Genomic DNA, 115,343 nt, shown 5'->3' with positions numbered 1-115,343 from the left:
ATCGGCAATGCCCGCGATCACGGCATTGTGTGTGATCACGAAGGTGGTGGTGCCGAGTTCGCGATTGACCTGATCGAGCGCCGCCAGCACGCGCGTACCGGTCTCGCTGGCGAGCGCGCCGGTCGGCTCGTCGCACAGCAGCACCTCGGGGCGCTTGGCGATGGCGCGCGCGATCGCGACGCGCTGCTGCTCGCCGCCCGACAGCTGCGCCGGGAAATGGTCGAGCCGCGCGTCGAGCCCGACCAGCGCCAGCGCCTCGGCCGGGTCCATCGGATGGTCGGAGATTTCGGTAATCAACGCCACATTCTCGCGCGCGGTGAGCGACGCGACGAGATTGTAGAACTGGAAGACGAAGCCGACGCTGTGTCGGCGATATTCGGTCAGCGCATCGTCGTCGAGCGCGGTGACGTCGCGGTCGTGGAACCAGGCATGACCCGAAGTCGCCGCGTCGAGTCCGCCCAGGATGTTGAGCAGGGTCGACTTGCCCGAACCCGACGGACCGAGCAGCACGACCATCGCGCCCTCGTCGACGGTCAGATCGACCCCGCGCAAGGCATGCACTGCGTTGGCGCCCTGGCCATAGGTCTTGGTCAGCGCCTCGAGCCGATAGATCGGCGGGCGCCCCGCCGCGGGAACTTCGACCGTTGCCGGCGGCGACACGTCCACGCTGCTATCCCTGCCCGATCGATCGACCCGGCCGGGTTAGGACAGGGGCCGCAGCAGCAACATGCGTAGCTTCCCTAGGTCGGCGGTCCTGGGCGCCGCCGCCGGGCAGCTAGGGCGTGGTGTTCGTCACCGTCTCCTCGCCGCGGTGGACGCGCGCCGTCATGCCGGTCGCATCGGCATCGTCGAGCGTCTGGGCGTCGGGTGCGGGCGGCGCCGCGCGCGAGGCGGCGGCCGAAGCTTCGGCCGGGGCCGCGCTCGCCGGGGGCGGGGGCGCCGCTTCGGCCAGATTGGTTTCGACATTGGCGTCGACCGGCGTGCCCTCATCGGCCGGCACCGCATTGTCGCTCGCCGCCGGTTGCGGCGTGGGCCGGTCGCAGCCCGCCAGCGTCGCCACTGCCAGCACCAAAGCGGCAGCGGCCATTTTCGTGCGGATCATCGTCATGCTCCCTTTGCCATCCGCTCGAGATCGGGCAGCACCAGCCCGCCCGAACGCGCCTCGATCTTGCTCGCCAGCGTGCGGTCCCAGCCATAGGGATCGTCACGGAAATTCATCTGCCCGCTCGCGCTGGCAAAGGCCGTCCAGTACAGCAGATAGACCTGCACCGGCTTGGTCAGCGCAACGCGCTGGGTCTTGCCCGTCGCGACTGCCGCCGCAATCGCGTCGGCCGACCATGCCGGATCGCCGCGCAGCATCAACTCCGCCAGATCGGCCGGCTTCTGCAACCGCACGCAACCATGGCTGGCGAGCCGGCTGAAGCTGTCGAACTTGGCGCGCGACGGCGTGTCGTGGAGATACACCGAATAGGGATTGTCGAAATCGAACTTGTAGCGGCCAAGCGCGCTCTTGTCCCCCGCCGACTGCTGCAGCCGCGTGCCGCCGATCACGACGAAGCCGTTGCGCTTGAGATAGCCGGGGCTCTTGCGCTCCTTGGGCCACAATTCCTTGGTCGCGATCGAATCCGGCACGTTCCAGGGCGGGTTGATGACGATGCTGTTGATCGTCGACGACAGCATCGGCGTCTCATGGCCGGGCCGGCCCGTCACGCCGCGCATCGACATGACGGGCACGTCACCATCGAACACCGTCACCACCGCAGCGGCGATGTTCACCTGGATGCGGTCGCGCGGCAAGGTTGGCGGCAGCCAGCGCCAGCGCTCGAGATTGGCCATGATCTGGCGTACGCGCTCGGTCGCCGGCACGTTAAGCGCGGCAAGCGTCTGCTTCGACACCACGCCCGTCGGATTTAGGCCGTAGCGCCCCTGCACGCGCTGCACCGCCTTGGTAAGCTCGGCGTCGAACGTATCGCCGGTGGCGATGACATCCTTGTCCTCCACCGCGAGCCGTTGGCGCAGCGCCAGTACGCGCGGCCCGCTGGCGCCGAGTGCCATGTCGGGCCCGGCGTCAAGCGTCGTCCAGCCGCCCGCCGCAACGATGCCGCGATAGCGGTCGAGACCCACCACCAGGCCGTCATAGCCGGCATAAGGCGGCGGCAGCGCGGCGATCCACGCCGCCAGCCGGTCGCGCCGCACCGCATCGGCAAAGCCCGGCAGCGGGTCGAACGACAGTGGCCGCAGACCCCAGTTGTGGTCGAAATCGGCCGTGGCGAGCCGACCGGCATGGACCGCGCGCGAATGATCGAGCGCAGCGCGGACCAGCGAATCCCCCTCGAGCGTCCTGGCGGTCGCCGACGGCGCCTGGCGCAGGCCCTGCGCCAGATCATCGGCGGCAAGCAGCGTGCGCAACTCCGCCGCCTGCGCCGGCGTCAGCGCCGGCAATGGCGCGACGCTTGCCGTAGCGGGCGCGATGGGCTGAGCGGGCGCGCTGGGCGTCGGTCGCGGCGCGACCGGCGCCGTGTTCTGGCCGGCCTGTCGCGGCGCGGCGCCGATCGCCGGGCCGATCGCCAGCCCACACATCGCCAGCAGCGCGACCCCGCGCGCCAGCCCCGCTCTGCCCCGAATCATCCTGTGGTCGCGCTTCATGTTTGCCATCATCCCGGAACGTGGGTTGGTTGTCTGCCACCTCGCGCCTCGACCTAATCTGAACGAGGCACTGAATGCCAGTGCCGGAAGGACGAAATTTCGTCGCCGCCGTTCCAACCGGCGTTATATCCGTGAATTTTGCGACCCATTGCTCTGGTTTTGTCTGCTGCATTCGCGCCGCATCGTGCCTAGAACCGGCGACGGGTCGGGAGGTGAAGATGACGAGCAGGGCGGGGGGAAAGCGCGCGACCGACCTGTTCCGGTACGACGCGACGATCATCCGCAACGAGGCCCACGCCGCCTTCCCCAACTGGACCGACCGCCTGCTTGGGCTCGTCTTGCTGGTCGTCGCGCTTGCCGTGGCGCGCGCCGCGCTGGGCGACCGCGCCTTCATCGTCGCGGCGGTCGCGGTTGCCACCCTCGCCTTCCTGGTCGGCGCGGCAACCGCGCGGCTGATCGAGCGCCGCCTCGCCTTTCACGCCTATGACGGCGTGCTCGCCGCCGATGCGCTGATACCGGCAAGCCGCCGGCACTATGCCCTCGCCGGCCACGCCGTTGCGCTGGCCGGGACCGCACTCGCTACACTCGTCGCCCGGCCCACGCTGCTCGCGATCGCCATAGCGGGCTATCTGGTCGGTGCGACAATCCGCCATCTGGGATCGTTTCTGGCACAGCGTTTCGCCACCCCGCAATTTGCTGGCCTGCGCCCGTTCGATAGCAGGGCGCTGTGGTGCTGGCTGGAACAGCCCTTGGCCGGGGCAGCCGGTGCGATCCCGTTGCTGCTCATACTCGTCGCCACGGCGCGCGACGAAGCCGCCGCCGCCCCGGTGCTCGCGGCGCTGGTGACGGCGATCACCGCGCTGGCGCTGACCGCGCTCGACGACGGCGTGGTGCGCTTCATGACGCTGTCGGGTCATCCGGCATGGGCTATCATCGCGCGGCGCGCCCGCGCCACGCTCGTCTTCACCCTGCTCGCCGTCCCGATCTGCCTCGCGACGGCGACGCCGCTCGTCGCCGGCCTGGTGGGTGTGGTGGCGGCGGCGAGCCTGCTGCTGATGGCGACGCGCATCCTCGCCTATCGCATCCATGCCCGGCGCACCGCCGATCTCGTCGTCGGCGGCTGCGCGATGGTCGTCATCGTCACCGGCGCGGCCATGCCGATGCTGCTGCCATTCGTCGCGGCGGCGATCCTGTGGCAATTGTCGCGCCGCGCCGGCGCGATGACATGGCTGTTGCGATGACCGCCGCCATTCTCATCGACGGGGTGTCGGTCGATCGCGGCGGAACGCGGGTGGTCAGCGATGTCGGCTTCGCCATCCCGCACGGAAGCTGGTTCGGGCTGATCGGCGCCAATGGCTCGGGCAAGACCAGCCTGCTCCGCGCGCTGGCCGGGCGGCTGCCCTTCGCCGCCGGCCGCTGCCTGATCGACGACCATGATCTCGCCACCGATCGCACCGCGCGCGCCGCGCACTTCGGCTTCGCCCCGCCCGCCGATCGCCTGCCCGAGGCCTTGCGTGTGCGCGACCTGCTCGCTTTGGCCGGTTCGGATCGCGACACCGCGCGCGACCGACTTGGCGCGGTCGGGGTGGCGCTGGGCATCGATCAGCTGCGTGATCGCTGGATCGGCGACTGTTCCGCCGGGATGCGCCAGCGTGCCGCCATCGCGCTGGCCTTTGCCGGCGGCAACGCCCTCGTCATCCTCGATGAGCCGTTCAACTGGCTCGATCCGGTCGCCGCGTTCGATCTTCGCCAGGCACTCCGCGCATGCGTCGATCAGGGGCTGACGTTGGTCACGGCACTTCACGATCTCGGCACGCTGACCACGGCCTGTGACGAAGGGTTGATGCTGGCCGATGGCCGCGTCGCGCTGGCGCTTGATCGCGCGATGCTCACCGAGGCGGCACGCGCGCCGCAGGACTTCGAGCGCCGGACGATCGACCTGCTGCGCTCGACCGCGCGCGCCTGATCGCGGGCGCCGCTCCGCTCAGGGTCGCGCGAGCAGGTAACCGACCAGTGCGCCGACCTGCGCCATGGCGATCAGCAGCAGCAAGGTCGAAAAGGGCTCCTTGCGGGTCTTGTGCCGAAACAGGCGGCGCGCGAGCAACGCCCCCGGCGAACCGCCGACCAATGCCAGCGCCAGCAGGTCTGATTCGGGAATGGGCCACGCCCCGGCGATGGCACGCTGCTTGTCCTGCCAGAACCGCAGCACGGTAAAGGCATTGATCAGCAACAGGGCGGGTACCGCGAGCAGCAGCAGCATGCGCCGACGATAGGTCCCGGCGCCTTTCGGTGCGGTAAACGGGCTGATCAGCACTTTCTTACAAAAACACAGGGGAAAATCCTGAATTTGTTTACGTCTTTTGGCGATGTGGCGCCGTCGCGCCGTTTCACCGGATCATGGGAGCAACATGGGTAGCCTGCACCGAACCATCGCCTTGCTCGGCTTCGACGGTGACGATCTCGACCCGGCCGAGATCACCGCCCGCCTCGGTGCGGCCCCGACCGTCGCGGTGAGCAAGGGCGGCAAATGGCTGACCTCGGCGACGACCGCGCAAATCGCCACCACCGGCCGCTGGCGCCTGGATGTCGATGGCAACGAAGCGATCAATCTCGACGGACAAATTGTCGCATTGTTCGCGACGCTGTTGCCCGATCTGACGGCGTGGCGCGCGCTGTCGGCGCGCTACAATGGCCGCGTCTTTTGCGGGCTGTTTCTCGCGACGGGCAATGAGCGCGTGATCCTGCAACCATCGACGCTGTGCCAGATCGGCGAACGCGGTCTGGTGCTCGATCTCGACATCTATGCACACGGTGCCTGATCGGGCGGTGCGATCGGGCTGCCCGTCGGCCGCGCGGTCAGCCCGCGTCGTCTTCCACGAGCCGCGCCGCGAAACGCGCGATCAGCCAGCTGCGCACCAGGCTGATCGTCGGGTCGGAAAGGTCCTCGGGGCGCAGCTTGAGATAATAACCAAAGCCGTCATCGATGACGGTATCGTAGGGCGCGCACAGCCGGCCGGCGGCGATTTCGGGCGCGAACATGTCGATATCGGCCAGCGCGACGCCATCGCCATTCATCGCATAGCTGACCGCGAGCGAGGCGGTATCGAAGGCCAGCCCACGATCGGTATCGAAGTCGATCCGGCACTGGCGCGCGAAGATGCTCCACAACAGCCCGCGCGGCTCACCCTCGAGCTTGACGTGGAGCAGGTCGTTGTCGGCAAGGAACTGCGCCAGCGGCTTGCCCTCGTGCCGCGCGGCGGTCGCGGGCGAACAGACCGGCGCGACGCGAACCATCCACAGCAGGTCGGTCACGCGATCGTCGATATTGGGCCGGTCGAACACGATCGCCATGTCGGTCTCGGCGCTGGGCAGGCCGGTCACGCCCGAGCTCGAAATGTCGATGCGGATGTCGGGATGCTCGGCATGGAACGCCTGGATCATCGGCATCACCACCTGCTGCAGCAGCGAGGGCGGGATATGGATGCGGATCGGGCGGCTGGCATTGGGGTTGATGCTGATCGCGTTCATCGTCTGCTCGAGCCGGTCGAACGACTTGCTCACCTCGGGCAGCAGCGCGCGTCCGGCGGCGGTCAGCACGAGCGTCGGGCCCGAGCGATCGAACAATTTGTGCCCGAGCAATTCCTCGAGGCTGATGACATGGCGGCTGACCGCGCTCTGCGAGACGTTGAGCGACTGCGCGCCGGCGGTGAAGCTCAGGCGCTGCCCGACGGCATCGAACGCGCGCAACGCGTTCAACGGTAGCCAGCGGCGGTTGACTGGTGATGCGCGTCCTATCGAAAGCTCCCTGCAAGCAGCGCCTATGCCCTTTTGTCATACCAAGCGCGTTTTTTCAGGTCGTGCAACGTCGCCGCGTGGCGCTTGCAGCTTTTGGCATGCAATCATGCGCAAATGCGATTTCAGCCCGCCCCGACGCCATGCCACTCACGCAATCGATCAGTGGAGACGTGGATTGCAACTTGGGGACATTTCGGCGTTGCTGCGCGCGCGCCCGGCGGGCCATTCGCTGCCCCAGGGACTTTACACCAGCGCAGACGCTTTCGAATTCGATCTGAAGGCTATTTTCGGCACGTCGTGGCTGCTCGCCGGGTTCGAGACCGAGCTGCGCGCGCCGGGCGACTATCTTTCCTTCATGGTCGGCAGCTGGCCGGTCATCGTGCTCCACGGCCGTGACGGCGAGTTGCGCGCCTTTCACAACAGCTGCCGCCATCGCGGCTCGATCCTGTGCAAGCCCGGCCAGGGCAATGCCGCGCGGCTGATCTGCCCCTATCACCGCTGGACCTATGGCCTCGACGGGCGCCTGCTCGCCGCCGGGCGCATGCCGGAGGATTTCCAGAAGAGCGAGCATGGTCTCAAGCCGCTGCACCTCGAACGCGTCGCCGGCGCGATCTTCGTCTGCATGGCCGAGACGCCGCCCGATATCAGCACGCTGCGCCGCGACCTGACGCCACTGCTCGCGCCGCACGATCTGCGCCACGCCAAGGTCGCCTTCCAGTCGACGCTGGTCGAATATGCCAACTGGAAGCTGGTGATGGAAAATGGCCGCGAATGCTATCATTGCGCGACCGGCCATCCCGAGCTCTCGCGCACCTTCCCGGTCAATGCGGCGGAATATTTCGATCTCGACGGCGAACAGGCGCGCGCCTTCGCCCAGCGGATGGACGATCTAGACCTGCCGATGGGCCCGGTCGGCGAAGACTGGTGGCAAGCCGTGCGCTTCCCGCTCAACCCCGGCACCGTGGCGATGACCACCGACGGCCAGTTCAACGTCAAGAAGCTGATGGTCGAGGCCGGCGGCGGCGATGTCGGCTCGCTGCGCTGGGCGGTCGAACCGAACAATTTCTGCCATTCGACCAGCGAATATACCTTCGCCTTCACCGCAATCCCCGTCTCGCCGACCGAGACGCATGTCGTGGCGAAATGGCTGGTGCATGAGGATGCGGTCGAGGGCGTCGACTATGACGTGGATGCGCTGACCGACCTGTGGACGCGGACCAATTTGCAGGACAAGGAACTGGCCGAAAACAACCAGGCCGGCATCAATTCGCCCGGCTACACCCCCGGCCCGTACAGTCCCGAGGCGGAATCGCTGACCCTGCGTTTCGTCGACTGGTATTGCGACCGCGCCGCCGACTTTCTCGAGCACGCGGCGGCATGAGCGCCCATGACGATCCGACTTGGCGCCCCGAGACGCTCGCCGTCCGCGCCGGCTATGATCCGGCGAGCGGCAACAAGGCCGCCAAGCCGCCGATCTACATGACGACGACCTTCGCCTATGCCTCGGCGCAGCAGGCGAAGGACATTCACGAGGCCTATTTCGACGGCACCGGCCCCGAGGTTGGCGGCGCCGGCCATATCTATGCGCGGCTCAGCCACCCGGGTCTCGACATGGTCGAGACGCGGCTCGCCGCGCTCGACGGCGCCGAAGCCGCGGCGGTGTTCAACAGCGGCATGGCGACGCATAGTGCCATCGCGCTGGCACATCTGCGGCCCGGCGACAGCATGGTGTTCAGCCGGCCGATCTATGGCGGCACCAACGGGCTCTATACGATGTTGATGCCCGAGTTCGGCGTCCACCAGGCGTCGTTCGCCGATGGCTGCGACGAGGACAGCATCATGACGGCGGTCGATGCGGCGCTGGCGCAGGGGCCGCTCAAGCTGATCGTCATCGAGAGCCCGGCGAACCCGACTGCGGCGATCGTCGACATCGCGCTGGTCGTCGCGATCGCCGATGCGGTCGGCGCGGCGACCGGGCTGCGTCCGCTGGTGATGGTCGACAACACGCTGCTCGGGCCGATGATGCAGCGGCCGATCGCGCTCGGCGCCGATCTGTGCATGACCTCGCTGACCAAATATTGCGGTGGGCACAGCGACATGATGGCCGGCGGCGTCACCGGCAAGGCAGCGCTGATCGCGCCGCTCCGGCTGCTGCGCACCACGCTCGGCAGCCATCTCGACCCCTATAATTGCTGGCTGCTGCTGCGCTCGATGGAAACGGTGCATCTCCGCGTCGATCGCGCGATGGACAATGCCCGGACCATCGCCGAATTCCTGCGCGATCACCCCAAGGTCGCCGGCATCACCTATCTCGGCTTCCTCGCCGCCGGCACGCCGCAGCGCGCGGTGTATGACCGGCAATGCCGCGCTGGCGGATCGACCTTCTCCTTCGCGGTCGACGGCGACGAGGCGGCGGCGTTCCGCTTTCTCGACCGTTTGCGGCTGCTGCGCTTCGCGGTCAGCCTGGGCGGGTCCGAGACTCTGATCACCCATCCGGCGACCACTACCCATTATGCCCTGACCCCGGAGGAACGCGCGATTGGCGGCATCACCCCGGCGACGCTGCGGCTGTCGGTCGGCATCGAGCATGTCGATGATCTGATCGCCGACCTCGCTCAGGCGCTGGAGGCGGTGTGACCGGGCGCGACGTTCACGCGATCGACGACAAGCTCCCCGCCCCCGACGCGCAGTTCGATGTCGTCGTGGTCGGCGCTGGCGCAGCCGGCACCGCCGCCGCGATCGAGGCGGCGCAGGGCGGTGCATCGGTGTTGCTGCTCGACGAAAACCCCGTTCCCGGTGCGCTGATCGGGACCGACGTGCCGCTCTTCTATGGCGGGCGGATGACGGCTGCGGTGCAGCAGCCGGGGCGCATGCTCGAACAGGTCTTCGCCAGCAACCCGGCGCTCGAAACAGCGTTCGAGGCCGGCGTGGACGTGCGGCTCGGCACCTGTGCGTGGGGGCTATATGTCAACGGCCCCGCGATGCGCGCGCTCGCCGCGCCCGTGCTCGGCATCGCCGATGCCGAGCACGCGACGATGATCGGTTTCGGCCGGCTGATCCTCGCGACCGGGGCGCGCGACCTCGTGCTCGGCTTTGCCGGCTGGAACCAACCCGGCGTGGTCGGCGCGCAGGCCTTCGCCTCCTTGCTGACGCGCTACGATGCGCTGGCGACACGGCGGGTACTGATAGTCGGCTCGGACAGGCTCGCGCTGGAAACGGCGCTGCTCGCGCTGTCCGCCGGTATCGCGGTCGCCGGCCTGGTCGAGATCGCCGATGCCGTGCAAGGACCGCCCGAACTGGCGGCGCGCGTGCGCGACGCGGGCATCGCCATCCATCTCGGCCACACCATTGCCTCCGCCTCGGGCGGCATCGACGGCGTCGAGCGCGCGCTGCTTGCCTCGCTCGCCGGCGGCGCGCCCTTCGCGCTGGACTGCGACACGATCTGCCTCGCGATCGGCGCCCGTCCCGCGACCGAATTGCTCGACGCCGCCGGCGCGACGCCCGGCGACATGATCACACTGGTCGGCGACTGCGCCACCCTCCAGCCGCCCGCCGCCGAGCGTATCGCGGTCTGGGCAGCGGCGCTCGGCACGCGTGCCCCAGCCGACACGATCGTCTGCCAGTGCGAGGAGGTGACGCGCGGCGACCTGCTCGGCGTCCAGCCGCCGCACTATCTCGACCGGCCCGAGAAGATGGCCGCGCGCTCGCTGTCGAGCCTGCTCAATGACGGACCGGCGCATCCCGACCAGATCAAGCGCCTGACCCGCGCCGGCATGGGCGCGTGCCAGGGCCGGCGCTGCCGCGACCAGGTCGCCTGCCTGCTCGCGCAGCAACAGAATGTGCCGCTCGCCGCCGTGCCGGTGGCGAGCTTCCGCGCGCCGGTCCGCCCCGTCCCGCTCGGCATTCTCGCCGACTGGCAGGAGAGCGACGCGATGGCGGCGGGCTGGGACGTATGGTTCGGCATCCCGACGCAGTGGACGCCCTATGCGGTGATCGGCACCGCCGAGGAGGCCGACCATGTCGCGGGTCTTGGCGGCAACATGCATGTCTGATCCGGCCGTTCCAACAGGCGCGTCGGTCGTGGTGATCGGCGCCGGCGTCACCGGGCTCAGCGCGGCATGGTGGCTGGCGCGATCGGGCGTTGACGTCGTGGTGATCGACAAGGGTATCGTCGGCTGGGAGGCCTCGGGCCGCAACGGCGGCGGCGCCTCGCACTATCAGAGCCCGCTGTTCGCCGAGGAACAGCGCATGTGGCCGATGATGGATGAACTGCTCGGCTATCCCACCGAATATCGCCGCGAGCGCATCATCATCCAGCGCGACCCCGACCTGCTCGATCATTATCGCGCGGTCGGGCGGATGTGCACCGCGATGGGCTATCCGGTCGACGAGCTCGATTCACGCCAGGCGCAGGAGATGGTGCCGCTGACCGACGCGAGCTGCCTCGGTGGCATCCATCTACGCTTCGGCGGCCATGCCAACCCGCAGCGCACCGTGCAGGCCTATGCCTGGGCATTGCAGGATCTCGGCGGGCGCATCCTGCAACATTGCCCGGCACTGTCGATCGAAACCGCCGGGGGCAAGGTCGTCGCGGTGGAGACGCCGCGCGGGCGGATCGCGTGCGACGCGCTGGTCGTTGCGGCGGGCCCGCAGAGCGGCATGCTGCTCGCCCCGCTCGGGGTGGATTTCCCGCTCGCCGCGGCGCGCGCCGAGATGATCGTCACCGAGCCCGCGCTACTGATGGCGATCGGCGGCGTCGATGGCAACGGCCTCTATGGGCGCCAGACGCTGCGCGGCAACCTCGCCTTTGGCGGCGGGCCGCACGAATGGATCCCGACGACCCCGACCGGCCCGGTGTCGCGTCCAACCTCGCCGCTGGTGCGCAACCTCGCGCGGCGCGTCGCCGAGATGTTTCCCAAGGCAGCGCAGCTCAACGTCATCCGCTCCTGGGCCGGGGTGATCGAGAACACCCCCGACGGCCGGCCGATCATCGACCGGCTCGAAAACCCCGGCAACGTCACCGTCGCGACCATGTCGGGGGTCGGCTTCGGCCTGTCGCCGGCCAGTGGCCATGCGATCCGCGATCTCGTGCTCGACGGCACCTGTTCGTTCGCCGACATCGCCAAGCTCGGCCTGGCGCGCTTCGCAGGGCTCGAACCCGACTGGCGCGAACAGCGCGGCTGGGCGGCATGACGCGCTATTCCGCGATGGCATTGCTGAAGGCGGGGCTGACCGGGCAACGTCACTGGCCGCGCGCGTGGCGCGACCCCGCGCCGCGCAAGCATTATGACGTCATCATCATCGGCGGCGGCGGGCATGGCCTGTCGACCGCATACTATCTCGCCAAGGTGCACGGCGTTAAGTCGATCGCGGTGCTGGAAAAGGGCTGGATCGGCGGCGGCAATACCGGGCGCAACACGACGATCGTCCGTTCCAACTACCGCCAGCCGGCGCTCCACAATCTGTTCGATTTCGCGCTCGGCCTGTGGGAGGGGATGAGCGACGAGCTCAACTACAACGTCATGTTCAGCCCGCGCGGCGCGCTGTTCCTCGGCCATTCGGATTCGGACATGACGCGGCTCGCCGAACGCGGCGACGCGTTGCGCTGCAACGGCATCGATGCCGAGCTGCTGACGCGCGCGCAGGTGCAGGGCCTCGTGCCCTTGCTCGACATGTCGCCGGACGCGCGCTTCCCGATCCATGGCGGGATGATCCAGCGGCGCGGCGGCACCGCGCGCCATGACGCGGTCGCCTGGGGCTATGCCCGCGCCGCCGACCTGCTCGGCGTCGATGTGATCCAGCAATGCGAGGTCACCGGCATCACCATGGCCGGCGGGCGCGTGACCGGGGTCGAAACCAGTCGCGGCGCGATCGGCGCGGGGCGCGTCGGCATCTGCGTCGCGGGCAATAGCGGGCCGGTCGCGGCGCTGGCCGGCATCAAGCTGCCGATCGAGGCGCAGACGCTGCAGGCCTTCGTCACCGAGCCGGTCAAGCCGATGATCGACACCGTGATCATGTCGCAGTCGCTGCACTGCTATATCAGCCAGTCGGACAAGGGCGGCATCGTGCTCGGCGGCGACCCCGACCAGTTCCCGAGCTACGCGCAGCGCGGCCTGCCAGCGCGGCTCGAAAAGGCCGCGGCCGAGGCGATCGCGCTGGTCCCGGCGCTGTCGCGGCTGCGCATGGTGCGTTGCTGGTCGGGCACCACCGACATGAGCTTCGACGGATCGCCGATCATTTCGGCGCTGCCGGTCGACGGGCTCTATCTCAATGGCGGCTGGTGCTATGGCGGCTTCAAGGCGACGCCGGGATCGGGCTGGTGCTACGCGCACCTGCTGGCGACCGGCGACGCGCACCCGCTAGCCGCGCCGTTCACCTTCGGTCGCTTCGCCGAGGGCGCGACGATCGACGAGGCGGGGGTCGGCTTCATGCCGCAGCTGCGCTGATGATGCGGATCGACTGCCCTTTTTGCGGCCCGCGCGCGCAGATCGAGTTCGCCTATCAGCGCACGCTCGATTCGATCGTGACGCTCGACATGCCCGCCGACGAAGCGGTGACGCGGCTCTATGCCCGGGCCAACCCGCGCGGGCTCGACGATGAATTATGGCAGCACACATTCGGCTGTCGCCAGTGGCTGGTGTTGCGTCACCACCGGATGACCCATGACATAATTAGCGTCGCTTCCTTCGACCCGGCGGTGCACAAATGAGGATCGACGGTCAGGCCGAGGCGACCTTGCGCTTCACCTTCGACGGCGTCGAGATGCGCGCGCGGCCCGGCGAGACGCTTGCCGCCGCCCTGCTCGCCCATGGTATCGGGCTGGTCGGACGCAGCTTCAAATATCACCGCCCGCGCGGCATCATGGCCGCCGGGGTCGAGGAGCCCAATGCGCTGGTCACGGTCGGTGAAGGGGGGCGCACCGAACCCAACACGCGCGCGACCGACCTGTTCGTCTATGACGGGCTCGTCGCCACCAGCCAGAATCGCTGGCCGAGCCTCGGCTTCGATTTCGGCGCGATCAACGGCCTCGCCGCGCCGTTCTTCGCCGCCGGCTTCTACTACAAGACCTTTTTCGGCCCACCATCGCGCTGGATGCTGTACGAAAAGCTGATCCGCCGCGCCGCCGGCCTCGGCAAGGCGCCGACACGAGCCGACCCTGACCGCCACGAGCATCGCGCCGCCTTTTGCGACGTGCTGGTCGTCGGCGCCGGCCCGGCCGGGCTGGCTGCCGCGATGGAGGCGGCGCAGAGCAGCGGGCGCGTCATGCTGGTCGAGCAGGACCGCGAGCCTGGCGGCAGCGGCCTGCGCGACGACACGCCGCTGCCCGTGACGGTCGAAGCGCTCGCTGCGGCCGGCGTGCGTATCCTCGCCCGCACCACCGCGTCGGGACTGTGGGATCACGGCTTTGCCACGCTGGCGCAGAAGCTGGTCGAGCCGGGCCAACCTCCTGCTCCGGGCCAGCCGGTGCAGCGGCTGTGGCATGTGCATGCGCAGCGTATCGTCCTCGCGACCGGCGCGATCGAGCGGCCGCTGACTTTTGCCGGCAACGACCGGCCCGGCGTGATGCTGTCGCAGGCGGTGCGCAGCTATATCCGCCGCTTCGCCGTGCTGCCCGGCCGGCGTGTGGTGATCGCGACCAACAATGACGATGCCTATGCCACCGCCGATGCCGTCGCAGAGGCCGGCGGCACGGTGGTCGCGATCCTCGATTCGCGTCCCGAGTTCAGCGCTATAGCCAGCGATGCGAAGGCACGGTTTCAGGTTCACACCAACGCCTTTCCGCTCGGAACGAAGGGCCGCAAGCACGCCCTGCGCAAGGTCACGGCGCAGATCGGATCTGAGCGCGTGTCGTTCGATGCCGACCTGCTCGCCGTGTCGGGCGGGTTCACGCCGGTGGTGCATCTGCACAGCCAGGCCGGCGGCAAGCTCGACTGGCGCGCCGACATCCAGGCGTTCGTGCCCGGCGCAACGTTGCAGGCGATCAGCAGCGTCGACGCCGCCGCCGGCGAGGTCGAACCGATCGCGGCCGAGGTCGCGGCGCTGCCTGACCCCAAGCACGCCTTTATCGACTTCCAGAACGACGTCACCGCCGCCGATGTCGATCTCGCCTGGCGCGAGGGTTATCGCTCGGTCGAGCATCTCAAGCGCTACACCACGCTCGGCATGGCGACCGACCAGGGCAAGACCAGCAACATGGCGGCGCTGGCGCGGCTGGCGGGCGCGGCCGGGGTAGCGATCCCGCAGGCCGGGCTGACCACCTTCCGCCCGCCCTACACGCCGCTGACGCTGGGCACGCTGGCCGGTGCCGATGGCGGCGGCCATGCCGCGCCGAACCGACGGCTCGCGCTGTATGACAGCCACCAGCGCCACGACCCGCTGTGGCAACCGCTCGGTTACTGGCATCGCCCGCGCGCCTATCCGCTGGCCGGCGAGACGCTGCACGATGCCGCGCTGCGCGAGGCGCGGGCGGTGCGCAGCGCGGCGGGAATCGTTGATGTCTCGACGCTGGCCAAGTTCGCGGTGAGCGGCCCCGACGCAGCCGCGCTGCTCGAGATCGTCTGCGCGACGGGCATCGCCAAGCTCGCCGTCGGGCGCGGGCGCTACACCTTCATGCTGCGCGAAGATGGCATGGTGATGGACGATGGCACGGTGTGGCGGCTCGGCGAGCAGCGCTACCTGCTGACCAGCTCGACCGGCGGCGCCGACCGGATGGAGGCGCATCTCGGCTATGCCCGCCGCGTGCTGGCGCCGCAGCTGCGGGTGTCGGTCGTCGCGCAGCAAGAGCATTATGCCGGCATCGCACTGGCCGGACCGCAGGCGCGCGATATCCTCGCGCGGCTGACCGGGATCGAACCGCCCGCGCATATGGGGCTGTCCGAGGCGCACATCGCCGGGGTGCCGGTGCTGATCCTCGCGGCGAGCTACAGCGGCGAGCGCGCCTTCGAGGTCTATGCCAGCGGCGACGCCGCCGCGCCGGTATGGGACGCGCTCGATAGCGCAGCGCGCGACCGTGGCGGCTGCCCTTACGGCCTCGAGGCGCTCGAATATCTGCGCATCGAGAAGGGCCATATCGTGATCGGCGCCGAGGCCGATGGCCGCACCACGCCGCACGACCTGCGGCTCGAGCGCATGCTGCGCAAGAGCGGCGGCTATATCGGCGCGGCCGGGCTGACACGGCCGGCGCTGGCGGCGGCGGACCGGCTCCAGCTCGTCGGCCTGACCGCGAGCGGTGGCGCCATCCCCGAGGGCGGGATGCTCGTCGCGAGCCATGGTCAGCCGGTCGAGGGCCATGTCACCTCCGCCGCGCGGCAGGTGCTGGGCGAGGGATCGATCGCGCTGGCACTGCTCGCCAGCGGCCGCGCGCGCAGCGGCGAAACGTTGCTCGCCACCTCGCCGACGCGCGGGCAGCAGGTGCCGGTGACCGTCACCGAGCCGATCTTCTACGATGCAGAGGGAGCGCGCTATCGTGACTGACGCGCCCGTTACGCTGACCATGGCGCCCGCCGGCGATGTCATCGTGCTCGACCTGTGGACCGGGACGCTGCCGGCGCTCGATCCGGCGATCCGCGCGCTGCCGGTCGAGCCGCAGCGCTGGTGGCTGATCCATGCCGCGCCGCACGCCGACGCCATTACCGCGACGATCGCCGACACGGGCGCGCTGACGCCGATCGGCGGCGGGCTGGTGCGCGCGACGCTGAGCGGCCCGGGCTGGCGCGAGTTGCTGACGGTAAGCGGATGCTTCGACAGCGAGCATCCCGCCTTCATAACGGGCCGGGTCGCCGCGACGGTGATCCATCATGTGCCGGTGTGGATCGCGGTGACCGGCGATGCCGCGTGCGAGGTCTATATGGCGGCGAGTTATGCGCCGACTCTGGCCGCCCTGTGGACGACGGCGATCGGCACGCCGCCGCCTTCCCTGCCCCGCTTGGGCAGTGCATGAGGACAGGATAACAATGCCGAGGGGGGCCCAAGCATGACACCGACCACACCGCGTCTCGAATCGACCCGCTGGTATGTCGTGCTGGTGCTCGGGCTGGTCTATGCGCTCAACATTGCCGACCGCTATGTCGTTTCGACCGTGCTCGAGCCGATCAGGCTGGAGTTCCACCTGTCCGATACCGGCGTCGGCTGGCTGACCGGCGTGTCGCTGGCGTTTTTCTACATCTTTGTCGGCATCCCGATCTCGCAACTCGCCGACCGCTCGAACCGCCGCAACATCGTCGCGGTGGCGATGGGGTTGTGGTCGGCGATGACCGCGCTGCTCGGGCTGACGCAGAATTTCTGGCAGTTCCTGCTGGTGCGGATCGGCGTCGGCGTCGGCGAGGCCGGCGGCACGCCGCCCTCGACCTCGATCATCGCCGATTACTTCCCGCGCGAGCGCCGCGCCTTCGCGCTGACCGTCTATGCGCTCGGCCTGCCGCTTGGCGCGTGGCTCGGCTCGAACGTGGCGGGCAAGGTGGTCGATCACTTCCACAGCTGGCGCGCCGCCTTCATCGCGCTCGGGCTTCCCGGCGTCGTCTTCGGACTGATCATCTTCCTGACGGTGCGCGAGCCGGTGCGCGGGCGCTTCGAGAAGATCGACGCCAGCGAGACGCCGCAGGCGCCGCTCGGCGACACGCTGCGCTTCCTGTGGTCGCAGCGCTCGGCGTGGCACATCAACGCCGCGGGCACCGTCATCTGCCTGTGGGGCTGGGGCCTGATGTACTGGACGCAGACCTTTCTCGAACGAACCTACGGCCTGACGACATCGGAGGCCGGCGCGCGGCTCGGCACGATCTATCTGTGGGCCGGGATCGCCGCGACGCTGGCGACGGGCGCGATCTGCGCCATGCCGCAGATGCGCGAACCGCGCCGCATCGCCTGGTTCCTCGCCGGCATCACCTTCTGCTCCACGATCCCGTCGTTCATCATCTACTGGACGCACTCGCTGGCGGTGGCGACGGCGATGCTGTGGATCGTGGTGCCGGCGATCTACCTCTATGTCGGCCCGACCATGGCGCTGCTGCTCAACTTCCTGCCCGCCTCGATGCGCGCGCAGGGCATGGCGATCAGCCTGCTCACCGCCAATGTCGCCAATTTGATTATCGCGCCGATCGCGGTCGGTTGGATCAGCGACACGCTCGCCGGGCCGCTGCACAGCAATGCGGAATCGCTGCGTTACGCCTTGCTGGCGCTGTCGCTGACCGGCTTCTGGGCGGCGTATCATTACTGGACCAGCGTGCGGACCTATGCCGAGGACGACCAGCGCATCCACCTTATCGGCGCCTCGGCCTCAGGCCCTGCCCCCTATCCCCAGCCCTACCCGGAGACTTGATGTCAGCGCAGCCCTTCATCCTTGCCCTGTCGTGTCAGGACCAGCCCGGCATCGTCGCCGCGGTCTCGGCGCATATCCTGGCGTGCGGCGGCAACATCACCGATTCAGGCCAGTATAACGACGCCGAGCTCGGCGGCTTCTTCATGCGCACCGCCTTCGCCATCCCGGCGGAAGCCGACGCCGCGCAGATGCGGGCAGGCTTCGATGCGCTGGCGGCACGCTATGGCATGGCGCTGACGCTGCGCCCCGCCGATGCGCGGCAGAAGGTGCTGATCCTCGTCTCGAAGTTCGACCATTGTCTCGTCGACCTGCTCTATCGCCGGCGGATCGGCGAGCTCGATATGGACGTGGTCGGGATCGTCTCGAACCATCCGCGCGACGCGTTCGGCCCGCTCGACCTGGGCGACATCCCCTTTCACCATCTGCCCGTGACGGCGGCGACCAAGGCGGCGCAGGAGGCGCGGATCTGGGACATCCACCAGGCGGCGGGCACCGACCTCGTCGTGCTGGCGCGCTACATGCAGATCCTGTCGGACGATCTCGCCGCCAAATTCGCCGATCGCTGCATCAACATCCATCACAGCTTCCTGCCCGGCTTCAAGGGCGCCAAGCCCTATCATCAGGCGCATGCGCGCGGCGTGAAGTTGATCGGCGCGACGGCGCATTATGTGACCGGCGACCTCGACGAGGGCCCGATCATCGAACAGGATGTCGAGCGGATCAGCCATGCCGACACCGCCGAGGACCTGGTCCGCAAGGGCCGCGATATCGAACGCCGCGTGCTGTCGCGCGCCGTGGCGCTCCACCTCAGCGGCCGCGTGCTGGCGAACGGCGCGCGCACCGTCGTGTTCCGGGATTGAAGGTGTGGTTCTTCTTCCCTTAGCCCCTCCCCTTTAGGGGAGGGGTTGGGGGTGGGGCCGTGCCGCAAGCGAGGCGTTTGGGGAGAGGCCCCACCCCAACCCCTCCCCTAAAGGGGAGTGGCTTAGAATGATCGTGGAGACCGACCCATGCCCCTATTCCTCCTCGCCGGCGCCGCCGCCACAACACCCGCACCGGCGATCGACTATCGCCGGCCCGACACCTGGCTGTGCCGGCCGGGCCGCGTCGATGTCTGCGCCGGCGACATGGCCGCGACGATCGTCTCGCCCGACGGGACAATGCGCGCGGAACCGCCGCGCCCCAGGGCCGCGCCGAAAGTCGATTGCTTCTACGCCTATCCGACCACCTCGATGGACCCGACGCCGCACAGCGACATGACTCCCGATAAATCCGAATTGGGCATGGCGGCGTCGCAGGCCGGGCCGCTGCGCGATGTGTGCCGGATCTTCGCGCCGGTCTATCGCCAGGTCACGCTGCCCGCGCTGCGCGTCGCGATGGGCAAGGGCATGCGGCTGCCGGCGTCCGAATTCGACCTGCCCTATGCCGATATCCGCGCCGCGTTCCGCGACTATCTCGCGCATGACAATCGCGGGCGGCCATTCGTGCTGATCGGTCACAGCCAGGGCTCGGTGATGCTCAAGCGGCTGGTGATGGAAGAGATCGACGGCAAGCCGGTGCAGCACCGGCTGCTCTCGGCGATCCTGCCCGGCGTCTCGGTGATGGTCCCGCACGGCAAGGGCATTGGCGGCGACCTGAAAGCGACCCCGCTGTGCCGCGCCGCGACGCAGACCGGGTGCGTCGTGAGCTGGGTAAGTTATCGCGACGGCAACCCGCCGCCGGCCAATGCGCTGTTCGGTCGCGCCGCCCCGACCAGCACGCCCGGCGCGGGCCTCGAAGCGGGCTGCACCAATCCGGCGAAGCTGGACGGCGGCGCAGCACCTTTGGACCCGATCCTCGGCTTTCCGTGGTGGCGCGGCGGCGTCGCGCAGTTCGCCCGGCCGGCGGCGTGGACGGCAAAGGGCGTGCCGGTGCCGACACGCTTCGTCCGTATGCCGGGCCTGCTATCGGGCGAATGCGTGACGCGGGGCGGGTTCAGCTATCTCTCGGTAAGCGTCACGCCCGGCGCCGCGACCGACCTCAACGGCGCGGTGGCCGGCGCGGCGACAATCGGCGACGCCGACTATCCCGACTGGGGCTTTCATGTCGTCGACCTGGCGATCGTGGAGGGCAACCTGATCGGGCTGGTTAGGCGGCAGGGCGAGGCTTGGTACCAGCAACGCTAGCGCGGGGCTGTGGCAGGCGCAGCGCAGACTTCGAGCTGTGGCCAAAAAAAGCAAGGGCCCCTCCCCGTCAGGGGAAGGGCCCGAGTTCAGTCAATCGCGTTGACGCGATCCGCCGTCAGAACTTGACCTTCGCGCGAATGCCGATGGTGCGCGGGCGGGCGAGGGTGATGCGGTCGCCGGCCTGATAGATCTTGTAATAGGTTGCCCGGCCGACATTGGTGACCTTGACGCCGTCGAACAGGTTGTTGCCGTAGACGCCGATCTCGAACTTGCCGATGTCATAGGCCAGCGAGGCGCTGACATTGTTGGTCGCGGGGATCACGGCATAGCTCGAACTCGCCCCGGTCTTGGTCAAGACGCCGCCGACGATGGTCGTCGCGAAGTTGTTGAAGGTCGTATATTGCTCCGACTGGTACTGGTAGCTGAGCTGCGCATGCACGCTGCCCGACCCGACATTGCGATCGTAGAACACCGCCGCCGATGCCGTCCAGGCAGGGAAATAGGGCGTGCGGTCGCCGTCGAACGCGCCGACCGTCGGGATGTCGCCCTTGGCTTTCGAGCTGTTGTACGATGCGCTGCCGACCAGCGTCACCTCGGGGCTGGCCTTGACCATCGTCTCGAGCTCGACGCCCTTGCTGGTGATCTTGCCCTTGTTGTCGGTGAAGAAATAGGAGCAATCGAGCCGCAGCCGCGTCTGCACGTCGGACCAGTTGATGTAATAGGCGCTGGCATTGAGCGTTACGCGGCCGCCGGCGAGCTTGGCCTTTTCACCGATCGTATAGTTCCACAGCTTGTCCGGCCCGAAGGTCAGCGGCGCGGCGGAATAACCATAGGCGGCGAGGTTGGTCGTGCACTGGCCGGCGATCCCGGTCGAGCCGAGCGGCACGGGCTGGTTGGCGCCGCCATAACGGAAGCCCTTGGCCGCCTCGGCATAGACCATGAAGTTGTCATCGACGTGAACGCTGATGTTGGCGCGCGGGTTGACTCCGTTGGACTTGAGCGTTGCCCGCGTTTCGAGCGGGACATGGTTGACCACGCCATAAACGCCGCCTTCGTACAGGTAATAGCTTTCCTTGAAGTTGAAGTAGCGCAGGCCGGCGGTGAGATCGACCATGCCTAGATGCAGCGTGCCATCGGCATAAAGCGCGAACTGATGCTCGTTGGTGTCCTGCAGCCCCGAGAAGATGTCGTTCGACTGGAAGGCACCATCGACCAGCTTTGAATCGTACTTGCCAGTCGGTGTGGCATAGGTCGTAGGCGTACACGGCGCTGTCGGACTGGAGTAGTTGGGCACGCAGTTCTGGTAAGACAGCGTGTCGAAGCCCGGCGTCGGGATGTCCTGGCGCAGATGGCGGGTCTGCTGCTCGTAAAAGGCACCGACGGTCCATTTGAACGGGCCGCCATCCTTCCCGACGAGCCGGATCTCGCCCATATAATCCTTCAGCTTCTGGTCGATCTGGTAGAGCTCGGCCGGAATCTTGTTGGTGATCGCCTGGTTGTAGCTCGCAGGTAGCTGAAACAGCGGATAGGTGGTGCTGCTGACCGGCCGGCCGCTATGAACGTCTTCAAAGAAATAGCCGATCTGCGGCTCGGGGCTGGCGTCGAAGCCGATCGCGCGATCGGTATAAGCGCCGCTGGCGATGATGTTGGCAAAGCCGGCGTCATAATCGAAGCCCAGCGTGTAGAGCCGGAAGCGATCGTCGGTGCCCTCGGGGCCGTTGCTCGACACGGTATAGGGCGCGAGGCCGCTCAGCCCCTGGTTGAGGCCGCGCGCGACGCTGCGTTCATAGGTGAAGCTGGCGTCGACGATGAGTTCGCTGACCGGCTTCCAGCGCACCGCGACACGACCCTGTGCGGTGTTGTTGCTGTTGGCGTTCTGCGTGTTGCGCAGGCCGATATTGTCGATGTAGCCGCCATCGCGACCGATATAGACATTGGCGCGCACCGCCAGCGTGTCGGACACGATCGGCAGGTTGATCATGCCGCGCAGATTGTAGCTCGCCGCGCCATGCTCGGTCGTCGCGGCGCCCACCTCGGCGGTGCCGAAGGTCGAGGTCAGGCTGGGCTTAGCGGTGACGAAACGCACCGTGCCGGCCATCGAACCGGCGCCGTACAGCGTGCCCTGCGGGCCGCGCAGGATCTCGACGCGCTCGAGATCATAGACCTTGAGGTCAGGAGTCTGGCCCTGCACCGAGATCGGCGTGTCGTCGAGATAGACCGCGACGAGCGTGCGATCCGACGTGTCCGACGAGGCATAGCCGCCAGTCGACAGGCCGCGCATGTTGAACTTGTTATAGCCCGGCGCACCTTCGGTAATCGACAGCGAGGGGGTGAACTTGGCGAGGTCGGACAAATTGCCCTGGCCCGACTTGGTGATCTGGTCGACATTCACCACCGACACCGCGATCGGCACCTTCTGGAGCGATTCGGCGCCCGAGCGGCTGGCGGTGACGACGACGTCGGCGAGCTGATTGTCGGCGGCGGGCGGTGGCGGCGTGGTCTGCGCCATGGCCGGGGTCATTGCGGCGACACTGGCGCCCGAAGCGAGCAGCAGCGCGAGCAACCGAACCCGACGACCAACCTGGTTCGCATCATCATGTGACTTCGTCATTACGTCCCCCCATTAAAACCACGCTCCCTCGGCCCCGCGCCGGCCCTTGTTCCGGGCTTCTGCAGCGATGGGACCTTCGGGCGTTTCCCGATTGACGCGAAGGTCACCCGATTCCGACCAGCCGGGAAGCAAAATTATCGGATGGGGGCATGCAATATAGTCATCGATCTGAAACGTCGATGCCCTGCGATGGCGTGGCCAGTGCCCTTTCGAGCGGCGCCAGCCAGGGCGCGAAGTGGCGCCACTGATCGAGACCGTCGCGGAAGATCGGCCGGCGCACCTGCTCCGAACTCGGCGTCCGCACGGCGCGCGCGGCGGTGTGAAAGGTCAGGCAGGCCGGCTCGAAGGCGAGCTCGACATGGTCGAGCAAGCGGCGCGTTTCGCCTTCGGCATCTTCGACCAGCGCCTCGTAGGAGACACGCAGCACGCGGCCCGGCAGCACGCGGTCGACATGCGCCATCAGCGCGACATAGTCGGCATAATAGCGGCCGAGATCGGCAAGATCATAGCTATAGGCCTGGCCGCGCGCGAAATTCTGCTTGAACAGCGACACGCAGCAGGCGCGCGGATCGCGCCGGACATCGATGATCCGCGCGTTGGGCAGCATCAAATGGATCAACCCGACATGCAGGAAATTGCCGGGAAACTTGTCGACGAAAAAGGCCCGGCGCTGGCGGCGATGGATCGCCGCCCGGTCGAGATACTCGGCGCCGGCGGCGGCGAAGTCGGCCAGCGGAAGCTCGGCCAGCACTTCCGGATAAGGTCGTTCGCGTCCGCGGCGTGGCGCCAGCGCGCGGGCGATCGCGGTGACATAGGGGAGTTCGGAGGCGCCCTCGACCGCGCTGTGGCTGGCGAGAATTTGCTCGACCAAGGTCGAGCCCGAGCGCGGCATGCCGAGCACGAAGATCGGATCGGGCGCCGTCACCCCCGCACCGGCGCGTGCGGCGAAGAGGGGCGCGTCGAAGGTCGCGATCGTCCGCCGGATGAAGTTGCCATGCGCATCGGCATCGTGTGGGGCGAGCGCGCGGCGGGCTTCGTTGGCGCGGCGATAATGCGCGAAGGAATCAGCGTATTGCCGCTCGTCCTCCAGCGCCTTGCCGAGCGCGAAATGCAGGCAGGCGCGATCTTCCGGCGGCGGGTCGCCCGCGAGCGCTGCCTGCATCGACGCGATATCGTCCGCAGCAAAGCGCCAGGTCTTGAGGTTGGCGAGGCTCCACCACGGCTCGCCGAAAGCGGGCGCAAGCGTCAGCGCATGACGATAGGCGGCGACCGCCTCCGCTTGCCGGCCGACCGCGCGCAGGGCGTGGCCATGGCTGTGCCACAAGGCGGCATTGTCGGGGTCGAGCTTCAACGCGGCGGCATAATCGTCGATCGCCGGCGCTTCCTGCCCGATCTGCAGGCGGATCGCGGCGCGCAGCGCGTGATGGGCGGCGACACCGGGGTCGGATGCGAGCAGCGGCGCGATCGTCTCATGCGCTGCACTGCCGCGATCGAGCAGATGGAGCGCGGCGGCGAGATGATAACGCGCCGGGGCGAAGGCGGGCGCCGCCGCGACGGTGCGCGTGAGCAGCGCGGCGGCCGCTTCGGGGCGATCCAGCCGGAGGGCGAGATCGGCCAGCAGGCGCGTCGCCGCGACATCGTTGCGATCGAGCCCGAAGCGATCGCCGAGCGCGGTTGCGGCGGCGGGATCTTCCGTATCGAACCACCGCGCCGCAACCTCGGCCAGTGCGGGGTCCCCTGCCCCGGCAGCCAGCGCTTGACGATGCGCCGTCACCGCGCGCTCGTCCTGGCCGAGCGTCGCATGCTGATCGGCGAGCGCATGCCACGCCAGCCAGGCGCGCGGATTGGCGTGTGTCGCACGCTCCAGCGCCGCGACCGCCGCGACGCCATCGCCGCGCGCGGCGAGCGCCATGCCATGCTCATAATGGAGACCCCAGGCCGATGGGTGCGCGGCGGCAAGCGGCGCCAGCACTGCCAGCGCCTCATCCAGGCGACCGGCGCGGCGCAGCGCCGCGCCGAGAATGAACGATGCTTCGAGCGAGTTGGGCGCGTGACCGACGATCTGGCGGGCGCGCTCGGCCGCCGCCGCCGGATCGATGCGCAGCAAACGCCGCGCCTCCGCCGTTGCCGCCGCTATGTCGAAAGAAGCCCCTGCCATGTTCGCGGTCATAGCTGCGCCGGCGGCGTTTTGCATGCTGCCCGCGCGCGGCACGGCGAAATGCGATGGCGGGATGGCAAAAAGGCATTGGCGGCGGGATAAGCGGGTCCGCACGCTGGCTTCCGCCACGAAAAGAGGAGTGATCATGCCGGGTTCGCGCCGCGATTTTCTTGCCGCCGCCGTCACGGGCGTCGCGCTGGGCCATGGTACGGTCGCGCGGGCCGGGGCGGCGCCGGGCTGGGCGTTGCCGGCCAAGCAAGGGGTGAAGCGCGTCGACGTGGTGCGCATCGCGATGCGCGACGGGGTCGAACTGTGCGGGCGACTGTGGCTGCCGGCCGATGCGGACAGCAAGCCGGCGCCGGTCGTGCTCGAATATATCCCCTACCGCACGCGCGATGCGTACAGCGCGGCCGACGATGTTTGGGGCGACACGCTGGCCAGCCACGGCATCGGCTTTGCGCGGATCGACATTCGCGGCTCCGGGGATTCGGGTGGATTGCTGCGCGACGAATATCTGGCGAGCGAACAGGACGATGCGGTCGAGATCATCGCCTGGCTGGCGCGCCAGCCCTGGTCCAACGGCGCGGTCGGCATGCGCGGCATTTCATGGGGCGGCTTTTCGACGCTGCAGACAGCGATGCGCCGGCCGCCGGCGCTCAAGGCGATCATGCCGATGGCCTGTTCGGATCGCCGCTACACCGACGATGCGCATTATGTCGGCGGGTGCCTGGGCCTGACCAATTTCAAATGGGGCGCGAACTTCAAGGGCGTGATGGCCGCGCCGCCCGACCCCGCGATCGCCGGGCCGGGCTGGGAAAAGATGTGGCGCGAGCGGCTCGAGGCATCACCGCCGATCATCGCGCGCTGGACCGGGCACCAGCGCGAGGACGAATATTGGCGGCACGGCTCGCTGCGCTTCGATTATGGCGCGATTCGATGCCCGACCTATGTCGTGGGCGGCTGGGCCGACGCCTATGTCCATTCGGTGCCGCGGCTGCTCGAAGGGCTGACCTGCCCGCGCAAGGCGTTGGTCGGGCCATGGGGCCACACCTATGCCTGGCTGGGCGGGCCGGGGCCGGCGCTCGACTGGGCCTATGAGGAAATCCGCTGGTGGTCGCACTGGCTGCTTGGGCAGGCCACCGGCATCATGGACGAGCCGATACTGCGCTTTTACCTGCCGAGCGCGACGCCGGCACAGTCGGCGCCGGGCGAGACTCCGGGACGATGGGCGGCGGAAAGCGCCTGGCCGACGCGCAACGTGCGCACGCGCTCCTTTCACCTGACCGATGCCGGGCTGTCGCCCGTGCCGGGGCCGGCGACGATCCGCCGGCACAAGTCGAATAATGCCGTCGGGCTCGCGACGCCCGAATGGGTGCCGTTCGGGCAGCAGGAAATGCCCGGCGACCAGCAAGCCGACGACCGCCTCTCGCTGAGCTATGACCTGCCCGCACTGGAGGCGGATGCAGAGCTGCTCGGGGTGCCGGTGGCGCGGCTGCGCCTGGCGGCGGACAAGCCGGTGGCGCAGGTCGCGGTGCGGCTGTGCAAGGTGCTGCCCGATGGGCGGTCGTGGCGGCTGGCATACGGCCTGCTCAACCTGACGCACCGCGACGGGCACGATGCGCCGAAGCCGCTGGTGCCGCGCATGGCCTATGATGTGACGATTCCGCTCGGCTTCATCGCGCAGCAGCTGAAGGCGGGTGAGCGGTTGCGGCTGGCGATTTCCGAAGGACTGTGGCCGCTGGTGTGGCCGTCGCCCGACGGGCCGACGCTGACGCTGCACGCCGCCGAGAGCCAGCTCGACCTGCCGATGCGCGTGGCGCCGGCGGTCGAGCCGACCATGCCGATCACCAGCGTGCCGATCGCCCCCGACAAGGGCGATGTCGTGGTGACAACGACCAACGAGCATGGCGCGATGACGGTGACGGGCAGCTGGCCCGACAAGCCGCGCAGCTGCGCTAATGGAACGGTGCTATCTGGCTATGGTCCCAACACGGTGGCGCGGATCACCGCCGGTGCACCGAACAGCGGGACCTGGTCGGGCAAGCGCGTGAGCCGCTATCGCCGTGGCGACTGGCATTGCGAGTTGCATATCGACTTTATGGTGCGATCGACGAAGACGCGGTTCGAGGTGACGGAATCGATCACCGCCTTCAAGGACGGCACGCAGATCTTCACGCGTGCGACGACGCGGTCGATAAAGCGCGATCTGGTTTGAAGGGGGCTGTGTACAGCCCGGATCATTCTCTTAAGCCCCTCCCCTTCAGGGGAGGGGTTGGGGGTGGGGCCGTGCCGCAAGCCCGGCGCTCGTGGAGAGGCCCCACCCCAACCCCTCCCCTGAAGGGGAGGGGCTTTAGGTGCCGCCTCAATCCCCCAGGAACAAGCGGTCGACGATCAGCGCCGCCGCCTGTTCCGGCGTCATCGCGGTGGTGTCGATGCGGATGTCGGGGTTGGCCGGCGCTTCATAGGGTGAATCGATCCCGGTGAAGTTCTTGAGCTTGCCCTGGCGCGCCTTGGCGTAGAGCCCCTTGACGTCGCGCCGCTCGGCCTCGGCCAGCGGCGTGTCGATATGGATCTCGATGAACTCGCCCGGCGCCATCATCGCGCGCACCATGTCGCGCTCGGCGCGGAACGGCGAGATGAAGGCAGTGATGACGATCAGCCCGGCATCGGTCATCAGCTTGGCGACCTCGCCGACGCGGCGGATATTCTCGACGCGGTCGGCATCGGTAAAGCCGAGATCGCGGTTGAGGCCGTGGCGGACATTGTCGCCGTCGAGCAGGAAGGTGTGGCGGTTCATCAGCACCAGCCGCTTCTCGACGAGATTGGCGATGGTCGACTTGCCCGCGCCCGACAGGCCGGTGAACCACAACACCGCGGGCTTCTGGTTTTTGAGATCGGCATGCTCTTCGCGGCTGACGTCGAGCGCCTGCCAATGGACGTTCTGTGCGCGGCGTAGCGAGAAGTTGAGCATGCCCGCCGCGACGGTCGCGTTGGTCAGCTTGTCGACGAGGATGAAGCCGCCGAGCGTGCGATTGTCGGCATAGGGCTCGAACACCAGCGGCTTGTCGGTGCGAGCGTCGCCACGCCGATGCCGTTGAGATCGAGCGTCTTGGCGGCAAGCTGCTCCATGGTGTTGACGTTGATCTGGTATTTGGGCGGCTGTATCGTCGCGGTGGCGCGCTGCGTGGCGAGCTTGAGCCAATAGGGCCGGCCGGGAAGCAGCGGCTCGTCGGCCATCCACACCAAAGTCGCCTCGAACTGGTCGGCGACCTGCGGCGGCGCCTCGGCGGCGGCAATGACATCGCCGCGGCTGCAATCCACCTCGTCGGCGAGCGTCAGCGTCACTGCCTGCCCGACCACGGCGACGTCGAGATCACCGCCCGCAGTGACGATCCGCGCGACGCTGGACGTGCGGCCCGAGGGCAGCACGCGGATCGCATCGCCAGGCCGCACCATGCCGCTGGCGACCAGCCCGGCAAAGCCGCGGAAATCGAGATCGGGCCGGTTGACCCATTGCACCGGCAGGCGGAATGGTCGCGCAGCGTCAGCCTCGGCATCGACGGTGACCTGTTCGAGATGCTCGATCAGCGTCGGGCCGCTATACCACGGCATATGCTCGCTCGGCGTCGCGACATTGTCGCCCTTGAAGCCCGAGATCGGCAGCGCGAGGAAATCGGTGATGCCGAGATCGCTGGCAAAGGCGCGATAGGCCAGGCGGATACGGTCGAATACGCCCTTGTCGTAACCGACCAGATCCATCTTGTTCACCGCCAGCACGATGTGGCGGATGCCGAGCAGATGCGCGAGGAAGGTGTGGCGCCGCGTCTGCGTCAGCACGCCCTTGCGCGCATCGACCAGGATCACGGCGAGGTCGGCGGTCGAGGCGCCGGTGACCATGTTACGGGTGTACTGCTCGTGGCCCGGCGTGTCGGCGACGATGAACTTGCGCTTCTCGGTCGCGAAGAAGCGATAGGCGACGTCGATCGTGATGCCCTGCTCACGCTCGGCGGCGAGGCCGTCGACGAGCAGCGCGAAGTCGATTTCCTGCCCCATGCGTGCCGATGCGCTTGCTGTCGGCCTCGAGCGCCGACAGCTGATCCTCGAAGATCATCTTCGAATCGTACAGCAACCGCCCGATCAGCGTCGACTTGCCGTCATCGACCGAACCGCAGGTGATGAAACGCAGCAGCGTCTTGTCGCGATGCGCGGCGAGATAGGCGTCGATGTCCGACGCGATCAACGCATCGGTCTGGTAGATGGTGTCCGTCATGCGCCGACACGCTCCGCGTCTCCGCGTCTCCGCGTGAAAAAGAAAATTGGTTCGCGCGGAGGCGCGGAGGCGCGGAGGCGCGGAGGCGCGGAGAAGAAGAAGAAGAAGAAGAAGAAGAGCAAACATCAAAAATACCCTTCCTGCTTCTTCTTCTCCATGCTCGCCGCCTGGTCGTGATCGATCGCCCTGCCCTGCCGTTCCGAGGTGGTGGTGAGCAGCATTTCCTGGATGATCCCGGACAGCGTGTCTGCCTCGCTCTCGACCGCGCCGGTCAGCGGGTAGCAACCGAGCGTGCGGAAGCGGATCGAGCGCTCGACCGGGGTCTCGCCGTCGCGCAAGCGAAAGCGCTCGTCGTCGACCATCAGCAGCATGCCGTCGCGCTCGACCGTAGGGCGCTTCGCGGCGAAATAAAGCGGGACGATCGGGATCGCCTCGGCCTGGATATATTGCCAGATGTCGAGCTCGGTCCAGTTCGAGATCGGGAAGACGCGGATGCTCTCGCCCGGCGCCTTCATCGCATTGTAGAGGTTCCACAGTTCGGGCCGCTGGTTCTTCGGGTCCCAGCGGTGCGAGACGCTGCGGAAGGAGAAGACACGCTCCTTGGCGCGGCTCTTCTCCTCGTCGCGCCGTGCGCCGCCGAACGCCGCGTCGAAGCCATATTTGTCGAGCGCCTGTTTGAGCCCCTCGGTCTTCCACATGTCGGTGTGCAGCGCCGAGCCATGGTCGAACGGGTTGATGCCGCGCGCCTCGGCTTCGGGGTTGCGATAGACCAGCAGATCCATCCCCGCCTCACGCGCCATGCGGTCGCGCAATTCGTACATCGCCTTGAACTTCCACGTCGTGTCGACATGCAGGAGTGGGAAGGGCGGCGGCGCGGGATAAAACGCCTTGCGCGCGAGATGCAGCATCACCGCGCTGTCCTTGCCGACCGAATAGAGCATCACCGGACGCTCCGCCTCGGCGACGACCTCGCGCATGATATGGATGCTCTCCGCCTCGAGCCGGTCGAGATGGGTGAGGCGCGGGCGCGTCGGGCGGGGGTCGGGTGCGTTAGCTGTCATGGGGCCGATCGGTAGAATTTATGGCCCCATGCCATGCGCGCGGCAATCCGCGCCGCAAGGAAATGTCATGCGGCGCAAAGCTCGCTTTGGCCGCCGCGCGCATCGCGGCGCGCGGCGGCCGGCACTTCACCAGATATGGACGCGCGCGGTCGGCGCCAGATAGAGCTTCTGCCCCGGCTTCACCGCGAACGCCTGATACCAGGCATCGAGGTTGCGCACCGTCTGCACGCGCCACATCGCCGGCGCGTGGACATCGGTCGCGATGCGGCCGCGCAGCGACTTGTCGCGCATCTTGGTGCGCCAGCTCTGCGCAAAGGCGAGGAAGAAACGCTGATCGCCGGTCAGCCCGTCGATCACCGGCGCCGGACGCCCGCCGAGCGAGGCGTGATAAGCCTCATAGGCGGCGGTCAGCCCGGCGACATCGGCGATGTTCTCACCCAGTTCCTGCGTGCCGTTGAGATGCAGGCCAGGCAGCGCTTCGTACGCGTCATATTGCGCGACCAGTGCCTTACCCGCATCGTCGAAATGCTTGAAATCGCTCTTGGTCCACCAATTGTGCAGCCGCCCGGTCGAATCGAAATCGGCGCCGAGATTGTCGAAGCTGTGGCTCACCTCATGGCCGATCACCGCGCCGATCGCGCCGTAATTGGCCGCCGCGTCGAACTTCGCGTCGAAATAGGGCGTTTCGAGGATCGCGGCGGGGAAGTTGAGCGCATTCTGCACCGGCAGATTGACCGCGTTGACGGTCTGCGGCGTCATCCACCATTCGCGGCGATCGACGGGCTTGCCGATCTTGCCGATCTGGTGGCGATATTCGAACAGCCGCGCACGCTGCAGATTGCCGACCGGATCGTCGGCCTTGACCGCCAGCGAGGCATAATTGCGCCACGTCTCGGGGTAACCGACCCCGACGATCAGCACCTTGAGCTTGCGCCGCGCCTCGGCCTTGGTCGCCGGGGCGAGCCATGGCAGGCCGGTGAGGCGGTGGTCGAACGCCGCGACGATGTTCTTCACCATGCCCTGGATTTCGAGCTTGGACGAGGCGGGGAAATATTTGCCGGCGTAGATCTTGCCGACTGCGTCGCCGAGCGCGCCGTTGACGGCGGCGATCGCGCGCTTGTCGCGCGGCTGCTGTTGCGGCGTGCCGTTGAGCGTGTGGCCGTAGAAATCGAACGACGCAGCGTCGATCGCCTTGGGCAGCGCCGCGGTCACCTGGTTGATGGTGTGGAAGGCGAGCCAGTCCTGCCAGCTCCGCAACGGCTCGCTGGCGACCAGTGCCGACAGGCCGATGATCGCCTCGGGCTGCCATAGGGTGAACTGCTGCTGGCGCGGCAGGCCGGCGGCGGTCCAATAAGCGTTCCAGTCGATCCCCGGCGCCTTGGCGGCGAACTGGCCGCGCGACCAGCTCTGCGCCTTGTGCGCATCCTGGCTGGCGACGATGTCGTAATGCGCGCGGGCGATCTTCATCTCGAGCGCGACGATGCGGTCGGCGCGGGCGCCCGCGTCGCTGACGCCGGCGAGCGTGAGCAGCTTCTCGACATAGCCGCGATAGGCGGTGCGCAGCTCGACCATGTCGGGTTTGTCGGAGGTGTAGTAATCACGATCGGGCAGCCCGAGCCCGCCCTGCATCAGGTACGGCACCGTTACGGTCGGATGGTTGAGATCCTGCGTGACGAACAGGCCGAACAGATTCTCGGTGTGGAAGTTGCTGGCATTGAGCGGATCGGTATCGGCGCGCATCGATGCGCCGAGTGCTGCCGACAGCGCGGCCTTGTCGTGGATCGCGGCAATGACCGAGAGTTGGCCGGCGAGCGGCGCCATGCCACGCGCCTCGATCCCGGCGGTGTCGGTGAAGGCGTCATAATAATCGGCGATACGGCGCGGGTCGCTGCCCGGGGCGCCCTTGCCCTCGGCTGCGCCCTTGATGATCACGGCGTTGCGGCCCTCGGCGACCTTGAACACGTCATAGCCGACGCCGACGCTCGACCGGTCGGCGGGGATTTCGGTGCGCGCCGCCCAGACCCCGCTGGCATAGCCGTTGAAATCGTCGCCCGGCTTGAGCGCGCGATCGACCAGCGCCGGATCGACGCCGGAAAGCTTGCGCGCGGACGGCCCGGCGACCGACGCCTGGGTGGTGAGCGCAGTGGCGAGCAACAAAGTGAGCAGCAGCGGACGCTTCATGAAGGGAGCCTCTCTTGTCGGTGTATGAGTTGGCGGATACACCGCGCCAACCGGTTACGCCAGATACCAGTTGGTCGCCGCTCAGCCGCTGACCACGGGTTCCTTGAGCGTACGCAGCAACGCCTGGACGACCTCGCTGCCGGCGAAGGCAGCGGAATCGGCGTGCGCCGCCGGCACGATGCCGATCGTGCGCGTGAAGGTGAAATCGACCAGCGCCGGCCGCACCACGCCGGGGTGGCGGAAGCTATCGGGCATCACCGTCACGCCGAGACCGCGGCGGACGAGCGCCAGCGCGCGGTCCTCGCTCGTCGTGCGCGCGGCAAAGAACGGGCGCACGCCGTGGCTGGTGAAATAACGGCTCGTCTCGGACAGCAGTTCGCAGTGCCGGCGCACGATCATGACATTGTCGGCGAGCTGGCCCGGCGCGATCACCGGCAGATGCGCCAGCGGATGATCGGCCGCCATCGCCAGCGCATAGCCTTCCGTGAACAGCGGCATGGCCGATGAGCGATCGCGCTCGCCCCGCAGGATGGTGACCGCGGCGTCGACGCGGCCGCGCGCGAGGCGTTCGTTGAGATCGCGCTCGCTCGCTTCGACGAGTTCGAGCCGGGTCGTCGCCCCTGCGCGCCGCAGGTCGATCAGCACCGCCTCGATCAGCGGCGTCGGGATCGTCGCGAGCACGCCGAGGCGAAAGGTCGCGCGCCCCGGGGATTCGTCGGCGGCGCGCTCGGCGACGAGGAATTCCGCCTCGATCCGCCGCGCATGCGCGGCAAAGTGCGCGCCCGCCTCGGTCAGCTCGACGCGCCGGCTGGTACGGCGCAGCAGCACCCGGCCGAGCTCGCGCTCGAGCTTGGCGATGCCGACCGACAACGTCGGCTGCGACACGCCGCACGCATCGGCCGCGCGCGAGAAATTGCCCTGGTCGATGACGGCCAAAAGATAACGCAGCAGATAGCGGTCAATCATAGATGCCATCTATAGCATGGCCGCAAGAGGTTCAATTTTTACCACGCAGTCCGACGTGCTATCGCCGCAGCAGGATTGGGTGGAGAGACTGATGGCCATGACCCTGGATTTCGCCCTGGGCGAAACCGCCGACATGATCCGCGACACGACGCAGCGTTTCGCGACCGACAAGATCGCGCCGCTCGCCGCGAAGATCGATGCCGAGGACTGGTTCCCGCGCGAACTGTGGCCGGCGATGGGCGAGCTCGGGCTGCACGGCATCACCGTCGCCGAGGAAGATGGCGGGCTCGGCCTCGGTTATCTCGAACATGTCATCGCCTGCGAGGAAGTCAGCCGCGCCTCGGCCTCGATCGGGCTGAGCTACGGTGCGCACTCCAATCTGTGCATCAACCAGATCGCACGCTGGGCCAACCCCGAGCAGAAGGCCAAATATCTTCCCAAGCTGATCTCGGGCGAGCATGTCGGCAGCCTCGCCATGTCGGAAAGCGGCGCCGGTTCCGACGTCGTGTCGATGAAGCTGCGCGCCGAGCCGGTGCAGGGCGGCTATGTCCTCAACGGCACCAAATTCTGGATCACCAACGCGCCCTATGCCGATACGCTGGTCGTCTATGCCAAGACCGGGGACGGGTCGCGCGGCATCACCACGTTCCTGATCGAGAAGGACATGCCCGGCTTCGCGATCGGCCAAAAGATCGACAAGATGGGGATGCGCGGCTCGCCGACCGCCGAGCTGGTGTTCACCGATTGCGAAGTTCCTGAAGAAAATATCATGGGGCCGACCAATGGCGGCGTCGGCGTGCTGATGAGCGGGCTCGATTATGAGCGCACTGTGCTCGCCGGCATCCAACTCGGCATCATGCAGGCGTGCCTCGACGTGGTTCTCCCCTATGTCCGCGAGCGCCAGCAGTTCGGCAAGCCGATCGGCGCGTTCCAGCTGATGCAGGCCAAGATCGCCGACATGTATGTCGCGCTCAATTCGGCGCGCGCCTATGTCTATGCGGTGGCGCGCGCCTGCGACGCGGGCAAGACGACACGCTTCGACGCCGCCGGCGCGATCCTGCTGGCGAGCGAGAATGCCTTCAAGGTCGCCGGCGAGGCGGTGCAGGCGCTGGGCGGCGCGGGCTATACCAAGGACTGGCCGGTCGAACGCTTCCTGCGCGACGCCAAGCTGCTCGACATCGGCGCCGGGACCAACGAGATACGCCGCATGTTGATCGGCCGCGAACTGATCGGAGCCGCATGAGCGCGCCGGTCCTCGACACTCGCCTGTCGCCCGACAGCGAGACCTTCCGCGCCAATGCCGCGCACAACCGCGCGCTGGCGGAGAAGGTGCGCGCCGATGTCGCGCAGGCCGCGCTGGGCGGCAACGAGAAGAGCCGCGAGCGCCACACCAGCCGCGGCAAACTGCTGCCGCGCGACCGCGTCGAGCGGCTGCTCGACCCCGGCAGCCCGTTCCTCGAAATCGGCCAGCTCGCCGCCAACGATCTCTATGACGGCGAGGTGCCCGGCGCCGGCATGATCGCCGGCATTGGCCGAGTCTCGGGCCGGCAATGCATGATCGTGTGCAACGACGCGACGGTGAAGGGCGGCACCTATTATCCGATGACGGTCAAGAAGCATCTCCGCGCGCAGGAGATCGCCGAGGCCAATATGCTGCCGTGCATCTATCTGGTCGATTCGGGCGGGGCGAACCTGCCGCACCAGGCCGAGGTGTTCCCCGACCGCGACCATTTCGGGCGGATCTTCTTCAACCAGGCCAATATGTCGGCCAAGGGCATCCCGCAGATCGCCTGTGTGATGGGCAGTTGCACCGCGGGCGGCGCCTATGTCCCGGCGATGTCCGACGAAACGATCATCGTGCGCGGCCAGGGCACGATCTTCCTTGCCGGCCCACCGCTGGTCAAGGCGGCGACCGGCGAGGTGATCTCGGCCGAGGAACTGGGCGGTGCCGACACGCATGGCCGCAAGTCGGGCGTGGTCGACCATGTCGCCGAGAATGACGAACATGCGCTGACCATCGTGCGCGACATCGTCTCGACGCTGGCGCCGCAGGTGATGACGGGCGTCAACATCAAGGACCCGCGCCCGCCGAAATTCGACACCGAGGAACTGTACGGCATCGTGCCGCAGGATGTGCGCGCGCCGTATGACGTGCACGAGGTGATCGCGCGGCTGGTCGACGGCAGCGAATTCCACGAGTTCAAGGCGCTCTACGGTACCAGCCTGGTGTGCGGCTTCGCGCATATCTGGGGCCTGCCGGTGGCGATCCTCGCCAATAACGGCGTGCTGTTCAGCGAGAGCGCGGTGAAGGGCGCGCACTTCATCGAACTCGCCTGCCAGCGCCGCATCCCGCTGCTGTTCCTGCAGAACATCTCGGGCTTCATGGTCGGCGGCCGCTACGAGGCGGAAGGCATTGCCAAGCACGGCGCCAAGCTCGTCACCGCGGTCGCCACCGCGACCGTGCCCAAGATTACCGTGCTGATCGGCGGCAGCTTCGGCGCGGGCAATTACGGCATGTGCGGGCGCGCCTTCGCCCCGCGCTTCCTGTTCAGCTGGCCGAACTCGCGTATTTCGGTGATGGGCGGCGAACAGGCCGCCGCGGTCCTCGCCACCGTCCACCGTGATGCCGACAGCTGGAGCGAGGAACAGGCCGAGGCCTTCAAGGCCCCGATCCGCCAGCGCTACGAGGACGAGGGCAATCCGTGGCACGCGACGGCACGGCTGTGGGACGACGGCATCATCGACCCGGCGCAGACGCGGGATGTGCTGGGGTTGGCGTTTGCGGCCACGCTCAACGCGCCGATCCCGGAGCGCCCGGCGTTCGGTGTGTTCCGGATGTGATTGCGCACGACGCCAAGATTCCTCCCCGGAACGGGGAGGGGGACCGCGCGAAGCGCGGTGGAGGGGCTGGTCGGACGCTTACCGGGCCAATGCAGACCGTCGCGCGCGCACGCCGCCTGCGCCGGGAAATGACCCTGCCCGAAGTCCTGTTGTGGATGGAACTGCGCAAGCGCCCGAGCGGATTGAAATTCCGGCACCAGCATCCGGCGGGCCAATATGTTCTGGACTTCTATTGCGCGAGCGCGCGCCTCGCCATTGAAGTCGATGGCGAAGCGCATAACCACGGCGACCGGCCCGAAAGGGACATTCGGCGTGACGCGTGGCTCGCGCGAGAAAATGTCCGCGTCCTTCGTATCCCGGCAAAGGTGATCCTGGATGACGTGGCCGCCGCAATCGCGCACATTGTGGCACAGGCGTCGCCCGACCAGCCCCTCCACCATGCTTCGCATGGTCCCCCTCCCCGTTCCGGGGAGGAACTGAAAGGACAATGATGATCCTCCCCCTGCTCCTCCTCGCCGCGCAGATCACCCCGGTCCAGCCGATCGTGAAGGGCACCGCCCTGCCGCCGCCGGGCAGCGAGGAAGCCGGCGTGATGGTGCCGGTCAACGGGCTGCTCGCCGGCATTGCCGCGCGCGATGGCCAGGCGATGGCGAAATATCTCCGCGCCGACGGCAACGCGACCGTCGCGACCGAGAAGCCCGACGGCACGCGCACCATCACCCATATCACCGCCGCCGACCTGCTCGCGCGCTTCACGCCGGGGCCGGAAAAATATGACGAACGCCTCACCGACCCTGCGATCGAGATCGACGGCGACATCGCGATGGTGTGGTCGCCCTATACCTTCGCGATCGACGGCAAGGTGCATCATTGCGGCGTCGACCATTTCTCGCTCGTCCGCGAAGCCGGCAGCTGGAAAATCGCCAATCTCAGCTGGTCGTCGCGTACCACCGGCTGCGCCGGCTGATGCGTCCGGCGCTCGTCCTGCTCGCGCTTGTGCTTGCGCAGGCCGCGCACGCGGCGCCGGATCGCTACAAGCCGATGCTGTCGATATCATACGAGCGCTACGAGAGGCTGATCAACCGGTTGATTGCGCACCCGCCGAGGCTGAGCAAGGCCCGGTTACCGGAGGGGTTCAAGATCGGCCGGTGCCTGCTCGTGGTCGACGGGCGAACCCTAATCTCGGGCCCGTGCAGCTATTCCATCGCTACGCGCGCGAGCGTGCCAATGCAGCCCGGCGACTTCGAGTTTCACGGCCCGCACCAGGTCTATGCCGGCATCGATTATCCAGAGCCCGAAATCTATGCGGAACACATCTCGACCGATTATTTCGTACAGGTCGATCATGCGCTGCTGGACGACGGGTCGACCGGCACCGGCTGGGAAGCGCACTGGAACGAGGACAAGGGCGCGACGCACGCGCAATCCGAACTCGGCCCCGTGACGCGCAAGGGCGCCTGTTACAGCAATGCGAGGACCAGGATTTGTCTGTGGAAAAAATGATCCAGTCCGTGCTCATCGCCAATCGCGGCGAAATCGCCTGCCGCATCATCCGCACCGCGCGGGAGATGGGGATCCGCACCGTCGCGGTCTATTCGGATGCCGATGCCAAGGCGCTGCACGTGCGCCAGGCCGACGAGGCGGTGCATATCGGCCCCTCCCCGGCGCGCGAGAGCTATCTCGTCGGCGAGAAGATCATTGCTGCGGCGAAGGCGACCGGTGCCGAGGCGATTCATCCCGGTTATGGCTTTCTGTCGGAAAATGCCGATTTCGCGCAGAGCGTGATCGATGCCGGGCTAATCTGGGTCGGGCCGCGACCCGACAGCATCCGCGCGATGGGCCTGAAGGACGCCGCCAAGGAACGCATGATCGCCGCCGGCGTGCCCGTGACGCCGGGGTATCTCGGCGCGAATCAGGACCCGGCGCATCTCCAGGCCGAGGCGGCCAAGATCGGTTATCCGGTGCTGATCAAGGCGGTCGCCGGCGGTGGCGGCAAGGGCATGCGGCGCGTCGATGCGGCGGCGGACTTTGCCGATGCGCTGCTGTCGTGCCAGCGCGAGGCCGCCGCGTCGTTCGGTGACGATCGCGTGCTGATCGAGAAATATATCCTGAGCCCGCGCCACATCGAGGTGCAGGTGTTCGGCGACAGCCATGGCAATGTCGTCCACCTGTTCGAGCGCGACTGCTCGCTGCAGCGCCGCCACCAGAAGGTGATCGAGGAAGCCCCCGCCCCCGGCATGGACGAGGTGACGCGCGCCGCAATCTGCGACGCCGCGGTGCGCGCGGCGAAGGCGGTGGACTATGTCGGCGCAGGCACGATCGAGTTCATCGCCGACGCCAGCGAGGGCCTTCGCGCCGACCGCATCTGGTTCATGGAGATGAACACGCGGCTGCAGGTCGAGCATCCGGTGACCGAGGAGATTACCGGGCAGGATCTGGTCGAGTGGCAGTTGCGGGTCGCGTCAGGCGAGTCGCTGCCGAAGCGGCAGGACGAGTTGGCGATTGATGGCTGGGCGATCGAAGCGCGGCTCTATGCTGAGGACCCGTCAAAGGGTTTCCTCCCCTCCACCGGCCGTCTCGATTTCTTCGATATCGGCGAGAGCCACATTGTGCGGATCGAAACCGGCGTCGGGCTCGGCAGCGAAATATCGCCCTATTATGATCCGATGATCGCCAAGATCGTCGCTAAAGGCCGCACGCGCGACCGCGCCGTTTATCAACTGGCGGCGGCTTGCCGGAATTCGATCATCGCGCCGGTCAAGACCAACGCGGCCTTCCTCGCACGGGCGCTTTCACATCCGGATTTTGCCGCCGCCAATATTGATACCGGCTTCATCGCCAAGCACGAGGCGGAACTTGTTCCTGACGGCAAGCCGTCACGCAATGTCATCGATTCCGCCGCGATGGCGGTGCTGCACGCCGAAATGGGCGATGCAGAGTCGGTGCAGTTGTGGCGTTACGAAAGCCGCCGCGCGCCTCAGCCCTATGTCGGGTCGGTGTGGCGCTCGCTGGCCGGGTTTCGACTAGCGGCTGAGGACCGCATGCGGATCGCGCTCAGCCGCGACGGCGGGACCTTCGTCATCGACCGTCCGATTGACAAGCCGGCGATGCTTTCGACGATCATCAAGGACGACCAGATCCTCGTTGCGGACATGGGTGAGAGCTTCCTCTTCACGCGCGAGCGTCCGTCGGGCGTCACCGCCGGCGCGGCGGGCGACGGCGCGATCCTCTCCCCCATGCCCGGCCGCATCATCGCCGTCGCGGTGGCGGCGGGCGATACCGTCACCAAGGGACAGAAGCTCGTCACGCTCGAGGCGATGAAGATGGAGCATTCGCTGACCGCGCCGTTCGACGGCACCATCGCCGAACTCGACGCCGAGACCGGCGCGCAGGTCAGCGAGGGCAAGATGCTGGTGCGCGTGGAGAAGGCGGCCTGAGCGCGCTCGCTATCCGCGAGGCGAGGCGCGACGACCTGCCGGCGATCGTCGCGCTGCTCGCCGACGATGTGAACGGCGCGAAGCGCGAGGACGCCAGCCTGCCGCTCGACCCCGGCTATGGCGCGGCGTTCGACGCGATCCATGCCGACCCCTACCAGATGCTCGTCGTTGCCGAGCGCGACGGGCGCGTCATTGGCACGCTGCAACTCTCCTTCCTGCCCGGCCTGTCGCATCGCGGCACGTGGCGCGGGCAGATAGAGGCGGTGCGCATCGCCAGCGACCTGCGCGGCCAGGGGCTGGGCGCTGAGTTGATCGCCTGGGCGGTGGCGGCATGTCGCGCGCGGGGGTGCCGGATGGCGCAGCTTACCTCCAAGAGCGATCGGCTGGATGCGCATCGTTTCTATGAGCGGCTCGGCTGGGAAAAGAGCCACGCCGGGTTCAAGCTGATGCTGTGAACTCCCTCCCCTTCGGGAAGGAGAGGGAGGATTTCATCGGGCTAGTTCGGCGACTTCATTGTCAGAGCCGCGCGGGCTTAAGGGTTGATCTGAACGAAATCCACGTCTTCGGCCCCTGAAATCAGCGTGCAGGTCCCCTTGCCAACGACGTAGACATTCTTGGCGTCCTGCTCCGCCCTGATAATATTTTGGTAGATCGCCGCCCCGCTCGCCGTCGATGTGTTGATGGTGAACTGATGGTTGACGTTGCAGGTCGACCATGGCGAGTTGGGTGCAGAGCCGATCGTGAAAAGCACATTGCCCGACTGAAAGGCAACGACTGCTGTGATCGTGTTGAGCCCGGAATAGGTCGGCGTCGCGAAAGCCGCGGAAGGGAGGGTGGCCAGCGCGAGGCCGACGATCGATACCTTCAGCGAAGTCCAGATTTTCATAATGATTCTCCGTGCCACAGGACGGTGTCGCGAGATGGCGATACCGCTTCACCTGCGCGACTCATGTAAGTGGCACGGGGAGTATTTACTCCAACATTCTACAGTAAATCCAACATATTAGGAGAATAATAGCCGATGATGCGGGCTATTTCGGGACATTGCTCGGCTTTCATTTGATCAACGATTGTTCGGCCGAAAGGTGGGGTTTGAGCGTCAGACGCGCCGTACAAAGGCAGACGGTCTCGAGCCGCGCCACTTCGATGAGCGGCTCGGCTGGGGCAAGAGCAATGCCGGTTTCAAGTTCTACTTGGCGGATTGATGCACGTCTTCTCCCTCTCCCCCTTGGGGGAGAGGGCCGGGGAGAGGGGGTGGCCCAGAACGCAACGTCCGCGTCACTGCCCCTCTCCCGCCTTCCCCCGGCTTGCGCCGGGGTCGGCACCCTCTCCCCTGAAGGGGAGAGGGGAAACTCACACCGTAAAGCTCTCCCCGCACCCACAGGCACCCTTGGCATTGGGGTTATTGAACACGAAACCGGCGGCGAAATCGTCCTCGACCCAGTTCATCGTCGAGCCGACCAGATAAAGAATCGACCCGCCATCGACGAACAGCGTGCCGCCGCGCGTGTCGATGCGTTCATCGAACGGCTTGGCCTCGCTGACATAGTCGACCGAATAGGCCAGCCCCGAACAGCCGCGCTTGGGCGTCGACAGCTTGACGCCGACCGCACCCTCGGGCGCGCGCGCCATGAGGTCGGCGATGCGCGCCTCGGCCGAGGGGGTTAGGATCAGCGCGGCGGGGCGCGGGCGGCGAGTCGTGGTCGTGGTCATTTTCCGTTCCTTCCTCCCCTCCCGCCTGCGGGAGGGGACCGAGGGGTGGGCGCCCGGTTTCTACAAGCGATGCGCTCGTGGAGGGCGGGAGCCCACCCCCAACCCCCTCCCGTAAACGGGAGGGGGCTAAAATTGCTACAGCATCCCCAGTTCGAGTCGCGCCTCGTCGGTCATCTTGGCCGGGTCCCAGGGCGGATCCCACACCAGATTGACGTCGGCGGTGGCGATACCGGGCACGGTGCTGACGCGCAGCTCGACCTCGCCCGGCATCGATTCGGCCACCGGGCAATGCGGCGTGGTCAGCGTCATGGTGACGGTGGCATGGCCTTCGTCGGTGACGTCGACGCCGTAGATCAGCCCGAGATCGTAGATGTTGACCGGGATTTCCGGGTCGTAAATGTCCTTCAGCGCCTCGACCACGCCCTCATACAGCGCGCCGCCCGGGCCGCTCGCCGATTCCGCGACAGGCTTCTGCGCGAGAAAACCTTCGAGATAGTCGCGCTTGCGCCCGAAGCTTTCCGTCACGCTCGACGGCTTTTCGGCCGCCTCGACGCGCGCCTTGGGCGGCGCCTCGACCGACGTAACTTCCTCGACTTCAATTTTGCGTTCTTCGTTCATGCCGAACCCTACCCGAAAATCCGTGTTACGCGTTCGATGCCCGCGACCAGCGCGTCGATGTCGGCCGCGTTGTTGTACACCCCGAAACTGGCCCGCGCCGTCGCCGGCACGCCAAGCACATCCATCAGCGGCTGTGCGCAATGATGCCCGGCGCGGATCGCCACGCCCGCCTCGTCCAAGATGGTGCCGATGTCGTGCGGATGCACGCCACGAATCGCAAAGCTGACGATGCCGGCCGATTCCGCCGGCCCGAACAAGGTGACCGAATTGATCCGGCCGAGCACCTCGCGTGCCTGTGCGACCAGTGCGGTCTCGTGCGCATGGATGCGTTCGAGCCCGATGCCTTCGACATAGTCGATCGCCGCCGCCAGCCCGAGCGCGCCGACGATATGCGGCGTGCCCGCCTCGAACCGTGCCGGCGGCGGCGCGTAGGTCGTTTTGGCGAAGGTCACGCGGTCGATCATCGCGCCGCCGCCCTGCCAGGGCGGCATAGCGTCGAGCAGTTCCGCCCTGCCCCACAGCACGCCGATCCCGGTCGGGCCGTAAAGCTTGTGGCCGGAGAAGACGTAGAAGTCGCAACCGATCTCGGCGACGTCGACCGGCAGCCGCGCCACCGCCTGGCAGCCGTCGAGCAGGATCTTCGCGCCAACCGAGTGCGCGATCGCGGTCGCGCGCTTCACGTCGAGCATCGAGCCGAGCACGTTCGAGACGTGCGCCAGCGCGACGAGCTTGTGCGCCGGGGTGATCATCGCCGCCATCGCGTCGAGATCGATGCGATGGTCGGTCGTCAGCGGCACGACGTCTATACCCAAGCCGATGCGCTCGGCGACCAGCTGCCACGGCACGATGTTGCTGTGATGCTCGAGCGTCGAGAGCAGGATGCGGTCGCCCGCCTTGAGCTGCGTGCCCGCCCAGCATTGCGCGACGAGGTTGATCGCCTCGGTCGCGCCGCGCACGAAGACGATCTCGTCGGTTTTGGCGCCGATGAACTTCGCGGTCTTCGCGCGCGCGGCCTCGAACGCCAGCGTCATGTCGGCCGAGCGCTGGTACACGCCGCGATGCACCGTGGCGTAGGTCGTGTCATAACCGCGCGTGATCGCGTCGATCACGACCTGCGGCTTCTGCGCGGTCGCGGCGGTGTCGAGGTACGACCAGCCGGCAGGAATGGCCGGGAAGTCGGCGCGGACGTCGAGTAAAATTTCACTCCCCTCCCACTTGCGGGAGGGGCTGGGGGTGGGCGCCCGATCTCCCGAAGCGCCGTCGTTCGAGGTGAGCGCGAGCCCACCCCGGGCCCAGTGATCAGAGCCAACAGGGTCGGGATTGCCCCCGGCAATCCCTAAATCATCCTGGGGGGATGATTTACCCTGCTTGCGCCGATCACTCGCAAGCGGGAGGGGGGAAGAAAGAACGCCACTCACAGCAACCGCTCCAGCGCGGCCTGCGCCGCTGCCTCGACCCGCTCGCGCTCGGCCTGGTCGGCGATCCCGTCGAACACCGAACCGATGAAGGCGCGCAACAACAGCGCCTTGGCCTCGGCGGGCGGCAGGCCGCGACTGGCCAGATAGAACAGCGCCTGCGCATCAAGCTCGCCGACGGTGGCGCCATGCGCGCATTTCACGTCATCGGCGAAGATCTCGAGTTCGGGCTTGGCGTTGGCGGTGGCGGTGCGCGTCAGCAGCATCGCCTTGACCGACTGGCCGGCATCGGTCTTCTGCGCGCCGCGTGCGACCGCGACCTTGCCGAGAAAGGAGCCGGTCGCCATGCCGCCAAGTACGGAGCGCACGACCTGGTTGCTGGTCGCATTGGGCTCGATATGGTTGAGCGTGGTGACAATCTCCAGCGTCTGCTCGCCGCCACCGAGGATCGCCCCGCCAAGCTCGAAATGCGAGCCCTCGTGGCAGGTCACGTCGATCGCCACACGGCCATATTTGCCGCCAATGTTGAGCACATGAAATGTCGCGGTCGCGCCGGCGTACAGCACGACACGGAAATCGCGGATCGCGACGGCATCGAGCGCGACATCCTGGACGATGACGCGCGTCAACGACTCGCCCGCGGCGACCTCGATCAGCTCGGCCGCCGGCACGGGCCACACCGAGGCGACCGCCGCCAGATCGGCATAACGCCACGCCTCATCGTGCCGCGTGGGAACAGCGAGGGCGTCCATCAAAACACCTCCCCGGTACGGAGCATCGGGTTGGACTGCCCCCGGCAGTCCAAGATCATGCCGGGGGCATGATCGACCCAATGCTGGGGACCGCCGGCGTAGCCGGTGGTGGAGGGAGCGTCGCCGCAGACGGAGCGCCCGTGGCACGCCCCCTCCACCATGCTGCGCATGGTCCCCCTCCCCGTACCGGGGAGGTGTTTTTGGTGCGTCATCACGCCGCCACCGCCGCATAGCCTTCGGCTTCAAGCTCATGCGCCAGTTCCGGCCCGCCCGAGCGCACGATGCGCCCATCCGCCAGCACATGGACGAAATCGGGTCGCACATAATCGAGCAGCCGCTGGTAGTGCGTGATCAGCACCACCGCCTTGTCGGGCCGGCGCATGATGCGGTTGATGCCTTCGCCGACGATGCGCAGCGCGTCGATGTCGAGGCCGGAGTCGGTCTCGTCGAGGATCGCCAGCTTCGGGTCGATGATGCCCATCTGCACCATCTCGTTGCGCTTCTTCTCGCCGCCCGAGAAACCGACATTGACCGGGCGCTTGAGCATCTCGGCGTCCATCTCGAGCTTCGCCGCCTCGCCGCGCGCCAGCTTGAGGAACTCGGCGCCCGACAGCGGCTTCTCGTCACGCTGCTTGCGCTGCGCGTTCAACGCCTCGCGCAGGAACTGCACGTTCGACACGCCGGGGATCTCGACCGGATACTGGAATCCGAGGAACAGCCCCGCCGCAGCGCGCTCATGCGGCGCCAGCGCGAGCAGGTCCGCGCCGTCGAAACTCACGCTGCCCGCGGTAACCTCATAACCGGGCCGCCCGCCGAGCACATAACCCAGCGTCGACTTGCCGGCGCCGTTCGGCCCCATGATCGCATGCACCTCGCCCGCATTGACGCTGAGCGAAAGGCCCTTGAGGATTTCCTTGCCGTCGATTTCGGCGTGGAGGTTTTCAATTTTCAGCATGAAGGTTTCGCGTCCAGATCCCAATGTGAGTCGTTCTCAAACTTGAGGCCGACCTTTTCGAGTAATTGATTTAGCTTCGACAGATCACCTGAAGCGCGCACCCGATCGTATTCGTCGCGCAGGCCAGCATCGAAAAGACGCTCATTCACCGTCATTCCCGAATAATCGTTCGCCATCTGCGCTTCGCCCTCTTCAAGCCCCTCCCCTTCAGGGGAGGGGTTGGGGTGGGGCCTCTCCCAGCGAACCGACGTCTCGTTCAGCACGGCACCGATCGCATGAACGACACCCTCGATATTGGTCATCACGTCGAGATTGCTCACCCGAACCACGCGATACCCATCGCGCGCCAGAACCTCGTCGCGTAGCCGATCCTTCGCGTCGTCATGCGTGTCGCCATCGACCTCAACGATCAGCGCCCTTTGCGGGCACAGAAAATCGGCGATGAACCACCCAACCACAGACTGTCGGCGAAACTTGAAGCCGTCTAGCTGACCATTGCTCAATTGCCGCCACAGCCGCTTTTCCGGCTCGGTCGGGCTGCTGCGCATGTGCGCGGCGCGTTCGTGCAACTGCGCGAGCTTCTCGGCGGAGAGGCCCCACCCCCTGCCCCTCCCCTGAAGGGGAGGGGTGTCAAGGCGTCGCGCGTCATCCTGGGGACTCAGCGCAGACATCACCCCACGCTCCCCTCGAGGCTGATCCCCAGCAGCTTCTGCGCCTCGACCGCGAACTCCATCGGCAGCTGCTTGAGCACGTCACGCGCGAAGCCGTTGACGATCAGCGCCACCGCCGCCTCCTGGTCGAGCCCGCGCTGCATCGCGTAGAACAGCTGGTCGTCGCTGATCTTCGAGGTCGTCGCCTCATGCTCGATCTGCGCGCTCGGGTTGCGCACCTCGATATAGGGCACCGTATGGGCGCCGCACTGGTCGCCGAGCAGCAGACTGTCGCACTGGGTGAAGTTGCGCACGCCCTCCGCGGTCGGGCCGACGCGGACCAGCCCGCGATAGGTATTGTCCGAGCGCCCCGCGCTGATCCCCTTCGACACGATGGTCGAGCGGCTGTTCTTGCCGAGATGGATCATCTTGGTGCCGGTATCGGCCTGCTGGCGGTTGTTGGTGACCGCGACCGAATAGAATTCGCCGACACTGTTCTCGCCCGCCAGCACGCAGCTGGGATATTTCCAGGTGATCGCGCTGCCGGTCTCGACCTGGGTCCAGCTGACCTTGGAATTCTTGCCCTGGCACAAGGCGCGCTTGGTGACGAAATTGTAGATCCCGCCCTTGCCCTCGGCATCGCCCGGATACCAGTTCTGCACGGTCGAATATTTGATCTCGGCATCGTCCAGCGCGACCAGCTCGACCACGGCGGCATGGAGCTGGTTTTCGTCGCGCATCGGCGCGGTGCAGCCTTCGAGATAGGAGACGTAAGAACCCTTGTCGGCGACGATCAGCGTGCGTTCGAACTGGCCGGTATTTTCGGCATTGATGCGGAAATAGGTGCTCAGCTCCATCGGGCAGCGCACGCCTTCGGGGATGTAGACGAAGGTGCCGTCGGAAAAGACCGCGCAGTTGAGCGCCGCGAAATAATTGTCGTGCTGCGGCACGATCTTGCCGAGCCATTTCCTGACCATGTCGGGATATTCGCGGATCGCCTCGCTGATCGAGCGGAAGATCACCCCCGCAGCTTCGAGTTCCTTGCGGAAGGTCGTCGCGACCGAGACGCTGTCGAACACCGCGTCGACCGCGACGCGGCGCGCGCCTTCGACGCCGGCGAGCATCTCCTGCTCGGCGATCGGGATGCCGAGCTTTTCATAGACGCGCAGGATCTCGGGATCGACCTCGTCGAGGCTGCCGAGCTTGGGCTTGGCCTTGGGCTCGGCGTAATAATAAGCGTCCTGATAATCGATCGGCGGCACGTTGAGCTTGGCCCAGTCGGGCGGCGTCATCGTCAGCCACAGGCGGTACGCCTTGAGCCGCCAGTCGAGCATCCATTGCGGCTCGTTCTTCTTGGCCGAGATGAAGCGCACGGTGTCCTCGCTCAGGCCCTTGGGCGCGAACTCCTGCTCGATGTCGGAATGGAAACCCCATTCATAGGTCTTGTTGGCGGCGGCATGCGCCTCGGCGTTACGCGTGGCCATTATACTACTCCCACCTGACTCCCCTCCCGCTCGCGGGAGGGGTTGGGGGAGGGCGTTTGCTCACCACCAACTGTGACTTTTGAGGATGACGACAGGCCACCCCCAGCCCAGTGACCGGCACCAGCAAGCGGGAGGGAAGAATGAGAGGAAGACAGCGTCGCCAAACTCACCCCCGCCAGCGCCCCGCGCACCGCGCCGTTGACGGCATTCCAGTGCGGCTTGACCCGGCAATTGCCCTCGACCACGCAATCATGGCTGCCGGCATCGACACAGGCGGTCAGCGCGATCGGGCCCTCGATCGCCTCGACGATATCGGCGAGGCTGATCGTCGCCGGCGGCCGCGCGAGGCGAAAACCACCACCGGTGCCGCGCGAACTCTCGATCAGCCCGGCGGTCGACAATTTGCTGACCAGCTTCTGCACCGTCGGCAACGGCAGCCCCGTCTCTTCCGCCAGCAACGTGGCGTTGAGCCGCGTCGCACCGCATACGCGGGCGGCGGCGGACATCATCACCACGGCATAGTCGGCAAGGCTGGAAAGACGCATCGACTCTCAATCGGATAGAAATGATCCGATTGCCATGTGGGCGCTGCGCTGCGATGGGTCAACCCACTTCTTCATACCTCCCCGGAACGGGGAGGGGGACCGCGCGCTTCTTCAGCGCGTGGTGGTGGGGGATCGCCGCAAGCGCACTGCCTGCGGCAAGCCCCCTCCACCATGCTTCGGATGTGTTCGAGCGAGATCGTGTTCCCCGAACACGATCTTGGCTTGCCGAGGGCAAGCCAAAGCTCAAACACCCTCCCCGTTTCGGGGAGGTATTGAGAAAAGTCAGGTCCGGCTCACCAGCGGGCTTACCCGGTCGCCCAGCGCAGTGCGTTGCGCGGTGACGAGTTGCGACAGCAGCGTCGGCTCGGCATGGAACTGGCGCGGCGTCATGCCGGTGAATTGCTTGACCTCGCGGATCATATGCGACTGGTCGTAAAAGCCGCGCTCGATCACGTCGTCGAGCGTCTCGACTTCGGAGGCCAGCGCCACCGCCGCCTTGAGCGCGCGATATTTGCGCGCCAGCATCTTGGGCGGGGCGCCGTACATCGCCTTGCACTTGCGCTCGACCTGGCGCCGCGACAGCCCGGTGATCGCGATCAGATCGTCCATCGCCGGCGAGGGCGAATCGGCCAGCCAGCCATCGACCTGCCGCACGAAGCGCAGCGCCCCGGTGCAACGTTCCTGGATCAGATAGCGGACGAGCGGCTCGGCGATCGCCACGCATTGCTCGACCGTCGTCGCCTGTTCGAACGCTAGATAGGCCGCGCGCAGGCGCGCCGCACCGAACAGGCCGATCGCGTCGACGGTGCGGTTGAGCATGCTCGATGCGTCGATGCCGAGCATCGCGGTCCACCCCGCCGCGGTCAGCCCCATGCCGAACAGCCGCAACGGCCCGATCGCCCGGCCCTTGACCGGCCCGCAGGTCGGGCCGAGCACATGGATCTCGCTCGATGGCTGTACCACCCCGTCGGCAAAGGCATATTGCGACGCGCCGGGCGACAGGCGAAAGCGCAATTGCGCATAGTCGGCGCGTTCGACATCCTCGAAAATGGGAATATCGGCGCGGAAGTAATAGAAAAGCGTGACGTATTCCGTCAGGTCTGCGGCCGGGACCGCATAGTCCAGCTTGATATCGACCACGATCTGCGCCCCGTCTTTTTTCTGGGACGAAGCCTAACCTGTCCGAACGACAAAGAAAAGTGGCCCGGATGGTTACCCATCCGGGCCAAAGTGAAAGAGCCTCCCGTCAGGGAACCTCTTCGGGTCGCAAGCACGGTTTAGCCCGGCTCGGACGCGCTGTATTGGATGAAAACGTCAAGATCGCATCGATCGCTTTGACCGCCCGCGCCGCGGCTGGCAGGAGGGAGCGCGATGCTGTTTCCGCTGATCCGCCCCGCTTTGTTCGCGCTCGATGCCGAGCGCGCGCATGGCCTGACGATTGCCGCGCTTGCCGCCTGGGGCGGGCGCGGTGCCGCCGGCCCGGTTAACGATCCGCGGCTCGCAACCACCGTCGCGGGGCTGGGCTTCGCCAATCCGGTCGGCCTCGCCGCCGGGGTCGACAAGGACGGCCGCGCGATCGACGGCTTTTTCGGACTCGGTTTCGGCAGCGTCGAGATGGGCACGCTCACCCCGCTGCCACAGCCGGGTAACCCGCAACCTCGGCTGTTCCGGCTGGTCGAGGATGCGGCGGTGATCAACCGCATGGGCTTCAACAATGGCGGCCTCGCCGCTGCGCTGCCGCGTGCGCTCGCGGCACGGCGGCTTGGGCGGCTCGGCATCAATGTCGGCGCCAACAAGCACGCCACTGATCGCATCGCCGACTATGTCGCCGGGGTCGAACAGGCGGCGCGGATCGCCGATTATGTCACGATCAACATCAGCTCGCCCAACACGCCGGGCCTGCGCGACCTGCAGCACGGCGCCGCGCTCGCCGAACTGCTTGCCGCCGCCGATGCGGCGCGGCGCATGCCGATCCAGCGCCCGCCGCTGTTCCTCAAGGTCGCGCCAGATCTCGCGCCGGCCGAGATCGATTCGATCGCCCGCACCGCGATCGAGCATGGCGTCGATGCGCTGATCGTCGGCAACACGACCGTCTCACGGCCCGCGCTGCACTCGCCGCTCGCCGACGAGACCGGCGGCCTGTCCGGCGCGCCGCTTGCCCGGCTGGCGCGCCAGCGACTGGCCGATTTTCGTGCCGCGACCGGCGGCGGCATCGCCCTCGTCGCCGCCGGCGGAATCGATTCGGGTGCGGAAGCCTATGCACGCATCCGCGCCGGCGCGAGCCTCGTGCAACTCTACAGCGCGTTGGTGTTCCACGGTCCGGGCCTGGCGCGGCGCATCGCACGCGATTTGTCGGCGCTGCTGGCGCGCGACGGCTTCGCCAATGTCGCCGACGCGGTCGGGGCCGGTTGACGTAGCGGCCTCCCCCGCTACGCTTTGCGCCGATGATCAACCGCCTTTTCGCATTCGCCCTGTTCCTGCTGTTCCCGCTCGTCGCGCAGGCGCAGGGTATGGTCAGTTCCGCCGATCCGCGCGCCAGCGCGGCCGGCGTCGATATCCTCAAGGCGGGCGGCAGCGCAACAGATGCGGCGATCGCGACGATGCTCGCGCTGAACGTCGTCGAGCCGCAGAGCTCGGGCATCGGCGGCGGCGCCTTCATTGTCCATCATGACGGCAAGCGCGGCACCCTGGCGACCTTCGACGGCCGCGAGGCCGCCCCGAAAGCCGCCGACGCGCACTGGTTCTATGGCCCCGACGGCAAGCCGCTGACGATTTTCACCGCCGTCCCCGGCGGCCGCAGCGCCGGCGTGCCCGGCGACCTGCGCGCGATGGCGCTGGCGCATCAGCGCTATGGCCGCCTGCCCTGGGCGCGGCTGTTCGCCCCGGCGATCCGCTTTGCGCGTGACGGTTTTGCCGTTTCGCCCCGGCTGCACAACATCATCGGCAGTTTCAGCCGGCACGTCGACCCGTGGGCACGCGGCCACTTCCTTGGCGCCGATGGCCAGCCACTGCCGGTCGGCGCGATCCTGAAAAGCCCGGAGCAGGCGGCACTGTTCACCCGCATCGCGCAGCGTGGCGCGGGCGCCTTCTACACCGGCCCGACTGCCAAGCGGCTCGTCGCCACGGTCAATGGCGCGACGCACAACCCTTCGAAGATGACGCTGGCCGATCTCGCGAACTACCGCGCGAAGGAACGCGCCCCGGTCTGCGGGACCTATCGCAGCTACCGCATCTGCGGCATGGGCCCGCCCTCGTCGGGCGGGGTGGCGGTGCTGCAGATCCTCAAGCAGCTCGAACGCTTCGACATGGCGGCGCTGGGCAAGGACAGCCCGGTCGCCTGGCACCTGTTCGCTGAATCCGAGCGCCTCGCTTATGCCGATCGCGACATGTATCTCGGCGATCCCGATCATGTCACGGTGCCAGTCAAGGGCCTGACTGAACCCGCCTATCTCGCCGCGCGTTCGGCGCTGATCTCGCCCGACACGACCATGGCGACCGTCACCGCCGGGTCGCCGGCGGGCGCCCCGCCGCGCGTCAAGGCGCCGAACGCCGACGTACCCGGCACGACCGATCTGGTCGCGGTCGATCGCCACGGCAATGTCGCCGAAGTGACGACGACGATCGAAAGTCCGTTCGGCTCGGGGCTCTCGGTCGATGGCGTGATGCTCAACAACGAGCTGACCGATTTCGACTTCGTGCCCGAGCGCGACGGCTATCTCGTTTCCAACCGCGTGCAGGGCGGCAAGCGCCCGCGCAGCTCGATGTCGCCGACGATCGTCTACGACGCTCAGGGCAAGGTGCGCATCGCGCTCGGCGCGGCGGGTGGCTCGACGATCATCGCACAGGTGTCCAAGGCGCTGGTCGCGGTGCTCGACTGGAACATGTCGGCGCAGGACGCGATCGCGCTCGGGCTGCTCTACGCGCCCGGCCATACCGCGGTCGCCGAGAAAGGCACACAGCTCGAGGCGATGGTGCCCGCGCTACGACAACTCGGCGAATCGGTGCAGATTGCCCCGCTCGGCCTCAAGGCCAATGCGATCGAGCGTGTCGGGGGCCGCTGGGTCGGCGCCGCCGATCCGCGCAGCGAAGGCGTGGCGATGGGCGAGGATGGCAGCGTCACGACCATCGTCCGCGCTGGTGCACAGATCCGCCCGCCCGAATGATTCACGACAAACGCAGCCGAACACGGCGCGCCCCTCCCCGGGAGAGATGATTTTGCGAACGCTCGAACACTTCCCCAATCTCGTCACCATGTTCCTGACGCGTGCACGCGAGAAGGGCGAGGCGCCCTTTCTGTGGCACAAGGCCGGCGGCAGCTGGGTCTCGACCAGCTGGGCCGAGGCGGCACACCAGGTGGCAAGCCTCGCCACGGGCCTCAAGGCGATCGGTCTGGTGCCGGGCGACCGTGTCATGCTGGTCAGCGAGAACCGCCCCGAATGGTGCATCAGCGACCTCGCGATCATGGCCGCCGGCTGCATCACCGTGCCGACCTACATCACCAACACCGAACGCGACCACACCCACATCATCGAGAATAGCGGTGCCAAGGCGGTGATCGTCTCGACCGCCAAGCTCGCCAGGACGCTCCTGCCCGCGGCGATCCGCGCCTCCGAAGCCAAGATCGTCATCGGCATCGAGGATCTGCGCATCGGCCAGAGCGGCAGCCTCGATGTTCATGGCTGGCACAAGCTGATCGCCGACCATGCCACCGACCCTGCGCAGCTCACGATCACCGCGACACGCGAGGACACCGCGTGCATCATCTATACCTCGGGCACCGGCGGCGCGCCGCGCGGCGTGAAGCAGCATCACGGCGCGATCCTGCACAACGTCAATGGCTGCTGCACCGTTATATCGGAGGATTTCGGTTGGGGCGACGAGGTGTTCCTGTCGTTCCTCCCGCTCAGCCACGCCTATGAACATAGCGGCGGCCAGCATTTCCCGATCGGGCTGGGCGGACAGATCTATTATGCGGAAGGGTTGGACAAGCTCGCCGCCAATATCGAGGAAACGCGCCCGACCATCATGGTCGTGGTGCCGCGTCTGTTCGAGGTGCTGCGCACGCGCATCACCAAGTCGGTCGAGAAGCAGGGCAAGCTCTCCAGCTACCTGCTCGACCAGGCGCAGCGTGTCGGCGCCAAGGCCTATGACGGCAAGCTGTCATTGCGCGATCAGCCGATGCGACTGCTCGTCAATGCGACGCTCAAGCCCAAGATCCAGCAGCGTTTCGGCGGGCGGATCAAGGCGATGGTCTCGGGCGGTGCGCCGCTGACGCCCGAGGTCGGCATCTTCTTCCAGTCGCTCGGCCTCACCTTCCTGCAGGGCTATGGCCAGACCGAGGCAGCGCCGGTCATCTCGTGCAACCGACCCTCGGTCGGCCTGCGCATGGACACCGTCGGCCCACCGCTCGCCAATACCGAGGTACGCATCGCCGAGGACGGCGAGATCCTCGTGCGCGGCGAACTGGTGATGCACGGCTATTGGAACAACCAGGCCGAGACCGACCGCGTGCTGAAGGACGGCTGGCTGCACACCGGCGATATCGGGTTGATCGACGACAAGGGCCGGATCAAGATCACCGATCGCAAGAAGGACATCATCGTCAACGACAAGGGCGACAATGTCGCGCCGCAAAAGGTCGAGGGCATGCTCACGCTGCAGCCGGAGATCGTCCAGGCGATGATCTATGGCGACCGCAAGCCCTATATGGTTGCGGTGCTGGTGCCCGATCCCGAATGGACGCAGGAATGGTGCGCGAAGAACGGCGATGCCTGCGACTTCAAGCGGTTGGCGGAGAACAGCGAATACCGCACCGAACTCGGCCACGCGGTCGAGCGCGTCAACAAGGACCTGTCGGTGACCGAGCGGATCCGGCGCTTCATCCTCGCCGATGGTCCGTTCACGATCGAGAACGAGCAGCTGACGCCCAGCCTCAAGATCCGGCGCCACATCCTGAAAGAGGTCTACGGGCCTAGGCTGGACGCCCTGTACAAAGGGTAACCAACCCCAAGCGGCATAACACTCTCAAGCCCCTCCCCTTCAGGGGAGAGGTTGGGGTGGGGCCTCTCCCCAAACGCGGCGCTTGCGGCACTGCCCCACCCCCAACCCCTCCCCTCCCTTGAAGGGAAGGGGCTATAGGTGCTTATCCGCGAGATACGGCATGCCTCCCTCTCGCTGCTGCCCCGCGAACCCAGGGAGGAAATCAGGGTTATTTCGCCTTCGGGACGACCTGCATCGTCCAGTCGTTCTCGGGCTTGAGATATTTGGCGGCGGTCGCCTGCAAGTCCGCGGCGGTCGCCGCGGCAACGTCCTGGTAAACGCTGCGGACCGCCTGGATCCGCGCCGGGTCGAAGGTCGACCCGGCGAGCTGGTTCATCCAGAACTGGTTGCCGGTCGACTGGCGCAGGATCAGCTGCGTCATCGGCCCGATCGTGCGCTTCAGTTCGTCGTCGCTGACCGGATGGGCAACGAGATCGGCGGCAATCTCACGCGCGAGCTTGAAGAACAGCGGCAGGTTCTCTGGCGCGACCTGGCCGATCGCCACCATGCGACCGCCGGCGGGCGAACCAACCGGCCAGTCGTTGGAGACGTTCGGGCTGTAGCTCGCGCCAGCCTCGGAGCGCAGTCGATCGAACAGCCGGTCGGAGAAGATGTTGGCGAGAATCTCGAGCCGGCGCGATTCATCGATCCCGCCGATGCCCCCGCCCGTCGGCCAGGCGATCACCGCGACCGCGCGATCCTTCGCGCCGTCATGCGTGCGCACCACCGGCGTCGCGACATGTGCCGGGAAACGCACCGGCGGAGGCGCCATGTTGCTGCCGGTTCGCGCCGGCAGGGCGCCGAAACTCTTCGCTACCGCCTCGACTGTCTTGTCGGCGTTGATGTCGCCGAACACCGAAACCTCGATCGGTCCGCTGGCCAAGAGCGGCGCCCATAGCGCCTTGAACGCTTCGGGCGTGGCGGCAGCGATGTCGGCGCGCGGCGGCGTGCCCCAGCGCGGATCGCCATCATGCAGCAATGATTCGAGATCGCGTCCAAGCACCTGATCGGGCGACGAATCGAGCGAGTCATAGGTCGACGACAAATAGGTCCGCGCCCGCAGTACCGGGTTAGGGTCCCAACCCGGCACCGCCAGTTTCGCCGCGAACAGCCGCAGCTGATCCTCGAGATCGGCCGGCGAGGTCATCGCCCCCATCGTGAAGGCGTCGTCGTCGATCGCGAAGTCGAAGCCCATCCGGCGCCCGGCGGTCATCTGGTCGAGATCGCCCTGCTTGAGCGCACCGATGCCGCTCTGCATCAGTGCGAGCGGCGCGGGCCAGATCGGCGAGCGTCGATCGGCCGGCAGCGCGCCATAGCCGCCACCGAAGCGGACGCGGACATAGACGCGGCTCGCTTCGGAACTCGAACTGTTGAGCAACAGCCGCACGCCATTGGCAAAGGTGACGCGCTCCAGCTTGAGCTCGAACAGGTCGAGCTTCTCGCGGCTGGCGACGACGCCCGGCTTGCCGAGCTTTGGCAATTTGGAGAAACCGATCGAGGCCTGCGCGGCACGCGCGCCGCTGCCCTTGACGGTGCCGTTGATCGCGGCGGCCAGCTTCGTCGCAAGACCGTCGGCCGGCGTGTGAACGTTCAGCACGGCACGCGTCGTCACGCCCTTGAACACGCGCTGCGTCGCCGCGAAAACGCGCGCCGGCGAGAACATGCCCTTGCGCTTGGCATCGAGAAACACGCCATTGATCGTCGCGGCGGAGGTGGTGGTTTCGCGGATATCGACCGCCTGGACCATGTCGTCGGCAAGCTTCGACCCGGCATCGACCTGCGCGGTCTGCATCATCGTACGGAACGACTCGCCGCGCTCGGCGAGTTCCTGGTCGATCTCGGCCTTGGACGGCGGTGCCGACAGCGCATCGGCAATGACCGCGCGCGCGTCCTTCAACGCAGCCTCCCAATCGTCGCCGACCGGCTGGACCGACAGGAAGGTGCCGTTGATCGAGCGCGCAAGATCGTCGAGCGAGACCTGCGCGACGAGATAGCTGGCGCCGGCACGGGCGCGACGCTCGAGCCGGCGATTGATCACGTCGAGCGCGACCTGATCGACGAGCCGGTCCTGGTTGAAGATCACCGTGTCGTCATTGTATTTCCACGGGCGCAGCGTGGCCGAGCGCACGAGCACCGGCAGCCCGGGTTCGACGACCGCCGCGGTCGACTGCTCGACCGGCGCGGGCTTGCCGAAATCCGGTTCGGCCGGCTTGGGGCCAATGCCTTGCCAGCCACCGAAATGCTGCGCGACAAGCTTTTCGAACAAGGCCGGATCCATGTCGCCCGACACGACGACCACGGCACGCTCGGGCCGGTACCAGCGATCGTGGAAGGCACGTACCGTATCCGCGGTGGCGGCGTTGAGCGTCTTCAGCGTACCGATCGGCTGGCGCTGCGACAGCGGCTGGCCGGCAAACAGGGTGGAGAACATCGTATCGCCGAAATGGGTCTGCGGCCCGAGGCTCTCGCGCCGCTCGGCCAGCACCGCGGGCCGCTCGGCATTGAGCGCCGCCGATGTGATATTGGGTTTCGTGACCATGCCGGCGAGAATCTTCATGCTCTCGTCGAGGCCGCCCTCGGTCGCGCTGGGCAGGTCGAGCTTGTAGGTCGTGCCGGTAAAGGTCGTCTCGGCATTGTTGTCCGAGCCGAAGGTCGCGCCGAAGCGCTGCCAGATGCGCTTGGCTTCGCCATCGGGGACATATTCGGAGCCGCGGAACGAGAGATGCTCGATGAGATGGGCGTAGCCGCGCTCGCCATCGGTCTCCATCAAGGAGCCGGCGTCGATGCGGACGCGGATCGAAACCTGCCCCGGCGGCACGCCGTTGCGACGCACGGCATAGCGTACGCCATTGCTGAGCGTGCCGAAGCGCCACGCCGGATCGGGCGCGATGTCGCTGCCGCGGTAAAGCCACGCGCTGCGATCGACGATGTAGCGCTCGGCGGCGCCATGGGCGGCGGCCCCCTCCTGGCCAATGGCCTGGGGCGCGATGGCGACGAGCAGCGGGGCGGCGAGAAGGACGCGGAACACGCGAGAGGCTAAGTTCATGACGCGCAACCTAGGGAGGTGGCCGGAGACTGGCAACGCCCGTGAAGCACGCGCCTTGCTTTCGCGAGGCTGAACCGGGTTTGCGACGGTCCCGCGGCATATGCGTACATCACCGAAGAGACCGCGCAGACATGGTCGGATATTCCCATCTTCCCGCCATGATTTCGACCAACTGTCGGGCTAGCCCCGGGACAGTCATCTTGGACAAGTTCTAGCAACGGTGGCCGGCGCCGGGTTACGCGGGGGGGAAGGCTCGGCCCGGGGTGTGTGGAGGCAATAGTGAACGCAGTGAAAACCAGGGACGGCGCGACCGGATTGCGGCATGATTCGGGCGCGCAACCGCGCATCCCCGACGTGACGGCGGTCTCCGGCGCGCCGCATCCCGACGCCGAGTTCAAGGCGGAAAGCGGCCGCCCGCTGGTCCTGCGCATCGGCAAACATCTGCGCGGCTTCTTCGATGCGCTGATCTCATCTTCCTCGCTCGTCACCAACGACCCCGTGCTCGACATGCGCGACTTTGCCTGGACGCAGCTCCTGCGCGACCAGTGGGAAGCAATCCGCGACGAGGCGGTGTCGGTCGCGCTCCAGCCCGAAGCGGCGCCGAGCCTGGCGACGATCTCGCCCGACCACCGCGCGATCGCCAAGGTCAATATGTGGCGCTCGTTCTTTTTGTGGGGCTATGGTTACCCGGTCGACGAGAATCTCGCGCGCTGCCCGGCAACAACGAAGGTGATCCAGCAGATTCCCGGGCTGAACACGGCGTTCTTCTCGATTCTTGCGCCCGGCACGCACATTCCCGACCATCGCGGCGTCACCAAGGCACTGATTACCTGCCATCTCGGCCTGATCGTGCCCAGGGACGGCGATGTGCGGATGCGCGTCGACGACCGTATCCTGCGTTGGGGCGAAGGCGAAACCTTGGTGTTCGACGACACCTATCAGCACGAGGTGTGGAACGACACGGAGAATACCCGCGTCGTGTTGCTGATCCAGTTCGCCCGCCCGCTGCGCAATCCCGGCAAGTGGATCGCCGACTCCTTCCTCAAGCTGATCCGCCGCACCGCCTTCGTCAAGGAAGCGCGCGACAACGTGCTCGCCTGGAACGCGGCGGTGAAGCAAATGGATGTCTGACCCGGCCTGACCTCCGGGCCGGCGCGAACCGCCCTGCCGTCGGTTGTCATCAAGGGTTTGCTGGCATGGGTGCGGGCGATCCGTCAGCCTGCCTCACATGATCCAGAGGCCGGCCTTGTCGAACTCTAGGCGGCGACGGATTCCTGCACGGCATCACGCGGTCCGATGGCCCGGTTGCGGCCTGCAGCCTTGGCCTCGTAGAGCCTGACGTCGGCCGCCTTGATTGCCTCGGCAAAGCCGCTTTCGGTATCGAGCAGCGAGATCCCGGCACTCGCCGTCACCGGCCAGCCGAGTCCGGCAACCTCGCGCGCGACCGCCTGCGTCACCCGGCGACGCAACATCTCCGCCTCCTGCTGCGGCTGGTCGCCATAAAGCAGCAGCGCGAATTCCTCACCGCCAAGCCGCGCGACATAGCTCCGCTCGGAACGCAGCGCGCCGGCGACGGCGACGATCACGCGATCGCCGACATCATGGCCAAAATCGTCATTGACCCGCTTGAACAGATCGATGTCGACGATCGCCACCGCGCGCGGCCGCCGCGCGGCGAAGCGCACCGCCAGCCCGCGCCGATTGTCGAGCCCGGTGAGCGGATCGGTATGCGCCATGATTGCCAGCGCGGCCGCACTCGCCCGTGCCTCGTCATGCTGGTGCTTGAGTCGCATCAGGCGATCGCCGATACCGACCGAGGTCAGCAGCATCTCGAGCGCGAGCGCGGCGAACAGCGCATAGAGGAACAGCGCGAAGGGCCGCCCAAGCACGATGTCGTGGAACAGGCTGGTCGCCCCGACGGCGATCAGGCAGGACCACGCGGCCGTCTGAAAACGCGCCATGCGACTGCCGCGCGCGATCGCCTGGCCGAGCGCGAAGCACAACAACAGCAGCACGCCGACCAGCGCGGCATTGCGCAGCGCCATGTAGAGCGGCGGGCACGGGTGAAGCAGCATCGCCGGGCTGGTCAGCGCAACGACCCACACCTGGTGGCCAAGCAGGCGATGGACGCGCGGCGAGATCATCCCCGGTTCGAGCAGGCTGCGAAGGAACAGCCCGATGATGGCGATCGCGGAGTCGAACAGCAGGTCACCCAGCACCTGCCGCGCGAACCCATGGCGTGGAAACCACGGTCCGAGCGGCAGCGACGACAGCGTGATCGTCAACGCGATGAGGATCAGCACACGCGCGCCCTGCCATATCAGGAAACGTTCGCGCAGAATCAGGAAGAAGGCGATGTTGTAGGCGACCGGCAGCAGCAGGAAGCCAAGGAATGCGCCGGTCAGCACACCGGACCAGTCGAGCCGGGTATGATCGGCGAAACTGGATTGGGCAGCAGCGGGCGTGGCACAGAGAAGCAATGCGACCGCGAGCGGCCCCCAGCGCCTGTGTGATTGCCCTGCCGTCATTACGCGCCCTTCCGGGAAAGTACGTAACGGGGGTGGGGCTGATTTTTGGTTAAGAAATGGGAGCCGGCATCATTCTCAGGGGACGCGCGCATGCGGCAGCAGCAGGACGGCGGCGCCTGAATCGATCTTCGCGCGCGATCTGGTTACGTTCTTGAGGCCTCCGGCGAACACTGTGTTGAGTTCGTTTCGCGACACCGGGCACGACAGCAGAAAGCCCTGTAGTGAGTTACATCCGGCTCTGGTCAGAAACACGCTCTGCTCGATGGTATCGACCCCTTCGGCCGTCACCTTCATGCCGCTGGCCTTGGCAAGGTCGACGATCGCCTGAATGATGGGACTTCCGCCTTCGCGCATGTCGATGCCATTGACGAAGCTCTGGTCGATCTTGATCCGGTCAACATCGAACTCCCGCAAATGGCTGAACGACGAATAGCCGGTTCCGAAGTCGTCGAGCGCGATCTGGACGCCCCTGGCCCGCAATGCCGCGAGGTTGGGCTGGCAATTCGCCGCGCTCTCGATGAAGCTCGTCTCGGTGATTTCGAGTTCGAGGCGCTCGGGATCGAGGCCGGTTCGCGCGAGGATGGCGAGTACCCGCTCGGCGAAGCCTTCGTTGCGTAGCTGGATCGCCGAGACATTTACCGACACCGACTGGATCGGCCAATCGCGGGCTGCTGCACATGCTTGCTCGAGCACCCATTCACCGAGTGGCTCGATCAGCCCGGTCGCTTCGGCAACCGGGATGAACATGGCCGGAGAGAGGACGCCGTGATCGGGATGGTGCCAGCGGACAAGCGCTTCGGCGCCCGTTATCTTGCGCGACTGGGCGGAAAAGAGCGGCTGATAGACGACCTCGAACTCATTGCAGGTGGTGAGCGCTCGCCTCAGACCAAGTTCGATCCCCCGTCTTTGCTGGACAGTTGCGTCCATTGCTTCGGCGAAGAACACATAGCGCCCGCGTCCCGCCGCCTTCGCCTCATACAGCGCTATATCGGCCTTGCGCGCCAGTTCCGTCGCCTCGCACGCGTCAGCCGGAGCGAGTGCCACGCCGATGCTGACGCTGATATTGACCCTGGTGCCCGACAACTCGAACGCCTCGTTGACCGCTTCGACGATGCGCATGCAGAGGACTTCGGCTTCGCCGGGCGAATTTACCCCGGTCTGGATGATCGCAAACTCGTCGCCGCCGATGCGCGCGACGATATCGGTTTCGCGCGTCGCTTCGACCAGCCGGCGGCTCATCGCGCAGATCAATTCGTCGCCTGCCGGGTGCCCCAGCGTGTCGTTGACGTTTTTGAACCGATCGAGGTCGAAATAGTGCAGCGCGACCGATTTGCCGGTCCCCCGGCTCTCCGCCAGGGTCCGCGCCAGCCGTTCGTCGAACAGCCCCCGATTGGCGAGTCCGGTTAGCGGGTCGTGAAAGGCTAGATAGATTGCCTGTGCCTGGCTGGCTTGCAACTGAAGAGCGCTTCGATGGATCCGATGAAGGAGCCATGTCACCGTTGCGAGAATGAGCAGCATGGCCGCCGCCGCTGCGGGAAGGATCCGCTGGACCATCAGCGCGCCGGGTCCGAAGGGCTTCCAGATGAGATAGCCGATCGTTGTCCGCGCGCTCGATCGTAGCGGGAGCGCGCGTTCGGGAGGGACGGTTGCCCCGGACCGGGAGAAACGCGCACCATCGAGTTGATATTGTCGCGCCAGCATGTCGGCAAATCTGCCGTCGAGGTGGCGGACGCTGATGTGGATGAACTCCTCACCCGGCGCCTGTTCCGGGGAACCGGTATCCGAGACGATCGGCTTTGCACTGACGATCGAGGGATGGCCATCGATCAAGGCCAGGTCGACAGACCCGGGGGTACGAGCCGATGCGCTGGTATCGCTGGGCGACGGCTGGGCGAGCTTGCGGCGAAGCTCGGCGATCAGGGGAGCCGCCGCAATCCGGGCCTCGCGATTGTAGAGTGACGCCTCGGCGCGCTTGCCTTCGTCCATCGCATAGATCGCATTGCCGTGCGGATCGACGACGAAGACCTCGTCATGTCCGTAATAGGAGTGGAACCAGATTCCGAGATTGCCATCGAGCCACTTGAGGTTGAGCCGTGGCTTGCGGACCTCACGAACAGCCTCTTCCCAGATGGTCGCGCCCTCCTGATCGTGCGGGACCTGGGCGATACTGCCCTTGATCACCGTGTCCGCCAGCGCCCGTTGACGTTCCCCTGCCAGTTGGTTCGCCTGATTGGCCGACAAGGTGACGACTGTTATCAAGAGCGCCGCCAGAGCGACCAGGATCGCCAATGCCGGAAGTGCGACCCGAATCCCAAAAGATGATTGGCGCTGCTTGCGGGGCGCTAAAACAACGGGGCCGTACATCGGGATGGATTGGTCGTTCAAGAATTAAGAAGATCTTAATAAACGCCCCAATTCCGGCACCTTAGGTAGTGCTACGTAGCTTAAGACTATATTGTTATACGGGCTACGAAACCCCGCCCATGCAATCGCGCCAAAACTCTGGATTAGTCCTCGCAGTACTCACCATGCTGTCGACATCGATGCCGAATGCGGCTTCAGCGCAGCAATCCGAAAAGATCCATGTCACCACGACTGCGACACTGATTTCCGACTATCGCTTCCGCGGCGTCAGTCTATCCGATCGCAAACCCGCATTGCAGGGCGGCATAGACCTTGAACGTGATGGATGGTTCGCCGGCGGATGGGCAACCACGCTCGGCCGTCAGAAGGACGCAGGCCTCGAGGTCGACCTTCGCGCCGGCCGAAAAGGCCAGGTAGCCGGCTTGCATTACACGATCGCGGGCAACGTCTATCTCTATCCGGACCTCCCCGATTCGCGCTACGTCGAGATCCAGACCTTTGTCGGGAAAGACATCGGCCGCGGACAGGTCACGCTGGAGACCTCCTTCGCGCCAAAGCAAAACGGCCTTCCTTTCGAAAACATCTACATCGGCATGCAGGGCGATTTGCCGATTGCGCCCGCCGGCCTCTCGCTCGTCGCGCGGGGCGGTTACGAAGACGGGTTCTTCCGCCGCAAGTTCGATTGGGAATTCGGCGCGAGATACACAAAGGGGCCGGTCACGCTTATGGCCTCGATCGTCGGCAGTTCGCTGGGCAGCCGATTTGCACCGCGCGCCGACGGCCGCACCGGGCTGCTACTTTCTGTGTCCGGGAGCTGGTGATGGGCGAAACCGTTGTTCGCCGCCGCCGCGATGCATTCGCGAACCGAAAATTTGCCGCGCGAAGCGCACCGCTTTGTCGTGCGAAACCACATTTCGGAACAGCATTTTCGCTCGTCGCAATCCTGGGCTGGTGCACGCCCGCGATCGCGCAGACGCGAGTAGAGCCCGCCTCCGGCGGGGTCGCGGACCCATCGGAGATCGTCGTCACCGCCCAGCGCCGACCTGAAATGCTGACCCGGACGCCGCTCGCCATTTCGGCATTCGATGAGGCATTCATCTCGCATGCCAAGCTCGACGACATCAAGGATGTCGTGACCTACACGCCGGGCTTCTCGGGCAATTCCGACGATAGCTATATCGACGGACTCGCAATCCGCGGCATCGTCTCGAACGACTATGGCATCGGCGGCGACCCGTCGATCGGCGTGTTCAAGGATGGCGTCTACCAGGGACGCAGCGGAAGCGTCGTCACCTCGCTGTTCGATATCGAGCGCGCCGAAGCCTTGCGCGGCCCACAGGGTTTCCTGTTCGGACGCAACGCGATCTCCGGCGCGATAAGCGTGATCACCAACAAGCCCGTGCTCGATCGGCTCGGCGGTCATGTCGAACTCGGTTACGGCGAGACCAACCGGATCGAAGGCGAGGTCGCGCTCAACCTCCCACTCGGGCCGCATTGGGCACTGCGTCTCGCGGGCTACGCCGTGCGCGCCGATGGCTGGATCGACAATGCCTTCACGCCCGGCGTCAACGACCGGATCATGGGTCAGAAGAAGGCAGCCGCGCGCGCGTCCCTCCTCTATGTCGACGGAGCGCTCCGTATCGTCGTAACGGGCGAATATGAACGCCGGCGGCTCGACGGCACGCCGTATCGCGGCTCCAACGCGGACCGCCAGGTCCTCGACTATCTCGATCAGGCGCTCGGCACACAGGTCGTGATCGGCGGCGGCCCGCGCTCGGTCGACAGCGACCTTCTCAATCCCCGCGACGACGGCTCGATCGGGAGCGTCAACGCGCAGGTGGACCTCGATATTGGCTTCGCGTCGCTCACCTCGATCACAGCCTTTCGGGGGCACGATTTCTTCTATTCGGAGGATTCGGACGGCACGCCACTTTTTCTGAGCAATTATGCGCAGTCGCAACGCGGCACTTATCTGAGTCAGGAACTGCGGCTGGTTTCACCCGGCGGAGGCAAATTGACATGGTCGCTTGGCCTGTCGGGCTACCGCGAGCGCGTCACCGCACGCTACGCGTTCGATGCCAGCGAGGATGCCGTCTGCCGCGCCGGCTTCGGCTACGCCAACTGCAACGCGCTGACGCAGGACCTTTACGGCACTCCCTATGTGCCGGCGGCCGATGGCGTACTCGCCGAGGCGAACGAGGCGCGGAGCACGGCAACCGGCTGGTCAGTCTATGGCGACGTCAACTATATGCCGCTGCCGCAACTCCAGCTTGGCGTGGGCCTGAGGTTCACATCCGACCGCAAGAAGTTCGATCTGAACATCCTGCCAACCACGAGCACGCTCGGCAACATCTGGACATTTGCCTATTTCACCGATGGCGTCATCGAAAGCGCCAAGACCTGGCACGGCCTCACGCCGCGCATATACGCACGCTTCCAGGCAACCGACGCGATAAGCGTCTACGCCAGCGTTACGCGCGGCTACAAAGCCGGCGGATTCGGCACGTTCACGATCGACGCGCCGACATCGGTCGCCGACAATGCGCTCGTTCCCGCCGGGACGCGCCCGGATTCCTTCGAGCCCGAGACCGTCTGGAGCAAGGAGGTCGGCGCCAAGGCCAATCTGTTGGACCACCGGCTACGGTTGGACATCGCAGCGTTTCACTATGTCTACAGCAACCTGCAGACCAACTATTACGACACGAAAACGCGCACCCAGCAGGTGATCAACGTCGGGCGCGTGCACGGCTATGGCGTGGAGGTGGGGCTGACGATCCGCCCAAGCCGTTATTTCGACGTCTACGGCAACTTTGCCTACACGCACACCCGCAAGACCGCCGATCGCGGTTGCACGCTTGCCGATTGCGGCGGTCTTCCCAACCCCGATTGGCAGACAAGTGGCATCGCAACCGCCCACTACCCCCTTCCGCGCGGCGAGGCATATCTCTCCGGCGAGTGGTCTTATCAGGGCAGGCGCCGCGAGGATGTCGATTGGCGCGGCGTGACCCGGCGCGAAGCCTATGCGACGGCGAACCTTCGGCTGGGCTACAAATCGAACGCCGATTGGGAAGTTAATGGGTACGTCCAGAACCTGTTCGACGCGACCTATTATCTCGGCGCTGAAAATGGCGGAGACCTCACGCCGGCCAACCAATGGGGCGTTTCGCAACCACGCAACGTCGGCGTCAACGTTCGCTGGCATATCGGCAACTGATGGACGTGGCCCCGTGCTGAAGGCCCCGGCCCTTCTCCCTTTACGGGCCGAGGACCTGGAGGAATCGGAAACCGGTCGTTTCGCGATCTCGACTTGATCCGCGCCCTCCCCCAGCCCACATGGGCGACATGCTGATCGAAACCGAAACCACGCCCAACCCGGCAACGCTGAAATTCCTGCCTGGCCGTGCGGTGATGCCGTCGGGCACGCGCGACTTCGCCACGCCGGAGGAGGCCGAGGCGTCGCCGCTGGCCGAGGCGCTGTTTGGGCTGGGCGACGTCACCGGGGTCTTCTTCGGCAGCGACTTCGTGTCGGTCACCGCAGCGCCGGGCGTCGCCTGGGCCGGGTTGAAGCCCGATGTACTGACCACGCTGCTCGACCATTTCTCGGCCGACATGCCGCTGTTCAAGCCCGCCAGCGCCGGGTTCGCGGTCGACGGCGGCGAGGAGAGTTTCGCCGACGATCCGCCCGATGCCGACATCGTCGCGCAGATTCGCGAGTTGATCGAAACGCGGGTGCGCCCTGCGGTAGCCAATGATGGCGGCGACATCGTCTATCGCGGCTTCGACAAGGGCAAAGTGTTCCTCCAGTTGCAGGGTGCCTGTTCGGGTTGCCCGTCGTCGAGCGCGACGCTGAAGAACGGGATCGAGCAACTGCTCAAGCATTATGTCCCCGAAGTGACCGAGGTGCGTGCGATCTGATCGCCGCGGCCCGGTTCGCCACTCCTCTTTACGTCCACAGCCAAGGTAATCGCCATGGGCAAGCCGATCGATGACGCCGCACTCGACACGATCTTCCGCACCGCGCGGAGCTATAACGGCTATACCGATCAGCCGGTCGGCGAGAGCGAACTCCATGCAATCTGGGACCTGATGAAGTGGGGCCCGACCTCGGCGAACCAGTTGCCCGCGCGCCTGATCTGGTGTGTGAGCGACGAAGCCAAGGCGAAGCTCGCGGCGTGCTCCAGCGCACAGAATGCGCCGAAGATCATCAAGGCGCCCGTCACCGTGATCATCGGCATGGACCGCGAATTCCACGAGCATCTGCCCGAACTCTTTCCCCATGTCGACGCGCGGCCATGGTTCGCTGACCCGGCGGGTCGCGAGGTCTCGGCCTTCCGCAATGCGACCTTGCAGGGCGCCTATTTCATCATCGCCGCGCGCGCGCTGGGGCTCGATACCGGCCCGATGTCGGGGTTCGACAACAAGGCGGTCGATGCGGCGTTCTTCGCCGAAACGCCCAACGTGACGTCGAACTTCATCGCGACGCTCGGCCATGGCGATCCGGCCACGATCTTTGGCCGACTGCCGCGCCCGGCGTTCGAGAAGTTCAACACCATCGCTTGAAATACTTGCGGCATGGCGCCGCGGCAGTAAGCAACGTCGCCGTGGTCCAAGGCCCCCCTTCATGCTGACCCTGGTCATCGAAACCGCGACGGCGGCATGCTCGGTCGCGCTCATTGCCGATGGTGCGATCGTCGCGGCGCGTCACGAGGTCGTCGGGCGTGGACATGCCGAGCGACTGCTGCCGATGATCGCGGAACTGCCGGGTGGCGGGCGTGCCGGCCATATTCTGGTCGATGTCGGGCCGGGCAGTTTTACGGGCATCCGCGTCGGTATCGCGGCAGCGCGCGGCCTCGCGCTGGGATGGCATGCCGGCATATCGGGCTACTCGTCGCTCGCCCTGATCGCGGCGGCGGGTTTCACGGCAGAACCTGACAGCGAGTCGCTTGCGGTGGTGCTCGAAGGTGGGCATGGCGAGGTCTTCATGCAGCCCTTCGTCGCCCGTCCGCTTGCGCCGATCGCCCCGCTCGCCTCGCTTCGGCCCGAGGCGGCACTGGCAGCGCTCGGCGACCGCGTCGCGATCGGCAACGGCATCCGATTCCTTACCACTATCGCTCCCGGCATCAACGCACGCGAGACGCTGCCGCGTGCCAGCGACGCGCTGCTGCTGCCGCCGAGCTTCTCGCTCCTTGACCCGACGCCGATCTATGGTCGCGCGCCGGACGCGACGCCCATCGCTGCGCAATGAACACGGTGTTCAACATGGTCGAGTTGCGCGTCGGGGGGGTCGGCGATCTGGCGCTGCTCGAAACCATCATGACGGAAGCCTTTGAGCCACGCTTTGGTGAGGCATGGACGCGTGGCCAATGTCTGGGGATCCTCGCCATGCCGGGGGTGTGGTTGACGATCGCGATGGTCGACGGCGAAGCAGCCGGCTTTGCCTTGTCGCGCAGCGTTGCCGACGAGGCGGAGTTGTTGTTGCTGGCGGTAAGACCGGCGCGACGTCGGCGCGGCGTTGGCGCCGCGCTGTTGCGCGCGATGATGACACAGGCACGGGCGACGGGCGCCACGCATGTCCATCTGGAAGTGCGTGAGGGCAATGAAGCGGTCAAATTGTACCATGCGACAGGTTTCGCCAAGGTCGGCGAGCGGCGCAATTACTATCGGGGAGCTTCGGGGCAAACATTCAATGCCCTGACCTACCGCCGTGATATTGCTGTGGAACAATAGGCCGCGATAAAAATGGTTGCCCGGCCCGGCGAAAAGCGCGATAGAACCATAATGGCTTGAATTTGAGCCAGCCGGCTGGGGGGCGAAAGGACAAAAATGGATAATAGTGACGAAATGCAGGAAACCTTGATCACGCTGACCGCGGATATTGTCGCAGCGCATGTCAGCAACAACAGCGTCGCGGTCTCCGACCTGCCGCTGCTGATCAACAATGTGCACGGCGCGCTCGCCGGCCTCGGTGGCCCGGCCCCGGTGGTCGAAGTGAAGCAGGAACCTGCCGTTTCGATCCGCTCCTCGATCAAGCCCGACTTCATCGTCTGCCTGGAAGACGGCAAGAAGCTCAAGATGCTCAAGCGCCACCTGATGACGCATTACCAGATGACGCCCGACCAGTATCGCGCCAAGTGGAACCTGCCGGCCGAATATCCGATGGTTGCGCCGAACTATGCCGAGCAGCGTCGCACGCTGGCCAAGAAGATCGGCCTGGGCACCAAGCGCCGCAAGCGCTGAGCGCTGCACCGCGAGGCTTGAAACGCCGCTGGCGACCATGTGTCGCCGGCGGCGTTTTCGCGCTCCGCCGGTCACTCTGTCCTTTATCAACAAGCTGCGAGGGCCTACATCGACACGATGGCACGCAAGATCGACCTCGAAGCATTGTGCAATGAAAAGGGGCTGCGCATCACCGAGCAGCGGCGTGTCATCGCGCGCGTGCTGTCCGAGGCCGACGACCATCCCGATGTCGAGAAGGTCTATGAGCGTGCCTCGGCGATTGATCCGGGTATTTCGATCGCCACGGTTTACCGGACCGTGCGCTTGTTCGAAGAGGCCGGTATTCTCGACCGGCATGATTTCGGGGACGGCCGGTCGCGCTACGAACCTGCGCCGGAGGCACATCACGACCATCTGATCGACGTCGAGACCGGCAAGGTGATCGAGTTCGTTGATCCGGAGTTGGAGCAACTGCAAAAGGCCATTGCCGAGAAGCTGGGCTTCCGCCTCGTCGACCACCGTATGGAATTATATGGCGTCTCTCTCGACCGCAAGGGTTAGGGCGCTGGGGACGTTCGATCCCGTCGCCCGCGCAGAAGCGGCCGCAGGCATCGCCGCGCCGGTCGATGCGATGGGCTGGATCCGCATCGGCCTGCGTGCGGCGGGGCTGGCGTTGTCACTGCTGCTGATGATCCCGCTGCACTATCTGTGGCGCATGCTCCATATCGGTTCGCCCTGGCCGCGCATCTATCTCAGCTGGGCGGCGCGCCTGGCCGGCGCGCGTGTGACGCGGATCGGCGTACCGCTGCGGCGCGACGTCTTCTACATCTCCAATCATCTCAGCTGGATCGACATCCTCGCCATCGCCGGACAAAGCGGCACCGCTTTCGTCGCCAAGGAGGAATTGCGCGAAGCGCCTGTGGTCGGCTGGCTGGCGACGCTCAACCGCACGGTGTTCGTTAAGCGCGAGAACCGGATGGGCGTTGCCGAACAGATCAACGCCTTGCGCGACGCGCTGGCGGAAAACTGGTCGGTCACCGTCTTTCCCGAGGGCACGACCACCGACGGCCGCTCGTTGCTGCCCTTCAAGACGCCGATGCTGCGCGTGCTCGAGCCGCCGCCGCCGGGCGTGCTCGTCCAGCCGGTGCTGCTCGAATATGGCAAGGTCGGCGAGGAGATCGGCTGGATCGGGGTCGAGAACGGCGTCGATAACGCCAAGCGCATCCTTTCGCGGCGCGGCAGCTTCCCGCTCAGGGTGCACTTTCTCGAGCCCTTCCACCCACGCGACTTTCCCGGTCGCAAGGCGATCGCGGCGGAGAGCCGGCGGCGGATCGAGACCGCACTGATCGCGGTACTGGGCGAGCCGCTCCGCCCCTTCGCCTTCGACGTCGCACCGGTACGCTATGAGAGCCCTGCCGCTGCGACGGCGGAGGGACTTAATTAAGCGCACCGCTTCCGTTATAGCGCCGCGATGACCCGTTCCGCCAAGACCCTCCCCAAGACCTATCACGTCAAATCGTTCGGTTGCCAGATGAACGTCTATGACGGCGAGCGCATGGCCGAGTTGATGCGCGCGCAGGGCATGACCGCGACCGACGACGCCAACAGCGCCGACCTCGTCATCCTCAACACCTGCCACATTCGCGAACGCGCGACCGAGAAGGTTTATTCCGACATCGGCCGGCTGCGGAAGCATGGCAGCGACCCGATGATCGCGGTCGCCGGCTGCGTCGCGCAGGCCGAAGGAGCCGAGATCGTCCGGCGCGCCAGGGTCGATGTCGTGGTCGGGCCGCAAGCCTATCACAATCTGCCCGCGCTGGTGGCGCAGGCCGCGGCGGGGACGGCGGCGCTCGACACCGACATGCCGCTGGCCAGCAAGTTCGGCGCGCTGCCGGCACGCCGCAAGGTCGGGCCGACGGCGTTCCTGACGGTGCAGGAAGGATGCGACAAGTTCTGCACCTATTGCGTCGTTCCCTATACGCGCGGCGCCGAGGTCAGCCGGCCATTCGCGGCGATCGTCGACGAGGCGAAGGCGCTGGTCGATGCCGGCGCGCGCGAGATCACGCTGCTCGGCCAGAACGTCAACGCCTGGGTCGATGCCGATGGGCGCGGGCTCGATCACCTGATCCGCGCGCTCGACCGGGTCGCGGGGCTTAAGCGCATCCGCTACACCACCAGCCATCCCAACGACATGACGCAGGGGCTGATCGACGCGCATCGCGACGTCGAGAGCCTGATGCCGTTCCTGCACCTGCCGGTGCAGTCGGGCAGCGACCGCGTGCTCAAGGCGATGAACCGCAGCCACAGCACCGACTCCTATCTGCGCGTGCTCGACCGGGTGCGCGCGGCGCGGCCAGATATCGCGCTGTCGGGCGATTTCATCGTCGGCTTCCCCGGCGAGAGCGAGGAAGAGTTCGCGGATACGCTGCGGCTGGTCGATGCGGTCGGTTATGCGCAGGCGTTCAGCTTCAAATACTCGCCGCGCCCGGGCACGCCGGCGGCCGAGATGGACGGGCAGATCGCAGCGGATGTGATGGACGAGCGGCTGCAGCGGTTGCAGGCGGCGATCAACCGCGACCAGGCCGCGTTCAACGCCGCGACCGTCGGGCGGACCTGCGACGTGCTGATCGAGCGGCACGGCAAGCTGCCCGGCCAGATGCTCGGCAAGTCGCCCTGGCTGCACTCGGTCCATCTGCTGACCGACGCGACGATCGGCGACCTGCTGCGGGTCGAAATCACCGCCGCCGGACCCAACTCGGTCAGCGCGATCGAGCGGGTGCGCCTCGCGGCATAGCGACGAGTGTGGCGTTTGCGGCACGCTGCCGCACTGAAGTCGCGGGATTAGCGATTTTTTCCTGTCGCGGGCGCACGCTTCCTGTCACATTCCCATGCGAATGATGCGTGCCCGCCCAGCCGTTGCACATCGCGGAGCGATCCGCCTGCCGCACCGTTCACCCTCGTCCCGCTACCGTCGCCCGTCCCTCGCTTCAGTCAAAGGAGCCGCATGAGCCGCAAACCCGTCCCCGCCCAGATCGGTGATCGCAGCCGCGTCGAGCTGCTGTTCGACAAGCCGCAACTCCTCGCCCAGCTGTTCGGTCAGTATGACCAGAACCTCGTCGCGCTGGAGAACCGGCTCGGCGTCTACATCACGGCGCGCGGCAACAAGGTCGGGCTGGAAGGATCGGCCGAGCAGGTGGCGATGGCGCGCGACGTGCTCAACGATCTCTACAAGCGCATCCAGCGCGGCGAGGATGTCGACACCGGGCTGGTCGATGCATCGATCGCGATGGCGGCCGAGCCGATGCTGACCGGCATCGTCCGCGCCGACGGCTCGTCCGCGCCCGGCATCATGATCCGCACGCGCAAGAAGACGATCGTGCCACGCACCCCGGCACAGGCACATTACATGCAGCAACTCGTGTCCAACGACATGATCTTCGCGCTCGGGCCGGCGGGTACGGGCAAGACCTATATCGCCGTGGCGCAGGCGGTGGCGCAGCTGATCACCGGCAGCGTGCAGCGGCTGATCCTGTCGCGGCCGGCAGTCGAGGCGGGCGAGAAGCTTGGCTTCCTGCCCGGCGACATGAAGGAGAAGGTCGATCCCTATCTCCGCCCGCTCTACGACGCGCTGTACGATTGCCTGCCGGCCGAGCAGGTCGAGCGGCGCATCGCCTCGGGCGAGATCGAGATCGCGCCGATCGCCTTCATGCGCGGGCGCACGCTGGCCGACGCCTTCATCATCCTCGACGAGGCGCAGAACACCACGCCGGGGCAGATGAAGATGTTCCTGACGCGCTTCGGCGAGAACAGCCGGATGGTGATCTGCGGCGACCCCAACCAGACCGACCTGCCGGGCGGCGTCGGATCGTCGGGCCTCGCCGATGCGACGATGCGGCTCGCGGGGGTCGAAGGAATCGCGATGGCGCGCTTCACCGCCAAAGACGTGGTGCGCCACCCGATCGTCGGGCGGATCGTCGAGGCCTATGAGGGGCAGGAGGCTTGATGGGCGGGATATCCTTTCATATATGAGGGATATCCCGGGAGGACGCGATGGCATCCCTTTTCATCAAGGACAGCGAAACGGCGGCGCTCGCAACAGAGTTGGCCGCCAAGCTGGGCAAGACCAAGACCGAGGTGGTCCGCGACCTGCTGCGCGAGCGCAAGGCTGAGTTGGCGGCCGCCGAACCGAAAGAGGATTGGCTCGCCTGGATCGAAGAATATCGCCGCAAGCACCCCCTGCCGCCGCCTACCGGCCTAAAGGCCGACAAGGCATTTTTCGATGAGTTGTGGGGCGAGCCTTGACGCTTTTCATCGACGCGTCGGCGCTGGTCGCGATCATCGCCGGAGAGGCGGAACAAGAGCGGTTTATGGCTGCGGCGCGCGCCGATGGCGACCTGCTCTGGTCGGCCATGTCGTGCTGGGAGACCGTGTCCAGCCTAAGGCGGTCCCATAACCTGTCGGTTGAAGCGGCCCGGCGCGAAACAACCGATTTTGCGGCTGAACTGAACTTGCGGCTGGTGCCGGTCGGCGACCGCGAGTTGACCCTCGCGCTCGATGCTTACCAGACCTATGGCAAGGGCCGACACCCGGCGGCACTCAACATGGGTGACTGTTTCGCCTATGCCTGCGCCAAGACCAACGATGCGCGGCTGCTCTACAAGGGCGATGACTTCGCCAGGACGGACCTTGCCTGATGCTTGAAATTGCCCTGTCCTATGTCGAACCCTGGCCCGAACAGGACTGGGAGGCGCTCGCCAAGCGCGCGTCGCATGCCGCGTTGTCGCTCAGCGCGCAGGGCGAGATGCTGACCAGCGCGGCGACGATCGAGATCTCGATCCGGCTGACCGACGACGCCGAGGTACAAACACTCAACGCGCAATATCGCCGGAAGGACAAGCCGACCAACGTGCTGTCCTTCCCGATGATCCAGCCCGATCTGCTCGACACGGTGACGACCAATTCGGACGATGGCGAGGTGCTGCTCGGCGACATCGTGCTGGCGCATGGCGTGTGCGCGCGCGAGGCCGAGGAGCGCGGCATCAGCCTTGCCGACCATGCGACGCATTTGATCGTGCACGGCACGCTGCATCTGCTAGGTTACGACCACCTGGGAGAAGACGAGGCCGAGGCGATGGAAGCGATCGAAACCGATGCGCTGACGTCGCTGGGCCTCGCGGACCCCTATCTGATACGCGAGGACTGACCTACCCCGATGGCCGAAGACCGAAGTAGCACCGCCCCCTCCGACCATGGCGAGAACAGCATCTGGCGTGGTCTGAAGGGACTGATATTCGGCAATCACGACGATTCGCTGCGCACCCAGCTTGAGGATGCGATCGACGCGCATGAGGACGACCCCGCGCCCGACGCCAAGGGCGACCTGTCGCCGCTCGAGCGCCAGATGGTGCGCAACCTGCTGCATTTCGGCGAGCGCGACGCGGGCGATGTCGGCGTGCCGCGCGCCGACATCATCGCGGTCGAGGAAGGGATATCCTTCGCCGCTCTCGTCGCGAAGTTCGCCGAGGCCGGGCACAGCCGGCTGCCGGTGTACCGCGAGAAGCTCGATACGATCATCGGCATGGTGCACATCAAGGACGTGTTCGCGATCCTCGCGACCGGCGCGCCGCACCCGGCCGATATCAGCGGCTTCATCCGCGAGCCGCTGTTCGTGCCGATGTCGCGCGGCACGCTCGACCTGCTCGCCGACATGCGGCAGAAGCGCGTCCACCTCGCCATCGTGCTCGACGAATATTTCGGCACCGAGGGCCTCGTCACGATCGAGGACCTGATCGAGGAGATCGTCGGCGACATCGAGGACGAGCATGACGACGCGCCCGAGGCGCTGCTCGTGCCGCTCGACGGCGGCGCCTGGGACGCCGATGGCCGCGCCGAGCTGGAGGATGTCGGCGAGACGATCGACCCGCGCCTCGCCGAGGTCGATGGCGATGTCGACACGCTGGCCGGGCTGGCGGGCGTGCTTGCCGGCCATGTACCCGAGATCGGCACCTGCCTCGACCATGCCAGCGGCTGGCGGCTCGAGATCGTCGATGCCGATGCGCGGCGCGTCAACAAGCTGCGGCTGCACCCGCCACGACCGACGCCCGGCAGCGAGAACTGACCCCGGCGGGGGCGGCGGATCGCCGGCCGCTCCCTGTTGCTCGCTGTTATCTCCCTGATACTCGCTGTTACTCCCTGTTTTCGGGGCAAACGCGTTTTTGCGTCCGTAGCGCGGGTGTGGGCGATCGATTTGCGTGATATTGCAATAGCATGGCGAGCTCCCTGTTAACGTGGAACAGGGAGGGCGCGCGCGGAACAGCGAGCTGATCCACTTTATCTGGGCTGACGATGAGAAACAGCGGCCAGACCCCGTGGCGGGTGCTGGCAGCGTAGTGATGTGCGTGAGGCAGGCGGAAGTGAATCGGGCCGTTCGCCGTTTCTCGAAACCTGCCTTGTTCCGTCCCCGGACTTGATCAAGGTGGCCGAAATGCCGTTCTTCCCACCGGGGGCGGCAAAGAAGAGCGGCCCTTCGACAAGCTCAGAGCGAACGGCGGTGACGAGTCTGGCGAAGGCGATAGCGCGCCTGGCCCTGGGCTCCGGCGTTCGCCGGAGAACTCCGCTTGGTCCGATCGCGCCGATGTGACGGAATCTCCTTCCCCTGCCCCGCCCGCGCGCCTATTTCAGGGCGATGCGTAACAAGATCCTGATCGCCCTCGGCATGATTGCCATCATCCTCGCCGGCCTGTGGTTCTGGCTGAGCCGGCCCGATGTCGCCAAGCTCCCCGTCGAGGCGGTGACGGGCAAGCGGCCGAAGATCACCGAGCCGCGCAACCAGACTTTCCCGACGATACAGATTGCCGATGCGGTAGGATGGCCGGCGGGCGCCGCGCCGACGCCGGCGGCGGGGCTGGCGGTGCAGGCGTTTGCGCGCGGGCTCGACCATCCGCGCTGGCTCTACCGGCTGCCCAATGGCGACGTGCTGGTCGTCGAGGCCAATTCGCCGCCGCGCGAGGGCGGCGGGATGACCGGGATGGTGATGGGCTATATCCTCGGCAAGGCCGGCGCCGGCGTCCCGTCAGCCAACCGGATCACCTTGTTGCGCGACGCCAATGGCGACGGCGTGGCGGAGAGCCGCACGGTGCTGATCTCCGGCCTCAACTCGCCGTGCGGCATGGCGCTGCTGAACGGCTATCTCTATATCGGCAACACCGATGCACTGGTGCGCGTGCCCTTCACGCCCGGCCAGACCAAGATCACCGCCAAGCCCGAACTCGTCGTCAAGCTGCCCGGCGGCGGCAATCACTGGGCGCGCAATGTCGTCGCCGATCCCGACGGCAAGAGCCTGTATGTCACGGTCGGCTCCTCCTCGAACATCGCCGAGAACGGCATGGCGGCGGAGAAGAACCGCGCGGCGATCCTGCAGGTGTTCCCCGACAGCAAGACCTTCCGCATCTATGCCGCCGGCCTGCGCAACCCGAATGGCATGGCGTTCGAGCCGCATTCGAAGCAGCTATGGGTGGCGGTCAACGAGCGCGACATGATGGGGTCGGACGTGGCACCCGATTATATGAGCCAGATCGAGATGGGCGACCATTTCGGCTGGCCATGGTATTATTGGGGCGGTTATCCCGACAAGCGCGTAACCCCGCCCAACCCGGCGCTGCAGGAATATTCCAAGCGGCCCGATTATGCGCTGGGGCCGCATACCGCCTCGCTCGGCATTGCCTTTGCCGGCGACGCGAAGCTCGGCGCGACCTTCGCCAATGGCGCGTTCATCGGCCAGCATGGTTCGTGGAACCGCGTGCCGGTGTCGGGCTACAAGGTCGTCTATGTGCCGTTCGCCGACAATGGCTTCCCGGCGCCGAACGCGCGGCCGGTCGATGTGCTGACCGGCTTTCTCGATGCCAAGGGCCAGGCGCAGGGCCGGCCAGTCGATGTGCTGACCGATCGCACCGGCGCGCTGCTGGTGTCGGACGATGTCGGCAACACGATCTGGCGGGTCAGTGCCAAAAGCGGGGTGGCGCGTTGAGCGATGCGCTCCGGGCTGCGGCGGCTCCCTCGAGCCACCGCAACCCGCCGACATCCCCCGCGCTGACGCCGCCTGCCCCGTGGCGCGTCAGCCTTCGCCAATACGCTTGCCCCCAAGCGGTTCGCGAAACCCCAATTATCGTTATGGCGGGGCCGCATTCAGCAATGGTTTACCAAATGCGCCGCGCTACCCATTTCGGGTATCGCGACCGCCAGCCTGGCGATGCTTCGCCGCGATGAGCGAGCATGTCGTCACCAACCCGGCGGAGATGGCGACACATTGGCGCGTCGCCATGTCTTCCCTCGCCAACCTGTTCCTGACGATGCACCGGACGCTGGCGGCGCCGATGTCGCTCGGCCCGACCGAGCTGTTGATCTACACGACGATCGCGGTCGCCAATGTGCAGAAGCTGATGCGCGAACGCAGCATCCCGTCGGGGCGGGGCGCGACCGAGATCTTGCCGCGCGAATGGGTCGTGCCGATCTCGCGCAACGCGATCGCCTCGGCGACGGGCCTGCCGCGCGAAACGGTGCGACGGCATGTCGCGCGGATGGTCGAGGCCGGGATGTTGATCCAGGATGAGCGCGGCGGCGTGACGACGCCGATCGGGATGATCAGCAATTTCGGGCTCGAGCCCCTGCTCGAGGCATTGCTGACCGAATTCGCCCGCGCCGCCGAGGGGCTGCTGCGCGCGGGCGTGATCGAAATCCAGCCGGGCCAGGGCACCGGTTGACCGATGCCGGCACGCGGGGCGCTTGACGCGGGCGGGCCGTCAGGTCGCGAAGAGCATCGCGTCGTCGGCAAAGGCCTTGAACTCGAGCGCGTTGCCCGACGGATCATGAAAGAACATCGTCGCCTGCTCGCCCGGCTGGCCAACGAAGCGGACATGCGGCGCGATGCCGAACGCAATGCCCGCCGCCGCGACGCGATCCGCGAGGGCGCGCCAGTCGGCCATCGTCAGCACGACGCCGAAATGCGGCACCGGCACGTCATGCCCATCGACCGGGTTCGACACCGCCACCGGCTTTGCCGCAGGATCGAGGTGCGCGACGATCTGATGGCCGAACAGGTCGAAATCGACCCAATGATGCGAACTGCGCCCCTCGGGACAGCCGAGCACTCCGCCATAAAAGGCGCGGGCGGCGGCAAGGTCGTGGACCGGGAAGGCGAGATGGAAGGGGCGGAGCGTCATGGCGATGCGATACCCTGCCGTGGCGCGCGCGTCACCCCGACTCGCGGGTACAACCCGCTCGACGCCGGGACATGTCGCATCGCCAAGATTAGCGAGATTTTTTCCGAACGATATCCTACCGTCATCCCGGACTTGTTCCGGAATCCACCCGGCCGACGTACCGAACCCATCGGCATTCAGGCTGGTGGCGCCGTGGATCCCGGAACGAGTCCGGGATGACGATCGGGGGATGGGTTCGCACGGAAGCACGGTATTACACGTTGATGGCTCCAAAATTGACGCCGAGGGGAGCAATCCCGGCGACCGCTTCGGGATGGTGGATTTGACCAAGATGAACGTCGCGACGGTGGCCATGATCGGCCGCCGCCATCCCAATCTCATCGCACTGTTGCTGGGCGCGCTCGCCACGACCGGCTTCGCGCCGCTGGCATGGTGGCCGGTCACGCTGCTGTGCGTCGCGCCATGGATGTGGCTGATCCATGACGCTGCGACGCTGCGCCGCACGCTGCTGCGTGGCTGGCTGTTCGGGATCGGGCATTTCTTCGTCGGCAATTTCTGGATGCAACAGGCCTTCACCTTCCAGGACGCGATGCCGCACTGGCTGGGTTATGGCGCGGTCGCGATCGCGGCGATGTATCTCGCCATCTACCCGATGCTCGCCGCCGGACTGGCATGGCGGCTGGCCAGCCCGCGCGCCATCGGCGACGCCGACACCGCCCCGCATCACGGCTTCGTGCTGGTGTTTGGGGCGGCATGGATCGCCACCGAATGGCTGCGCTCGACGCTGTTCACGGGCTATCCGTGGAACCCGATGGGCGTGATCTGGGTGCCGACCTTCGTCGCCGGGCTGGCCGCCGCGGTCGGCACCTATGCGCTGTCGGGCGTGACGATCATGCTGGCGGGGTTGCTGCTGCCCTCGACGTGGCGCGCATGGCGCCTTTCTGCGTTGCTCGTCCTGGTCGTCATGGCGCAACCGCTTTTCACCGTGGCGACGCGCTCGGGCCCGGTCGCAGCGCGCACCGCACCCACGCCGCATGTCCGCATCATCCAGCCCAATCTGGGCGAGGAGGTGCGACCAACCGACGATTATGCCGAGAACAACCTCGCCGCGATCGAGCGACTGCTCGGTCGACCCGGCCCGAATCCGCGCCTGATCGTGTGGCCCGAGGGGGCGCTACGTTACCTGATCGAGGACGGTTATCCGGCGCGCTATTACTGGCGTGCGCCGCCCGACGAGATCCGCCGCCGCATCGCCGCGCATCTCGGCCCGCACGACGTGGTGCTGGCGGGCGGCAACGCGCTCAAGTTCGGCGCCGACGGCACGGTCAGCCGCGTGACCAACTCGGTCTTCGCGCTCGATGCGCGCGGCGCGATTCTCGGGCGCTACGACAAGGCGCATCTCGTGCCGTTCGGCGAATATCTGCCGATGCGACCGTTGCTCTCGACCATCGGGCTGCAGCGGCTCGTGCCCGGAGATCTCGACTTCGATCCCGGTCCCGGGCCGGCTGCGGTCGCGCTGCCGGGCTTTGGCCAGGTCGGCATGCAGATCTGCTACGAAATCATCTTTTCCGGGCAGACGATCGACGAGGCGCATCGGCCGGCGCTGCTGTTCAATCCTTCCAACGACAGCTGGTATGGCAGTTGGGGGCCGCCCGAGCATCTCGCCCAGGCGCGGCTGCGCGCGATCGAGGAAGGACTGCCGATCCTGCGTGCCACGCCGACCGGCATTTCGGCGATCATTGCCGCCGATGGTCGCGTGCTGGCCAGCGTGCCGCTGGGCCGGGCCGGCGCGATCGAGCAGCCTTTGCCGCCGCCGTTCGGCCCGACGCTTTTCGCGCGAATCGGCAATTGGGCAGCGCTGATCGTCGCGGCGGCGATGCTGCTGTTGGCCGTTGCCTTCCGCCGGGCAGCCCGCTAGGGGCACCCTCATATAACGAAAGCTTTATATCAGCCCCGGCGCCATGCCGGGCGGCTCCAGGCAAGGGTAAAGTGATGCGCGCCTCGTTCCTCTTCACCTCCGAATCGGTCTCGGAAGGCCATCCCGACAAGGTCGCCGACCAGATTTCCGACGGCATCGTCGATCTGTTCCTGTCGAAGGACTCCGAAGCGCGCATCGCCTGCGAAACGCTGACCACCACCAACACGGTCGTGATTGCCGGCGAGATTCGCGGCAAGGGGATCATGGATGAAGCGGGCAATTGGGCGCCGGGCGTCCCGGCCGAAATCGAGGCCAATGTTCGTGCGACCGTGAAGAAGATCGGTTACGAGCAGTCGGGCTTCCACTGGGAAACCTTCGAATTCACCAACAAGCTGCACCCGCAATCGGCCCACATCGCGATGGGCGTCGATGAGAGCGGCAACAAGGACGAGGGCGCCGGCGACCAGGGCATCATGTTCGGCTACGCCACCGACGAGACACCCGATCTGCTGCCGGCGACGTTGTATTACGCGCACCGCATCCTCGAGCGGATGGCGGCCGACCGTCATTCGGGCGCCGCGCCGTTCCTCGAGCCCGACGCCAAGAGCCAGGTCACGCTGGAATATCAGAACGAGAAGCCGGTCCGCGCGACCGCGCTGGTCGTGTCGACCCAGCACGCCCCGGGCTATTGCCTGCAGGGCGAGAATGCCGACCCGGCGCTCTATGCCGTGCTGCATGACTATGTGACCAAGGTGCTCAAGGAAACGCTGCCCGAGGGCTTCATCACCGAGGCAACCAAATCCTACATCAACCCGACCGGCGCGTTCGAGATAGGCGGCCCCGATGGCGACGCCGGCGTGACCGGCCGCAAGATCATCGTCGACACCTATGGCGGCGCTGCACCGCATGGCGGCGGCGCGTTCAGCGGCAAGGATCCGACCAAGGTGGATCGCTCGGCCGCCTATGTCGCGCGCTATCTCGCCAAGAACGTCGTTGCCGCCGGCCTCGCCCGTCGCTGCACGATCCAGCTGAGCTACGCGATCGGCATTGCCGAGCCGCTCTCGGTCTATGTTGACCTGCACGGCACCGGCACCGTGCCCGAAGCGAAGCTGGAAGAAGTGCTACCCAAGCTCGTGCGCCTGACGCCGAAGGGGATCCGCGAGCACCTCAAGCTCAACGCGCCGATCTATCAGCGCACCGCCGCCTATGGTCATTTCGGGCGCCAGCCCGACGGCGCCTTCTTCACTTGGGAAAAGACCGACCTGGTCGAGCAGCTCAAGGCCGCCGTCGCGGCGTGAAGCGCTCAGGCGGCGGGGGGTTCGTCCTTCGCCGCCGGCGCGGCCGGATCGTCGATTCCGAGCGTATGGGTGAAATAGCTGTCGCCGCGCGCGCGCGGCTGGGCCTGATGGCGTTGCAGCAGCACGACGCTGACCCCGACCAGACCGAGCACGACGAGAAGCAGGACAAAAAGCATTGGTGAGCTACCTATAATGGCGTTTGTGCTCTCCCGGATGCGGCGCTGTTCGGAGCGACTCATGGGCAAACCGAACAACCGCCGGACGCACATGGTCCATTTTGGATGTAATCGCAATCACCTCCACACCTGCGCCTGCGTTTTGGCCGCGTTCTTCCCAATCGCCCGCCGGGCGCTAGATACGCCGTGATGAACGACCCCGCCACGATTCGCCGTCTCTATGGCCGCCGCCAGGGGCACAAGTTGCGCGCCGGACAGGCGGCGCTGGTCGAAGAGACGCTGGCGCAGGTCAGCGTGCCCGAAGAAGGGCCGCTCGATGCACGCACCCTATTCGGCGACGACCGTCCGCTCGAGGTCGAGATCGGCTTCGGCGCGGGCGAGCATCTCGCCGGCCAGGCGGCGATGCGCCCCGGCACCGGCTTTATCGGCTGCGAGCCGTTCCTCAACGGCGTGGTCGGCGCGCTCAACCATATTCGCGACGGGAAGCTCAACAATGTCCGGCTGCACATGGGCGACGCGCTGAGGGTGCTGGAACGTCTGCCCGACGCCTCGCTCGAGCGTGTCTACCTGCTCCATCCAGATCCGTGGCCCAAGGCGCGCCATGCCAAGCGGCGGATGGTCAATCACGGTCCGCTCGACCTGATCGCCGCCAAGCTCAAACCCGGCGGCGAGTTCCGCCTCGGCACCGACGACCCGACCTATTGCCGCTGGGCGATGATGGTGATGAACGCGCGCAGCGACCTGAGCTGGACTGCGACGCACGCACGCGACTTCCTCGTCCGCCCCGACGACTGGCCCGAGACGCGCTATGAACGCAAGGCGCGTCGCCACGGGCATGAGGTGTGGTATTTCCGCTATCTGCGGACGTGACCCGCGGCCAGGGTTCGAACGAAACAGGGCAACAATGACCTCGTTACGCTTCAACGCGCGCTGGTCGCTCTGCCTGTTGCTGGCGCTCGCACCCCTGGCCGCGCAGGCACAGGACCGGGGCCCGACCGACGAGAGCGGCGATGTGGTGGTGCTGGGTCACGGGCTCGCTTTGCCGCCCGGGACGCCGGCCTATGGCGCGGTGACGATCGACCGCGACCGGCTGACCGGCGACGCCTCGGGGCGGGTCGAGGATGTGCTGGCCGACGTCGCAGGCTTCCAGCAGTTCCGCCGTTCGGACAGCCGCTCGGCCAACCCCTCGGCACAGGGCGTGACGCTGCGCGCGCTGGGCGGCAATGCATCAAGCCGCGCGCTGGTGCTGCTCGATGGCGTGCCGCTCGCCGATCCGTTCTTCGGTTACATCCCGTTCAACGCGCTCTCGCCCGAGCGGCTGGCAGCGGTGCGTATCACGCGCGGCGGTGGTAGCGGCCCGTTCGGCGCGGGCGCGGTGGCGGGGACGATCGAGCTGGTCAGCGCCGGCCGCGCCGATCTGCCGCCCGTCGGCGCCAGCGCCTTCTACGGCAGCGACCGGGCGGTGGCGCTCACCGGCACCGTGTCGCCGACACTCGGCACCGGCTTCGCCACGCTATCGGGCCGGTTCGAGCGCGGCGACGGTTTCTACACCACGCCGCGCGACCAGCGCGTCGCGGCGACGGCGCGCGCGCGCTATCGTGACGGGTCAGGCGGCTTGCGCATCGTCGCCCCGATCGACGCGCAGACCGAGCTGCAATTCAACGGCACGCTGTACGACGACCACCGCACGCTGCGTTTCGTCGGCGCCGACAGCTCTTCGCAAGGGCAGGATGCCAGTGTCCGGCTGGTCCACCGCGGTGGCTGGCAGATCGATGCGCTGGCCTATGTCCAGGCGCGCAACTTCACCAACAAGGTGATCAGCGCGACCAGCTTCAGGCTGACGCTCGACCAGCGCAACACCCCGGCGACGGGCGTGGGCGGCAAGATCGAGCTCCGCCCGCCGGTCGGGCCCGACCATGTCCTGCGCATCGGGATCGATACGCGACTGGCGCATGGCCGGTTGTACGAGGATGGCTATGCCGCCGGGGCGGTTACGACGCGGCGCACCGCCGGCGGCGACAGCAGCACGCTCGGCGCGTTCATCGAGGATGACTGGACGACCGGCAGGCTGGTGCTGACCGGCGGGGCGCGGATCGACCGCTGGACGCTGACCGGCGGGTTCCTCGATGAACGCAATGCCGCCGGGGCGACGACGACCGACAACCGCTTTGCCGACCGTGACGGCCAGCAGGCGACGGCGCGCGCCGGCTTGCTCTATCACGCGAGCCCGGCGCTCGCGCTGCGCGCGGCGGGCTATACCGGCTTTCGCCTGCCGACGCTCAACGAGCTGTATCGGCCGTTCGTGGTGTTCCCGATCACCACCCAGGCCAATGCCGCACTCGGGCTGGAAAAGCTGCGCGGGGCCGAGATCGGTATCGACGCGATGCCGCTGCGCGGGGTGAAAATCGGCCTGACCGCCTTCTACAACCGGCTCGGCAGCGCGATCGCCAATGTCACGATCGGTATCAACCAACGCCAGCGCCAGAATGTTGACGCGATCGTCGCCCGGGGCATCGAGGCGACGCTCGAAGCGCGCCACGGCGCGATGTCGCTGACGGCATCCTATGCCTTCAGCGACAGCCATGTCGAAGCCTCCGGCGTCGCGGCGCGGCTTGACGGGCTCGCGCCGGCGCAGAGCCCGCGTCACGCCGCCAGCGCAACGCTCGCCTGGGCGCCGCGTGCCGGGCCATCGCTGTCGGCGACGTTGCGCCATGTCGGCCGGCAATATGAAGACGATCTGCAGACCGACGTCCTGCCCGCGGCGACGACGGTCGATGCGGTGGTGCGACTGCCGATTACCCGCCGGCTGTCGCTGGTCGCGCGTGGCGAGAACCTGTTCGACGCAAGTGTGATCACGCGCAATGCCGGCGGGTCGATCGACCTCGGCACGCCGCGGACCTTGTGGATCGGGCTGCGGTTCGGGGAATAACCGCGCGGTGCACCGTTGCCACCCCGCCGACGGCAGCGTCCTCCCGGGCAATTGACGGGCGCATGCCCGACCATCCCGACAGCGACCTTGCGAGAGCGGCAAGCGGCGGGTCGCCAACTGCGGCCCGCCGCCCCGCATTCAACGATTGTCGAGCTGCGACCTGACTGCGCAAAGCCCCAGGCGTGTCGCGCGGTACGGCCCACCGCCGAAGCTGGCGATCAGCTTGCGGCGCCTGAGCCGATGGAACAGCCTGAGCGAGCAATCGCTCAGCACATGCCCGTCACGCGTGAAGCAATCGACCGCGACAATGTGGCCTTCATTGTCGTCCCAGCGGTGCACGATGCGCCCGCCCTGTGCCAACGCGTGCAACACGCGTTGTTCGTATCTGGAGATATTCATCGGAAGATCCGGCCCTCGATGAGGGTAGCAGCCCGCGCCCGAGCCCGTGGGGCTCAGACGCAACGACACCTGTACCGGCCGGGACCGGTCAGGTGATCAGCGGGCTACAATTCCAGACATAGTCACTCCGAGGAAGCGTGAATCATAGCGAAGTGGCGGCGATACCGTCAACCGGTCCCCAACCATGGTCCGCCGAGCATGCGGGCGAGCAACGCCGGCAAGCCAGGTCGGATCAGCAGCCAGTTGCGCATCGGGGCACCGCACGACTCCGCCGGCGGCGCGACATCGCCCGTGCTGGCGAGGAGACGACGCCCATCCTCGTCGTTGAGATAAAGCGTGAAGGCCAGCGCGATGCCGTCGCGCGAGACGATCTCGGCGGACAACAGTGCCGCGAGTACCGAATCCGTCGCCGCGGCGCGCCAGAACGCCACCGCACCGCCGCTGTCGATCGCCGCCAAGCGGTCAAAACCGCCCGACACCAGCGCCGCGCCGTCGAACACCGCGCGGTCGCCGGCGACGCTTTGGCCGGCATCGAAGGGCATAGGTGGAGTCGAAGGACATTCGACCACACTCCAGCCGCAGCGCAAGGCAGCCGCGCGGAAAGACGCGAAGACGACATCGCCTTCCGCCACCGGCCCCAGTCGCAGCACGTAGAGTTCACTCGCCAGGGCGTGGATCAGAGCGTCATAGGCCGCGTCGGGCAGGTCGACAGCAGAAGGGAAACCTCGGAACGGCGCATCGACGCCGGGCACCGTCGCAAGCCGCACCGCCGCCGGGCCGATGCGCACGAACGGCAGCGCGATGACGGGATCGCCGTCATGCTCGACCAGCAGGGTCCGTGCGGCGCCGCCGTGCAGGGCGAGCGCAGCGGCATAATATTGATAGCGCAGGAAGCGATGCGACGGCGGCGCCGCGCCGGCGACGAGATCGATCGCCGCCGACAGCCCGTCGAGCGGGCATGCGCGGCTTGCCGGCGGCAGGCGCGTGAATTCTGCCAGGAGCATCGGCTTGGTCATCGCGCGCGGCCATAGCGGCGCAGCGGTTACCAACCGGTTCGTACTTGACCGCAGGCGTCGCCGGCCCGCAAACCGTGACGCATGCAATTCTCGCCCGCCGTCTCGACCATCGCCCAGACGATCCAGCTGTCATTGAGCCCGGTGTTCATGCTCGCCGGCATCGGCGCGCTGCTCAACGTGCTGGCCGGGCGGATGGCGCGCGTCGTCGACCGCGCCCGCGCGCTCGAACAGCTTCACCCGCGCTCGACCGGGCCCGAACATGACCGGCATGTGTGGGAGCTGCGGCTGCTCGACCGGCGCATCTCGATCATCAACGCCGCGCTGTTCCTCGCGGTGACGAGCGCGATCATGACCTGCCTCGTCGTCGCGCTGCTGTTCGTCGCCGAACTGGCCAAGCTTCACATCGGCACGATCGTCGCGCTGAGTTTCATCCTCGCGATGGTGCTGCTGATCTCGTCGCTGGTCTCGTTCATGATCGAGGTGCGCGTCTCGCTGCGCGCGGTGCACATCCGCGCCGAACTGCTCGAGCATGATCGCCCCGACAAGCGGCGTCCCTAGCGCACCGCCTCGACGCTCGCGCCGACATCGGCCGAGGGCAGGTAGCGCGGCACCACCCGCGCATGGCTGGCCTGCTCATAAGCATAGCCCGCGTCGAGCACCGCCTGGTCGCCCCAGGCAGTGGCAATGAACGACAGACCGACCGGCAAACCCTTGGCCAGCCCCATCGGCACGGTGAGGTGCGGATAGCCAGACACCGCCGGCAGTTCGCTCGCGCTCGGGCCGTCGAAATGGTCGCCCGATACGGTGTCGCTGAGCCATGCCTGGCCATAGGTCGGCTCGACCAGGATCGTCGCATTGGCTTTCTTGAGCATCGCGTCGATGCCCTCGCGCCCGGCGAGGCGCAGCGACTTGGCGCGCGCGCCAAGATATTCCGCATCGGTGAGATCCGCTTTGGTTGCCGCTTCGATGAAGGTTTCCTGGCCGAAGAAGGGCATCTCGGTGCCGCTGTTGGCCGTGTTGAAGGCAATCAACGCGTCGAGTGTCCGCGCCGTCACCGCCGGGGGCGTCGTGGCGAGATAGGCGTTGAGGTCGGCCTTGAGCTCGGTGTGCAGGACCATCGACTCCGCAGCGCCCAGCCCTTCGAGCTTGGGCGCCTCGACATCAACCAGCACTGCGCCGGCGCGCTTGAGCGTGTCGAGCGCGGCGGCATAGACCGGCTTCATCGCCTCGGCCATATCGGGGTGGAGCACCGCGATACGCACGCCCTTCAGTGCGTCCGTCGACAGGGTGGCGGTAAAATCGCGGGCGTGCGCGGCAGCCGGCGCGGTGGCCGGATCGGCCGGGTCGCTCGCCACCATGCCGGAGAACAGCAGGGCGACATCGCGCACGCTGCGGCCCATCGGCCCCGGCGTATCCTGGCTGTGGCTGATCGGCACGACATGCGTGCGGCTTACCATGCCGAGCGTCGGCTTCAGCCCGACCAGCCCGTTCATCGATGACGGGCAGACGACCGAGCCGTCGGTCTCGGTGCCGATGCCGACCGCGGCGAAGCTCGCCGCGATCGCCGCGCCGGTGCCGCTCGACGAACCGCAGGCGGACCGATCGAGCGCATAGGGATTGCGCACCAGCCCGCCGACCGCGCTCCAGCCGCTCATCGAACTGTTCGAGCGGATATTGGCCCATTCGCTGAGATTGGTCTTGCCGAGGATAACGGCACCGCGCTTGCGCAGTTCGGCGACCAGCGGCGCGTCGCGCCGCGTGACATTGTCCTTGAGCGCCCGGCTGCCGGCGGTGGTCGCGACCGGATCAAGCGTTTCGATATTGTCCTTGATCAGTACCGGCACGCCGTCGAGCGGACCGAGCGCCTTGCCGGCCTTGCGCCGTGCATCGGCGGCACGCGCTTGCGCCAGCGCATCGGGGTTGACCGCGATCACTGCGCGCAGCGTCGGCCCGCGCCGATCCATTGCCGCGATGCGCGCGAGATAGGCGCGGGTGACGCTCTCGCTCGTTGCGCGTCCGGCAGCGACCATCGCGCGCAGCTGGTCGATCGACAGCTCCTCGATCTTCGGCCCGGCTTGTGCGGCGGCGGGCAGCGGGGCAGCGAACAGGGCAAGAGCGAGGGCGGAGCAGGAGGCAAGCAAAGCGCGCATTGTGATTCCCTGTTTCGGATCGAGTCGATTTGAGGTGTCGCGACACGAGCTTAGACCCCGCTGCTGCACCGACAAGTGCCCGATCGGGCGCGGTGCACGGTAAATCCTCATGGCGGCCATACGGGCTGCAACCAGCGCTGATTACTAGCGGCGATGCATGGTTCCTGGTTTCGCGCCTTTGCCGATGATCATCCCGCGATGCTGTGGTGGCTCGGTGCCGTCGCCGTCACGGCCGTCGGTGCAACTCTGGTGGTATGCGCAGACCTTCCCGACGCGATCCTTGTGTTGATTGCGGCGCCGATCCTGGTGATGGCGGGGTCCGCTGCCGCGCTCGCCGAGATCGTGCTGGCCTTCCGCCGCAACCGCGACGATCCGCGCAGCTTCATTGCCGCAACAGCCGGTACCGTCGCGCTCGCCATTGCCGGCGTCCCACTGACGCTCGCACTCGCCGCCACGACGGCCAGCATCGCCGACAGCGCGGCGATGATCCGCGACGTTGCGAGCTATCGACAGATCGTTTCCGATCTTCAAAGCGGCGCGTTGAGACCTTCAGCCGTTTGGCAATCGCGCGGCGCCACCCGCTTTCTGGCCGAAGGCCGTCCGCATCTGCGGGTCGTCTTTCCTGTCGCGGCGGCCGGCTTTCGTCCGAACAGCATTGTCTATGATCCTTCGGGCGGTGTGGCGACAAGCGACCGGATCGGCCAAGATCCGGAAAATCCCGAGCATCGCATCGGTGTTGCCACGGTGCGGGGTTGCAGCGTGACGATCGTGGCGGCTTATTATCGCTGCCACATGTGGGGACTGGACGATGACTGAACCCCGGACATGAAAAGAGCTTGCCGGGACCGCAGTCCCGGCAAGCTCCCAACATGGTCAGCGGCCGGAGAGCTCCAGCCCGGGAGACCATGCGAACCGCTCATCCTGTGAGTGACGTCGCGTTGACTGGGGGAGAATACCCCCCGCGCGCACCCGGCGGATTTAGCGGCGCGTCTCCCGAACGAACTGAACCGACCCCACTGCTGAACCATGAGACATCGGATCACCTCCTTTCGCTAGTTGAAACGTTACACCCGGCATCGGATGCACCCGCAATGTGAGTCATCTGAATCTGCGATACAAGTCTTGTATTCTGAATTGTTTTGGACGATTCTCTTCCGCCTGCGCCGCGTCGCCGGCCCGGGCGTCTCCCCCGCTTTCCCTCACTGTCGCTTGAAATATTGCACCTCGCGCTCGTGCTTTTCGGCCGCCGCGCGGGTGTCGAACGTGCCGAGATTGCGGTGCTTGTGCGTGTCGGGATCGAGCTTTCGCGAATAGAGCCGATATTCGCCCGATGTGAGCTTGCGGATCATGGGCACCTCCTGCGTCGATAACGCACGAAGCGCGACGGCTATCCCCGGCAATCCTCGACGACGCGGCCGACTTCGGCCCAGCTCGGCACGACCAGCGGCGGCTGCCCGGCCTGCTCGACGATGAAGCGTCCGCGGCTGAACGCCATCGCGTCGAGCAACGCGTCGCGCGGCGCCAGCGCCACCGCGATATAGGGCTGTGTCCCGCCGGTCGGCTGCGCCGCCAGTGCGCGCAGCGTGGTGCTGGTGCGCACGGTAATCGTCGTCGCCGCACCCACGGCATCGCGCTTCGACAGGAATATCTGGGCGGCGGCGCGGTCGCAGCGCAGCGTCACCGCCGCATCGCTGCCCGGAACGCCGTAAAAAGCGATCGAGCCGCGCGCATCCTCGCGATAGACCCAGTCGCCCGGGGTCACCGGCCAGTCGCGCCAGTCCTGCGCGAGCGGGGTCGGGCTTGGGCGCGGCGCCGGGGCGGGAACATAGGTCGGCACGGGGCGCGGCGGCGCGGGCGCGGTCCGCGGCGGAGTCGCGCAGCTACCGACGATCAGCAGCAGTCCGGTCGAGGCGAGGAAACGACGCATCGGGCATCCATGCCCGATGCGGGGGCCGCGCTCAACCGGCATCACGCCGCGCGCGGGACGATCCGGTCCAGTTCGCCGTTGAGCGCCCGCTTGGCCTCGACGATTTCATAGCGATCCTGCAGCCGCAGGAAAAAGCCTTCGGAAAGGCGGAAATAGCGCGCAAGGCGCAGATCGAGTTCGGCGTCGATCGGGCGCGCGCCATCGATCACCGCAGCGATACGTTCCGGCGCAACGCCAACATCGCCGGCAAGCTGCTCGACACTCAGGTCTTCCGGTTCGAGGAATTCTGCGACCAGCAACTGCCCGGCATGCTCGTTCTCGAGCCAGCGCGGATCAGTGATAGTCGGTGATTTCGACGTCATATGCGTCACCGTCCTTCCAGACGAAACATATGCGCCATTGCATATTAATGGAAATGGAATGTTGTCCAGCGCGATCTCCGGCGAGCGCGTGGAGGCGGTTCCCGCGGATGCTCGCCAACTCGGCGAGGCTCATGACAGCATCGAGCATCGTCAAGCGCCGCATCGCCCGTTGCTGAATATCCGGCGGCAGCACGCGACTTTCCTCGCGGTTCCAGATGAGTTCCGCTTCGGGGTCGGCGAAGCTCCTGATCACGGCTGCATTGCCAGTAGAATGTCCAGGCGTCGAAAGACCGTGTCAGCAGGCCGCTTGGCATGCCAGAAGCGCAGCCCATTAACATTGGTACCGCTGATTGCGCTTGCTGCGGCCGACGGGCTGGAATGCTCGATCCCGCTGGAGTCGACCCAACGACCGTTCCTGATTGAGGCGCGATATTCGGTGCCTTTGTAGAGCGCCTTCAGTTCGGTGCCGTCTGGCAAACCGCCACCGCGCAAAGCAAATAAGGCTGGCACCTTAACCTGGCCATCATCCGAATCGGTATCAACGGTTGCTCCCGAAACGCCGAATTCGATTCCAAGGAGGTCGCGCAACACCTCATTATAGCTATGGTTCTCGTGCTGCCGTCGAGCGGTCAGCGCCTTGTAGACCTCAAAGTCGATATCGATCTGCATAGTCCGCTCCGCTCTTTCGAGCTAATAGAGCGTAGAGACCTATTTGTCAACGCCCTGCCCTATCGCCCCTTCCGCGCGCCGCCCATCCGCATCTTCTGGCTCTTGCCGTAGCGCGTTTTGCGCGTGCCGGGCTTGCCCTCGTTCGATCGGCCCATCACCGGCGCGCGCTGCTGGTCGACCGGCAGGCCGAGCTCCTCCTGCTCGAGCGAGCGGATCTCGTCGCGCAATCGCCCGGCCTCCTCGAATTCGAGATCGGCGGCGGCGGCGCGCATCTTCTTCTCGAGTTCCTCGATATAGGCGCGCAGATTGTGGCCGACCATGTGCGGCCGGTCTTCGTCGATCGGGATCGTCACCTGGTCGCGCTGCGACACGTCGTTGATGATGTCGCCGATGTTCCGCCGGATCGTCGTCGGGGTGATGCCGTGTTCGGTGTTGTAGGCGACCTGCTTCTCGCGGCGGCGATTGGTCTCGTTGATCGCGCGCTCCATCGAGCCGGTCATGCGATCGGCATAGAGGATGACGCGCCCGTCGACGTTGCGCGCGGCGCGGCCGATCGTCTGGATCAGCGAGGTCTCGGAACGCAGGAAGCCTTCCTTGTCGGCATCGAGGATCGTCACCAGCCCGCATTCGGGGATGTCGAGCCCCTCGCGCAGCAGGTTGATGCCGACCAGCACGTCGTACACGCCAAGCCGGAGGTCGCGGATCAGCTCGATGCGCTCCAGCGTCTCGACGTCGGAGTGCATGTAGCGGACCCTGAGCCCCGCCTCGTGCATGAACTCGGTGAGGTCCTCGGCCATGCGCTTGGTCAGCGTCGTGACGAGCGTGCGATAGCCGGCGGCCGCGGTCTTGCGGCATTGCTCGATGCAATCCTGCACCTGGTCCTCGACCGGGCGGATCTCGACCGGCGGATCGATCAGCCCGGTCGGGCGGATGACCTGCTCGGCGAACACGCCGCCGGTCTGCTCCATCTCCCACCCGCCCGGCGTCGCCGAGACATAGGTGGTCTGCGGGCGCATCGCCTCCCACTCGTTGAAGCGCAGCGGCCGGTTGTCGATCGCCGACGGCAGGCGGAAGCCATATTCGGCAAGCGTCAGCTTGCGGCGGTGGTCGCCGCGCGACATGCCGTTGATCTGGCCGATCGTGACATGGCTCTCATCGACGAACAGCAGGGCATTGTCGGGCAGATATTCGAACAAGGTCGGCGGCGGCTCGCCCGGCATCCGCCCGGTGAGGAAGCGCGAATAATTCTCGATCCCCGCGCAACTGCCCGTCGCCGCGATCATCTCGAGATCGAAATTGGTGCGCTGCTCGAGCCGCTGCGCCTCGAGCAGCTTGCCTTCCGGCACCAGTTCCTTGAGCCGCTCCTGCAACTCGAACTTGATCGCCTCCATCGCCTGCTTGAGCGTCGGCCCCGGCGTGACATAATGGCTGTTGGCATAGACCCGGACGGAATCGAGGCTGGCGACCTTCTTGCCGGTCAGCGGGTCGAACTCGACGATCTCCTCGATATCGTCGCCGAAGAACGACACGCGCCATGCCGTGTCCTCATAGTGCGACGGGAAGATCTCCAGCGTGTCGCCCTTCACCCGGAAATTGCCGCGCTGGAACGCCGCGTCGTTGCGCTTGTACTGCAGCGCGACGAGCTTGCGCACGATCTCGCGCTGGTCGACCGTCTGGCCCTTTTTCAGGTCGAAGATCATCGCCGAATAGGTCTCGACCGAGCCGATGCCGTAGAGGCACGAGACCGAGGCGACGATGATCACGTCGTCGCGTTCGAGCAACGCGCGCGTCGCCGAATGGCGCATGCGGTCGATCGCCTCGTTCACCGAGCTTTCTTTCTCGATGTAGGTGTCGGAGCGCGGCACATAGGCTTCGGGCTGGTAATAATCGTAATAGCTGACGAAATATTCGACCGCGTTCTCCGGGAAGAAGCTCTTGAACTCGCCATAGAGCTGCGCCGCGAGGATCTTGTTGGGCGCGAGGATCAGCGCCGGGCGCTGCAGCGTCTCGATCACCTTGGCCATGGTGAAGGTCTTGCCCGAGCCCGTCACGCCGAGCAGGACCTGGTCGCGCTCGCCGGCCAGCGCCGCTTCGGTCAGCTCCTTGATCGCGCTCGGCTGGTCGCCCGCCGGCTGATATTCGCTGACAAGCTTGAACGCCTTGCCGCCTTCCGCCTTGGGCGGCCGCGCAGGCCGGTGCGGCACGAACTCCTTGCCGGTTTCGGGTTCGTCGAGCGAGGTGCGAATCTGGATTGCCATATGCGCGCAATATGGGAAGTTGCGCGCCAACCCGCAACAAAGCGGGAACGGTCGCATCAGCTCTTTTTTCGGGAGGTTCTGTCATGGCCCGTATACCGCTTTTCGCCACCCTAGCCCTGCCGCTTGCCGCGTGCGGATCGGGCGGGCCGACCGTCACCGCCACCAATGCCTCGATGGCCGAGGTCGCGACCAAGGTAGCCGCTGCCAATGCCGGTGGCGACATGATTTCGCCGGGCCGGTGGGAGGGCACGTTGACGATGCACGACCTCAAAATGCCCAATATGGACAAGTTACCCCCGGCGGCGCGCGCGCAAATGGAGCGTCGCATGGCAGCGGGCAAGCCGTTCGTCAGCTGCGTCACCGAGGAGCAGATCAAGGCCCGTAAGGGCTTCTTTACCGGCCAGGACAATGCCAACAAATCGTGCCGTTACGACCATTTCACCATGGCCGGGGGCAAGATCGATTCGGCAATGAAGTGCACCATGCCCACAGGTACGATGGCGATGGTGATGACCGGAACCTATTCGCCCGACGCCTACCATATGGAGATGACGAGCAATAGCGAGGGCAACGCCATGATCGGCGGCATGTCGATGACGGTCGACAGCAAGCGTGTCGGCGCGTGTCGCGGAACCCCGGACGAACATTGATCGCCGCCATCGGCAATCCACCTTGCCTTCGCCGCGCGTTGCGGGAATGACGCGATGGCGTTGACCGGGGAGTGAAAACATGCGGGGAATTTGGCTGATCGCGGGCACCGCGACCTTGTCGTTGCTAGCGGGCTGCGGCGCAAAGAGCGATGGCCCGGTGCGGCGTGAGCCGGGCAACTGGTCGCGCACGATCGAGATCGTTCGTTTCGCAGGAAAGGGAGCCACCCCGCAGGCACGCGCCGAGATGCAGGGCATGCTCGACGCGACCGCGGTCGCGACGCTGTGCCTGACGCCCGACGCGGCGGCCAAGGAAGATATTCTCAAGAACGTCCAGGGCGGCAATGTCGCCGGCCAGAACTGCGCCTTCGACAAGCCGACTTATGCCGGCGAGCATGTCGCGCTGACGGGCACCTGCAGTGTCGGCGCCGGCAAGCTCCGCCTGTCGATCAAGGGTACCTCGGGCGGTGCCGCACAGGACCTGCTGATGACCACCGAACAGCTCGATGCCAAGGGTGCGCCGGAAGGCGTTATGGAGATGCGGCTGCGCAGCCGGCGCAATGGCGACTGCAAGCCGGGCGACATCACGCCCCGGCCCTGACGCGCCGGCCTAGACCCGGCGATAGGCGACGCGCCACATCGTCCAGGCGATGCCGGCGCAGAACAGCGACAGGATCAGGCTCGTCGCCGCGCCGCTGATCCAGTGGAAAAGGATCGTGCGCGTGTCCATCGGCGGCATGACGAACAGCCCGAAGCCATAGGTCTGCCCGCACAGGAACAGCGCGAAGCCGGCCAGCGCGCCGATCGCCAGCGCAGTGCGCGGCCCGCGCCGGCCGCTGGCATGTGCGACGATCCACAACGGCCCGCCGATCGCGACCACCGCCATCACGGTAATGACCGTGCCGATGACGAAGCCGACCGGAAAGGCGAACCATGAGGATGGCCGCCCCGCCGCGACCAGCAGCACGGTGAGGACACCCCCCATCACGCCGCCCGCGGCGAGCGACAGCCCGGCACGGTCCAGCGACGTTTCGTAATGGCGATCCATGATGGCCTCAGCCAAGCCGATTCCCTCCCCCGAGATAAACTCATTTTATCACGCCCCGCGCCACTGCCAAAGGGGCAACAGGCTTTGTCCCGTTTCGGTGCGGGTCGCGTCGTCGTGCGAAAGAGCCCGGGGAGCGCTCCGTGAACGACACGCACCTCTCCTGCAGGCGTGCCGGGCGATGTTTTGCATCCCAAGGTCCATTCGACACCTGCCAGAGCAGTTCCCGCTTGACCGGGCCACGATCTATTGCGTAAACACAACAAATAGATTGGTAAACAGTGAGTGAGCGTGGAAATATACAACCGCATCGCTGTGTTTCGTGCCGAACGGGGTACGTCGCGTCGTGAACTGGCCGATGCGGTCGGGGTGAACCCCCAGACGATCGGCTATCTCGAGCGCGGCGACTATAATCCCAGCCTCGAACTGGCGATGCGCATCGCCGGCTATTTCGACGTCGCGGTCGACCATCTGTTTTCGTTTCAACCGTTCGAATCGGTCGCGGTGACGCTGCGACGGGTTGACGCTCAGGGGTGACCTGCATGACCCGTTCACTCATCAACCGCCTCGACGACATTGCCTATCTGACGGGCATCCCGCAGCTTTCGAAGCGGCTGGCCAAGCAGCAACAGCGCCGCCGCCACCTGCGCTGGTGGCCGATCGTGGCGCTGACGATCGCGACGATCGGGCTGTGCGTTAGCTTTGTGTCTGCCCATCCTGCGATCGGATTTGCGCTGCTCGTCATGGTTCAGGGCTGCGCGGGATTCCTGTCGCTGTTCGGCCCCGTCAAGCCGCTGGGCGCGATCGAGGGAGTCGACGAGCGCGACATCCAGGTGCGCCGCAGCGCCTATCTGTTCGGCTTCGCTGTCGTAAGCCTCGTCTTGAACATCGGAATAGGCCTGGTGATCGCGCTGGGCTTTTTCGCGCTTTGGTCCCGCGACGCGCTGCTCGACGGCCTGATGGCATTGTGGCTCTACGCCATCATCCTGGTCGCAAAACTTCCGACGCTGTACGCCAGCTGGGCGAGCCGTCCGATCGATGAAGAATGAGCGCGGCGGTCGCCGTCGCTTCCTCGGCGGCGTAGCGCCATGGGCTTCGACGGTCTCTACTTCGCCCAAAGCCGGCCAGGACCGTTGGCTTTTCGCCACTGTCATCCTAGGCTAACACATCGCGCCGCCGCCCGGCGCGCTGCGCCCCCGGCTCGCCGATCAGGTGCCACGACAACAAAGGAAATCGCCCATGCGGCTCGGATACGCGCTCCTCGCCACCACGCTCCTGTCCGGTGTCGCGTTCGCCCAGACCGCGCCCGCCCCGAGCGCGCCGGCGCTCGCCGTGCCGGGTGGCGATATTCCGGCGAAGTTCACCCCGCCGGCCGACAGCAACGACTATATCAAGCGCGTCGAGATGATCCCGATGCGCGACGGCGTGAAGCTCTACACCGTCATCGTCATCCCGAAGAACGCCGTGAACGCGCCGATCGTGCTGACGCGCACGCCGTACAACGCCGCCGGGCGCGCCAGCCGCAGCGACAGCCCGAGCATGCTCGCGACGCTGCCGCTGGCCGATGAGCCTTTCGTCAAGGCGGGCTATATCCGCGTCTATCAGGACATCCGCGGCAAATATGGCTCCGAGGGCGCCTATGTCGTGACCCGTCCCGTCATCGGTCCGCTCAACGCGACCAGCGTCGACCATGTCACCGACGCCTATGACACGATCGACTGGCTGGTGAACAAGGCCAATTTGCCGCAGTCGAACGGTCGCGTCGGGATGATCGGTTCGTCCTACGAGGGTTTCACCGTCGTGATGGCGCTGCTCAAGCCGCATCCCGCGCTCAAGGTCGCGGCGCCGGAAAGCCCGATGATCGACGGCTGGATGGGCGACGATTGGTTCCATCATGGCGCCTTCCGCCTCGCCAACATCGCCTGGCTCGGCGGGCAGACCGGCTTCAAGGGCGCGGGGAAGGCGCCGCCGACCGGTGGTTATGACGATTACGACAATTTCCGCGACATCGGTTCGGCCGGCGCCTGGGCGAAGAAGGCGGGCTATGACCAGCTGCCCTATTGGCAGAAGATGGTGGCGCACCCTGCCTATGACGGCTTCTGGCAGGGCCAGGCGCTCGACAAGCTGATCCTGACCAACCCGTCCGACGTCCCGACGATCTGGGAACAGGGGCTGTGGGACCAGGAGGACATGTATGGCGCGATCCATAGCTGGCAGGCGCTGAAGGGCGCCGGCAAGCTCGGCAACAACCACCTCGTCATGGGGCCGTGGCGCCACAGCCAGGTCAATCGCGAGGGCCGCAGCCTCGGACCGTTCCAATGGGACGGCGACACCGCGCAGCAGTTCCGTGAGCAGATGGTGGTGCCCTATTTCAATCAGTATCTGAAGGACGGTCCGGCGGTGACGCTGCCCGCCGCGACGATCTACAACACCGGCGAAAATCACTGGGACCGCTTCGCCGACTGGCCGCTCGCCTGCGCGAAGGATTGCCCGGCGCCGCTCACGCCGCTCTATCTCCAGGCCGCCGGCGGACTCGGCTTCTCGGCGGCGGCGAGCGGTGAGGACAGCTATGTGTCCGACCCGGCCAAGCCGGTGCCGCATCTGCCGCGCCCGGTGAACTTCAACGACGGGCGCTGGGGCGACTGGCTGGTCAGCGACCAGCGCGGGGTCGATGGCCGGCCCGACGTGCTGACGTGGCAGACGCCGGTGCTGAGCGATGCGGTGCGCGTCTCGGGCGTGCCGATGGCCGACATCTTTGCGAAGACGACCGGCACCGACGGCGATTTCATCGTCAAGGTGATCGACGTCTATCCGGCCGAGAACGCCACCGACCCGAAGATGGGCGGCTATCAGCTGGCGATCAGCATGGACATCTTTCGCGGCCGCTACCGCCAGAGCTTCGAGCATCCCAGCGCGATCCCGGCGGGCAAGGTGCAGGAATATAAATTCCGCCTACCGGCGATGAATCATGTCTTCCTGCCGGGGCACCGCATCATGGTGCAAGTTCAGTCGAGCCAGTTCCCGCTCTACGACCGCAACCCGCAGACCTATGTCCCGAACATCTTCCTCGCCAAGCCGGGCGACTATAAGAAGGCGACGGTGTCGGTCACCTATGGCGCCGCGGGCGCCAGCGCGGTGTTGCTCCCCGTGGTGGCGGCGAAGTAGCCAACCTATTCCTCCCCATGCTTTGCATGGGGAGGGGGACCAGCGAAGCTGGTGGAGGGGAAATCCGCGCGCTCCACTCCGCAGGCGCTCATGATGGCGCGCGACACCGCATCCAGATCCTGCATCACATCAAGCGCGGCGATCCTCATCACCCGCATTCCCTGCCCCGCACACCACGCGTCGCGGACGATATCGCGCTCCGGCCGATCGCCACGCGCATGAACTTCACCATCGACCTCGATCACCAGCTTTACCGCCGCGCAGTAGAAATCGAACACATACGGCCCTGTCGGGTGCTGATGCCGAAACTTGAACCCGCCCGGACGCGTCCGCAGCCATTGCCACAGCCGCACTTCCGGCGGCGTCATCGTGCGCCGCAGTGCCCGTGCGCGCTCCACCATGCGTCGCGTTGGTGGCATTTCCCCTCCACCACTTCGTGGTCCCCCTCCCCATCTGCGATGGCACTAATATACTTGACTCAGTAGATTTGAAGGTCTAGGTGAGGTGCATGGCACACGAACCACGCACCCTCATCGAAGCAATCCGGTACTTCGCAGACCCGGAAGTCGCGCTCAAGCACATGGTCGAGCTTCGCTGGCCGGACGGCGTGTATTGCCCGCACTGTGGGCGCACGGACGTTCGCTACATCGCGACGCGCCGCATTTGGGAGTGCAAGGAGAAGCACGCCAAGCGCCAGTTTTCGGCCAAGGTCGGGACGATCTTCGAAGATAGCGCCCTTCCGCTCGACAAGTGGTTCGTCGCCATCTGGCAGGTTGCCAACTGCAAGAACGGTATCAGCTCTTACGAGATGGCGCGCGCGCTCGGCATCACGCAAAAGTCGGCTTGGCACATGAACCACCGTATCCGGCTGGCGATGAAGCTCGGCACCATCGAGAAGATGGATGGCCATATCGAGAGCGACGAAAGCTACATCGGCGGCAAGGTCGCCAATCGCCACAAAGGCGACCCAAAGAACAAGCGCGGCACCGCTGGCAAGACTGCCGTCATCGGTGCCCTACAGCGTGGCGGCAACGCCGTTGCAGAGGTCATCGAGAACACTGACACCGCAACCCTCGACGGCTTCGTCCATGCCGTGGTCGCTCCCGGTGCCAAGGTTTCGACCGACGAGCATTCCGGCTATCGTCACCTTGGCCGCACCTTCACGCATGGCTTCGTCAGCCACGGCGCTGGCGAATATGTGAAGGGCGATCACCACACGAACAGCATCGAAGGCTTCTGGGCTTTGCTCAAGCGGTCGATCAAGGGTACCTATATCAGCGTTGAGCCGTTCCACCTCGGCCGGTACGTTGACGAGCAGGTGTTCCGCTTCAATGCCCGCAAGGGCAAGGACGGCGACCGCTTCGCCCTCGCGCTGTCGGGCATCATCGGGCGCAAGCTCACCTATCGGGAGTTGACTGGCAATGCAGCCATCGCAAGCGCCGCCTGAAAGCCCCGCCAAGGGCGAGGAAAGCCACCCGCAACCCGAGTCTTTGTCACGTTTCAAGAAGCTGGCAACGGCGCTGTTCCGGGTGAATCCGGAGGAGTTTCGGGAGGCTCGACTAAAGGACGAGGCAGAGCGACGCGCCAAACGTGGTCCGTGACGCTGTATCGCGGACGCTGGACGTGGAAGCGTAGGAAGTTGCGGGTTAGTTAGCCTCTTCCGGCCTAACGGTTGTCGCCTCGGCCGCCATGGCCGCGTTAATCTCTGGCTGGCGCAGTGTTCTAAGCGCGGGCATCTCCAGCACCTCGGCGATATGGTGAGCTGGTATGACGCATGTCATGCCGCTCAAACCTACCACGTAAGCGCCATCAACGATGAGATCCTTCCGGGCCTCGGCTAGAGGCTTCCCGCCTTTCATCTCCCAGAGTTCGGGAAATTGACCCCAGTGAATACCAAGAAACTGAAAGAACGTTTCTACGCGGACCCTACCTTTCGCGCGATTGCTATTGGTTGCCGAAAGCTCGAAATTAACTAGCTCAACCTTCTCACCGCGAAAATCATTGGTGAAGTCGCTCCCAAAGGTTCGGTATACAAAGACCGGGGAGCCCGAAAATCCCGAGCGAGAGTGCATGTCAACGATGTAGCTTTCGCCACGGTATCCAGTCGGCTGCGGTATTTTCGCCGCTGGGTTCGGCAGCATGCTTACGTTGCCAAATCTGGCGCTTGGAACGTTGGTAGCTTGGCCGGCATGGTCGACGAAAAGCCCCAGCATAAATACGTCATCGCCGATCCCGACCTTGGGTCCGTAAGGGTCCGGAGCGAAGTGAAACGACCTAGTGGATATCGTCGAAACGGCATGAATTTTCGGGTCGATGTTTAGTGGTACTACCGCCACGTCATATTTGCCGAACAGGCAATGCCAGTCCTCAGGCCCAAACTCGATAATATCCGTTTGGCCATCCAGCGTGTTCAGGCGGACAATCGGCGCACCGCCCCTGACGGCCACATGCCAGTTAGTGAGCCCATAGAAATGGTTTCCTGGAACCCTGGTGGGTAATTCGTGGGGCGAGTTATGCCCATATCCCTCATAGCGCACGACGAAGCCCGAGCCTTGAGGGCTATTTCCCGCGAGCGCGTCGTCCATCGTTTCGTAAAGGTAGAAAACGGCGTTTATGACATTCTGCGGAATATAGGGCATTCCTACCGGCACCCACCTTGTCTGAGGGACGCCAGCGGAAGACCGGAAATCGACCGGCACCCGGCGAAACTGCAGATCGCTTAAATCAATAATATGGGCCACTGCCCGTCCTTCCCATCTAGGAAGGGACTAACTACTGAGTCAAGTATGTTAGTCCCATCTGCGATGGGGAGGAACGATCAGGCCAGCTTATCGCGTCAAATCAGAGGTGCAACCGCGAGCGACACCCCCCTTTCCTCCCCATGCGAAGCATGGGGAGGGGGACCGCCGAAGGCGGTGGAGGGGAAAGCCGCGCCCTTACCTCACGCCAGCAGCTTCTCCCGCGCGATCTTCTCTTTCCACACCAGCGGCGCGAGCTGGTGGACATTCGCCCCGTCGCTATCCACCGCGACCGTCACCGGGAAATCGCTGACCTCGAACTCGTAGATCGCCTCCATCCCGAGGTCCTCGAACCCGACGACCTTCGAGCCCTTGATCGCGCGCGCGACGAGATAAGCCGCACCGCCGACCGCCATCAGATAGGCGCTCTTGCCCTCCGCGATCGCCTTCGTCGCATCGGGCCCGCGCTCGGCCTTGCCGACCATCGCCAGCAACCCTTGCCCGAGCATCATGCGCGTGAAGCTGTCCATCCGCGTCGCGGTGGTCGGACCGGCCGGGCCGACGACCTCTTCGCCGACCGGATCGACCGGGCCGACATAATAGATCACGCGGCCCGCGAAATCGACCGGCAGCGGCTCGCCACGATCGAGCATGTCCTTGATCCGCTTGTGCGCGGCGTCGCGGCCCGTGAGCATCTTGCCGTTCAAGAGCAGCCGGTCGCCCTGCTTCCAGCCCTGCACGACCTCGGGCGTCAGCGTGTCGAGATCGACGCGGATCGCGGCCTTGTCGGGCGTCCAGTTCACATCGGGCCATTCGTCGGGCTTCGGAGCGTCGAGATAGGCCGGACCCGAGCCGTCGAGCGTGAAATGCGCATGGCGCGTCGCCGCACAATTGGGGATCATCGCCACCGGCTTGCCCGCCGCATGGCACGGCGCGTCGAGGATCTTGACGTCGAGGATGGTCGACAGCCCGCCCAGCCCCTGCGCGCCGATGCCGAGCGCATTGACCTTGTCGTAGATCTCGATGCGCAGCGCCTCGATGTCGGTCTGGGCCCCGCGCGCCTTGAGCGCGGCCATGTCTATCTGTTCCATCAGCGCCTTCTTGGCGAGCAGCACGCAATGCTCGGCGGTGCCGCCGATGCCGATGCCGAGCATGCCCGGCGGGCACCAGCCGGCGCCCATCTGCGGCAGCATCTCGAGCACCCAGTCGACGATCGAGTCGCTCGGGTTCATCATCTTGAACTTCGACTTGTTCTCGCTGCCGCCGCCCTTGGCCGCGACGTCGATCTGCACCCGGTCGCCCGGCACCATATCGACGTGCAGCACGCACGGCGTGTTGTCCTTGGTGTTGCGGCGCGTGAAGGCCGGATCGGTCAGCACCGAGGCACGCAGCTTGTTCTCCGGGTTGAGATAGGCGAGCCGCACACCTTCATCGACCACATCCTGCAGCGAGCGCGACGTGTCGTCGAGCCGGCAATCCATGCCCCATTGGACGAACACGTTGACGATGCCGGTGTCCTGGCAGATCGGCCGGTGCCCCTCGGCGCACATCCGGCTGTTGGTCAGGATCTGCGCGATCGCATCCTTCGCCGCCGGCCCCTGTTCGGCGTCATAGGCGACACCCAGCGCGCGGATATAATCCATCGGGTGATAGTAGGAGATGAACTGCAGCGCGTCGGCGACGCTCTCGATCAGATCGGCGGTGCGAATGATGGTGCTCATGGGCAGCCCCATAACCAGCCCGCAGACCTTTCGCTACTGCTTGACCGTAGCCCGTCACGCGCGTCTGATCCGGGCAAAACGGGAGGTTGCCATGCGCAGGATCGTTGCCCTCATCCTCGTCTTGCTCGGCCTTGCGGCGGCGCCACCCGCGGGCGCGCCGGTCCGCATGCTCGATGGGCGGCGTCTCTCGTCCAGCGAGATCGACGCTGCGGTGCGCGAGCTGATGGCGGCAACGCGGACGACCGGTCTCGGCGTGGCGTTGATCCGCAACGGGCGTGTCGTCTTCCTGCGCAGCTATGGCATGCGCGACGTCGCGGCGGGCCTGCCGCTGACGCCCGATACGGTGATGTACGGCGCGTCGCTGACCAAGGCGACCTTTGCCTGGTTCATCATGCAACTGGTCGACGAACGGCGAATTGACCTCGACCGACCGATCGCTGCCTATCTGCCCAAACCGCTTCCCGAATATCCCGACTATGCCGTTCTCGCCGGCGACTCACGCTGGCGCCAGCTGACCTTGCGCATGTTGCTTAACCACAGCAGCGGCTTCGCCAATCTGCGGCGTTTCGAGCCCGACCAGAAACTCCGCTTTCACCGCGATCCCGGAACGCGCTACGGCTATTCGGGCGAAGGGATCGAACTGGCGCAGTTCGTGGTCGAACAGGGGCTTGGCCTCGATGTCGGCGCCGAGATGCAGCGCCGCATCTTCACCCCGCTCGATATGGCCCATACGGGCATGACCTGGCAGGCCGGCTTCGGCGACAATGTCGCACTGGTCTATCCCGACGACGCGCCGGCGAAGGTCTTCAAGCATCGCACGCGCGCCGATATGGCAGGATCGATGGCGACCTCGCTCGCCGACTGGTCGCGCTTCCTCGCCATGGTCGCGCGCGGTGACCGGCTGAGTCGCCAGGCCCGCGCCGAGATGGTGCGATCGTCGATCGCCATCGACAGCCCGTCGCAATTCCCCACGCTGAACGACCAGCGCACCGACCGATGGAAAGCGATCCGACTCGGCTATGGCGTCGGCTGGGGTCTGTTCGACACGCCCTATGGTCACGCCTTCTTCAAGGAGGGTCATGACGACGGCACCTCCAACTACGCGCTGTGCATCGAGCGCCGCCGCGACTGCATCCTGTTGCTGGCCAATGACAACAAGGCCGAGTCGATCTTCGTACCGCTGGTCGATCGCCTGCTCGGCCCGGTCGGGCTGCCATGGCCATGGGAGGGCTATCGCCCCTACGACGCTCAAAATGGGTAGGTCGCAACCCTAATTGATCTCAAGCAAACTTTTCAGCAAGGATGCTTTGCTAGACACGTCATGTGATCACCCCGCTTCACCCCTTTCGTGCCATTGCCGGTGCCGCCGGCGGCCTGCGCGATGATCTCGTGCCGGGCGCGGTGGTGGCCGAAGCACATGACGAGTCGCTGCGCGATCAGGTCCGGCAATTGTCCGCCGCCTGGCCGCTGGTGCTGCTGGCGCTCGCATCGACCGGCGGACTCGTCGACCATGTCGCACGAATGCTCGGCCGCCCCGACATCGTCGCGCGGGTCATGCTGCATAACGGCCTGATCGGTGCGCTCGGGCTGGTCGTTCTCATCGCGCTGAAGCTGCCCTTTACCCATCGCTGGTCGCCCCATGCCAAGGTCCGGCTCGCGACGGTTTCTGCCGCAGGCATCGCCGTCAGCCTGCTTTCGCTGCTGTCGATCACCGCCGGCTTTCCGATCGGCAATTACCGCCTCGCCAGCTTCGTGGCGGTGTTCGGCACGATCATCATCACCGTCGTCGCGCTGCATCCGGTGCGCGCCGCCACGCTCGGCTTCGCGACGGCGATGGTCGCGACGATCGGCGTGCAGGCCGGGCCGGGCCTCGTCTGCGGGGTCGGCGTCGCGGCATTGCTGTGCCTTGCGCTGGCGACCTATCGCCTTGCGCGATTCGACGAAGCCAATGCGCGTCAGCGCGACCGGTCGCAGATGCAGGGCCGCATGGCGACCCGCCTGATCGCCGAGTTCGAATCGCACTCGACCGGCTGGTTCTGGCAGACCGACAGCGAGGGCCGCGTGACCTATTTGTCGGAAAAGGTCGCCGCCGAACTCGACCTGCCCGACATGCCGGCGATCGGCGAGATGCTGACCGCGCTGTTCCGCGTCGACAGCGTGCTGCCCGAAACCGAGCGCACGCTCGCCTTCCACCTGTCCTCGCGCACCGCCTTTTCAAACTATTCGGTGCGTCCGGCGAGCGCGAGCAAGCTCGAACGCTGGTGGTCGATCTCGGGCCGGCCGATCGCCGATGATCTGGGCCGCTTCCAGGGTTTCATCGGCTCGGGCAGCGACCTGACCGAGCGCCGCCGCGCCGATGCCGAGATCACCCGCCTCGCGCTGTTCGACGGCCTGACCGGCCTCGCCAACCGCCAACGCATGCGCGTCTCGCTCGACCAGACGCTGCACCAGCCAGGCGGCGCGCATCGTGCTTCCGCGCTGTTCCTGCTCGATCTCGATCGCTTCAAGGCGGTCAACGACACGCTCGGCCATCAGACCGGCGACAGCCTGTTGAAGCAGGTCGCGCAACGGCTGCAGCGCAGCATCGGCGAGGCCGGACTGGTCGGCCGGCTCGGCGGCGACGAGTTCGAGGTCATCCTGCCCGGCCTCGCGCAACGCGACCGTCTTGCTGCGCTGGCGACCGAGGTCATCGCCGCGCTCTCCCAGCCCTATTTCATCGACGGCTCGTCGATCACGATCGGCTGTTCGATCGGCATCGCGATCGCGCCGGAGCATGGCGAGGACGCCGAAAAGCTCGTCCGCAATGCCGATCTCGCGCTTTATGCCGCCAAGGCCGACGGGCGCGGCATCCATCGCTTTTTCCGCGAGGAATTGCTGGTCGGCGCGCAGAGCCGCAAGGAGCTCGAAGACGATCTCCGCCAGGCACTGGCGCACAACCAGTTCCACGTTGCCTATCAGCCGGTGGTCAGCACGATCAGCGAGCGGATCGTCGGTTACGAGGCGCTGGTGCGCTGGAACCACCCAACGCGCGGCGCCGTCTCGCCGAGCGATTTCATCCCGGTGGCCGAGGAATGCGGGTTGATCGAATCGATCGGCGAATGGGTTTTGCGCACCGCCTGTCTCGAAGCGGTCAACTGGCCGCGCGACGTGCGCGTCGCGGTCAATGTCTCGCCGATCCAGTTCGCCAACCCCAATCTGCCGACGATCGTCACCAACGCGTTGGCGCGCGCCGGGCTTTCGCCGGGCCGGCTCGAGCTGGAAATCACCGAGGGCGTGTTCCTCGACGACAATGCCTCGTCCGAAAGCATGTTCAAGCTGTTGAAGGGCATCGGCGTCCGTCTCGCGCTCGACGATTTCGGCACCGGATATTCCTCGCTCGGCTATCTCAAGAAAGCGCCGTTCGACAAGATCAAGATCGACCAGAGTTTCGTGAAAGGCGCGGCGATCGCCGGCAACCGCAATGCCGCGATCATCAAGGCGATCGTCACGCTCGCCGACACGCTGGGCATGGAAACCACCGCCGAAGGGGTCGAAACCTTCGACCAGATCGAGCTGATCCGCGCACTCGGCTGCAGCCACATCCAGGGCTATGTCTATGGCAAACCCGCCCGCGCCGACGACGTCGCGCAGCAACTGGTCGTCAATGGCGGCCAGGCGACCGCGACCGGCTATCGCGTCAGCCGTGCGCCACGCACCACCATGCTGCGCAGCGCGCGGATCGCTGCGGGCGGTGCGGAAGGCGAGGTCCGGATCCGCAACATCTCGTCGACCGGCGCGATGATCGACGGGATCGAAATCAGCGGCGATGCGAAGGACGTCGACATCATGATCGAGCTGCTCGAGGACCAGATGTTTCCCGCCAAGCTGCGCTGGGCGGCAGACGGCAAGGCCGGCCTCGAATTCGCCCAGACCTTCAACCTCGAGCGGCTCAACCCGGCGACGGTCGCCAATCCCGCACGCAAGGCCGGCTGACACCACCGCCCGGCAACGCTGCCGGACGGTGGTATCGCGCGTCACTTGCCGGTGGTGGCCGGTGCCGGCGCTGCGATGGCGGGCGCGGCGGGCACGCAGCCCGGCGCGTGTGGCGGGCCGTCGCGATCGGGGCCATCGCGGCCTTCGGGGCCGTCGCGCCCCTCTGGACCGCCACGTCCCTCCGGACCGCGATGGCCGAAGTGCCGGCCATGCCGCGGGCCTACCGGCGCGACCGTGCCGTTCTGGTCGACCAGGAACGAGGCATGCAGCTGGCCATCGTCATAGCGCCCCTGCACCGTCAGCGGCGCGCCGGCCTGCAGGTCGCGGGCGGCGCGCCCGGCATCGACCATCGTCCGGCCGCTACCATCGGCGATCACGAAGCGATCGCCATAGACCTCGGCAACCTTGCCCTTGACCGTGACGATCCCCTGCCGCTGCGCCAGCGAAGAAATCGCCACCGCATTGGCCGGCGCCATCTCGACCGCCGGCCGCGTCATATGCGCGACCGCCCCGCCGCCCGCCGCGCCCAGCACCAGCAGCGCCGCGCCGCCCAGGCCGAGCGTCGCCCGGCGTGACATCAACTTGCTCATATCGACCATCTTGCTTCTCCTTTGCGTGTCGTGTGTCCTCCCTCTACCCTCGTCCTGCCGACGCGCGCTGAACCCGGCCGTTCAGTTTCGGTTTAGCGCCACGCCCTAACCGACCGGCGAGGAATGAGAGGCGAGACGATGCGGATCCTGCTGGTCGAGGACGACACGGCGCTGGCCGAGGGCATCGCCAGGGCGCTGCGCCGCGAGCATTTCGCGGTCGACCTCGCCGCCAATGGCGAGGACGGCGCGCATCTCGGCGATACCGGGCGTTATGACGCCGCGGTGCTCGATCTCGGCCTGCCGGTGAAGCCGGGCATCACCGTGCTGCGCGAATGGCGCGCGGCGGGGCGCGACCTGCCGGTGCTGATCCTCACCGCGCGCGACGGCTGGTCGGACAAGGTCGAGGGGTTCCGCGCCGGCGCCGACGATTATCTCACCAAGCCGTTCCGCGTCGAGGAACTGGTCATGCGGCTGCGCGCGCTGGTCCGCCGCGCCGCCGGGCATGCCGCCGCGGTCATCACCTGCGGTCCGCTGGCGTTCGACGCGCAGACCGGCCAGTTCGAGCTCGACGGCCTGCCGCTGCGCCTCACCGCGTTCGAATGGCGCGTGCTGTCGGCGCTGATGCTGCGCAAAAGCGTGGTGATCGACCGGCTCGACCTGCTCGAGCGTGTCTATGAGACCGATACCGACCCCGATTCCAACTCGCTCGAGGTGATCATCGGCCGGCTGCGCCGCAAGATCGGCGCGACGATGATCGAGACGGTGCGCGGGCGCGGTTACCGCCTCACCGACGGCGTCATGGCATGAGGCTGTTGCCGCGTTCGCTCTATGGCCGGCTGGTGCTGCTCTCTGTGGTCGCGACAATCGCCGCGCTGGCCTTTGCCGCGCTGGCGATCGGCACGATCCTCGAACGCTTCGTCACCGCGGGGCTCGACGACCGGCTCGACGCGCAGATCGCGCTGCTCGCCACCGCCGTCCGCCCCGATGGCAGCATCGATGCGGCGCGCGCGCCCGTCGCCGCGCCCTATGACGATGCCGAGTCGGGCTGGGGCTGGCGGATCGTCGCGCCACGCGGCACGCTTGCCTCGCCGACGCCGCCCGAGGCCGAGGGTGCGGGCCTGCTCCCTGCCCCGCCGCCGCCCCGCCCGCACGACGACGATCGCGATGAGGCGCGCGAGCGTCATTGGGGTCGCGACCCGCACCCGTTCGATCTGCGCGGCGCCAATGGCCGCGTCCGCCATGCCCGGCGGCTGACGGTGGCGACCGCTGCCGGCCCGGCGACGATCATCGCCGCCGCGCCGCGCAGCATCGTCGCGCGGCCGATCCGTGCCGCGATGCCGCCGCTGCTCGGCTCGCTCGCGCTGCTCGGCGTGGCGCTGGCGTTGGCGACTTTGGTGCAGCTGCGCCTCGGCCTGCGCCCGCTCGGTCGACTACGCGCGTCGATCGCGGCGATTCGTGGCGGCACCGCGCAGCGCCTGCCCAGCGACCAACCGACCGAACTTGCCCCGCTCGCTGCCGAGCTCAACGCGCTGCTCGACCAGAATGCCGCGCAGCTCGCCAGCGCGCGCGGCCATGTCGCCAATCTCGCGCACGGCCTCAAGACCCCGCTCGCCACGCTGGCGGTGGCGCTGCGCGAGCCCGGCCGCGACCCCGATGGCAGCCTCGCCGCCGAGGTGGCGCGGATCGACGGCGCGATCCGCCACCATCTCGGCCGAGCGCGCGCCGAGGTGCCGGGTGGCGCGACCCGCCGGCGCAGCGCGCTCGCCCCGGCAGTGACCGCGCTCGCCGCCGCGCTGGCGCGGATCCACGCCGATCGCGCCATCGCCTTTGCCGCCGATGTCCCGCCCGATTTGCAGCTGGCGATCGACGCGCAGGATCTCGACGAGCTGCTCGGCAACCTGCTCGACAATGGCTGGCGCTGGGCGACCCATGAGCTCAGCCTGACCGCGACCGTGGCTGGCGCCATCGCCACGATCACGATCGCCGATGACGGCCCCGGTATCCCCCCCGCCGCGCGCTCTGCCGCGCTCGAACCTGGCCGCCGGCTCGACGAGGCGGGCGAAGGCCATGGCTTCGGCCTGTCGATCGCGCGCGAGCTGGCGGAACTGCACGGCGGCGCGCTGGCGCTGGGCGAGGCACCGGGCGGTGGGCTGGCAGCGGTGGTGACCTTGCCGGTGGCGGCCGGAGCCTGAGCCAACGACCCTTCCCCGGCGAAGGCCGGGGCCCAGGTGGAAAGGTCATCGTAAAGCAGCGCTGCGCGTCGTAATCAGCGTTATCCAACTGGGCCCCGGCCTTCGCCGGGGAAGCAGAAATGAAGGAGTCCGGCATGCCGATCCGCGCCCTCGCCTTCGACGTGTTCGGCACGGTGGTCGACTGGCGCACCAGCATCGCGCGCGAGATGGCGCCGTTCCTCGCCGCGCATGGCCGGCCCGACATCGACCCCGCAGCCTTCGCCGATCAGTGGCGCGGCCTCTACCAGCCGGCGATGGAGGAATGCCGCAGCGGCCGCCGGCCCTATACCAGGCTCGATATCCTCAACCGCGAGACGCTCGAGACTTTGCTCGCCCGCCACGACATCGCCCCGGCGTCGATCGCCGAGGAGGCGCTGGTCGAAGCGGCGCATGCCTGGCGCCGACTCGATCCGTGGCCCGACTCGGTCGCCGGGCTGACACGACTCAAGGCGCGCTTCCCGATCGTCACGCTGTCCAACGCCAACACCGCGCTGTCGCTCGCGATGGCGCGCCGCGCCGGCCTGCCCTGGGATACGATCCTCGGCGCCGAATCGACCGGCCATTACAAGCCGCTGCCCCAGGCCTATCGCGGCACCGCCGACATTCTCGGCATCGCGCCGGCCGAGCTGTGCCTCGTCGCCGCGCATCACAGCGACCTCGCCGCCGCGCGCGCCTGCGGCCTCGCCACCGCCTATGTCGCGCGGCCGCTGGAATATGGCGGCCGTCCGGCGCCCGATCGCGCTGCGGCACAGGCGTGGGACCATGAGGCGACCAGCCTCACCGACCTCGCCGACCGGCTCGGCGCGCCGCCGGTCTGACACCACGTGACCCCCTCGCGATTGTGGCATTATCGATGACATAACATTCACAAAAAATCTTGCGTTCCCTGTTCGTCCCCTTGCCTTTCGCGAACCCGGCGGAAGTCCGCGCGTCGCGGCATTGCAGCATGCCGACGGATGCCATGAGCCGACTCAAAATAGCGACGAACCGAGTCATGAAAGAGTCATTTACCGTCTTGCGTCGCGCGGCGATCGGGCACAATCTGTTGGGGTTGAGTTCGGGGGCGAACCCAAGAACTGGTAGAGCGATCACCGCAACACCATATTGCGGCACTGAACCACCTGCGCATCTTTCGCGCGGGGGAGGACAGATTTCGCTCTCCGTCGGGGCGCCCGCGATGGTATCATGGGGGTTCGCCCCCGATTCGAACGGACAGGGAACACGGGTCGCGGGGCCCGGGTTGAAAAGGGCGGCAGACAGATGGATTTCAGGGACAGTCAGGAAGCGAATGTGAACATGGCCAGCGACACGATCGACGCCGTCCCGGCGAGCACGGCCCCCGCTGAGGCGGCGAAGGACATGCGCGCGCCCGCGACGAGCGACGGCGCGGCGAACGAGCGCAACGGCGCGGCGCGCAAGCTCGAGACGCGCGGCGATTCGAAGGAAGTGCGCGCGCAGCTCTACCCCGTCGAGGTCGATCATTCGCGCGACGCGCTGCTGACCGATTTCGGCAAGGAGACGTTGTCCGACCGCTATCTGCTGCCGGGCGAGAAGTTCCAGGACCTGTTCGTCCGCGTCGCCTCGGCCTATGCCGACGATGCCGCGCACGCGCAGCGCCTCTACGACTATATTTCGCGGCTGTGGTTCATGCCCGCCACCCCCGTGCTGTCGAACGGCGGCACCGGGCGCGGCCTGCCCATCTCCTGCTTCCTCAACTCGGTGCCCGACAGCCTGGGCGGCATCGTCGACACCTGGAACGAGAATGTCTGGCTCGCCTCGCGCGGCGGCGGCATCGGCACCTATTGGGGCAATGTCCGCGGCATCGGCGAGCCGGTCGGCCTCAACGGCAAGACCAGCGGCATCATCCCGTTCGTCCGCGTGATGGATTCGCTGACCCTCGCGATCAGCCAGGGCAGTCTCCGCCGCGGGTCGGCCGCGGTCTATCTCGACATCTCGCACCCCGAGATCGAGGAATTCCTCGAGATCCGCAAACCCTCGGGCGACTTCAACCGCAAGGCGCTCAACTTGCACCACGGCGTGCTCGTCACCGACGCCTTCATGGAAGCGGTGCGCGAGGGCGCCGAATGGACCCTCACCAGCCCCAAGGACGGCAGCGCCCGCGCGACGGTCGATGCCCGCTCGCTTTTCCAGAAGCTGGTCGAGACCCGTCTCGCTACTGGCGAGCCGTACATCGTCTTCGCCGACCATGTGAACAAGGCGATGCCCAAGCATCACCGCGATCTCGGCCTCAAGGTCTCGACCTCCAACCTGTGCTCGGAAATCACGCTGCCGACCGGCAAGGACCATCTCGGCAACGATCGCACCGCGGTGTGCTGCCTGTCGTCGCTGAACTTCGAGACCTGGGACCAGTGGAAGGACGCCAAGGGCTTCATCGAGGACATCATGCGGTTCCTCGACAATGTCTTGCAGGACTTCATCGACCGCGCCGAGCCGGGCATGGAGCATGCCGCCTATTCGGCGATGCGCGAGCGTTCGGTCGGGCTCGGCGTGATGGGCTTCCACAGCTTCTTGCAGGCACGCGGCCTGCCCTTCGAGGGCGCCATGGCCAAGAGCTGGAACATGCGCATGTTCAAGCACATCAAGGCGCAGGTCGACGAGGCCTCGATGCAGCTCGCGGTCGAGCGCGGCCCCTGCCCCGACGCCGCCGACATGGGCGTGATGGAGCGTTTCAGCTGCAAGATGGCGATCGCGCCGACCGCCTCGATCAGCATCATCACCGGCGGCACCAGCGCCTGCATCGAGCCGATCCCGGCCAACATCTACACCCACAAGACGCTCAGCGGCTCGTGGTCGATCAAGAACCCCTATCTCGAAAAGCTGCTCAACGAGAAATCGAAGAACAGCGACGCGGTGTGGAACTCGATCCTCGAACTGGGCGGCTCGGTCCAGCATCTCGATTTCCTCTCCACCGAGGAGAAGGACTGCTTCAAGACCAGCTTCGAGATCGACCAGCGCTGGATCCTCGAGCTCGCCGGCGACCGCGCGCCCTATATCGACCAGGCGCAGTCCTTGAACCTGTTCATCCCGGCCGATGTCGAGAAATGGGACCTGCTGATGCTCCATTTCCGCGCCTGGGAACTGGGCATCAAGTCGCTTTATTATCTCCGCTCCAAATCGGTGCAGCGCGCCGGTTTCGCCGGCGGGGTAGAGAGCGACAACACCATCGACGCGCCCAAATTCGAGGTCGAATCGCGCGATTACGACGAGTGTCTGGCGTGCCAGTGAGGTGGCGCTAGCAAGTCCCCCTCACCCTTCCGACCCGGCGGGTCTCCCTCCCTCTCCCACAAGGGGAGAGGGAAACCAGGAATCGTACCCAATCTCCTCTCCCCTTGTGGGAGAGGAAGGGGCCCACGCGAAGCGTGGGAAGGTGAGGGGGAATGCGCAAGGTCTGACCAGGCGCCAGCTCCTGCCAACCAACACCGTCGCGCGTTCACGCGAACTGCGCCACAACGCCACGGACGCCGAGAAGAAACTGTGGCGCGCCTTTCGCGAGGCGTTCCCGCACGCGAAATTCCGCTTCCAGGTGCCGATGGGCCGTTTCTTTGCCGATTTCTTCTCGCACGCGGCCAGACTGATCGTCGAAGTCGATGGTGGCCAGCATGGCGAGGCCGAGTCCTACGACGAGAACCGGACACGCTTCTTGCAAGGCGAAGGCTACCGCGTTCTTCGCTTCTGGAACAACGATGTGTTGGGTAATCTGAATGGTGTGATCTCGACGATCGCGCCGCAAATTCCTTCTCCCCTTGTGGGAGAAGGTGGCGCGAAGCGCCGGATGAGGGGGAGTCCGGAACGCAACGTCCGCGTCAGTCCCCCTCACCCTTCCGACCCTACGGGTTTCCCTCCCTCTCCCACAAGGGGAGAGGGAAAGTGAGTTCAGGCCTCTTCCTCGAAGGTCACGGCGACGTCGCCATTGGCGCTGAGCCGCACCTGGTTGCCCTCGACATCGGCCACCAAGCCGAGCGAGATATAGTGATGGTGGCCCATATGGCGCCCGGCGCCGCTGTCCTGCTTGGTCAGCTTGATGCGCTCACCCTCGACCTTGTCGACGGTCCCGACATGGACGCCGTCGGCACCGATGACTTCCATATGTCCCCTGATCGCGCTTGCATCGGCCATGGTATCAGCTCCTTCGTTACGGTTGCGGACCCCCAACGCACGAAGCGCGCTTTGGTCGCAACGGAAATATAGGCATGATCGCGTCACTCTCACAGGGCTATGGCGTCGAGGCGTTGATCGCCGCGCTGGCCGGCCTGTGGCTGATCGCCACCGGCGGCAGCGACGGCGCCGACAAGTTCATGGCGCGCCGCGCGCCCGGGCCGGGCAGCGGCGCGACGGGCTATTTCAAAAAGGTCGCGGCGATCGACGCCGGCCATAAAAAGCGCCTCCGCTGGCCGTGGCGGCTGGCCGGCCTGATCATGGTCGCGGGCGCCGCCTTCTATCTCCTGCTAAGGTCGCCGGCATGATTCTCCCCGCCCCGCTCATCATGGCCGCCGTCGCCGCCACCAGCGCCATCGCTGCGATCGTCGTGCTGCTGCGCCCGGTGCGCAGCGAGGCCGGCAGCTATGGCCGCCGCATTGCCGGCACGATGTTCGCCGCCTTCGCGATCATTCTCGGCGGCTTCGCGGCGTCGCTCTGGTCGTGGGGCGCGCGGTGATGGGCTTTCCGCAGATTACCATCGGCAACCGCACCATTGGTGGCTCCGCTTCCTGGCTGCTGTTAACGGCCATCGTGCTCTGGTTGGGCGGCGGCGCAATACTCCGCGAAAAAGTCGGCTGGCCTGAGCATTACGGCTTTCAGTGCCACGGTCGCGGCTGCATGATTGACGAGATGGGTCATAGTTTGGCCTTGGTGCGGCAGGGCGGGTTCCTTCCTGACCTGCTATTCATCGACATCTGGTCGATCTTTGCGATCCCGCTTGCCCTCTTCGCCTGGACGAAGCTGCGCCGCCGCCCAGACAATCTTGAAACCACATCCTACATATCAGACCCGGAGTAAGCCCATGTCCCTCACCGAAGCCCGCAAGCAGTACAAGCCGTTCGAATACCCCTGGGCGTTCGAGTTCTGGAAGCGCCAGCAGCAGATCCACTGGATGCCCGAGGAAGTGCCGCTCGGCGAGGATTGCCGCGACTGGGCGCAGAAGCTGTCGGATCACGAGCGCAACCTGCTGACGCAGATCTTCCGCTTCTTCACCCAGGCCGATGTCGAGGTGCAGGATTGCTACCACGAGAAATATGGCCGCATCTTCAAGCCGACCGAGATCAAGATGATGCTCGCCGCCTTCTCCAACATGGAGACGGTGCACATCGCGGCGTACAGCCACCTGCTCGACACGATCGGCATGCCCGAGAGCGAATATGGCGCCTTCCTCGAATATAGCGAGATGAAGGACAAGCACGACTATCTGCAGACCTTCGGCGTCGACACCGACGAGGATATCGCCAAGACGCTGGCGATGTTCGGCGGCTTCACCGAAGGCTTGCAGCTCTTCGCCAGCTTCGCGATGCTGATGAACTTCCCGCGCTTCAACAAGATGAAGGGCATGGGCCAGATCGTCACCTGGTCGATCCGCGACGAGAGCCTGCACTGCGAGGGCATCATCAAGCTGTTCCACGCCTTCTGCAAGGAACGCGATTGCCTGACCAAGTCGGTGCGCTCCGACATCATGGACATGTGCCAGACGACGGTGCGGCTCGAGGACAATTTCATCGATCTCGCCTTCGAGATGGGTCCGGTCAACGGCATGACGCCCAAGGAGATCAAGAAATATATCCGCTACATCGCCGACTGGCGGCTGGGGCAGCTCGGCATGAAGCCGATCTACATGATCGACGAGCACCCGCTGCCATGGCTCGCGCCGATGCTCAACGGCGTCGAGCACGCCAACTTCTTCGAACAGCGCGCCACCGAATATTCCAAGGCCGCGACGCGCGGCAACTGGAACGAGGTGTGGGAAGGCTTCGACAAGCGGCAGAAAGCCAAGGCCGGCCCGGCGGCGAATGAGGATGCGGGCGTGGGAGCGGCTGGCGAGGGGGATATGTTCTCCAAGGCCGGGATTGCGGCGGAATAACTTTGGGGGCGAGTGATGAAACCGGAAGACCTTGACTATAAGAGCATTCTATCGCTCGCCTCGAAGCATATTGCCAAAGGACGCTCAGAATCTGCCGCATTCCTCAACTGGTTTCTCGAAGAAGTTTACAACCTGGACGACATTGAAGCCGATGACAGTATTTGTGACGGAAATTACGACCAAGGCATAGACGCGATATATGTTAACGACCTTGATCAAGAGGTCGTATTTTTCCAATCAAAGCTTTCCCAGAATTTTGCAAAGACACTCGGTGATGTCGCATTGAAAGAGTTTTCTGGCTCTCTCGGTCAATTCGACAGCGCCGAGAAGGTTGCCGCCCTAGCGGCTAACACAAAAAATTCTGAATTAAAGAAACTTGTAGAACGAAGTAAAATTCCGGAAAAGATTGGGACGGGCTACAAAATTAGGGGAGTTTTTATTACGAACGCGCTTCGTGATGAAAACGCCGTCGCCTTTCTCGGCAACCATTTGTCGATAACACTGTATGATCGGCAACGTATTGCGGAAGAATATATAGATATTAATGCCCCCGAAGGCGTGCAGGGCAAGACAAGTCTATCTGTATTCGAATCGCTAATGCTTATTTATGAGGCTGGCAGCCAAGCCACAATGTACCAGTTCATTACTCCGGCCTCTGATTTAGTTTCGCTGTCAGGCATCAGCGACTTCTCTCTTTTTGCTCAAAATGTCAGACTTCCTTTAGGAAACACTAGTGTCAATCGTGGCATTAGGGAAAGCTTGGGCCACAAAGAAACACATCCTTTATTCCCGCTATTCCACAATGGCATTACATTACTTTGTGATTTGGTGGACATTTCATCTGACGGTGAGACGCTCATCGTCACTAATTATGTAGTAGTAAATGGTGCTCAGACCGTTTCTACTTTATACAAAGATCGAGATAAGATTTCACCCGATCTCAGAGCCCGAGCGGAAAGTGGTTGAGCGATATCAGTAGGTTGTGATTCACCGTCGTTGTCGAGACGATAGGAGAAGCAGATGGCCTGGACTGATACCGCCCGCCGGCAACATAGGCGG

106 protein-coding genes and 2 pseudogenes (1 of these 108 running past the window's edge) are annotated in these 115,343 nt (G+C 66.2%); 67 read left to right on the top strand and 41 right to left on the bottom strand.

The genetic code is table 11. The features are described from left to right. The 3 genes from U1839_RS10865 to U1839_RS10855 all read right to left on the bottom strand — a co-directional run. On the bottom strand, positions 1–666 hold the 5' portion of the coding sequence (locus U1839_RS10865) for an ABC transporter ATP-binding protein (protein WP_332803654.1). 84 nt of this gene lie to the left of the window's left edge; only the first 666 of its 750 coding nucleotides appear in the window; the start codon lies at positions 664–666; its stop codon lies off the left edge, out of view. Positions 667–775: 109 nt separating this feature from the next. Next, positions 776–1,102, bottom strand: a complete 327-nt coding sequence (locus U1839_RS10860; RefSeq protein ID WP_332803653.1) for a hypothetical protein — start codon at positions 1,100–1,102, stop codon at positions 776–778. A gap of 2 nt (positions 1,103–1,104) precedes the next feature. Next, complete coding sequence (locus tag U1839_RS10855) at positions 1,105–2,646, bottom strand: L,D-transpeptidase family protein (RefSeq protein WP_332803652.1); 1,542 nt, start codon at positions 2,644–2,646, stop codon at positions 1,105–1,107. Between the two features lie 218 nt (positions 2,647–2,864). Between U1839_RS10855 and U1839_RS10850 the strand changes: the two genes are divergently transcribed. After that, positions 2,865–3,887, top strand: coding sequence for a hypothetical protein (locus U1839_RS10850; protein ID WP_332803651.1), 1,023 nt, complete (start codon positions 2,865–2,867; stop codon positions 3,885–3,887). Continuing rightward, complete coding sequence (locus U1839_RS10845; protein ID WP_332803650.1) at positions 3,884–4,612, top strand: ATP-binding cassette domain-containing protein; 729 nt, start codon at positions 3,884–3,886, stop codon at positions 4,610–4,612. Before U1839_RS10850 ends, U1839_RS10845 begins: the two co-directional genes overlap by 4 nt. An 18-nt stretch (positions 4,613–4,630) precedes the next feature. Here U1839_RS10845 and U1839_RS10840 read toward each other — a convergent pair whose 3' ends face one another. Continuing rightward, a complete protein-coding gene (locus tag U1839_RS10840) occupies positions 4,631–4,960 on the bottom strand; it encodes a DUF1294 domain-containing protein (RefSeq protein WP_443030604.1) in 330 nt (109 codons plus the stop codon). A gap of 94 nt (positions 4,961–5,054) precedes the next feature. Here U1839_RS10840 and U1839_RS10835 point away from each other — a divergent pair, with 94 nt between their 5' ends. After that, positions 5,055–5,465: a DUF4279 domain-containing protein gene (locus U1839_RS10835; RefSeq protein WP_332803649.1), complete on the top strand. Its 411-nt coding sequence runs from the start codon at positions 5,055–5,057 to the stop codon at positions 5,463–5,465. Between the two features lie 37 nt (positions 5,466–5,502). Here U1839_RS10835 and U1839_RS10830 read toward each other — a convergent pair whose 3' ends face one another. After that, the gene (locus U1839_RS10830; protein WP_281125829.1) at positions 5,503–6,402 is read right to left on the bottom strand and encodes a LysR substrate-binding domain-containing protein; all 900 of its coding nucleotides are present in this window, start codon (positions 6,400–6,402) and stop codon (positions 5,503–5,505) included. 214 nt (positions 6,403–6,616) lie between these two features. Between U1839_RS10830 and U1839_RS10825 the strand changes: the two genes are divergently transcribed. From U1839_RS10825 to U1839_RS10775, 11 genes are all read left to right on the top strand, one after another. After that, entirely contained in the window at positions 6,617–7,822 is a 1,206-nt protein-coding gene (locus U1839_RS10825; protein ID WP_332803648.1) for an aromatic ring-hydroxylating oxygenase subunit alpha, read from the top strand. Next, positions 7,819–9,078, top strand: coding sequence for an aminotransferase class I/II-fold pyridoxal phosphate-dependent enzyme (locus tag U1839_RS10820; protein ID WP_332803647.1), 1,260 nt, complete (start codon positions 7,819–7,821; stop codon positions 9,076–9,078). The genes U1839_RS10825 and U1839_RS10820 overlap by 4 nt, the downstream gene beginning before the upstream one ends. Continuing rightward, positions 9,075–10,493 carry an FAD-dependent oxidoreductase gene (locus U1839_RS10815; RefSeq protein ID WP_332803646.1) on the top strand — a complete coding sequence of 473 codons (1,419 nt, stop codon included), beginning with the start codon at positions 9,075–9,077 and terminating at the stop codon, positions 10,491–10,493. The genes U1839_RS10820 and U1839_RS10815 overlap by 4 nt, the downstream gene beginning before the upstream one ends. Beyond that, a complete protein-coding gene (locus tag U1839_RS10810; RefSeq protein ID WP_332803645.1) occupies positions 10,486–11,634 on the top strand; it encodes an NAD(P)/FAD-dependent oxidoreductase in 1,149 nt (382 codons plus the stop codon). The genes U1839_RS10815 and U1839_RS10810 overlap by 8 nt, the downstream gene beginning before the upstream one ends. Continuing rightward, positions 11,631–12,887 carry a sarcosine oxidase subunit beta family protein gene (locus tag U1839_RS10805; RefSeq protein ID WP_332803644.1) on the top strand — a complete coding sequence of 419 codons (1,257 nt, stop codon included), beginning with the start codon at positions 11,631–11,633 and terminating at the stop codon, positions 12,885–12,887. The genes U1839_RS10810 and U1839_RS10805 overlap by 4 nt, the downstream gene beginning before the upstream one ends. Continuing rightward, positions 12,887–13,150: a sarcosine oxidase subunit delta gene (locus U1839_RS10800; protein ID WP_332803643.1), complete on the top strand. Its 264-nt coding sequence runs from the start codon at positions 12,887–12,889 to the stop codon at positions 13,148–13,150. The genes U1839_RS10805 and U1839_RS10800 overlap by 1 nt, the downstream gene beginning before the upstream one ends. Continuing rightward, positions 13,147–15,915 carry a 2Fe-2S iron-sulfur cluster-binding protein gene (locus U1839_RS10795; RefSeq protein ID WP_332803642.1) on the top strand — a complete coding sequence of 923 codons (2,769 nt, stop codon included), beginning with the start codon at positions 13,147–13,149 and terminating at the stop codon, positions 15,913–15,915. Before U1839_RS10800 ends, U1839_RS10795 begins: the two co-directional genes overlap by 4 nt. Continuing rightward, on the top strand, positions 15,908–16,381 hold the full coding sequence (locus tag U1839_RS10790) for a sarcosine oxidase subunit gamma (protein WP_332803641.1): 474 nt from the start codon (positions 15,908–15,910) through the stop codon (positions 16,379–16,381). Before U1839_RS10795 ends, U1839_RS10790 begins: the two co-directional genes overlap by 8 nt. A 33-nt stretch (positions 16,382–16,414) precedes the next feature. Next, complete coding sequence (locus U1839_RS10785) at positions 16,415–17,755, top strand: spinster family MFS transporter (protein WP_332803640.1); 1,341 nt, start codon at positions 16,415–16,417, stop codon at positions 17,753–17,755. Next, positions 17,755–18,615 (top strand): formyltetrahydrofolate deformylase, encoded by an 861-nt coding sequence (purU, locus tag U1839_RS10780; RefSeq protein WP_332803639.1) that lies wholly within the window; start codon positions 17,755–17,757, stop codon positions 18,613–18,615. Before U1839_RS10785 ends, purU begins: the two co-directional genes overlap by 1 nt. 147 nt (positions 18,616–18,762) lie before the next feature. Then, entirely contained in the window at positions 18,763–19,917 is a 1,155-nt protein-coding gene (locus tag U1839_RS10775) for a DUF3089 domain-containing protein (RefSeq protein WP_332803638.1), read from the top strand. Positions 19,918–20,032: 115 nt separating this feature from the next. On the opposite strand, the gene U1839_RS10770 is transcribed toward U1839_RS10775, so the two are convergent. Together U1839_RS10770 and U1839_RS10765 are read right to left on the bottom strand one after the other, a co-directional pair. Then, positions 20,033–22,528 (bottom strand): TonB-dependent receptor, encoded by a 2,496-nt coding sequence (locus U1839_RS10770; protein ID WP_332803637.1) that lies wholly within the window; start codon positions 22,526–22,528, stop codon positions 20,033–20,035. A 160-nt stretch (positions 22,529–22,688) separates the two neighbouring features. Beyond that, the gene (locus U1839_RS10765; RefSeq protein ID WP_332803636.1) at positions 22,689–24,686 is read right to left on the bottom strand and encodes a tetratricopeptide repeat-containing sulfotransferase family protein; all 1,998 of its coding nucleotides are present in this window, start codon (positions 24,684–24,686) and stop codon (positions 22,689–22,691) included. A gap of 145 nt (positions 24,687–24,831) precedes the next feature. Here U1839_RS10765 and U1839_RS10760 point away from each other — a divergent pair, with 145 nt between their 5' ends. Next, a complete protein-coding gene (locus U1839_RS10760) occupies positions 24,832–26,901 on the top strand; it encodes a CocE/NonD family hydrolase (RefSeq protein WP_332803635.1) in 2,070 nt (689 codons plus the stop codon). A 147-nt stretch (positions 26,902–27,048) separates the two neighbouring features. Here the strand turns inward: U1839_RS10760 and cysN are convergent. The 4 genes and pseudogenes from cysN to U1839_RS10740 all read right to left on the bottom strand — a co-directional run bounded on the left by cysN (position 27,049) and on the right by U1839_RS10740 (position 33,164). Continuing rightward, a pseudogene (gene cysN, locus U1839_RS10755) lies at positions 27,049–28,956 on the bottom strand (sulfate adenylyltransferase subunit CysN). A 125-nt stretch (positions 28,957–29,081) separates the two neighbouring features. Next, positions 29,082–30,017, bottom strand: coding sequence for a sulfate adenylyltransferase subunit CysD (gene cysD, locus U1839_RS10750; protein WP_332803634.1), 936 nt, complete (start codon positions 30,015–30,017; stop codon positions 29,082–29,084). 126 nt (positions 30,018–30,143) lie between these two features. Beyond that, on the bottom strand, positions 30,144–32,198 hold the full coding sequence (locus U1839_RS10745) for a M13 family metallopeptidase (RefSeq protein ID WP_332803633.1): 2,055 nt from the start codon (positions 32,196–32,198) through the stop codon (positions 30,144–30,146). Positions 32,199–32,279: 81 nt separating this feature from the next. Continuing rightward, positions 32,280–33,164: a LysR family transcriptional regulator gene (locus tag U1839_RS10740; RefSeq protein WP_443030606.1), complete on the bottom strand. Its 885-nt coding sequence runs from the start codon at positions 33,162–33,164 to the stop codon at positions 32,280–32,282. A gap of 91 nt (positions 33,165–33,255) precedes the next feature. Between U1839_RS10740 and U1839_RS10735 the strand changes: the two genes are divergently transcribed. From U1839_RS10735 to U1839_RS10705, 7 genes are all read left to right on the top strand, one after another. After that, entirely contained in the window at positions 33,256–34,407 is a 1,152-nt protein-coding gene (locus tag U1839_RS10735; protein WP_332803631.1) for an isovaleryl-CoA dehydrogenase, read from the top strand. Then, complete coding sequence (locus U1839_RS10730; RefSeq protein ID WP_332803630.1) at positions 34,404–36,005, top strand: carboxyl transferase domain-containing protein; 1,602 nt, start codon at positions 34,404–34,406, stop codon at positions 36,003–36,005. The genes U1839_RS10735 and U1839_RS10730 overlap by 4 nt, the downstream gene beginning before the upstream one ends. An 89-nt stretch (positions 36,006–36,094) precedes the next feature. Then, a complete protein-coding gene (locus U1839_RS10725; protein WP_332803629.1) occupies positions 36,095–36,496 on the top strand; it encodes an endonuclease domain-containing protein in 402 nt (133 codons plus the stop codon). Then, positions 36,493–36,972, top strand: coding sequence for a nuclear transport factor 2 family protein (locus U1839_RS10720; RefSeq protein ID WP_332803628.1), 480 nt, complete (start codon positions 36,493–36,495; stop codon positions 36,970–36,972). Before U1839_RS10725 ends, U1839_RS10720 begins: the two co-directional genes overlap by 4 nt. After that, positions 36,972–37,508, top strand: a complete 537-nt coding sequence (locus U1839_RS10715) for a hypothetical protein (RefSeq protein ID WP_332803627.1) — start codon at positions 36,972–36,974, stop codon at positions 37,506–37,508. Before U1839_RS10720 ends, U1839_RS10715 begins: the two co-directional genes overlap by 1 nt. Continuing rightward, positions 37,505–39,442, top strand: a complete 1,938-nt coding sequence (locus U1839_RS10710; protein WP_332803626.1) for an acetyl/propionyl/methylcrotonyl-CoA carboxylase subunit alpha — start codon at positions 37,505–37,507, stop codon at positions 39,440–39,442. Before U1839_RS10715 ends, U1839_RS10710 begins: the two co-directional genes overlap by 4 nt. Before the next feature lie 68 nt (positions 39,443–39,510). Further along, a complete protein-coding gene (locus U1839_RS10705) occupies positions 39,511–39,897 on the top strand; it encodes a GNAT family N-acetyltransferase (RefSeq protein ID WP_332803625.1) in 387 nt (128 codons plus the stop codon). A gap of 77 nt (positions 39,898–39,974) precedes the next feature. Here U1839_RS10705 and U1839_RS10700 read toward each other — a convergent pair whose 3' ends face one another. The 10 genes and pseudogenes from U1839_RS10700 to U1839_RS10655 all read right to left on the bottom strand — a co-directional run bounded on the left by U1839_RS10700 (position 39,975) and on the right by U1839_RS10655 (position 48,714). After that, complete coding sequence (locus U1839_RS10700; protein WP_332803624.1) at positions 39,975–40,328, bottom strand: hypothetical protein; 354 nt, start codon at positions 40,326–40,328, stop codon at positions 39,975–39,977. 467 nt (positions 40,329–40,795) lie between these two features. After that, positions 40,796–41,155: a HesB/IscA family protein gene (locus U1839_RS10695; protein ID WP_332803623.1), complete on the bottom strand. Its 360-nt coding sequence runs from the start codon at positions 41,153–41,155 to the stop codon at positions 40,796–40,798. A gap of 135 nt (positions 41,156–41,290) precedes the next feature. Beyond that, on the bottom strand, positions 41,291–41,773 hold the full coding sequence (locus tag U1839_RS10690) for an SUF system Fe-S cluster assembly protein (protein ID WP_332803622.1): 483 nt from the start codon (positions 41,771–41,773) through the stop codon (positions 41,291–41,293). An 8-nt stretch (positions 41,774–41,781) separates the two neighbouring features. Then, complete coding sequence (locus U1839_RS10685) at positions 41,782–42,972, bottom strand: aminotransferase class V-fold PLP-dependent enzyme (protein ID WP_332803717.1); 1,191 nt, start codon at positions 42,970–42,972, stop codon at positions 41,782–41,784. 215 nt (positions 42,973–43,187) lie between these two features. Next, positions 43,188–43,940 carry a SufD family Fe-S cluster assembly protein gene (locus tag U1839_RS10680; protein ID WP_332803621.1) on the bottom strand — a complete coding sequence of 251 codons (753 nt, stop codon included), beginning with the start codon at positions 43,938–43,940 and terminating at the stop codon, positions 43,188–43,190. A 211-nt stretch (positions 43,941–44,151) separates the two neighbouring features. Further along, complete coding sequence (gene sufC / locus U1839_RS10675; protein ID WP_332803620.1) at positions 44,152–44,895, bottom strand: Fe-S cluster assembly ATPase SufC; 744 nt, start codon at positions 44,893–44,895, stop codon at positions 44,152–44,154. Beyond that, a complete protein-coding gene (locus U1839_RS10670; protein ID WP_443030603.1) occupies positions 44,889–45,566 on the bottom strand; it encodes an endonuclease domain-containing protein in 678 nt (225 codons plus the stop codon). Before U1839_RS10670 ends, sufC begins: the two co-directional genes overlap by 7 nt. Continuing rightward, complete coding sequence (gene sufB / locus U1839_RS10665; RefSeq protein WP_332803618.1) at positions 45,566–47,029, bottom strand: Fe-S cluster assembly protein SufB; 1,464 nt, start codon at positions 47,027–47,029, stop codon at positions 45,566–45,568. Before sufB ends, U1839_RS10670 begins: the two co-directional genes overlap by 1 nt. A gap of 149 nt (positions 47,030–47,178) precedes the next feature. Further along, positions 47,179–47,574 (bottom strand): annotated as a pseudogene (locus tag U1839_RS10660) (SUF system Fe-S cluster assembly regulator); the annotation flags it as partial. 282 nt (positions 47,575–47,856) lie between these two features. Further along, positions 47,857–48,714 (bottom strand): helix-turn-helix transcriptional regulator, encoded by an 858-nt coding sequence (locus tag U1839_RS10655; RefSeq protein WP_332803617.1) that lies wholly within the window; start codon positions 48,712–48,714, stop codon positions 47,857–47,859. Between the two features lie 231 nt (positions 48,715–48,945). Here U1839_RS10655 and U1839_RS10650 point away from each other — a divergent pair, with 231 nt between their 5' ends. Genes U1839_RS10650 through U1839_RS10640 form a run of 3 tightly spaced genes read left to right on the top strand, consistent with a single transcriptional unit; the run spans position 48,946 to position 53,574 of the window. Continuing rightward, the gene (locus U1839_RS10650) at positions 48,946–49,986 is read left to right on the top strand and encodes a quinone-dependent dihydroorotate dehydrogenase (RefSeq protein WP_332803616.1); all 1,041 of its coding nucleotides are present in this window, start codon (positions 48,946–48,948) and stop codon (positions 49,984–49,986) included. A 32-nt stretch (positions 49,987–50,018) separates the two neighbouring features. Continuing rightward, entirely contained in the window at positions 50,019–51,737 is a 1,719-nt protein-coding gene (ggt, locus tag U1839_RS10645; RefSeq protein ID WP_443030602.1) for a gamma-glutamyltransferase, read from the top strand. Between the two features lie 52 nt (positions 51,738–51,789). Further along, entirely contained in the window at positions 51,790–53,574 is a 1,785-nt protein-coding gene (locus U1839_RS10640; protein ID WP_332803615.1) for an AMP-dependent synthetase/ligase, read from the top strand. Positions 53,575–53,782: 208 nt separating this feature from the next. Here the strand turns inward: U1839_RS10640 and U1839_RS10635 are convergent, their stop codons facing one another. Further along, the gene (locus tag U1839_RS10635) at positions 53,783–56,659 is read right to left on the bottom strand and encodes a M16 family metallopeptidase (protein WP_332803614.1); all 2,877 of its coding nucleotides are present in this window, start codon (positions 56,657–56,659) and stop codon (positions 53,783–53,785) included. A 279-nt stretch (positions 56,660–56,938) separates the two neighbouring features. Here U1839_RS10635 and U1839_RS10630 point away from each other — a divergent pair, with 279 nt between their 5' ends. Continuing rightward, positions 56,939–57,790, top strand: coding sequence for an aspartyl/asparaginyl beta-hydroxylase domain-containing protein (locus tag U1839_RS10630; RefSeq protein ID WP_332803613.1), 852 nt, complete (start codon positions 56,939–56,941; stop codon positions 57,788–57,790). Positions 57,791–57,915: 125 nt separating this feature from the next. Here U1839_RS10630 and U1839_RS10625 read toward each other — a convergent pair whose 3' ends face one another. Next, entirely contained in the window at positions 57,916–59,139 is a 1,224-nt protein-coding gene (locus tag U1839_RS10625; protein ID WP_332803612.1) for a GGDEF domain-containing protein, read from the bottom strand. A 123-nt stretch (positions 59,140–59,262) separates the two neighbouring features. After that, a complete protein-coding gene (locus U1839_RS10620) occupies positions 59,263–61,572 on the bottom strand; it encodes a putative bifunctional diguanylate cyclase/phosphodiesterase (protein WP_332803611.1) in 2,310 nt (769 codons plus the stop codon). A gap of 98 nt (positions 61,573–61,670) precedes the next feature. Between U1839_RS10620 and U1839_RS10615 the strand changes: the two genes are divergently transcribed. The 17 genes from U1839_RS10615 to U1839_RS10535 all read left to right on the top strand — a co-directional run bounded on the left by U1839_RS10615 (position 61,671) and on the right by U1839_RS10535 (position 76,526). Beyond that, positions 61,671–62,372: a TorF family putative porin gene (locus U1839_RS10615; protein ID WP_332803610.1), complete on the top strand. Its 702-nt coding sequence runs from the start codon at positions 61,671–61,673 to the stop codon at positions 62,370–62,372. A gap of 227 nt (positions 62,373–62,599) precedes the next feature. Then, positions 62,600–64,765, top strand: coding sequence for a TonB-dependent receptor (locus U1839_RS10610; protein WP_332803609.1), 2,166 nt, complete (start codon positions 62,600–62,602; stop codon positions 64,763–64,765). A gap of 128 nt (positions 64,766–64,893) precedes the next feature. Then, positions 64,894–65,466 (top strand): NifU family protein, encoded by a 573-nt coding sequence (locus U1839_RS10605; RefSeq protein ID WP_332803608.1) that lies wholly within the window; start codon positions 64,894–64,896, stop codon positions 65,464–65,466. Positions 65,467–65,520: 54 nt separating this feature from the next. Then, the gene (locus U1839_RS10600; RefSeq protein ID WP_332803607.1) at positions 65,521–66,111 is read left to right on the top strand and encodes a malonic semialdehyde reductase; all 591 of its coding nucleotides are present in this window, start codon (positions 65,521–65,523) and stop codon (positions 66,109–66,111) included. Positions 66,112–66,172: 61 nt separating this feature from the next. After that, positions 66,173–66,796, top strand: a complete 624-nt coding sequence (gene tsaB, locus U1839_RS10595) for a tRNA (adenosine(37)-N6)-threonylcarbamoyltransferase complex dimerization subunit type 1 TsaB (protein WP_332803606.1) — start codon at positions 66,173–66,175, stop codon at positions 66,794–66,796. Next, positions 66,793–67,278 (top strand): ribosomal protein S18-alanine N-acetyltransferase, encoded by a 486-nt coding sequence (gene rimI / locus U1839_RS10590; RefSeq protein ID WP_332803605.1) that lies wholly within the window; start codon positions 66,793–66,795, stop codon positions 67,276–67,278. The genes tsaB and rimI overlap by 4 nt, the downstream gene beginning before the upstream one ends. 96 nt (positions 67,279–67,374) lie before the next feature. Further along, entirely contained in the window at positions 67,375–67,788 is a 414-nt protein-coding gene (locus tag U1839_RS10585; protein ID WP_281125884.1) for a Ros/MucR family transcriptional regulator, read from the top strand. 117 nt (positions 67,789–67,905) lie between these two features. Next, complete coding sequence (locus U1839_RS10580; RefSeq protein ID WP_281125950.1) at positions 67,906–68,328, top strand: Fur family transcriptional regulator; 423 nt, start codon at positions 67,906–67,908, stop codon at positions 68,326–68,328. Next, positions 68,300–69,211, top strand: coding sequence for a lysophospholipid acyltransferase family protein (locus tag U1839_RS10575; protein ID WP_443030601.1), 912 nt, complete (start codon positions 68,300–68,302; stop codon positions 69,209–69,211). Before U1839_RS10580 ends, U1839_RS10575 begins: the two co-directional genes overlap by 29 nt. Before the next feature lie 27 nt (positions 69,212–69,238). Next, positions 69,239–70,561 carry a tRNA (N6-isopentenyl adenosine(37)-C2)-methylthiotransferase MiaB gene (gene miaB / locus U1839_RS10570; protein ID WP_332803604.1) on the top strand — a complete coding sequence of 441 codons (1,323 nt, stop codon included), beginning with the start codon at positions 69,239–69,241 and terminating at the stop codon, positions 70,559–70,561. 210 nt (positions 70,562–70,771) lie between these two features. Then, complete coding sequence (locus U1839_RS10565; protein WP_332803603.1) at positions 70,772–71,770, top strand: PhoH family protein; 999 nt, start codon at positions 70,772–70,774, stop codon at positions 71,768–71,770. Between the two features lie 47 nt (positions 71,771–71,817). Next, on the top strand, positions 71,818–72,069 hold the full coding sequence (locus tag U1839_RS10560; protein WP_332803602.1) for a type II toxin-antitoxin system VapB family antitoxin: 252 nt from the start codon (positions 71,818–71,820) through the stop codon (positions 72,067–72,069). After that, a complete protein-coding gene (locus U1839_RS10555; protein WP_332803601.1) occupies positions 72,066–72,461 on the top strand; it encodes a type II toxin-antitoxin system VapC family toxin in 396 nt (131 codons plus the stop codon). Before U1839_RS10560 ends, U1839_RS10555 begins: the two co-directional genes overlap by 4 nt. After that, positions 72,461–72,970 (top strand): rRNA maturation RNase YbeY, encoded by a 510-nt coding sequence (ybeY, locus tag U1839_RS10550; protein WP_332803600.1) that lies wholly within the window; start codon positions 72,461–72,463, stop codon positions 72,968–72,970. The genes U1839_RS10555 and ybeY overlap by 1 nt, the downstream gene beginning before the upstream one ends. A 9-nt stretch (positions 72,971–72,979) precedes the next feature. Further along, the gene (locus U1839_RS10545) at positions 72,980–73,885 is read left to right on the top strand and encodes a hemolysin family protein (protein WP_332803599.1); all 906 of its coding nucleotides are present in this window, start codon (positions 72,980–72,982) and stop codon (positions 73,883–73,885) included. A 567-nt stretch (positions 73,886–74,452) separates the two neighbouring features. After that, the gene (locus U1839_RS10540; protein WP_332803598.1) at positions 74,453–75,793 is read left to right on the top strand and encodes a PQQ-dependent sugar dehydrogenase; all 1,341 of its coding nucleotides are present in this window, start codon (positions 74,453–74,455) and stop codon (positions 75,791–75,793) included. A gap of 235 nt (positions 75,794–76,028) precedes the next feature. After that, the gene (locus U1839_RS10535) at positions 76,029–76,526 is read left to right on the top strand and encodes a hypothetical protein (RefSeq protein ID WP_332803597.1); all 498 of its coding nucleotides are present in this window, start codon (positions 76,029–76,031) and stop codon (positions 76,524–76,526) included. A 39-nt stretch (positions 76,527–76,565) separates the two neighbouring features. Here U1839_RS10535 and U1839_RS10530 read toward each other — a convergent pair whose 3' ends face one another. Next, on the bottom strand, positions 76,566–76,985 hold the full coding sequence (locus U1839_RS10530) for a VOC family protein (protein ID WP_332803596.1): 420 nt from the start codon (positions 76,983–76,985) through the stop codon (positions 76,566–76,568). A gap of 313 nt (positions 76,986–77,298) precedes the next feature. Between U1839_RS10530 and lnt the strand changes: the two genes are divergently transcribed. Together lnt and metK are read left to right on the top strand one after the other, a co-directional pair. Beyond that, on the top strand, positions 77,299–78,903 hold the full coding sequence (lnt, locus tag U1839_RS10525) for an apolipoprotein N-acyltransferase (protein WP_332803595.1): 1,605 nt from the start codon (positions 77,299–77,301) through the stop codon (positions 78,901–78,903). A gap of 74 nt (positions 78,904–78,977) precedes the next feature. Beyond that, positions 78,978–80,201, top strand: coding sequence for a methionine adenosyltransferase (metK, locus tag U1839_RS10520; protein ID WP_332803594.1), 1,224 nt, complete (start codon positions 78,978–78,980; stop codon positions 80,199–80,201). Between the two features lie 5 nt (positions 80,202–80,206). On the opposite strand, the gene U1839_RS10515 is transcribed toward metK, so the two are convergent. Then, on the bottom strand, positions 80,207–80,377 hold the full coding sequence (locus U1839_RS10515) for a hypothetical protein (protein WP_332803593.1): 171 nt from the start codon (positions 80,375–80,377) through the stop codon (positions 80,207–80,209). Between the two features lie 189 nt (positions 80,378–80,566). On the opposite strand from U1839_RS10515, the gene trmB reads away from it, so the two are divergent. Further along, positions 80,567–81,247: a tRNA (guanosine(46)-N7)-methyltransferase TrmB gene (trmB, locus tag U1839_RS10510; protein ID WP_332803592.1), complete on the top strand. Its 681-nt coding sequence runs from the start codon at positions 80,567–80,569 to the stop codon at positions 81,245–81,247. Positions 81,248–81,281: 34 nt separating this feature from the next. Beyond that, on the top strand, positions 81,282–83,306 hold the full coding sequence (locus U1839_RS10505) for a TonB-dependent receptor (protein WP_332803591.1): 2,025 nt from the start codon (positions 81,282–81,284) through the stop codon (positions 83,304–83,306). Positions 83,307–83,444: 138 nt separating this feature from the next. Here the strand turns inward: U1839_RS10505 and U1839_RS10500 are convergent, their stop codons facing one another. Both U1839_RS10500 and U1839_RS10495 read right to left on the bottom strand, forming a co-directional pair. After that, positions 83,445–83,705 (bottom strand): YjhX family toxin, encoded by a 261-nt coding sequence (locus U1839_RS10500; protein ID WP_332803590.1) that lies wholly within the window; start codon positions 83,703–83,705, stop codon positions 83,445–83,447. 167 nt (positions 83,706–83,872) lie between these two features. Further along, a complete protein-coding gene (locus U1839_RS10495; RefSeq protein ID WP_332803589.1) occupies positions 83,873–84,721 on the bottom strand; it encodes a hypothetical protein in 849 nt (282 codons plus the stop codon). An 81-nt stretch (positions 84,722–84,802) separates the two neighbouring features. Between U1839_RS10495 and U1839_RS10490 the strand changes: the two genes are divergently transcribed. Then, entirely contained in the window at positions 84,803–85,279 is a 477-nt protein-coding gene (locus U1839_RS10490; protein WP_332803588.1) for a DUF2721 domain-containing protein, read from the top strand. On the opposite strand, the gene U1839_RS10485 is transcribed toward U1839_RS10490, so the two are convergent. Further along, the gene (locus U1839_RS10485) at positions 85,276–86,871 is read right to left on the bottom strand and encodes an amidase (protein ID WP_332803587.1); all 1,596 of its coding nucleotides are present in this window, start codon (positions 86,869–86,871) and stop codon (positions 85,276–85,278) included. The two genes, U1839_RS10490 and U1839_RS10485, sit on opposite strands and share 4 nt — an antisense overlap. Positions 86,872–87,024: 153 nt before the next feature. Here U1839_RS10485 and U1839_RS10480 point away from each other — a divergent pair, with 153 nt between their 5' ends. After that, positions 87,025–87,687: a hypothetical protein gene (locus U1839_RS10480; RefSeq protein ID WP_332803586.1), complete on the top strand. Its 663-nt coding sequence runs from the start codon at positions 87,025–87,027 to the stop codon at positions 87,685–87,687. A 383-nt stretch (positions 87,688–88,070) separates the two neighbouring features. On the opposite strand, the gene U1839_RS10475 is transcribed toward U1839_RS10480, so the two are convergent. From U1839_RS10475 to uvrB, 6 genes are read right to left on the bottom strand one after another with little or no spacing between them, the layout of a single operon-like run. Continuing rightward, positions 88,071–88,220: a hypothetical protein gene (locus tag U1839_RS10475; protein ID WP_332803585.1), complete on the bottom strand. Its 150-nt coding sequence runs from the start codon at positions 88,218–88,220 to the stop codon at positions 88,071–88,073. Positions 88,221–88,258: 38 nt separating this feature from the next. After that, positions 88,259–88,798 (bottom strand): hypothetical protein, encoded by a 540-nt coding sequence (locus U1839_RS10470; protein WP_332803584.1) that lies wholly within the window; start codon positions 88,796–88,798, stop codon positions 88,259–88,261. A 41-nt stretch (positions 88,799–88,839) separates the two neighbouring features. Next, a complete protein-coding gene (locus U1839_RS10465) occupies positions 88,840–89,160 on the bottom strand; it encodes a HigA family addiction module antitoxin (RefSeq protein ID WP_332803583.1) in 321 nt (106 codons plus the stop codon). Continuing rightward, positions 89,132–89,413 carry a type II toxin-antitoxin system RelE/ParE family toxin gene (locus U1839_RS10460; RefSeq protein ID WP_332803582.1) on the bottom strand — a complete coding sequence of 94 codons (282 nt, stop codon included), beginning with the start codon at positions 89,411–89,413 and terminating at the stop codon, positions 89,132–89,134. Before U1839_RS10460 ends, U1839_RS10465 begins: the two co-directional genes overlap by 29 nt. Then, complete coding sequence (locus U1839_RS10455) at positions 89,410–89,829, bottom strand: hypothetical protein (protein ID WP_332803581.1); 420 nt, start codon at positions 89,827–89,829, stop codon at positions 89,410–89,412. The genes U1839_RS10460 and U1839_RS10455 overlap by 4 nt, the downstream gene beginning before the upstream one ends. A 59-nt stretch (positions 89,830–89,888) precedes the next feature. Then, complete coding sequence (gene uvrB, locus U1839_RS10450) at positions 89,889–92,087, bottom strand: excinuclease ABC subunit UvrB (protein WP_332803580.1); 2,199 nt, start codon at positions 92,085–92,087, stop codon at positions 89,889–89,891. A gap of 83 nt (positions 92,088–92,170) precedes the next feature. On the opposite strand from uvrB, the gene U1839_RS10445 reads away from it, so the two are divergent. After that, positions 92,171–92,737 (top strand): DUF3617 domain-containing protein, encoded by a 567-nt coding sequence (locus U1839_RS10445; protein WP_332803579.1) that lies wholly within the window; start codon positions 92,171–92,173, stop codon positions 92,735–92,737. 79 nt (positions 92,738–92,816) lie between these two features. After that, positions 92,817–93,335: a DUF3617 domain-containing protein gene (locus U1839_RS10440; RefSeq protein WP_332803578.1), complete on the top strand. Its 519-nt coding sequence runs from the start codon at positions 92,817–92,819 to the stop codon at positions 93,333–93,335. A 9-nt stretch (positions 93,336–93,344) separates the two neighbouring features. Here U1839_RS10440 and U1839_RS10435 read toward each other — a convergent pair whose 3' ends face one another. Continuing rightward, entirely contained in the window at positions 93,345–93,797 is a 453-nt protein-coding gene (locus U1839_RS10435; protein WP_281125920.1) for a hypothetical protein, read from the bottom strand. A gap of 267 nt (positions 93,798–94,064) precedes the next feature. On the opposite strand from U1839_RS10435, the gene U1839_RS10430 reads away from it, so the two are divergent. The 3 genes from U1839_RS10430 (at position 94,065) to U1839_RS10420 (ending at position 96,944) form a co-directional block, all read left to right on the top strand. Then, entirely contained in the window at positions 94,065–94,316 is a 252-nt protein-coding gene (locus tag U1839_RS10430; protein ID WP_281125921.1) for a helix-turn-helix transcriptional regulator, read from the top strand. Between the two features lie 5 nt (positions 94,317–94,321). Then, complete coding sequence (locus tag U1839_RS10425) at positions 94,322–94,828, top strand: hypothetical protein (RefSeq protein WP_332803577.1); 507 nt, start codon at positions 94,322–94,324, stop codon at positions 94,826–94,828. A 190-nt stretch (positions 94,829–95,018) separates the two neighbouring features. Beyond that, positions 95,019–96,944, top strand: a complete 1,926-nt coding sequence (locus U1839_RS10420; RefSeq protein ID WP_332803576.1) for a CocE/NonD family hydrolase — start codon at positions 95,019–95,021, stop codon at positions 96,942–96,944. A gap of 5 nt (positions 96,945–96,949) precedes the next feature. Here the strand turns inward: U1839_RS10420 and U1839_RS10415 are convergent, their stop codons facing one another. Next, entirely contained in the window at positions 96,950–97,345 is a 396-nt protein-coding gene (locus tag U1839_RS10415; protein WP_332803575.1) for an endonuclease domain-containing protein, read from the bottom strand. Between the two features lie 107 nt (positions 97,346–97,452). On the opposite strand from U1839_RS10415, the gene U1839_RS10410 reads away from it, so the two are divergent. Next, positions 97,453–98,391, top strand: coding sequence for an IS1595 family transposase (locus U1839_RS10410; protein WP_332803574.1), 939 nt, complete (start codon positions 97,453–97,455; stop codon positions 98,389–98,391). 199 nt (positions 98,392–98,590) lie between these two features. Here U1839_RS10410 and U1839_RS10405 read toward each other — a convergent pair whose 3' ends face one another. Further along, on the bottom strand, positions 98,591–99,685 hold the full coding sequence (locus tag U1839_RS10405) for a S1 family serine peptidase (protein ID WP_332803573.1): 1,095 nt from the start codon (positions 99,683–99,685) through the stop codon (positions 98,591–98,593). Between the two features lie 200 nt (positions 99,686–99,885). Continuing rightward, entirely contained in the window at positions 99,886–101,403 is a 1,518-nt protein-coding gene (locus U1839_RS10400) for a fumarate hydratase (RefSeq protein ID WP_332803572.1), read from the bottom strand. Between the two features lie 91 nt (positions 101,404–101,494). Between U1839_RS10400 and U1839_RS10395 the strand changes: the two genes are divergently transcribed. Together U1839_RS10395 and U1839_RS10390 are read left to right on the top strand one after the other, a co-directional pair. Continuing rightward, positions 101,495–102,664 (top strand): serine hydrolase domain-containing protein, encoded by a 1,170-nt coding sequence (locus U1839_RS10395; RefSeq protein WP_332803571.1) that lies wholly within the window; start codon positions 101,495–101,497, stop codon positions 102,662–102,664. 62 nt (positions 102,665–102,726) lie between these two features. Continuing rightward, positions 102,727–105,375 carry a putative bifunctional diguanylate cyclase/phosphodiesterase gene (locus U1839_RS10390; RefSeq protein ID WP_332803570.1) on the top strand — a complete coding sequence of 883 codons (2,649 nt, stop codon included), beginning with the start codon at positions 102,727–102,729 and terminating at the stop codon, positions 105,373–105,375. A 41-nt stretch (positions 105,376–105,416) separates the two neighbouring features. Here the strand turns inward: U1839_RS10390 and U1839_RS10385 are convergent, their stop codons facing one another. Further along, a complete protein-coding gene (locus tag U1839_RS10385) occupies positions 105,417–105,974 on the bottom strand; it encodes a hypothetical protein (RefSeq protein WP_332803569.1) in 558 nt (185 codons plus the stop codon). Between the two features lie 129 nt (positions 105,975–106,103). On the opposite strand from U1839_RS10385, the gene U1839_RS10380 reads away from it, so the two are divergent. From U1839_RS10380 to U1839_RS10360, 5 genes are all read left to right on the top strand, one after another. Continuing rightward, positions 106,104–106,772 carry a response regulator gene (locus U1839_RS10380; RefSeq protein ID WP_332803568.1) on the top strand — a complete coding sequence of 223 codons (669 nt, stop codon included), beginning with the start codon at positions 106,104–106,106 and terminating at the stop codon, positions 106,770–106,772. After that, a complete protein-coding gene (locus tag U1839_RS10375) occupies positions 106,769–108,157 on the top strand; it encodes an ATP-binding protein (RefSeq protein WP_332803567.1) in 1,389 nt (462 codons plus the stop codon). The genes U1839_RS10380 and U1839_RS10375 overlap by 4 nt, the downstream gene beginning before the upstream one ends. 134 nt (positions 108,158–108,291) lie before the next feature. Then, on the top strand, positions 108,292–109,014 hold the full coding sequence (locus U1839_RS10370; protein WP_332803566.1) for a haloacid dehalogenase type II: 723 nt from the start codon (positions 108,292–108,294) through the stop codon (positions 109,012–109,014). Positions 109,015–109,456: 442 nt separating this feature from the next. After that, positions 109,457–111,442 (top strand): ribonucleoside-diphosphate reductase subunit alpha, encoded by a 1,986-nt coding sequence (locus U1839_RS10365; RefSeq protein ID WP_332803565.1) that lies wholly within the window; start codon positions 109,457–109,459, stop codon positions 111,440–111,442. Position 111,443: 1 nt separating this feature from the next. Next, entirely contained in the window at positions 111,444–112,088 is a 645-nt protein-coding gene (locus tag U1839_RS10360; protein ID WP_332803564.1) for an endonuclease domain-containing protein, read from the top strand. Between the two features lie 2 nt (positions 112,089–112,090). Here the strand turns inward: U1839_RS10360 and U1839_RS10355 are convergent, their stop codons facing one another. Beyond that, a complete protein-coding gene (locus tag U1839_RS10355) occupies positions 112,091–112,333 on the bottom strand; it encodes a DUF2171 domain-containing protein (protein ID WP_332803563.1) in 243 nt (80 codons plus the stop codon). A 74-nt stretch (positions 112,334–112,407) separates the two neighbouring features. Here U1839_RS10355 and U1839_RS10350 point away from each other — a divergent pair, with 74 nt between their 5' ends. From U1839_RS10350 to U1839_RS10330, 5 genes are read left to right on the top strand one after another with little or no spacing between them, the layout of a single operon-like run. After that, entirely contained in the window at positions 112,408–112,680 is a 273-nt protein-coding gene (locus U1839_RS10350; protein WP_332803562.1) for a hypothetical protein, read from the top strand. Continuing rightward, entirely contained in the window at positions 112,677–112,871 is a 195-nt protein-coding gene (locus tag U1839_RS10345; RefSeq protein ID WP_332803561.1) for a hypothetical protein, read from the top strand. Before U1839_RS10350 ends, U1839_RS10345 begins: the two co-directional genes overlap by 4 nt. Next, positions 112,871–113,212, top strand: a complete 342-nt coding sequence (locus tag U1839_RS10340; RefSeq protein WP_332803560.1) for a hypothetical protein — start codon at positions 112,871–112,873, stop codon at positions 113,210–113,212. The genes U1839_RS10345 and U1839_RS10340 overlap by 1 nt, the downstream gene beginning before the upstream one ends. Before the next feature lie 4 nt (positions 113,213–113,216). After that, complete coding sequence (locus tag U1839_RS10335; RefSeq protein ID WP_332803559.1) at positions 113,217–114,284, top strand: ribonucleotide-diphosphate reductase subunit beta; 1,068 nt, start codon at positions 113,217–113,219, stop codon at positions 114,282–114,284. A 15-nt stretch (positions 114,285–114,299) separates the two neighbouring features. Beyond that, a complete protein-coding gene (locus U1839_RS10330; protein ID WP_332803558.1) occupies positions 114,300–115,250 on the top strand; it encodes an AIPR family protein in 951 nt (316 codons plus the stop codon). Positions 115,251–115,343: the final 93 nt, after the last annotated feature.

Source organism: Parasphingomonas halimpatiens (assembly GCF_036663795.1).
Classification (GTDB): domain Bacteria; phylum Pseudomonadota; class Alphaproteobacteria; order Sphingomonadales; family Sphingomonadaceae; genus Sphingomonas.
The sequence above is the reverse complement of the archived record's forward strand: the minus strand, read 5'-3'. Positions and strand labels throughout refer to the sequence as shown.

Coding starts and splice junctions, on each gene's coding strand:
- U1839_RS10335 (WP_332803559.1), top strand. CDS start 113,217: ATGTCCCTCACCGAAGCCCGCAAGCAGTACAAGCCGTTCGAATACCCC.
- U1839_RS10565 (WP_332803603.1), top strand. CDS start 70,772: ATGAGCCGCAAACCCGTCCCCGCCCAGATCGGTGATCGCAGCCGCGTC.
- U1839_RS10505 (WP_332803591.1), top strand. CDS start 81,282: ATGACCTCGTTACGCTTCAACGCGCGCTGGTCGCTCTGCCTGTTGCTG.
- U1839_RS10730 (WP_332803630.1), top strand. CDS start 34,404: ATGAGCGCGCCGGTCCTCGACACTCGCCTGTCGCCCGACAGCGAGACC.
- U1839_RS10470 (WP_332803584.1), bottom strand. CDS start 88,798: ATGCGTCGTTTCCTCGCCTCGACCGGACTGCTGCTGATCGTCGGTAGC.
- U1839_RS10605 (WP_332803608.1), top strand. CDS start 64,894: ATGCTGATCGAAACCGAAACCACGCCCAACCCGGCAACGCTGAAATTC.
- U1839_RS10745 (WP_332803633.1), bottom strand. CDS start 32,198: ATGAAGCGTCCGCTGCTGCTCACTTTGTTGCTCGCCACTGCGCTCACC.
- U1839_RS10350 (WP_332803562.1), top strand. CDS start 112,408: ATGATCGCGTCACTCTCACAGGGCTATGGCGTCGAGGCGTTGATCGCC.
- sufC (WP_332803620.1), bottom strand. CDS start 44,895: ATGCTGAAAATTGAAAACCTCCACGCCGAAATCGACGGCAAGGAAATC.
- U1839_RS10740 (WP_443030606.1), bottom strand. CDS start 33,164: ATGATTGACCGCTATCTGCTGCGTTATCTTTTGGCCGTCATCGACCAG.
- U1839_RS10385 (WP_332803569.1), bottom strand. CDS start 105,974: ATGGTCGATATGAGCAAGTTGATGTCACGCCGGGCGACGCTCGGCCTG.
- metK (WP_332803594.1), top strand. CDS start 78,978: ATGCGCGCCTCGTTCCTCTTCACCTCCGAATCGGTCTCGGAAGGCCAT.
- U1839_RS10600 (WP_332803607.1), top strand. CDS start 65,521: ATGGGCAAGCCGATCGATGACGCCGCACTCGACACGATCTTCCGCACC.
- U1839_RS10545 (WP_332803599.1), top strand. CDS start 72,980: ATGGCCGAAGACCGAAGTAGCACCGCCCCCTCCGACCATGGCGAGAAC.
- U1839_RS10650 (WP_332803616.1), top strand. CDS start 48,946: ATGCTGTTTCCGCTGATCCGCCCCGCTTTGTTCGCGCTCGATGCCGAG.
- U1839_RS10400 (WP_332803572.1), bottom strand. CDS start 101,403: ATGAGCACCATCATTCGCACCGCCGATCTGATCGAGAGCGTCGCCGAC.
- U1839_RS10530 (WP_332803596.1), bottom strand. CDS start 76,985: ATGACGCTCCGCCCCTTCCATCTCGCCTTCCCGGTCCACGACCTTGCC.
- U1839_RS10700 (WP_332803624.1), bottom strand. CDS start 40,328: ATGAAAATCTGGACTTCGCTGAAGGTATCGATCGTCGGCCTCGCGCTG.
- U1839_RS10680 (WP_332803621.1), bottom strand. CDS start 43,940: ATGGACGCCCTCGCTGTTCCCACGCGGCACGATGAGGCGTGGCGTTAT.
- U1839_RS10835 (WP_332803649.1), top strand. CDS start 5,055: ATGGGTAGCCTGCACCGAACCATCGCCTTGCTCGGCTTCGACGGTGAC.
- uvrB (WP_332803580.1), bottom strand. CDS start 92,087: ATGGCAATCCAGATTCGCACCTCGCTCGACGAACCCGAAACCGGCAAG.
- lnt (WP_332803595.1), top strand. CDS start 77,299: ATGGTGGATTTGACCAAGATGAACGTCGCGACGGTGGCCATGATCGGC.
- U1839_RS10795 (WP_332803642.1), top strand. CDS start 13,147: ATGAGGATCGACGGTCAGGCCGAGGCGACCTTGCGCTTCACCTTCGAC.
- cysD (WP_332803634.1), bottom strand. CDS start 30,017: ATGACAGCTAACGCACCCGACCCCCGCCCGACGCGCCCGCGCCTCACC.
- U1839_RS10365 (WP_332803565.1), top strand. CDS start 109,457: ATGGATTTCAGGGACAGTCAGGAAGCGAATGTGAACATGGCCAGCGAC.
- trmB (WP_332803592.1), top strand. CDS start 80,567: ATGAACGACCCCGCCACGATTCGCCGTCTCTATGGCCGCCGCCAGGGG.
- U1839_RS10760 (WP_332803635.1), top strand. CDS start 24,832: ATGCCGGGTTCGCGCCGCGATTTTCTTGCCGCCGCCGTCACGGGCGTC.
- U1839_RS10710 (WP_332803626.1), top strand. CDS start 37,505: ATGATCCAGTCCGTGCTCATCGCCAATCGCGGCGAAATCGCCTGCCGC.
- U1839_RS10535 (WP_332803597.1), top strand. CDS start 76,029: ATGAGCGAGCATGTCGTCACCAACCCGGCGGAGATGGCGACACATTGG.
- U1839_RS10800 (WP_332803643.1), top strand. CDS start 12,887: ATGATGCGGATCGACTGCCCTTTTTGCGGCCCGCGCGCGCAGATCGAG.
- U1839_RS10775 (WP_332803638.1), top strand. CDS start 18,763: ATGCCCCTATTCCTCCTCGCCGGCGCCGCCGCCACAACACCCGCACCG.
- U1839_RS10345 (WP_332803561.1), top strand. CDS start 112,677: ATGATTCTCCCCGCCCCGCTCATCATGGCCGCCGTCGCCGCCACCAGC.
- U1839_RS10370 (WP_332803566.1), top strand. CDS start 108,292: ATGCCGATCCGCGCCCTCGCCTTCGACGTGTTCGGCACGGTGGTCGAC.
- U1839_RS10805 (WP_332803644.1), top strand. CDS start 11,631: ATGACGCGCTATTCCGCGATGGCATTGCTGAAGGCGGGGCTGACCGGG.
- U1839_RS10355 (WP_332803563.1), bottom strand. CDS start 112,333: ATGGCCGATGCAAGCGCGATCAGGGGACATATGGAAGTCATCGGTGCC.
- U1839_RS10340 (WP_332803560.1), top strand. CDS start 112,871: ATGGGCTTTCCGCAGATTACCATCGGCAACCGCACCATTGGTGGCTCC.
- U1839_RS10420 (WP_332803576.1), top strand. CDS start 95,019: ATGCGGCTCGGATACGCGCTCCTCGCCACCACGCTCCTGTCCGGTGTC.
- ybeY (WP_332803600.1), top strand. CDS start 72,461: ATGCTTGAAATTGCCCTGTCCTATGTCGAACCCTGGCCCGAACAGGAC.
- U1839_RS10720 (WP_332803628.1), top strand. CDS start 36,493: ATGATGATCCTCCCCCTGCTCCTCCTCGCCGCGCAGATCACCCCGGTC.
- U1839_RS10380 (WP_332803568.1), top strand. CDS start 106,104: ATGCGGATCCTGCTGGTCGAGGACGACACGGCGCTGGCCGAGGGCATC.
- U1839_RS10485 (WP_332803587.1), bottom strand. CDS start 86,871: ATGCGCGCTTTGCTTGCCTCCTGCTCCGCCCTCGCTCTTGCCCTGTTC.
- tsaB (WP_332803606.1), top strand. CDS start 66,173: ATGCTGACCCTGGTCATCGAAACCGCGACGGCGGCATGCTCGGTCGCG.
- U1839_RS10725 (WP_332803629.1), top strand. CDS start 36,095: ATGCAGACCGTCGCGCGCGCACGCCGCCTGCGCCGGGAAATGACCCTG.
- U1839_RS10820 (WP_332803647.1), top strand. CDS start 7,819: ATGAGCGCCCATGACGATCCGACTTGGCGCCCCGAGACGCTCGCCGTC.
- miaB (WP_332803604.1), top strand. CDS start 69,239: ATGACCCGTTCCGCCAAGACCCTCCCCAAGACCTATCACGTCAAATCG.
- U1839_RS10770 (WP_332803637.1), bottom strand. CDS start 22,528: ATGACGAAGTCACATGATGATGCGAACCAGGTTGGTCGTCGGGTTCGG.
- U1839_RS10615 (WP_332803610.1), top strand. CDS start 61,671: ATGCAATCGCGCCAAAACTCTGGATTAGTCCTCGCAGTACTCACCATG.
- U1839_RS10330 (WP_332803558.1), top strand. CDS start 114,300: ATGAAACCGGAAGACCTTGACTATAAGAGCATTCTATCGCTCGCCTCG.
- U1839_RS10540 (WP_332803598.1), top strand. CDS start 74,453: ATGCGTAACAAGATCCTGATCGCCCTCGGCATGATTGCCATCATCCTC.
- U1839_RS10580 (WP_281125950.1), top strand. CDS start 67,906: ATGGCACGCAAGATCGACCTCGAAGCATTGTGCAATGAAAAGGGGCTG.
- U1839_RS10415 (WP_332803575.1), bottom strand. CDS start 97,345: ATGGTGGAGCGCGCACGGGCACTGCGGCGCACGATGACGCCGCCGGAA.
- U1839_RS10845 (WP_332803650.1), top strand. CDS start 3,884: ATGACCGCCGCCATTCTCATCGACGGGGTGTCGGTCGATCGCGGCGGA.
- U1839_RS10855 (WP_332803652.1), bottom strand. CDS start 2,646: ATGAAGCGCGACCACAGGATGATTCGGGGCAGAGCGGGGCTGGCGCGC.
- U1839_RS10480 (WP_332803586.1), top strand. CDS start 87,025: ATGCATGGTTCCTGGTTTCGCGCCTTTGCCGATGATCATCCCGCGATG.
- U1839_RS10445 (WP_332803579.1), top strand. CDS start 92,171: ATGGCCCGTATACCGCTTTTCGCCACCCTAGCCCTGCCGCTTGCCGCG.
- U1839_RS10410 (WP_332803574.1), top strand. CDS start 97,453: ATGGCACACGAACCACGCACCCTCATCGAAGCAATCCGGTACTTCGCA.
- U1839_RS10670 (WP_443030603.1), bottom strand. CDS start 45,566: ATGTCTGCGCTGAGTCCCCAGGATGACGCGCGACGCCTTGACACCCCT.
- U1839_RS10375 (WP_332803567.1), top strand. CDS start 106,769: ATGAGGCTGTTGCCGCGTTCGCTCTATGGCCGGCTGGTGCTGCTCTCT.
- U1839_RS10425 (WP_332803577.1), top strand. CDS start 94,322: ATGACCCGTTCACTCATCAACCGCCTCGACGACATTGCCTATCTGACG.
- U1839_RS10395 (WP_332803571.1), top strand. CDS start 101,495: ATGCGCAGGATCGTTGCCCTCATCCTCGTCTTGCTCGGCCTTGCGGCG.
- U1839_RS10785 (WP_332803640.1), top strand. CDS start 16,415: ATGACACCGACCACACCGCGTCTCGAATCGACCCGCTGGTATGTCGTG.
- U1839_RS10695 (WP_332803623.1), bottom strand. CDS start 41,155: ATGACCACGACCACGACTCGCCGCCCGCGCCCCGCCGCGCTGATCCTA.
- U1839_RS10585 (WP_281125884.1), top strand. CDS start 67,375: ATGGATAATAGTGACGAAATGCAGGAAACCTTGATCACGCTGACCGCG.
- U1839_RS10765 (WP_332803636.1), bottom strand. CDS start 24,686: ATGGCAGGGGCTTCTTTCGACATAGCGGCGGCAACGGCGGAGGCGCGG.
- U1839_RS10560 (WP_332803602.1), top strand. CDS start 71,818: ATGGCATCCCTTTTCATCAAGGACAGCGAAACGGCGGCGCTCGCAACA.
- U1839_RS10575 (WP_443030601.1), top strand. CDS start 68,300: ATGGCGTCTCTCTCGACCGCAAGGGTTAGGGCGCTGGGGACGTTCGAT.
- sufB (WP_332803618.1), bottom strand. CDS start 47,029: ATGGCCACGCGTAACGCCGAGGCGCATGCCGCCGCCAACAAGACCTAT.
- rimI (WP_332803605.1), top strand. CDS start 66,793: ATGAACACGGTGTTCAACATGGTCGAGTTGCGCGTCGGGGGGGTCGGC.
- U1839_RS10850 (WP_332803651.1), top strand. CDS start 2,865: ATGACGAGCAGGGCGGGGGGAAAGCGCGCGACCGACCTGTTCCGGTAC.
- U1839_RS10465 (WP_332803583.1), bottom strand. CDS start 89,160: ATGACGTCGAAATCACCGACTATCACTGATCCGCGCTGGCTCGAGAAC.
- U1839_RS10500 (WP_332803590.1), bottom strand. CDS start 83,705: ATGAATATCTCCAGATACGAACAACGCGTGTTGCACGCGTTGGCACAG.
- purU (WP_332803639.1), top strand. CDS start 17,755: ATGTCAGCGCAGCCCTTCATCCTTGCCCTGTCGTGTCAGGACCAGCCC.
- U1839_RS10515 (WP_332803593.1), bottom strand. CDS start 80,377: ATGCTTTTTGTCCTGCTTCTCGTCGTGCTCGGTCTGGTCGGGGTCAGC.
- U1839_RS10455 (WP_332803581.1), bottom strand. CDS start 89,829: ATGCAGATCGATATCGACTTTGAGGTCTACAAGGCGCTGACCGCTCGA.
- U1839_RS10495 (WP_332803589.1), bottom strand. CDS start 84,721: ATGACCAAGCCGATGCTCCTGGCAGAATTCACGCGCCTGCCGCCGGCA.
- U1839_RS10440 (WP_332803578.1), top strand. CDS start 92,817: ATGCGGGGAATTTGGCTGATCGCGGGCACCGCGACCTTGTCGTTGCTA.
- U1839_RS10860 (WP_332803653.1), bottom strand. CDS start 1,102: ATGATCCGCACGAAAATGGCCGCTGCCGCTTTGGTGCTGGCAGTGGCG.
- U1839_RS10690 (WP_332803622.1), bottom strand. CDS start 41,773: ATGAACGAAGAACGCAAAATTGAAGTCGAGGAAGTTACGTCGGTCGAG.
- U1839_RS10610 (WP_332803609.1), top strand. CDS start 62,600: ATGCTGACCCGGACGCCGCTCGCCATTTCGGCATTCGATGAGGCATTC.
- ggt (WP_443030602.1), top strand. CDS start 50,019: ATGATCAACCGCCTTTTCGCATTCGCCCTGTTCCTGCTGTTCCCGCTC.
- U1839_RS10490 (WP_332803588.1), top strand. CDS start 84,803: ATGCAATTCTCGCCCGCCGTCTCGACCATCGCCCAGACGATCCAGCTG.
- U1839_RS10810 (WP_332803645.1), top strand. CDS start 10,486: ATGTCTGATCCGGCCGTTCCAACAGGCGCGTCGGTCGTGGTGATCGGC.
- U1839_RS10635 (WP_332803614.1), bottom strand. CDS start 56,659: ATGAACTTAGCCTCTCGCGTGTTCCGCGTCCTTCTCGCCGCCCCGCTG.
- U1839_RS10475 (WP_332803585.1), bottom strand. CDS start 88,220: ATGATCCGCAAGCTCACATCGGGCGAATATCGGCTCTATTCGCGAAAG.
- U1839_RS10715 (WP_332803627.1), top strand. CDS start 36,972: ATGCGTCCGGCGCTCGTCCTGCTCGCGCTTGTGCTTGCGCAGGCCGCG.
- U1839_RS10735 (WP_332803631.1), top strand. CDS start 33,256: ATGGCCATGACCCTGGATTTCGCCCTGGGCGAAACCGCCGACATGATC.